Source organism: Amycolatopsis sp. NPDC039088 (assembly GCF_055598845.1).
Map to the genome: position 1 here is coordinate 15,971 of NZ_JBVKAE010000031.1, position 96,882 is coordinate 112,852.

Consider the following 96,882-nt stretch of genomic DNA (forward strand, 5'->3'; position numbering starts at 1 on the left):
GCAGTGCCAACGAGAAGGGTGGTGCTGGTGAGAAGGCCCCGGTTGGTGGGAAAGGCAGTGCCAACGAGAAGGGTGGTGTCGGCGAGAAGGCCCCGGTTGGTGGGAAAGGCAGTGCCAACGAGAAGGGTGGTGCTGGTGAGAAGGCCCCGGTTGGTGGGAAAGGCAGTGCCAACGAGAAGGGTGGTGTCGGCGAGAAGGCCCCGGTAACTGAGAAGGGCGGTGCTGTCGGGAAGGGCGGTGCCGGCGAGAAGGGGTCGGTCCTGGGACATTCGGCGCACGCCATTGCCCAGGTCCTCACGGTCATGCCGATGAACGTCCTGATCAACAAGGCGACCGGGGGGCATGAGGAATTCTGGGCAGGCATGCTCGGCGCCGCATCGCCGAACTTCAAAAACCGCGTGGGGTGGTCGGGGAAGCTGGATGCCGGAGTCGACGGCTTCGCCACGAAGCTCGGTGACGGACTGGGGTCGAAGCTCGAACTGCTCGGTTTCGGTGATCGGCGCTCGGACGGGTCGCCGGGCGATGTCGCGAAGGACATTGATTCGTCGAGCAGTCGTGGCTCTTCCTACGACGGTGGTTCCGATAACAGGGCGTCGAGCCGCGATGATTCCGCTGATGACGGCACTTCCGGGAAGGACTCTTCGGGTCGCCGTGATTCCCTCCCCGGCGAGGACTCTTCCAGCGATGGATCGGCGAGTCGCCGTGGCTCCACCTTCAGCGAGGAATCTCTCGGCAGCGAGTCGTCGAGCCGCCGTACTTCCATCAGCGATGGCCTGCCCGACAACGGCTTGGTGCACAAGGACATCAAGAGCGGGCAATCGTCGCTGGGCACCATGTTCTCCGAGAACAAGGAGCAGCACGTCGTCACCGGTTCCGACGGCCAGCCTGGCAGTTCCAGGACGACCGCCGACTTCATCAAGGGACCCTCGAACAGTGAGCACCAGACGGTGCCGCAGGGCGGCCCGATCACTCATCAGGTCGGCGAGGCGCCGTCGAATTCTCAGGCCGGCGGTGCGAAGACAAGTCACGGTGGTGCGTCGCAGGCAGATGGGCCAGGGCCGGGTTCGCGGCCGAGTGCGCAGGATCCGGCTGGATCGGGACCGGGGCAGCGGTCAGGCCCGTCGAAGCTGAATGTCACCTCGGAGGGGCCGCCGGGATCGCCCCCGCCGCCCGACGTGAAGCGAGTGAACACGATCGGGCAAGGCCCGCAGTCGGAAATCCACGCCCAGCACGAGGTGCGGCGGACCGCTACCGCCGGGCCTGGTGAGCCCCGGCACAACTCCCCTACACCGCACGATCCTTCTCGGCCGTTGCCGGAGAAGCCGGTGGTGTCGGAAAGGCCGTTGCCGGAGAAGCCGGTGGTGTCGGAAAGGCCGTTGCCGGAGAAGCCGGTGGTGTCGAATAAGCCGCTTCCGGAAAAGCCGTTGCCGGAAAAACCGGGTGCCAGGGGAGAAGAGCCCAAGTCCCGAGACGCCGGTCCGGTCCCCGAAACTGGCAACGCCAAGAACGGTTCCGCTCCGGCGCGACCGGCCACGGAGGGCGGGGACGCCGGCAGACAAGGGCAGCGGCAGCTTGGCGAATCGGAGCCGTCCACGCCGCGGCCGGGTACGAGCAGCGACGGCCCAGGCAACCTGGGTTCGCGCGCGGACGGCGCGTCGGAGTCGAAGCACCGTGGCCGGAACGACCCGCCGGACCAGGGCGGCCCCGTGCCGGTGATGGCCGATCTCGACCACTCGCGGCAGGCCTTCGCGCAGGACCAGGGTGGTTCCGGCGGTGGTTCGCGCTCGCGGATCATCGGGGAGACACACTGGACGCCTGACGACAGCGGCCGTTATGTCACCGAAAAGGGCGGGTCGTTCCGCCACGGCACGGACAGGGCGGGCAACCCGTTCGCGGTCGACCTGCCTGCGGGCGCGAAGATCAAGATCGACGCCAAGGGTGAGCCCAAGCTGATTGAGTTGCCTGATGGGAAGGGCTACGACCGCGGGCCGGACGGGACGTGGTCGCGCCTGCGAGAGCACCCGGGCGAGGAACTGGTCGTCCGGAAAGTGTATGTCCCGCAAGTGATATCGCTGGTCGGCGGAGATTCCAAGTGGCTGCCTCCTGGCAGTGAGTATGTCCTGGACAAGCACCCCGGAACCGGGAAAAAGGATGAGGTGGTGCTGTACCGGAGCAAGGACGGCTCCGAAAGCTATGTGCTTCGTCCTGACCGGAAATTCGAGCTGCTGCCGGACAGCGGGTCGAAAGTCGAGTTCGAGGCCTGGCTGGCCGGTGCGAACATGAAGTATGAGACGGCGCGGAAGATGCATGACCTCGCCGACCGATACAACCATCCGGACCCGGGTCAACGGCTGGACAAGATGACGTGGCAGCAGTTGCGGGAAATGGTGCGGTCGAGCAATCCGGACGAGCGGTTCGCGGCGGGCTATGAGGCGGTGCACAGGACCAGCCGTAAGTGGCTGCGGTGGACCCAGGTCGAAGCCGTCGACCGGCTGCAGACGGCGCACGTCAATATGAAGGCAGGTCAAGGCAAGACGCTGGTGTTCCAACTCGCCGCCATTCTGGAAGCGGTCAAGCCAGAGGTGGACGGGGTCCATCTCCTGACCAGCAACAATTACCTCGCGAAACGTGATTACCGGGGCATGCGGAAGATCCTCAAAAACCTGGACTTCGACAGGTACTGGATCAGTTCCGACAGGCTGCCGCCGGTGGCGGGAAAGGGGAGGCCGACGATCTATATCGGTTCCCAGAACGAGGCCTCCTTCCATCTGCTCAAGACGGGCGGGTATGAAGACGGCAAACAGGTCGGCAGGCTGGCCGGCCAGGCGCATGATCACTCGACACGGATCAGGCTGTTCTTGGACGAGATCGACTCCCTGGTTCTCTCGCCTCCGCAGTGGATCCTGTCCTTGACGGGGAACAAGAAGGCCTCTCCGGCAACCAAGGCGATAGTCCTGTGGGCCAAGGAAGTCCTCGACCAGAACCTGGCCACCGACGAACGACCGGACGCCCCGCTGACCAAGGAGGACTTCGGGCACCGAGACGGCGAGGAGCCCAGCCGGTCCGCACTCACCCCGGAAGGGCAAAAGAAGCTCGAGAAGCTGTTGGGCCGGCAGCTTCTCGAGCACGAGAAACATCGGATCAACAACGCCGCGGGCGCGAAGTTGGGGGACTGGAAGCTAGAGACGGAATTTTTGATCGAAAAGCTGAAGCACCGCATCGGCATCATCAACCAAGCCAATGGCGAAGTCATGATCGATCCGAAGACCGGATTGGAAAGTCGTTGGAACGATGGGGTGGCGCAGGCCATCGAGGCTGAGTACGGTCTGCCGATCCGCGCCGATTCGAGTGAGGCGAACAGCAAGACGCTTATCATCGAAAATCTTCTGGATGCCTATGCGAAGGCCACCGGCGCTTCCGGGACCGTGGAGGGCATGGGGCCGCTACTCAAAAAGATCAATCTTACCGAGAATGTGGAGAATATTCCGGACTACCACGAAGACCTTATGTTCAAGAATAGCACGGCCCATATAGCATCGGATCTGCAAGACAAATTCAGGCTTATCAATGAAGACATCCACGCCATGCGGAGCGGAGAAAATCCGAGGCCGATCCTGCTTGTTTCGCATGACAATGCGAAGGTTGCGAAGTTCTCTGAATATCTGAAGGAGAACCCGATTGGTGGAAAATTCGTCGAGCATCAGGTCGTCGATGGGCAATGGCAGCTGGCGCAGAAGAAAAAGCGCTACGAGAATCTTGAAAACGCCATCGGTGAAGTGGGCAAAGGTGAGGGGAAGGATGTGCTCCTCATCAACGATATCGGCGGGCGTGGTGCGGACTACGCGGTCGGACAGGAGGGTGGCCTGCATGTGATCTTGATGGAGCCGTCCGCATTGCATTCCGCGGTGGACAAGCAGGCGTTCTACCGCACCCGGCGCAGTGGCAACGACGGCACCGTCGCGGTCTACCTGTCGCCGGAGGATGCTGCCGTTCGTAAATCGGCCGGTCCTGGCACGCAGGTCAGCATTACCAAGTATGTCAACACCTTCGACGAATATCGGAAGAACCCCACGGCCGCGGGTCTCGATGCGATCGAAACGGCCAAGGGGAAACTGCTCGATCTCTTCGAAGGCCTTGGCCGGGACACCGACGCCCGTTTCGCCGCGAGCAGGCTGCACAGGCCCTCGCCCGCCCCCGGTGACGAACATTCCGATTCGGATAACGAGTCCCCCAACCGTACCGGCGATGCCGGTGAGGATCGTGCGAACTGGCCGAGGGTGCCCGATCCGGAGCACCTGCAGCGGATCCGTCGCGAGATCGACGAGGTCGTGAAATTCGACGACTCCGCGCGGGCGGCGGCTGATGGGGGAGCCACGAGAGAGCAGGCCCTCGCGGCCTACGGGCACTGGCGGATGGCGGACGGGCGCACCGGCCCCACCGACGACCACGCCTTCAACGCGGCGGAGTACGCCGTGCGGAAAGACCTTCTGGACACCCCGGTGCCGGTCGACAAGGACACGGCCGAAGACAACGCGCCGGACAACGCCGAGACCGCCGACCGCACCGGGCCATCCACGCCACAGAAGGATGACGCCCTGGATCGGAAGGACGTCGATTCTCGGCCGGCCCAGGGCGATGCCGAGGCTGACCGCGGTAACGAGCGGGCCCCTGAGCACCGGCTGGACGAGTCTCAGCGGGATGCGTCCGGCTCGGACGGCACGAGTTGGCCGCGTGTGGCCGACCCGGAACACTTGGAGCGGATCCAAAGCCGGCTTGACGACCTCATGGAACGCCGCCGTGAATCCGGGCTGCCGACGCCGAACGAGCCCGCCACTCCCGAGCAGGCTCGCGCGGCTTACGGGCACTGGCTGAACGCGGACAGGCCGAACGACCTCGGCCCTGGCGACGACCCGGCTTTCGACGCGGCTTATCACGCTTTGCGGAACAACCTGTTGCCGCTGAACACTCCGTCGGCGGTCGGCCAGGACGCGACCGAGCCGTCTCCGAACCCCGCGGTGCCCGACAACGTGAAGGCTGCCAATCCAGCCGAGCCGCCCACGCGACAGCCCGAGGCCGATCAGCTCGGCCGGAGGACTGTCGCTGACGTGCGGGCCGAAGCGAAGCTGGACGACGATGCGAAGCGGCTGAGCAACGCTCGCGCTGACGTACCGCTCGCAGGGGAAGCCGGCGAGAAGGAAGAAGTCGCGCCTCGGGTCGAGGCCGGCCGGTCGGATGTTGGTGAGTCGGGTGAGCGGAAGGTTGCGTTCAGGTATGACGATGGGTCGTTGAAGATGGTGGTTTTCCCGAGTAGGCCGGGGGATGAGTCCGCGGCGGAGAAGCTTTCTGGTGTGTTCGGTGAAGCGGGGCCGCGGAAATATTGGCGAGTCAATCCGAGGACTGGTGCACGGGAGTCCATGGTCGGGGAGTGGCCGGACAGGACCCCAGTGTTCGATTTCCATGCCGGTGGTGATCCGGTGCGGATGGCTGAGCGGGTGTGGGCGTGGTTGAAGATCAGTGGTTGGGGTCCTTCGGGTGCGGTGATCGCGTTCGCGTGTATGCCTGCTGGGTCGGTCTATGAGCGCGCGTTCACGGAAAAGCTGCGGTCGTTGGGGCACAAGGGTGACGTTTTCGTTCCTACGCACAGGGCGGGCACCAACGAATTAAATGAGCCTGTCGCGACCGATGGTGGCACTTTTGTTCGTTCCGGTGCTGGCCTCCGCGCTGATTCCCCGGTGTTCGACACCGGCGGTGACGGTTTCGTCCATGACCCGGTCCTCGGCAAGCTCCGCCTCCGCGGTCCACCCGCGAACCAGGGAGCGTCGGAGATGGAGGGTGTCGAGCCCAGTTTGCCCGGCACTGGGGATCGGCGGTCCGCGAGCTCGATCGTCGAGGCGATCTTCGGTGGTCGCGCATCGGCCTGGACAACCGACCTGTACGCGAAACACCAAAGGCTGCTGGAGGAGTGGTCTCACGCGAATTCCCCCGACCTTGGCCTGAGGGGTAAGTTCGCGGGGATCTGGGAGGACCCGCTCCGCGTGATCCTGCGCGCGAACTTCAACTTGGCGGCGGGGGAAGCCGAGTTGGCGGCGTTCCGCGATCTTTCCAACCTGGAATCCAGTCTGAAGAACCTCGGCTGGGATCCAGCAGGCATCCCTGTTTTGTCCGCGGCTCATCCGCAGATCGAGTTCTTGCTGCGCTCCTACATAAAATGGCAGCCGCGCAGCGACGGAGAGAATGAACTCGTCCGTGACACGGCGATCATGGTGGACCTCGTGTACCCCGACGCGGACTGGCAGCATCCGACGGCGGATGCGCTCAATAACCTGCAACGGTTGGGCGAAGAGATCGACCGGTTGCACTCCAGGTACGACCTGCCGCTTTCGGTGGCCCTGGCCAGGGCCCTTGAGTGGCGGTGGAAAGACCGGCTCGACGAGGCCGATCGCGTACTGGCGAGCCTCGCCGCGCAGGAGAAGGACAACGCGTTGAAGGCCGCCAAGGTCGTGCTCGACGCACTGGGTACGTCGAGGCTGAGCAAGCGGGTAGTCGACGCGCACGCGGCCAGCCTGTCCGAGTGGCTCAAGAAGTACCTGGGGCGCGACGGCTCGGTGGAGGCGTTCCGCGCCATGTGGAACGACCCGGTGCTCGCCGAGATGCGTGCGGTGTTCCCAAACGGCTTCTCCACCGAGGACAAGGACGGCGTCGCCGGTTACTATTCTCGTTCCGCTCGCTGGAATTCGGTGCTGCGTACGGTGAGCCAACTGCCCGCGACCAACATCAGCGAGAGCCTGCTCGCAGAGGCCGAGGAAGCCTTCGGGGAAACTAGTACGAACTTTCCACTGAAATACGAGGTCGCCCGGAAGGCGACGGTGCTCCGCGACCAGATGATCGACGCGATCGTGCGTGCTGACCAACTCGAAGGGCGGTTCGAACGGGCACCGGATCATCCAGACAGCATGCTTCCGACCGCGAGACGGCTCGCTACGGAGTTCAAGAAGGCCCTCGACATATGGGACGCGCAAGGCCCCGATTTCAAGAACGAGACCCTGGACGCCTTCGACCGGATCGAGATAGACCATGAAGCGGCGCTGCTCGCCGGGTCTGTCTTTTTGGGCCAGGTACTCGACAATACAGGCCTGGCGGAGCGGTTGGTCGACGAGGCGCATCCGGAGACGCACGATGATGACGTCGACGCGATGGCCGTGCTCAGCGACATCACCGCTGTCGTCGGCGCCAGGCTGCGCGCTGGCATGTCCGAGGAGGACGCTGAGAAACTGGCGCGTTCGTTGCGCGCGGACTTCGAAGCGTTGTGGGCGGATCGCTCGGCGGCACAGGCCCTGATGCTCGTCGAGCAGCTGGTTCTCGACGAGGAATTCGACTTCGAGGCGCCGGCCGGGCCGACGGCACGGTGGCACGCTGATGAGAAGAAGATCAAGTCCACTCGCGCTAAGTACGATGACGAACTCTTCGATGCGTGGGAATTGGCATGGAAAATGTCGCAGAAGGAGCGGCGTTCGGTGTTCGCCTTTGGAGAGGCGGCCTTCGGGAAAGACATCGGTATCGGGCTGACCGGGCTCGGTGACGACATCGTGCGCGATGTGGTCCTCCTGCATGGGAACTTGCTTACCGACTGGCGTGCCGCGCTGGCGGACGATGAAGTGGGAGTGCCCCTTCCGTCTTCGGAGAGGACCAATGCGATCTTTGAGGAGCGATGGAAGGCCCTGGACGGGCTGCGGGACGCGGCGCCGACCCGACCAGAGCCGACCTCGGCGGACATGGTCGCCTCCCAGGCGGTACTGACTTCGACGGACCGGCTGGGGGCACACCTGACCCGCGGAATTGCCGCGGTCAGGGCTCTGTCCGAGAAGGTGGAGAGGTGGCGCGCGGACGCGCGGACGATGCTCGACCTCCCCGATGCCTCCCGCGCGGACCAGGATCCCCGCGAGGAGTTCGTCAAGCAGGTCGAGTACCAGGAGGGCAACACCGATGAGGTGAATTTCTCGACTGAAGACATCGGGTTTTCCGAGGAGGCCGAAGCGCATTTTGATCGTGAGCGCGCGGACCGGCGGTTCGACCGGGCCGAGGCCGCGCTCACCGGCGAAGCACGGAGGCGCGCCGACGAGCTGCGAGACGCCATGATCGACCTCGTCGCCTACGAGACGTCGGAACTGCGCTCCGTTCCTGGTTTCGGGTTCGGTTTGACGGAGGAGGGTGACCGTGCGACGCGGCTGGCCGGTGGGCTGCGGGAACAATACCGGCTATTGCTCGAACAACGGGCTTTCGCCGCCGATAACGACAAAAGGCTGCGGGCGGTCTATGAGATCGGGCGGCCCGAATCGTTCCGCGTGGCGCGGCGCGCGATGGCCGAGATGGACGCCGAGGCCAAGGCGTGGCTGAACGAATGGCGCAAAGAGGGAATAAAGCGGCTGCAACGGCTGGGCCTGAGCATCGAAGACCTCGGTGCCGAGGCGTCCGCGCAGCTCGACCTTTTCGCGCAGCTGGTCGGCCACCGATGGCATGGCTGGGACCAGCTGCAGGCGAAATCGCGGGGCCGGGCAGTGAAGCGGGTGAAGGATATCGCGGCGAGCGCCACACGGAGTTCTCGCGTTCGTCGCCACCAGTGGGCCGTCGGGCGGGAAGTGCTCGGTGCACTGGTGAACCGTATCGACAGTTCGGTGGAACAGACGGCGAAACAGATAGCGAAGTTGCTTGCCGACCGCATCATCCCCGAAAAGGAACAGGAGCTGCTGAGCCTCAGCCACGACCCGGAGAAAAGGGTCATCGAGGCTTTGGACGAATCGTATGCCGGGACCGAGGAGCAGCGGCACACTTGGCGCATGGAGGGACATCGGGTTCTCCAGACGCCGGCGGAATTGCGGAATGAAAGCGGCGTGGAAGCGCTCGCGGTCACGGTCGGAATTCTGGCCGCCGGGACCGAGGCTCCCCAGAACTGGGGGCGTCCCACCGAAGAGGAACTGAGCTCGATCTCCCCTGGGATCGACCCCGACGGGCACACCGCCCTGGCCGCGCTCGCCGAACTCGCCGCCGGTTCGCAGGAAGGCAAATTCCTGCTCGCGGATCTCGAGCGGGCGATCGGCGAGATCGAGTCAGCGAGCCGGTCGGAACAGGTGAAGTTGGGGGAGGCGGGTAAGTCGGTCCTGGACGACTTCGAGGCAATCCCGTCGTCGTCGCGCCTCGCCGATATCGTCGGAGTCTGGGTGGCCGGCAACTATCCCGGGCGCGCGGCGATCGAATCCTTCGAGAAGGAGTTGGCGGATCTCTTCAAGACCTTTTTCTCGCCGTTCTCGCTGCCTCTGAAGGGCGCACAAGCCAGGGCTCTCGCCATGCTGGGCGATCGCACCGGGCGCACCGCGAACCTGCGCAGCGACTACCTGGACCTCGGACTGGACTCGGCGCGGAACCAGCGCGACAACGAAGGAGTCGCCGACCGGGACGCCACTCCGCACGGGCCGGTACCGAGTGTGGAGTGGCTCGATGCGGAGATGGCTGACGTGGGATCCCCGTACGGGTCGGTACCGAGTGTGGAGTGGCTCGATGAGGAGATGACCGACGTGGGCTCCCCCCAGGTCGTCGTTCCCGAGGCAATTCGGCAACTGCGGGGCCGAGCCCAACAGTCCGAGGGGATCCTCGCGGCGATGGACCCGGCCACGAGGCGCGACCGGTGGCGGGCGGCCGGAGTGGCCTTGGGCAAGCTGCGTGCCGGCGCGGAGCCGGAACACGGCGAGCAATACGGGGAGTTGCAGAAGGTTCTCGCCGCGGGATGGGCGGCCACGGCCGAGGAGGACGAGGATGGGCGCCGGATCTGGGAGGAGACCGCCGAGCTGCGGCGTGGGCTGGAGAACTGGTTCAACGAAGACGGTCATCGGCGGGTACGTTTCGACGTCTCGTGGGAACTCGCGTCCCGCCGCCGCTTTCTCGACACAGCCGAGGAAGAACGGGCATTCCTCGATACCTGGCGGAACCAGCTCAGTAATGGTCGGCGGTACTTGGATTCCGGCCTTCCGAATGTGGCGTGGGTGTCCGACGTGGCGAACGCCATGCTGGGTGGGCCGCTACTGCCGGAAGAGGGACGCGGCCCGCTCGCCCGTCAGCAGCGTTACCTCTGGCAAGGCATAGTAGGGGCCGTCGCTTACGAAGCCGCCGTCGGCGGCATCCTCGATTCTCCCCTCGAAGAATTCATGGATGCCTGCAGCGGGCCGGGTCTGCAGTGGTTGATCGACTCTTGGCACAACGAAGGCAGGCTGAGCAGCGCCCTCGGGCGGCTCGCGGCCCTGGAGGCAAGTGCAGGCCAGCCCGCTGTGGCGGTCATAAAGCGGGAAGCAGAAACCAAGCTTCGGGAGCGTGTTGATGCCTATCTCCTCGCGCCCGCGGCCGCGCTGGAGGTTCCCACTCTCGCCTGGGTACTGGGTCAGCTGGGACCCCAGCTCATCACGATGATCGCCGGTCATCTGCTCGCCGAGCGGCAAGTCCGGGTCTTGGCGGCGCGCCTGTGGTTCGGCTTCGTGGATCTTCATCAGGCCGGGATCGAGGAAGCTCACAAGCGGTTCAAGACGGCGGTCCGGCGGTTCGAAGACCAAGGCCGGGCCCTGGAGAGGATCGCGCGCCAGCAGAGAGGCGACGACGCGGTGACAGCGCTTCGCCGGGGCGCGGAGAACTTCCTGTGGGACCAGAGGCCGGTGTGGACTCCGGGCGTCGGGCCGGACCGCGAGTCGCATAAGGAGGTTCTCGACAAACTCGTCACACTCGTCGCCGGTAAGCTGGCCGGAAACCCGAATCGGGCGGGGCTGTGGCACAGGCTGTCCGACGTGCGGAAGACCGCTCAGGAACTGCTCACCTGGACGAAGTACGGACCGGTGCCGCAGCATCCCGACGTCGACCTGACGCGAAAGAGCGAGGGCCTCAGCAGGGTCGGGTACGACGCCGCGCAGCGGCACCTCACCTCGAAGCTTGCGCAGATCCGTGCTTACTGGGCGGAACGGATCGCGGAGGCCCGGAAGGAGCTGCTCGGCCTCGACACCAGTGAACAGGAAGCGGTGCTGGCCGACGCGGCGGTTCAGCTCAAGTTCACGGACAACGACCTGTTCCCGGCAAGCACCGAGGAGGTGGTTCCGGATGGGACTCGCTGGCGGGCCGGGCTCGACAACGAAGGGCTCGCCGAACTGAAGAAGGAGCTGACCGCTCTGGCTGTGCCGGGCGTGATCACTCTGCGCGGGCTACACGATGAAGCCACCATCGTCAGGGCGAAGCTGACCTTAGCGGGGCAGAAGGCTCTCCACGACGAGGAAGAAATGGCCGCGCCTCCCCGCCGTTCACCGGAAGACAACAGGCAGCTTGCCGCCAACTGGAACACGTGGCTGCGGGAGGACCGGAGCCGGTATGACCAGGACGTCCAGCTCTTTAAGGACGTTGAACAGCGGCTCAAGGACGCGCGTGATGAGGCTAAGCGGCTTCAAGACGAGAAGGCCGCGCTGGACAGGCAGGGTGTGGACCTGGAGGGCAGGCAACAGGCTCTCGATGCCATGGCCGGGTCTACCCGGGAACAGCGAGACGAGCTCGAGAAGGAGAGGACCGCGCACCAGAAGCAGGTCGCGCAGAACGCCGCGGCCGTGGAGTCGAATCGCGTGGCGCAAGAGAAGCACGAGACTGTGCTGAATCGCCTCGACTCCGATCGTCAGCAGCTGCTTAAGGAAGAGGACTGGCTGGACGATGAAAAGTGGGCAAGTACGCCACCGTCGCGGTCCGACCCGGACCGTCTTGCGCGCTTCAAGGCGCATATCGATCGCAGGCAGGCGCGCATCACCGCCGAGGAGAAGGCGCTTCGTAAGGTCCAAGAGTCGCTCGCGGACATCCGTCGTGAGATCTACGAGGGCCCCCTCGAGCGGACGGACCTCAGCGTCGACACCGTGATCCACCATTACCGCGAGCCGTGGCTGGAGCACAACTACAACCCCGACGCTCAGGCGAATTCCCGCGGCCCGGCGTATCCGGAGACGCCACGTAGCGACCTGCCTCCTTACACCGAGGAAATGCCGTGGGGCACCGAACAGATCTCCAAGGATGCCCCCGCGGGGGAACTGGCGTTGCGGAAACTGCACCGCCAACGCGAGGATCTGTTCAGCCGGGCCAAGAAGGTCCTGGACGGCCGTCCGGAGGACGCGGGGTGGCGGCGAGAGAAGGCCGCACGGGGCCTCGACTTCCCGTCGCTGGACGAGGGACAGCATCCAGGGATCCTTCACCAGTGGGAACTGCTGCGAAGCGGGATGACCGACCTGCTGGCCGTCCTGAGCCTGCGGTCCTCCGGGGAGAACGCCGCGCAGCGTGAGAACGCCGCGCGGCTCACCGCGGCGCGATTCTGGATCGACGTCTTCGACGCGGGATTCCCTGGTCACCTGGTCCCGTCGCTGAACTACTTGGCCAAGCGGATGCGGGAGAGCGTGCCGCCGTCGGAGGCGCGGTTCCACCGGCTGAAGATGCTGCCGTGGCTCGCGCCTCGTGAGGGGCTGCCTCGTGCGGAACTCGAACGTCGGCGGCTGCACCACCACGCCCTGCTCGACGCGCTGGGCTATCTGTCCTACGAGGATCGAAACCTCGCGACCTCCCAAGCGCCGTTGATCGCCGCCAAGCTGGATTTCGGCGACATCGACGGTTTGGCCACGGATGGGCGGGTGCCCCGCGACCTCGCGCACGAGTCTCTCGACGAGCTGTTCGACAACGCGATCGAAGACAGCGAGGATCCGCGAAGCGAGCGCTCTGCTCCGTTGGGCCTCGAGGCGCGCGCGAAGATGGCCCGGCAGCTCGTCGAAGGCATGGAACCCGAACGGCGGCGGCAGCTGGAGTCCGTGGTGGACGACATCATCAGGCGGGAACGTGACCGGAGCGCGCCCGGACATCCACGCGAGAGGATCGCGGCGGACGTCCGCCTGCTCCTGATCGGCGGACTGGACAAGCACGTGCTCCGGACCGGCGCGAATCCCGGCGAGACCCTTGCTCCAACGAATCCGGGCTATCTCAAGGCGGTCGATGTTCTCGACCGCTTCCTGCCACTGGAAGGGGCCGAGCGTAACCGGCTGCGGGGCGTCTGGGGTCGGCTGGCGCTGATCAACCGCCAGAACTTCCTGGACGACGTCCCGAGAGCCAGGACGAACTGCTTCGATTCCACGGTCGCCACGTTCGAGGTACTGGGTGGTGGTGAGGTCCGCGCCGCCAAACTGGAGAACCCGCAGCCGGCCAGGGACCTGGAGAACCGCTTCCACGGCCGGTTCGTGCGCCACACGATGGACGAAATCACCAGGACCATGGTCGACCAGGACCAGAAGGTCCGTGCGCACGGTCTGCTGATGACCGTGCCGAATGAGGGCAACGCCCACGTGATCACCGTCTACCGTGACCGCGGCAGCCGCCGTGTGTACTACATCGACGGCAACGCCGGTGAGATGAAGTACATCGCGCACGTGGCGATGGACGGGACGGTCACCTACCGCGACGGTGCGGAAGAGCAGGTCCAGCTGGATCCGCAGAGCGAGACCTGGTTCATGCAAACCCGGGCGGTGGGCAGCGCTGCCGAGAGGCTGAGCGGTAGGCGTCCGGCCAGCCGGGTCGGCGGGATCTGGGTCGCGGGAACACCCGGCATGGGCGGGAACACCGCACCACCACATCCGACCGAGTGGACTCCCTACCTGTTGCGTCACGCGGACTGGTCCGCGCGCCAGCGCCTGGCCGGGATGGACGAGGACGAGCTGGACGGGCTGAGGCGGGACGCGTCCCGCCTGCTGGCTCGTACCCAGCACCCGGTGAAGGTCGGACCGTATGCCGAGGAATTGACCTCCGTCCTGATGTGGGCGATGCACGAAAGCGGTGACAGGTCGGGATTGCCAGGTACCGCCGCTTTCGAGCGGGCGCTGCGCGTCGGCCGGGGCATCGGCACGACCTGGACGACGCCTGACTTCCAGGCCGCGCTGGAGCAAGCGCGGGCCAAGAGGAGGCGGAAGCACGGGGAACTCGAGCACAGCGTTTTCGACGAGCGGGTCCTGGCCGGTCTCCGGCGGCGGAACTTCGAACCGGCCGATGCGGCGCTGGTCGCGGCCAGAATGCACGACGCGCACATTTCCGTCGAAGACGTCGTGATGGGCATCGCGTTTTCCCCGTGGACGGAACGGGACCTCATCGCGGCGGGGCGTGCGGCACAGGACTACAACACCAGCACCGGCCCACTGCCGGGCGGCGTCGAGCAGTACACCGGCGAAACCATGTACCTGAACTTCTCTCCCACGCGCTTGGAAGACCGCCGTCTGGTCCGCAGCGTCATACCGATTCTCGCGCGGATCTACGCGCAGGCCCTGCGTTCGGGCGACCGCACGTTCATGGCGGACGCGGCTGTGGTGGCGCAGGCCATCAAGGAGGATCTGGGGCTGGGTCTGAGCCGTCAGGAACTCCACGATGCCGCGGCGGAGGGACAAGAGCTCGATGTTCCGGAACGGAAGCTGTTCGAACCGATAGCCGATGCGGATTACGCCGAAAAACTGGACGGCGCTCTCGAGGCGTTCCAGATGAGTACGGACGATATCAAGGCCGCGATGTCACACCTGCTTAAGCCGGGGAACGAGAAGTACGCCCCTTTCCTGCAGGCGAACATCGTGGAGGTGCTCCTGAAAGCCGACAAAGCGGTGTCGGACAACGAGGTGTCAGATGCGATGAACTATCTCATCGCCTTCGGCAATGACGATCTCGTCCATCGGACGGCGGATGGCGAGTTCGGACCCGGGACCGGCCGGCGTCCTCGATGGACGCCGGAACTGCTCGACAAGCTGAGTATGGTCGACGGTCTGGGCAATTTCCAGGGGTCTCATTTCGCGATGGACTACGTGAACAGGCTGGCTGATCTCGACATTCGAGGCCAAGCCGAGATGGTGGTGTCGGCCGCGTTGGGGAAGCGTTCCGCCAACGTGGTCCCGGGACGGATCGACAGCGACAGCACTGTCGCGAACCTCATCAGGCTCGCCGACGCTGGTGTCGCGGGGCTGACCAACGACATCGTCGCCGACCTCACCGGGATCGACCCGGCGGAGCAGAAGACGAGCCCGGAACGGCAGCGGTTCGACGCGGAACTAGAGCACCAGGCCCGTGCGGGGGTCACCTGGAATTCCTGGGCTTCGGTGTGGAATCAGCTGGAAATGCTGGTCGACTTCGATGTCGCGCGGCAGGAGGGAATCTCGAAGAACGACCTGGCTTTCGTCGCGATCGACCGGCTGAGCCTGGATCCGTCGCGGACACCGGAGCAGGTCGTGGGGCAGCTCGCCGGTGAGCTGTCGGTCAAGCGTGAGGGGCGGCGCGGCACCGAGCCGAGCCAGACCTGGGAGGAGTGGACCCCGGAACGGGTGCTTCGCGAGGGCAAGGCCGCGGCGAGCGCGCTGCGCGCGGTTCGAGGGTTCGACGAGCGGTGGGCGAATTCCCTGATCGAATCGGCCAGGAAGATCGTCGATAAGACCCAGGTGTTCGTCGGGCCCTACCGGAAACCGCGCTCGGGAAGTAACCAAAGGCCGATGACGAACGAAGAGCTGAAGCACTGGCTCCGGACGCATCCGCCGAATCTGCACTTGCGTGCGCCGATGATCCAGATCGTCGCCCAGCGGCTCATCGAACTCGGCAACACCGAGACGGGCCTCAGCCAGGCCACGGCCTTGTCGAGCGAAATCGCCGCGAAACTCGGCGTGACACGGAAGTCGAAGCCGGCGGAAGCCGACGACCCACTGCCCGCGGACACGCACTACCCCCGTGCGGCCGCCGCCGAGATCTTGGGAGCAGGAGGCGACGTCACGCGGCTGCAACAGCTGCGCCGTGGCGGCCTTTTCGGGGGTGGGCTGCGGCAGGGGCGTCGGCCGGGGGTGGTCAGGGGGACGGTGGATGCATGGTTGAACACGCGAGATTTTGAGGGTGCGCGTGTTGCGGCTGAGGGCGAGCTTCGCGAGCTGTCGGAGGAGGAGCAGGTGACGTTTCTGACGCGGGCCGACGAGCTGCTCGCGGAATTCCCGGTACTGGATTGGGTTCAGCGGGGGCGGCTGCGGGAGTTGATCGCGTGGGAGATTCATGAGGCCGAGGGTGTGGGGCAGGTCCGCGCGGAGCTGGAGCAGACCTTCGGCAGGGGTTCGCCGTTGCGGAGGGCGTGGCGGCCGGAGCGGTTGGCCGACGTCGCCGCCAGGGTCGACTGGCAGCACGCGGGCGAGCTGGAGATCAACTTCCGGCAGGCGCTGGCGCTGCCCGCCGGGTCGGTTGTGTCCCAGGAAAGCTTCCGGACGGAGGCGGACGAGCAGGCCTACTTCACGGAATTCTTCCACCACCTGCGCGGCATCGCTCGGTCGGCGGAACTCGACGACTGCTTCGAGACGAATATTCAGGGTTCCTTCTCCCTGATGGAGGGTGAAACTTACTTGGCCGGGTCCAGCGGGCTTACGTCCGTGGATTACGCGGGGGAGCTCGCGGGGGTGAAGTTCCGTGATGCCACGTTCGCGGAGACCGCGAACCATATGCGCGGCCAGCCCGAGGGTGCCGCGGGTTTGATGTTCCTCGGTGGTGGAAAGGCCAAGGGGCATTTCATCACGGTGTACAAGGACGGTCGCGGAGTCATCAATTTCATCGACGTGAAGTTCGCGCGGATGGGCGCGCAAAAGAATCACCCGATCGTCCAGTTCGCGCCGTTGCTGTGGACCGGCGCGACCGCGATGAGCGGCGAAGCACCCGAACGCCGGGCTTCCGATTCCCGGTTGACTGGCGGAGCGGGTGCGGAGTCCTCGTCCGAGGACTCGGAGGAAGAGCACGAGGTGCTTTCCTCGGCCGAGGACGAGGACGATCACGAGGTGCTTTCCTTCGAGGCGGAGGAGTACCTGAAGCAAACGAAGCTCGGGGAAGACAGGTGGCATGGCGCGGACGGCAAGGATCGATGGGGAACCGCCATCGAATGGCGGGAATACTTATACTTGGGTGGCAGCCTGCTCGAAGCGCCGAACGAAGTGTGGGACAGGATTGAGGGCGCGGAGGGCTTGCGCAATCAGGTAAGAGAGCGGTACGAGTGGGCGAAAGCTCAGTATCTGCTCGGCACGAGGGGAAAGAGCGGGCTTTATAGCCTCGGGAAGTTGCAGTGGACGGAAAGGGAAAATAGTCCGTCAGGTCAGTCGCAACTGAACTGGCTGGGCACCGCGCTCGCGGAGCTTGTCGCCGTGCTGCCGAATATCCGGATCGACCACGGAGGCGATGGCCTCGGCACGGTGGCCGGGGACGCCGGAGCGTGGGCGGCGTGGCTGAAGTTGCAACGGGAAATCAGGTGGCTGACGGAACAGGTACGCAGGCTGGGCTCCCTGCCCGCCGAGGATCTCGTCATGTCGGATATCGACACGGTGGCGGGGCGGCTGCTGGCCGCGCGGGAGATGTACGGCTGGTATTACTTCCAATTCGGTCAGTTGGGGCGTTTCAGCCCGGGGTTCAAGCCCCAGCGGTGGCTCGAGGAACCGGCGGACTCGCGGTTCCATGAGCGGACCGGCCGCCACGACGTACTGGGCCGGAAGGTGTCGCCGGTGCCACCGGCGGACGCCTTCGCGGCAGCGATCTTCCTCGTCCGACCCGCCGATCTCGACGCGCTGAAGCCATTCCACTACTCTGCGGGGCCGGATGGGGTGCTGTACCGGGTCGACCGTGCGATTCTGACCCGTGGGGACACCCGTGGGCCGGAGGTCGTCTTCGAGCACGGTTTCAAGCCGTGGAAGACCGAGATGAGTGGCAGCCTGTACGACGTGCATGTCGGTGCCGACTCCGGAAACGCGCTGGTGTCGACGAGCCGATCGCAGGGGTTCTACGGGAGTATGCGGTACCAGTACCTGATCGACGCCCCCGGCGGTATCGACTTCGTCGCCACGCACGCCAGGCGGGTGGTGCCAGAATTCCAGGAGGTGGTCTTCCTTGGCGGGATCAAGCGGGAGTTCATCAAGGGCGTCAATCGACGAGACGACGACGGCTCGGTCACCTTTCAGCCGAACCCGCACTACCAGCCATTCCCAGAGAGCTCTCCGCGCCCGCTGGGCGAGGCGCCGAAGGGGGACCGGGAGCAGGACGCTATCGGTCCGGTCACGGGCGTGGAAGGCGTCCGGTACCTCGGACCGCGCCGGCCGGACCTCCTCTCCGCGGTGGTGCGGCAGAAATCGAGTTTTCCGCTACCGGTGCACCTCGGCGACTTCGAGGTGGAGATGCACAAGGGTGTACCACACGCACGGCTGTACACGGTGGTGTCCCAAGCACAGGCACCGCTGGTCCTGGGGACGGGGCCGGACACCGGAAGGGTGACAGGCGCCGTAATCGGCGATGTACAGCAGGATCCCGGAACCGGCCGGATCACCATCCTGCGTGGCGTTGGCGATCGCCCGCTGCCGGTATTCGTGGGGCGGCCGCTCGAGGCGGCGAAGGTGTGGTCGGCGGCGGTACGGGAACTGGAGGTGTCCATACCTTGGCGATTGGCGATGCCGCCGGTGATCCGGTCGTACCTGGTGCCGGTCGCGATGGCCATCTCGATCACCGGGATGGCGCTGGCAGAGGAGGACTACCCGCACTCGGACAGGGGAGGGCCGGGCAGCGAAGAGATCGGCAATGTCCGGCCGGGGCTCGGGCCGAACCAGTTCACGGTGCCTCACCACTTGCTGGGGATGCTGGAGCACAGGGTGGTTCCGGGATCACTGCGGACCTACACGGCGGGTGTCGGCAAGGACGGTCTGGTACGCGGTGACTGGGCCGGTGACGTCGAGCACGTGGACGGACTACTGGAGCGGCTGGGCGCACCCCGCCTGGAGGACATGGTGTCGGCCCCCGCGTTGAACCCGTGGCCGACCCTGGACGAACTCGACCGAGCCAACCCGATCCGGGTCAGGCACGTCACGCGCTCGCTGCGCCAGCACTACGCGACCTGGCGGCAATTCCGCGACACCGACGGCGAGACGCCCGCTTTGCTCGACGGTGACCAGCCGGACTCGTTCGAAACCCGCCTCGACGAATTGAAGGATTTCCTTGCCGACCATCTGTCCGGGGCGGCTGTGCAGCCGGATTCGGCGCGGGTGGACGATTTCATGGAGCGCACGGTCGCTCCGCTGGCGGCGCAGGGCGCCATCGGCGTCCTGCTGGCCGAGGATTTCGCGCGGTTCGGTGCCGATCTCAATGTCTCGCGGGCAGGCATGGACAACTCGTTCGCCGAGTTCCGAGAGCAGCGTGCCGGAGAGTGGGAGCGTCACCAGCGAATCGGTGCGGAGATCACCAGGTTGTGGCGGGACGAGGACGCGCCGGCGAAGAAGGTCATCGACTTCCTGATCGAGGAGCTTCCCGAACTGGCGCGCAAGTTCGACGAGGTCACGGTCTGGAATGAGGGTTACACCTACTACGAGCACATTCAGATGGTGCTCGGGCAGTATCACAAGCTGGTGCGGGACGAGATCGCGTCGGTCGACCGCCTGCTTGCGGTCGACGACGTGGTCAAGGCGATCCTGTTCCACGACATCGAGAAGGACAACGCCAAGCAGCAGCACCAGGCGGTGGGAGCCTTCTACCAGGAGGCGATTTCACAGCTCTCCGAACAAGAGAAGCGGGAGTACCGCAGGGAGATCGCTGACATCGAGGACCGGTATGGCCACCGGCACCGGCACGACGCGGCGCCGGAGCACGGGCTCGCGGTGGACATGGTCCGGCGGTACGGCGGGATCTTCTCCGGCAATGGTCTGGACGTCGCGGTCAGCCTGATCGACGCGGACCCGTTCGGCTACTACCTGCTCGGCCGGCTCGGCAAGGATGACGTCTTCGACTTCCTCGCCGCGACCGCGCTGCGGCTGACCGGCCGTGGCGAGATTCCCGCCGGCCACCTCGACCACGAGGCCGCCCTCGCCATCCAGCGGCTGTTCGCCGACTTCCATCAGTACTACCAGGCTGACTTCTCCTCATACACCAGGCATAGCGGCTACGAGACCAAGACTGGTGAGTCTCGTACAGGTCTGGCCACCTTCGACCGCTACTTCACGACGGACGGCACCGAAGAGCCGGCTCGCACAGCCGATGGTCGTCACTTCGTCTACTCGGACGAGGTCCACTCGGACGAGAAGGGCTATCGCGCGCGGTTCGAGGAACTGGAGAAGATGTTCGCCACGCCGGAGGCGATTCGCCGGAACCACGACCGGCGGGCGCGTGAGACTTCGGAGCGGTATCGGGACTTCTTCGCCGACTTGTCGGCGGGGCTGGACGACGCCGGACTGGATTCCCGGATCGAGCGGTTGCTGGAACTGGCCGGTGACGGGGTGACGGACCGCTCGGCCGAGGTGCTCGGCGATGACCGGGTGTACGCACTGGTGGCCGCGGTGGATCTGCAGTTGCGAGACCTGCCGGAGTCCGCCGCGCTGGTGCGGAAAGGCGTGCTTGGCCTGCTCGACGACGTGGTGCTGGGAGCGTCGCTGATGCCGTCGGAAAACGGCGGGTACCGGAGGCTGACGCCCGATGAGGCGCGCGGCTTGCTGTGGGACGTCGGTGTGTCGTTGGCCAAGGGGAACGATCCCTTCGCGCCTTCGCGGTGGTCGGACTACCAGCCGGACGCGTCGTTGGCGGACAGGCTGGCAGGGTTGGCGGCGACCGCGGCCGCCGCCGAGGGCACGGACGCCGAGGCCACGCCGGTGCGGGCGGACGAGGACTTCGATTCGGAGGCGGACAAGGATCGCTTCGTGGAGCAGAACCTGTCGAACTTGCGGGAGGTCAACCGGGAGAGGTACCTCGCGGGTGCTGAGGGGTATGGCACGAACTGTGTGTCGGCCGCGATCGCCGGCCGCCTGACCTTCACCGACCCTGACGGTGCGGTGCACAAGGCGGGCCGGGCGCCACTTGAGGGCGTGCGCCTGAAGGTGCTGGAAACCGAGTACGGCACGGCGTACCGGGTGCGTAATCGTTCGGTGGTCGATCAGTACATGCGCTTCCAGGCGGCCGCGGGCAAGGGGTACGGGCATCTGCGGTACGACATGCCGGAGTTCGCCGCCCCGCACGTGATCACGGTGTTGCGGGGCGCCAACGGCGAGCTGGTCTATTTCGACATGCAAAAGGGTGAAGTCCCGACGCTACTAGGTGCGACCGGGCTGAAGTTCCAGCCGGTCACGGATGACGACAGCCGTCCTCGCGGCGACGGGTCGGAGACCGACGACTATGTCCTCGGCACGACGCCACCCGCGCTCGCCGACCCGCGGCAGTTCGAGAACGTGGGTGACGACATCGGCCATGACCCGGCCCTCGGCGAGCTTCGCCCCCGCGGCCCACCGCGACTCCTCATCACTACTGATGAGAGCGGCGATGGTGTCCGGGATCTGCCGAATCCGAAACAGGAGCGCGGCAGGACGAGGTTCCGCGAGGGTGATGCGCGGCTGCTTGGCGTGAATCCGGGCTATTCCCAGCGTCTTGGGCAGTCGGCTCCTCCTACGGTGCCGTTGAATATCGATGATTTCGGTAATTTCGTGACGGACCTGATGGACGACATGGACCGCGCCGCTCCACCGGTGCCCCGTCCGCCCTCGATGCGTTCGATCTCCCGATCGTCGATCCGCTCGAACGACGACCGGCCGTTGACGCCGGATCGGCTGATGAGGGAATTCGGTATTCCGCTTCTCTTTCAGGAGCGAATTCGCAATTTTGTGACCCGCTTCGGAATTGTGCTGGACGTCCGGCCGACCAACCCTGCCTCGGTGAAATGGTTGGAACGGGGCGCGGCTCCCAAGCCGCTCGGCATAAAGGCGAAGACGATCGGCCCGCTCGACGTGTACCTGGGCGCACTTGAGGAAAACATCGGACTGGTCGGTTATTTCCGCCCGGAAATGCCCGCGGCGGAGGTGCTCGACGGTCTTGAAGCGGTTTTACGTGCCGCGGTTGTGCGCCGGCATGATTCTCGGAAAAATGAGTTCGAAGAGCTGGCCGGGAGTATGTCCTCCTCTGAAGAACTCCGGGTGGTCGACGGCGTTGTCGAATGGTATGATGCGGATCACGGGATCTTCAGATTCGTCGCGGGTGATCTGGATATTTTCGACGCCTGGCTGCCGGATGACGGGTCGCGCCTGTCGGCAGAGGCATATAACCACGTCATCTGGTTGCTGACCCGGCGTGGGGTCGGCGTGCAGCACGGGGCCCACATGTACTGGGAGCCGAAAGGTGCGTTTCAGCAAAAGATTTTCGACGATATCGTCGAAAAGCATCAAGTGGACGCGGTCAGCTCCGAGCCGTTGATCAGATTCGCACCCGGTGAGCCGCCCGTACTGGTGTACGCGGACAGGCCGCACAGAACCCCGGGTGCTGTCGGAGTGGACGAGCTGCGGCGACGGGGCAACCCCGAACGTGATCCGGATTCGGACGACGTAGAGCGGTCCGAATCCGAGCAGGACCGGCCTGCGCCGCCGACGGCCGAAGATGTCACGCCGGAGGCCCACGACGACAAGCCCGGGAATCCCGCATCGGTGACGCTGGCCGTCGAGACCGGTGACTCGGTGCTGACGCCGGCAGACGTGCGCGCACGTCTGCCGGAGGAGTTGCGTAAAAGCCGCTCGCTCGCCGGGGGCCAGATCACCGCCACGAACCACCGGCCGCACCACACCGAGGACGGATCGGCGGTCGGGCGCGCCTCACTCGAACGCGCGCTGAGCCGAATCCATCCCGGTGCGGAATGGAAGAGGCTGTCCGACTTGCAGACACAGGTCGTGAACAACCCTGGTCCACTGGTGGGCGAGTGGAAAGAGCGGCTCCTCACGACCGTGAGCGGTGACAAGTACCTCCTGCGGGTGCGGATGTACTTCGATTTCGACCATCCGAACATGAAGCCGCTCGGGCCGGGCTCGAGCGAGGCCACGACCGGGCGTGCCAAGGTCAAGCGAAAGTTCGAGACGAAACATGGCACTTGGCACGACAACACGTTCGCGCCGACGCTGACCTCCTCGTCGCTGCCCGGCGCCGTGTTCACGGTCCAGCCCAAGGGCGGGATCGAGCCGGATCGGGAACTGATCACGAAGTTCGTCGAGGAGAACGGCAACAGCCGGGTCGGCAAGGAGGGCAAGGGCCACCACATCCAGGTGCCGACCCGATACGTGCTCTACCTGACCGACGCTGAGGGCAACTTGGTCACCTCCCCGGAAACCGACGACCAAGGCCGCGTTACCGAATTCGGCGAGGTGTCCCTCAAGACCTCGCTGGATCCGATCGAGCTCGACCCGGCTCCGATGGTGCTCGAGCACGCTCCGGATGGCAGGCTCGACCACGTGGGCGTGCGTGGCCGAGCCCTGCTGGCGGAGGCAGGCGTACACCCGTTGGAGCCGGGGATGTCCCTGCCCGGTATGCCGGTGGTCCGCGACGTGATTCTCCACCAGCTGAAACACGGTCCGGACTTCTTCGACCAGATCACCGCGCTGCTGAGCCACGAGTTCGGCGGAAAGCTGGACAAGGCGCTGGGGCGGCTGTCTCACGGCAGGCAGTTCCTCCGTCAGTTCCTCAGCCGGGACGAGCTGAGCGCTCATTTCTCCGAAATGGCGGTGACGACCTCGGATCCCACCTCGCGGCAGCGCGGGCGACGCACTCCGGAGCTCTATCGGGGAACCAACCGCGGCGGGGTCGAGGTCTTCACGCACGTGACCCAGCTGGAAATGCGCCTCGTGCCGAAGTGGTACGTGCTCGCTCCCGAGTCGTCGGCGCAGATCACCGAAGCGGCGCGATCACACGCCGAGACTGTCGACGAGTCGAACATCGAGTACCGGAAGGGCGTCAGGTTCGCCGGGGGCGCCGGCGGGGACGCCGGGGTGATCACGGCGATCGGCGGGATCGTTGTCGGGCTGGAGCACGCGGGCCAGCACACGAGCAAATTGTCCCGTTCGGTCGCGGTGAAGGACAAGCTGGAGATCACCGGGCCGACCCGCCCCTACTCGGTCGTCTACGAGCCGCAGGTGCGGATGCTGGGCGGGGATTGGCGACCTCTGCGGGGCGCCGTCACCGGCCGCCTGCGCCGGTCGGCGAATCAGCACGACGGTGTGGGCACGGATCTCGCGGCCCAGCCCATCGAGTTCAAAGAGGGCGACAAGAGGGAGTATTTCGCGCACTCGGAGGGGCAGCCGGGACCCGTCGCCGACAGGGCGGAGTACTTCTCCGAGGCGGGCACCGCCGAGTGGTTCTACGACACGGTGGCGCCGCTGCTGCGAGAGATACCGCTCCGGAGGCGGTGGTATCCGGGCAGGCGTCGGTTCCTCCGCGCGTTCGACGATCCGTCGTTCAAGGGTGGCCTGTCCCCGAACATCGCCGGCCTGGTCGGACGGGACAACGAGCTGCGCGACAGGTTGTCCGAGGAAGAGCTGCTGCGGAAGCTCTTCGCTTCCCCCGAGTACCGCTTCGCAATCAAGAAGACCGGCATCATGCACAGCTACCAGTACCACATCAAGTTCCACCGTGAGTCCGGTGAGGTGCGCGACGGCCCGCCCGTCACCGCCGATGAGATCAACCGCCTGCTGCGGCTCAAGGACACCGTGGAGTCCGTGCAACGGAGCGGCACGGGGACCACCTTCTCTCTCGGACTCCAGAGCAGGTTCTATTTCACGTGGGTCGTACCCGCCTACCTGCTCATCGGCCCCCACTGGGAGCGAAATGTCACCGAGGCACAGGAGTTCCCCCGGGTGTCCGGCATGAACGCCGATCGTCGGCTGGCCGCCTTCCTGAAGGACGGCAAGCCAGACCGGTACGACATGCGTGTTTTCGAGCAGGACCACGAGGTCACGTTCGAGGTGCGCGCCTTGCGGAAGCCGAACGCCGGTCTCCGCAAGTTGTTCCCCGGCTGGCCGGGGAAGCACGTCCCGGCGTGGCAGGAGATCACGGCGGGCATGGACCCGAGTCTGCGGAAAAAGACGGTCACGGTGGGTTCCCTGATTCCGGAGCACCTCACTGTCCGCGAGCGCCCGGCGCTCGAGAAACCCGCCGAGCAGAGGTCCGAGACGCTCGCCGTCGTGCCGGCCGCGCTGACGCCGGGCGCAGGACACGAACTCGACCTGGTGCAGATCACGAAGTTCACCGGCGCGGAGCAGGTGCGGGCCATGCTCCTGGAACTGTTCGAAACGCTGAGCAAGAACGATCCGATCGTGGCTTTCGAACTGGGGAGGATCCGGCAGGTCGTGACCGACGAGCTTTCCCGGGACCGTTTGACGAACGATCCGAACCTGTTCACGCGGGTCAAGACGATCACCGGTGCGACGCACAAACGCCGTCAGGACATCCAGGAGTTCTCCGGCGATCTGTCGTTCAAGCCGGCGAAGGTGCTGCGCTGGAGTGCCGGGTCAGCAGAGGTCCAGCAGCTCACCGTGGAGCAGAAGCACGGCAGCGGTACCAAGACGGAGCGGACGTGGGGCAACGTCTGGAGGCCACTGCAGATCGCGGCCGTGTTCAGGGCGATCGGGAAGGGCGCCTCGACGCACGGGGGCGCCGGAGAGGCACCGGCGGGCACGCACATCAACCCCTTCGGCACGACGGTCGTCACCGTCTCCCCGTTCACGTTCGGCGGCGGCAAGGCGGGGGCCGACGGCTCGAACGGCAGCGAGCAGGTGTCGGTCGCGGGGCTGCCCGAGCCGCGGTTCCACGTCCTGCTGGAGGTCGAGGTAACCGGTGTGGCGCGGCGTGAGCGCACCAAGCCCTGGACCTTCGGCTTGACCCAGCCCCAGCTGACCAGGGCCGCGGGCCGCCGCACGGTCCAGGTGGAGGCGTCGCTGACCCGCGGACAGCTGCTCGCCTTGCTGACCGAAGAGCAGCGGGCGGCCGTCCGAACGGGACCGGGAAGATGGGGTCTCGCCTCCGGAGCCGATTTCGACGAGCTGCTCCCGGCGATGGGCGAACAGGAAGCCACACTTCCCGTTCCGCCGCGCCTCATCCTGCCCACGCCCGCTTCCCTGGCGGACGGTGGCGCGGAGAGGCCGTCGCTCGGCCTCGGCTGGATCGGGGACCGCGTGGACGCGAAGGTCGTCAATCTGCTGCGCAGCCAGCTGGAGGCTTCGCTCGGTAAGGAGAAGGCGCACCGGCTGCTCCCGCTCGATTCCGTGGTGAAGGGCAACCACAACCAGCGCAAGGTCACCCAGCTTCTGTCCGCGCTGAACCGGTCGGGCAAGAGCGTCCTCAACGGCGGTGACCACGAGCCGATCCGGCTCACGGACCGGCTGAGCGGCGAAACCTACGACGTGGTCGTGAGGGGTGACCTGACCGGCGCCGTTTTCGAGGGCTTCGAACACCACGGACCGATCAAGAACGAGCGCAAGGCACAGCTGGAGCGCAAGCCCGCCAGGGTCATGCACCGGACGTTGCTGAACCTGTTCTTGGCCACCCGGTGGGGACCGCGGATCAGCCACCGGGACGCGCACGAACCGGGCGGGCCGTCTTCCACGAGCGGCCGGAACCCGAAGGTCGTGGCCTCCGGCTTCGGAGGTGGCGGGCCGGGCCAGTTCGGGAACCGGGCTCGAAAGAAGGTATATCCCCACGTCGTGGAACACGAAGAGATCGCCAAGACCTCCGGTGTGGTCGCGTCCTACGGCGGGCAGCTCGACCTGCGGATCCAGATCGTCCGGCACGGCAAGGAATACGCTGCGGTCCGGGATGCGCGCCGGATCTCGGTCAAGCAACATCCCACGGAGTCCTACCCGCCGCCCGAACAGGACCGTCTCGGCCAGGTCGACAAGCGCGCCAAGACCGTCGTGCACCGTGGCTGGAGCCGGGAGCGGCTGGACGAATGGCGTGGGGCGAGCGAAGCCGGTGGGCCCGTGCTGTCGTTGCCGGACGACGGCAGTTCGTGGACGGAGCGCCTGTTCGCCGATGTGGACGGGCTGAAGCGGTCGGCGATCGAGGTGCTGACGTCCGTCTGGGGCGAAAAGGCGATCACCCCGGCCGTGCGGCGGGCGATCGACAAGGGATTCGACCCGGTGAGACTGGAGCCGCTGCTGAAGGCGAGCTCGGACGCCGGGATACCGATCGAGATCCCCGGTATGCACCTCGAACTGCACACGCGCACCCTCCGCGGCAGGTTCGCGAGCCTGGCACGGATCGAAGTCAGCAGGACTACCAACACCAAGGACAGCGCCGAGTCCGAGGTGACGACCGGGAACCGCATCGAGCTGAACCGGCCCGGGTTCAACGCCTACGGCGGGACCCTGCACCCGGCGGGCGCGGACACCCGTGCCGAAGGCAGGCACTACTTCGGCAGCAACATCGGCAACACCGTCAACGACAACAAGGCGATCCGTGCACCGGAGGAATCGACGCTCACCCAGTCCGGCGTGCGGCGGGACGACCGGTCGAAGGCGCCGATGTCCAAGGAAACGGTGGGCGAGAAGGAAGAACTCTCCCAGGCCCGGCTCGTGGACATCGGCTGGGCGCTGGCCGCGGCGAAGACGGACGGCAGCAGGAAGCCCCGGCCCGACAAGATCGACGTGTGGCGGCTGCCGACCGTCACGGACGCGGCCAGCGTCCGGATCCGCAACGACGTCGCCGAGGAGCTCACCGGGCAACAGCTGCCCGATTCCCTCAAGGACGCCGCGAAGGACCTGCACGAGAAGAACGAGAAGTGGACCGCCGCGGTCGAGGCGCGCAAGGGCGCCGAGGAAGCGCTGCGTGCCGCCGCGGGGGAGGCGTTGAACGCCGCACCGAAGGCGGAACGGGAAGCCTGGTCGGCGGAGCTGCGTAGGGAACGCGAGGCGGCCCAGGCGTTCCACGACGCCCTGCGGCACCACGCCACCGAGACCGTCAAACAGTACGAGCGGGCCCGGGAAGACGGCGTGTACGCCGCGATCGATCGGACGACCGCCGAGATCGAGAAGCTGGAGAAGGAAGCAGCGCGGATCGAGCAGCGGATCGAGGCTGCCGGGCGCGCGGCGGACAGCCTGCACAAGCGCGGTGGCTTGACCATGCGTGAAGCACTCGACCAGATCGGCGAGCCGCGGCTTCGCGCCGAGGGCAGCGCGGTCGCCGCCCGGCGCCGCCGGGCCGATCGTCAGCTGGTCAAGCTCGGCGTCGAACGTTCCCTCGTCGAGCAGACGCCGCTGGAGGGGCACACTCCACTGCGTCGCAGGCAACTGGACGAACTGCGGCGGCTGCGCGCCGAATTCGACGCGAGTTCGCGACGGCTGGCGGAGAGCGAACGTGCCGAGTCCGAGACGAAGAGGCACCTGCTCGACGTCGTCTCGGAGCGGGTGCGGTCGGGTGCGACCACCGAGGCGCGGGAAGTCGAATGGCGCCACGCCGAAGAACTCGCGAACGAATACCGTGCCGAGCACGACCGCCTGCACACGCGTCTTGTCGAGGCAGAGCGCCGAGTGGACGAGCTTCGCGGGCGGATGGCCGCCGAGCCGTCCCTCTCGGCGGAGGCCGTCGCGAGCGTCCGGGAGTACGTCGGTACCGAGCGCTGGGAGCGGGCCCTCGGCTCCGCCGAGGCGAAGGCCGTCAACCCCGATCAGTGGCGGGACCGGGCGCGGCGGTTGCTGAACCTGACCGACCTGCGTCCGCGTGGCGGGGCACGGCCAGTCACCGGCAAGGCGGCCGTGCAGCGAGCCAGGCTGCTGACCGAAACGATGGTCGACGTACTCGCCCATCAGTTGGCGCGAGACGCGATGGCCGCGAAGTACTCCGTGGTGGAGAGCCCGGCGGCACGGCTCGGGGCCATTCTGCGTGAGCGGTACCAGGAGCGGCTCGACACCGTTGCCTTCCACGACAGCGTGTCGATGATGAAGTTCTATGACGCCCACGACGGCCAGGACCGTCTGTTCACCGAGGCGAGGTCGCGGCTCGAACGGCTGAGCGCGGACAGCTGGCACGCGTTCCGGACGGCACGGGCGGCGGCGCGGGAGCTGCTCGGCGACGAATTCCTCGGCCAGGCGCGTGACGAAGCCGAAGAGCGCTTGCTGCAGGACATGGTGAACGTCGTCGCGCACCGGATCGAGCACCCGGACGCTACAGGTGAGGCCGCTGACCTGGCCCGGCAGCTGAAGGAGGAATTCGACCGGCTGCGCCGCGAGGCCGCCGCGGCGGTCGAAAGCCGGCGTGCGCGGCAGAACGACGAGCTGGCCGCGGCGGTCGGCCACCAGGCGGAGCAACGACGACGGGTCGAGTCGAAGCAGCCGGACCTGTTGCGCGCGGAGCAGCGGGAAGCCGTCGCCAGGGAGGCTGTTCTCGCCGGAGTGCTCGACGGCTCGCTCGCACCGGGTGTCGAACTGCCCGGAAAAACGCACTGGATCCTCGCCGAGACCACGCTGGCCGGGTTCCGTGCGGAGCACGAGGCCGGATACGGCCGGTTGATCGCCGCACCGGCGGAGCCGCGTGGCCCGCCCGAGACGATCGCGGAGGAAGAGGAGGGCCAGGACAGCCGGAGCACGAAACGTCCGTCGGGTGGCCGGGTGCGGAGCGCCGACGACGTGCAGCCGGGTATGCGGCTGCGCGGCACCTACGCCGGGCTGCGTGGCGTCAACCCGGAGTATTCCGTGCGGGAGATGTCGGAGACCGCCGAGCAGCCCAACACGACCTCGAACGAGGGCAGCGTGCCTCGGGAGCCCGCCGGCGAATCGCCGCCGGCTGACCAGCCGGAAACACTGCCGTCCACGTCGCCGAGTTCGGCGGAATCCGGCTCCGGCGAGTCTCCAGCGGAGGGTGAAGGCAGCGGTGGCGATGTTCCGCCTGTCGATGCGCCGCGCCGGGCCGACGACACGGCGGAGGCCGCGCGTAGGGCCGCCGACGAGGTGGCGGCGGCAAGCGCCCGCTTGACGACGGGTGAGTCCTGGGTCGCCCGCCGAACCACGGAGCACTACAACGTTGATGTCACCTACCCGGTCAGGGTGACCGAGGGCGCGAGTGCCGTCGCCGATGCCAGGTACGCCGAGGCCCAGCAGCGGGTGACGGACGCACAACGGCACCGGGACGAGGTCCAGGCCCGTCGGGACACACTGGCCGGACAGCACAGTGACGCGGTCGGCCAGTTGGACGCGGCCGAACGCGACGCCGAAGACCAGCAGGCGACGACGCGGCTGGCCCGCGCGGCGGATGCGCAGCTCGCCGACGCGACGAGGGCGCTTGCCACGGCCAAGCATGACCTGGAGACGGAGCGCGCCACCGCCGAGTTGGCCCGGCTGTCCGCGGAGGCGCTGACCCAGGCACACGCCGACGCCAGGAACGCGCTCGAAAGGGCGAACGCGGCGCGCAAGGGCACTAGCGACGCACACAAGCGGGTGAAGAAGGTCGAGGAGTCGTTGCACGATGTCGCCGACCGGGCGGCACAGGTGCGGGACCGGCTCGACGAGGAAACGCGGCGCGTGCACACCGCGCAGGGGGTACTGGACCTGCTCGAAGGCCGACGGACAGAGGCCGAGGATGCGGTGTCGGCGCGTGACGGCGAACTGCGGCGCCCGCGAAACGACCTCGCCGAGGACATCAGGAGGGCAGGCGCCGATGTCGCGCACGCCCTGCGGCAACTGGAGTCTTCGGCGGCCGAACTGCAGCGGATCCGGGACGAGGCAGCGACGCTCGAACGGGAAGGGGAGTCGGCACTCCACGCCGCCCGTGCGGAGAAGAGCCGGTTCGACAGTGCCTTGGCCGACGCTCGCGCGGCCAAGGAAAAGGTCGCCGGGGAGCAGGCTCTTCTCTACCTGTCGCGGCTGCCCGCGAACCCCGGCAACGAGATGCTGCGGATCGAGAAGGTGGGTGCGCGGGTACACCTCGTCGACGAGTTGACGAAGGAGACGGGCCTGCCGAGGGAAGCGGTGGCCGGCAGGGTGGACGAGCTCTTCAAGCCCGACACCGGCCACGGCGGGAACTACACCGAACTCCAGAAGGTGATCGACAGGGGTGTCCTGGAGATCGGGGATGTCACGGTCGACCTCTCCGTCGAGCTGTACCGGCCGTCCCTTGACACTCGGCACACGGGGGCCGACTACGCGCGCACGGAGTTCACGGAAGGGACGAGCGAGTCGCGCACCGAATCGGCGGTGACGACGGTGCCGCTGCGCATTCCACTGCTGATCGTGTCCGGCACCGAACTGGCGGGTTCGGTAGTGCGGTCGGGTCCCACGATCGGCGCGACGCTGATCCGGTCAAAGGTCTTCACGTCGTCGAGTTCGCTCAGCGCCACGCGTGGCTCCCAGTCGCTCTACTGGGGTCTGGAGAACACCACGAACCTGCCGGTGACCATGGATCTGGTGTTCGCGAAACGTGGCGGGACCGGGGAGCGGCGCCGCGCGGAGCTGGACGTCGGGCTGCGGGTTTCGCTGCTCGACCCGGCCAGCAACCGGACGGCGTTCCTGCCGGAGGCCGCGTCCACCAAGCTCGGGGCGCCGCTGGAACGGCCCCGCGTGCCGCCGGCGCTGCGCGAACTGTTCGAGGGTGCCCCGGACGCGGGCAAGATCGCCGACGCGTTCCGGGCTCCGTTGCTGAGCCGGGATGGGGCCACCAGCGACTTGCTGGTGGACGGACAACCGGTCGGCCAGGCCACCCCGATAGGTCAGGCGAGGATCACCTTCCATCACCTGACCAGGACGGTCGAGACCCAGTCGACCGGACGCGGTACGTCGGCGAAGCTGTCCAAGGGCAGCGGGGTCGAACTCGGCTTCGGGCTCGGCTACGGAGACACGACGAACGAGGGCTGGGTCGCCGGTGGCATCGCCGAGGTAGGCGTTCGCCGTACGAACGGGACGGGAAAGTCCTACGACTACTCGTTTTCCCAGGCCGCGGGAGCGCGGACCCCGGTCTACCGGATCGACAGAAAGATGGATGTCCGTGTTCCGCGCGAGGACGGCACGCTCGGTCTGCCGACTACCGAGGAGGTGTCGACCTTCGTCGAGGTTCCGGTGTGGAAGGCGCGGGAGCTGGGCCTGCCGCTGCCGGACGGCCTGGACACCGAGCGGGAGCATCCGGCGGTGGGCGACCAGTACTTCCCCGGCAAGGAGGACATCAAGTGGGTGGATCACGAGGAGATCGTCAAGGCACTGACCGAGGAGATCGGCGGGATCAGCGGGCTCAGTGACCGGGGCCGGGCCGCGATCGGGGACATGTTCCGCGATCAGCGGACCGCGCGCGACACACTGCTCAATGCCAGGAACGGCGCCACGGTGTCGTGGGCGGAAGGCGACCACTTCCACTGGATCGACTTCTACGTCGAATCGGTGGCGCCGGGCAAGACAAAGCCGTCCGGGGACTACGTCTGGTCGGCGACGTCGGGCAAGAGCGCGGGGCAGCCACGCGAGACCGTGGCGACCCGGTCCGCGTCCGTCGGCGCGACCGTGGGATATCGCCCCGTTGCGAACGACTCGCCGATTCCGGACGCGCCGGAGGGCGGGAACCCCGAGCCCCACCAGGGCGGCCCCACGAGTTCCCTCAACGCGCCGGGGATCACGGCGAACCTGGTCACGGCCCAGTTCAGTTCCGTCGCGAAGTCGGGCCACACCGCCAACACCTCGAAGACCATGGAGTACGACTCCGAGCTCCGGGATTACCGCGCCGGGGTGAAGATCTACGCCGTCCACCGGACGACGCCCCGGCCGCGTTTCCTGCGGCGGCTCTTCTTCGGCGGGCGGATGCTGTTCGGCCCGCGCGCCGACGAGCGGATGTCCGGGCCGCCGTCGGACGCGCTGAACGAGGCGGTCTCCCGTGGTATGGCGGTCGAGGGCGTCACGATGCACCAGATCGACGACGCGTACCAGGCGGTCAAGGCGTCCGACTCGCTGGACTGGTCTTCCAAGCCGCTACCGCGCAGCGAGATGGCGCCCCGGATCTACCTCGGTGACCCGCCTCCGGTGCCCGGAGGGCGCGGTTCCGGCCCGATTCCCCACCGGCTCTTCGGCAAGTACGCGACTCCCGAGGGCGTGCGCAACGGCCCGAACGCCATCCAGGCCATGCGGATCGCCTTCGCCAAGCGGGTCGAGCGGGTCTCCGGGGCGGTGCACGACGCGACCCGGCGCAACGACACACGTGGCCGTACGCCCCTCGGTAGCGGGAACTGGCCGTCCTACGGCACGGGAAGGCTCACCGAGCAGCGGGAGACCCCCGAGGGCGGCACCGTCTCGGCGGACTACGAGGTCAAGTACTCCCCGTTATCGCTTCCGGGGACGACAACGGGCGACGCACTCCAGAACCACCTCTCCGACGCCGTCGTCATAGGCAAGGCCGCCTCGACGTTGAAGGCCGAACTGGACGATCCCACGGAACCGGATCTCGGTGGCCGCATATTCGATCTGAGGGGACGGCTGATCACCCGCACGGAGCTGCTCAACCTGCGGCCGGTGCCCGGCAGCGCCCGGATCGACGGCATGACGAAATCCGGCGCGGGCGGGGAGAACGTCGTGGAGCTCGGCAAGATCCGGTCGTTCGGAACCGGTCTCCAGGGGCGGTTGCACGCCTTCTGGCGGCGCTTGACCGCCACCGGCGCGGACGCGTCGCTGGCGGTCGACATTGGCGCGGCATACCGGTGGGAGCGGGTGAAGTCCACCGGTATCGGTGCCGAGCACCGCTTCGACCTCGGGGGGCCGTCAGTATTCATAGTCGCCGACGTGCGCTACACCCACGAGACGAAGATGAGTGTTCGCAACGGGCTCTTCAGCCGGTTTCTCCGATCGGACTACGACCCGATCAAGGTCACTGTCGACCAGCCGAACGGGTTGGTCGTGCATATGCCGGTCCAGCACGCGATCGACCTGTTCACCGAAGTCGACCTGCCGGTGCCCCCGGAATGGAACGCGTTGCTGCCGGTTCCCGCGAGTGCGCGCGTTCCCGCCCAGACCCTGTTGCTCACGAAGGAGAACGCCTACGCGTCCTACGGTGAGACCGCGGTCTCCGACTCGAAGCTGCTGGAGTTCCACAACCTCGAGCGCAGGATGACCGAACTGCGGCTGGACGACGAATGGAAGGAGGCCGTCCGCACCGAGTTGACCTCGAAGCTGGACACCCTGGCCGGACACGAATGGCTGCGGGCGGCCCTGCCCGGCGCGCAGAGTCGTGGTGCGCTGACGCAGGTGCCGAAACCGGGGATATTGGCCGATGAAGTCGTCGAGATCCACGTGCGGGCGGATCCGGTCGAAGGGCCCGTCGAGCAGTCGCCGCTCCGCTCTCTGCCGCCGGACCGGTTTGTCACCACAAAACAGGTCACGCGGACCGACACGAAGTCGACAGGCTGGTCGGCGAGGTTTCAGGCCCAGGCATTCGCGGGCGCCCGCAACTCCGAGACCACACCGACAGTGCCGGGGCCGCGGGACGAGAACGGGGAGACCCCGCCCGCACAGCCGGGCGCCGGGCACGGCCAGATCGCGCCGGGGTTCTCCGGGCCCGGCCTGGCGACCGGGCGGCACAAGTCGGAAGGCACCAGCGACACCCAGCGGACCATCCACGCCAACTACAGCGCCGGCGAGCAGAAGAGGCTGGTCCGGTACCAGATCACCATCACCCGCCACCGGATCAAGACGCCCGTTGGCGAGGTCGTACCGCTCGACACGACGGAGCGGGCCTCCCAATGGCTCAGGGGCGACAACCGCGATGCGACACCGGTCGAGGCTTTCGGCCAGGTCACGTTGACCGCCGCCGACGAAACCGAGGCGCATCGTCTCGAAAAGCAGGAAACTCCGGTGTCCATCGAGGTGCTGGAGGCCATGCCGGAGAACAAGCCGTCCTTCCGGTGGGACGAAGGATTCGCGCCGGGCGAACTCGGCGCCGACGTGGCCTTCGCACTGCACGCCGCTGTGTTCGCGCAGCTGTCGGACAATCCGCTGGGCGTGGGAACGCACACACTGGCCGAGGCGGAAGAGGCAGCCCAAGCGGTCTCGGAGTTCACCAGGCCGGGCAGTCAGGCGAGGCTCAACGCGCACAACGCGGCCTCGGGACCAGGCCTGTCCAACGGCAGCCACGCCATGCTCACCGGCAACGGCGTCGAGATGAACATCCAGGGCGGCGGACACCTCGGGCACACGGGCCTGGCCGACCTGACCTTCGTCGCGGCCTTCGAGACCGTCGACGGGAACAACCGACCCGACCTCCGCCCGGTGGGCGGGTCGCCCAAGCGGGGGAAACCCGAACTGCGCCAGGAACGGGACGTCGAGGGAGACGAACCCGACAGGTCGAAGGGCAAGTCCAGGTCGGAGTCCAGCGGACCCTCGGCCGGGACCACCGGTGGCAACACCTACGACACCGGCGGGCCCAGTCCCACGGGCGTGTACGTGAGTCCTCCCGTCGGCGCGGACGTCAGCCTCAGTGTCGGCGAAAGCGACTCGACGAGCAGCCAGCACGGCACCGGTAAGAAGTACATGGGCCGCTCCTACGAGTTTCTCGTACCCAAGATGACCTTCTTCGTGAAGGTGCGCCGGTACGGAACGAACGTCACCGAGGGCCTGACCACCTGGGTGAAGGACAAGGTGCGCGGGCGCGAGCACCTCACGGAGAGCGTGGTCAAGGTCAGTGCCGACAACGCCATGTACGTCCGGGTCTGGGAGCAGACCGCCCTGGACAAGCGCCTGATGACGATCAAAAAGGTGTGGGACTGGGAGGGCAAGCTCCCCGGCGACGACAAGTCCTACGCCGTGCGGGATTACGAGCACGGTGCGAGCTTCGGCCCGAAGGACCCCGTCCTAACCGGCAGGCGCGCACCGGATCCACCCGATCACCTGCCACCCGGCCGCACTGTGCGGATCGAGGCGGGCACGGATCTCGCTTGGGTACTCGAGTTCGTCGGCGGGCTGCCCTCCGACATGCGGCCCTGGGCGTACACCACGAGCCCGGACCTGGACTACACCGCCGCTGGCGTCGAGAACGCGGTCCGCGGACTCCCCGAGCCCACACCGGATCCCGGGGGCGGCGTGCGGTACGCCCTCGACGGGGCGATCGCCGATGTCGACGGTGAGAGCACGGGCCTGTTGAGCCGTGAGGTGGCGGAGGCACTGCCGCCCGAACTGATCGAGGACTGGAGGGAGGTGCGAAAGGAGTTGGACGTCCGCACGGTGCCGGCGGACGTCCTCGGCCCGATCACCCGCCAGGCGGACCGGATCGTGGCGGAGAACCCGCACACCCCGGCCGTCCCGAACCCGTTGCCTCCAGAAGAGCGGCACCTGCGCGGAATACACAACGTCCTCACCACGATCGTCGCCGCGAAACTGCTCAAGGACCTGGGGCCGGACGGCTCCGGACGACAGCGTTTCCTGTGGGCGGACGCGACCCGGCGGGGGACCGAGCTGGCGACCAGGCTTGGCAAGAGCATCAACGACGACGCCCTCAGGCCCGCCGCCGACCGGCTGCCTCCTATCGAGGCGGAACCGGCCGAGTCGACGCCGCGGCGCAGCCTTTCGGACCCGTCGGACACATCCGGGGAACCGGCCTTCGGCGAGGACGCGAACAGCATCGCGCTTCAGGAACTGACCAGGACGGCCGATCCTGCCGGGACCACCCGGGGCGTTCAGTTGGATGCTTCATCGGGGACGCTGGTTGATTCGGTTCCGTTGGAGAATGTGGTTGGTGAGCGGCGGGTTGAGTTGGCGGATGTGCGCCATACGAAGTTTGAGTCGGCGGATGGGTCTGTGGAGATCGTGGCGTTTTTGACGCCTGGTGAGCTGAAGATTGTCGAGTCGTGGTTTAAGCGTGGGTTGGGGTCGGGGTCGAGTGCGCGGGACACGTCCTTCGTGGTGCTGCATCACGATAACGATGGGTTCTCAGTTACGAAGGTGGCTGATGATACGACGTTGCGGATTAGTGCGGCTGATCTGTTGCGCTTGAGGGACAGTGTGGTTTTCCCGGATAGTGAGGGGTCGCGGCGGCAGCGGTCCGAGGTGCGGGTTGTGTCGTGTCGTGTGGATGATCCGGATTCGCGTGATTCGTTGGGTGAGCTTCGGGATCTGTTGGAAACCTCGCGTTCGGTGAGTGGTTCGAAGGGTTTGGTCAAGCTCTTTGATGATGGTTCGGTTTGGTATGAGAAGCCGGAGGATGCGGGGCTTCTGGGTGATGGTGTGCGTGTGCGTGGAGCTGGGGAACTGGAGGATCCGTCTGTTCGGTCGGTGACGCTCCAGGGTGACGGTGAGGATGCAGTGCCGCCAGGCAAGCGGCAGCGTGTTTCCCGTGCGGAGGCCGATGCGGGGAGTAGTCCCAACGTCACGCTCAAACAGTGGAGCATCGAAGAACTCGCGGCCGATCAGGGTTTCCAAAACCTCGCGAGAGCTACTCTCAAACGATTTAGATACACCGAGGGCGGTAGTGAAGAATTAAAGGCGATATCGAATGATGGTCTTTTCAAGAATGCGCTCGAAGAACTCGCGGTCGCGCAAAATCGGGAGAAGCCGAATTACCGTACTGCTCGTTTCGCGATGGCTCAGCTTGTTGGCCGGCGTGACGTAAACTGGGAGGAGGTGCTGCGGGAAAAGTATGCGGACATCGTGAGCGGGTTGGAGAATTGGCCTGGTCCGAATGGGCCCAAGGATGGTGAGAATCTTGAGGCCAAGCTGTACGATCTGACGAAGGAGAATAGAGAATTTCAAAAAGATTTCCCCATTCTCGGTAGGGCACGGAGGCGGGCGATTGCTCGGGTCTGGGCGCTGAGTGATTCGAACGTAAAGTTTTTTAGCGCGACGCAGCTGGCGTCCTGGAGTGCGGAGTTCGTTTCCAGGAAAACCATTAACAATTGGAGGACGGTTGCCCATCTTTTAGATGATCCTTGGGATGCTGAAAGACTGGCAACTGATCCGGACTTCAGTCAACACGTGAAGAGTGCGCGTCTGAGGAGTATTTACACGCCTGGGAAGGATATCGACACGGATGCGGTGAAAGACGATGATCACTTCAGTGAATACCTCGAAAAGTTCAAGGGACAGGACTGGAAAGGCTCAATAGATACGGTTATTGACCGTGCAATAGATAGGATTACGGCAGACAATAAGGTGACGTCGGCTACTATTCAGAAGGCCAGGGCGGATTGGCTTCGGAGTAAATACCCGCAGGTTGTGGAGCAGATCGAGTCGTGGGCGGGCTCGCACAGGACCAACGGCGACGGGTTCTCGCTCAGGGAGAGTTTGGAAAATCTGTGGGGGCCGCAGAATTCTGTCCTAAGGAGGGATTTCCCGCTCCCGGTCGAGGGTAAGAAGAGAAATCACGAATTGTCGGCGTTGGTTCGTATCTGGGTGCAAGCCGGACTGGGCAAGCATAGTCACGCAAAGTTGGAGAAGTGGTCCGGCGGCCTGGTCTCCAGGCATACGATCCACAATTGGCGTGCGGAGTTTGATGGTTTTCAGATGTTGGAGTCGTCGGTGGTTCCGTCGATGCCGGCGCTGGTTCGGTTGGGGTGGGCTTCGGCGTGGGAGGTGGTGGACGGTGCGAAGGAGTCGAGCGAGCTAGAGTCGGCGATTCACGATGCTAAGGCGATTCACGATGCTGAGGCGAAGGCCAGGGAGATTCTCGCGGATCAGTCTGCCCTGATTCCGGTTGACCCGGTTCTGGCCGAGCGGGATAATTCGCGGGATGTAGTGCAGGATGTAGTGCAGAATGTGGGCCGGGGTGCCGTTCTGCGCACGATGGTAATGGCGGAGTTGCTCACGAGGCGGCGTGACGGGATCGCCGAAGAGCAGGTAGTCGCGATGGCTTCCGAGTTGGCGGGAATTCTGGTCACTGCGGTTCGTTGGCAGGAATTGAGTCGTGTTTCCGGTGCTCAGGGAACCGATTCGGAGGGTGGCGTGCGGAGCGCTTTGGGATCTCCTGATGGTGGTCCCAGTTTCACGCGCGAATTTTCGGTTGATCGGGTTTTGCGTGATCAGTTGTTGTCCTGGTTGTCGGAGCATGTGGGGGAGCAGTGGGATACTGCCGTGCGTGTGTTGGGCAATGCGGGGGCGCGGGCGGACGACCTGGAGCTTCACCGTCAGGCGGAGGAAATTCTCACCGCGCATTATCGGACGCAGTCGCTGGACGGCGAGCTTTCTCGGGGGCAGAGGTGGTTCGCGGACCGGGATCTCGCATTCTGGATGATCGTGCAGGCGGAGTTGATCAGGAGGCGGGACGCGGGTTTTTCCGAGGAGCAGGCGAGGGCGGCTGCCGCGGCGATCGCTGAAGGCTTGTTGGAGACGGTTCGTAGTACTCCGCTGCCCGAAGGTGTTAATGCTCTGGATGATCCGAATTTTAGTTTTCCGGAAGAGGACGACGGCCAAATCATCGATTTTGATGATTTGGATCTGAGCTCTGCTGATAAAGCTGACGGGGGAAGTGCGAGGGCGGCCGGGTCTGACAACCAAGGGGTCTCTGACGCGGGCGGCAACATATATGACGCGACGCCGCCACCGGAGGAGGTTCCAAGGCCGTCGAGCGCCGCGGTTGCGGACGAGCTGCGGACGCCGTCGAGTGGGGACGGCGTGCCGATGTGGCAGGACAGCCCCGGCGTACCGGATTCCCCCGCCGGGGTGGCGTGGCCGGACGGCTCCGAGGTACCGGATTCCCCCGTCGTCGGGATGGAAGGGTGGGATCGTTTTGCTGTGACGCCGCCGCCGACGGACGGCGCCCGGTTGGGTGGTTCTTCGGGAACGGTGGGTGATCCGGTACCGCTGGAGTATGTGGTCCGCGGAGATCAGCCGATTGCTCCGGCAACGGTAAGGCCGACGGATGTGGTTGCTCGAACGACCGCCCGAGGTGCGGTCAGTTACGCGACGTTCAGGTCCGCGCCCGGTCAGGGGTTCCCGGTCACGTCGTCGCCGAGCGACGGCAGCTCCGCCTCGCTCGCTTCGAATCCCGGGCCAGGCAGTGGACTCGGGCTTGGTCTCGGCTTCGGTCCCGGACTGGGTATCAGCCCCGGGCCGACCGGCTGGGGCAGCCACTCCTCGCGACCGAGTACCAGTGGCTCGTCGTCGATTCCGTCCCCGACCGGCGCGCCGCCTTTGTCGTATCTCGCGGCGGACTCGATCCTCGATCGCACACACACGTTCCACGTCGACGACTCCGGGACGCTACTGAGCGATCCGGCCCAGCTGAAGGAACTGGCGGATGCGCTGGACTCGTCGGTCCAGTCGCAGCGGGCCGCCGGGTTGCCCGTGCCGCGGGTCGAGGTCGCCGGTCGGCATTCGGATGTCATCGCCGCTCAGCTCCTGCACAAGCTGGTTGGCGACGATCCTTCGAAGGCGCTGCCGGAGATTGAGGTCGTATCGGCACCCGTGGTTGGGGTTACCGTCGAACCCGTGGTTGGGGTTACCGTCGACGTGTCCGTTCCGGTCCAGCCTCCGGGTTCGGTGCATGCCGAGAGTGAAGCCAACGCGGGCGGGATCAGCTTCGACTCGGGTTCGGATTTGGACAGGGGCTACTGGGATTTTCTGCACGCGGCCATGCCGCCGGACAACGATCAGCCAAAGTCGTTTTATGTCTACGCCTTCTTCCAGGAGGGCAAGTTCCTGGTCAACGGCACGCTGATCGACGCGGCTACGCTGGCCAGGCATGTCCGGAATTCGCCATTGTTCCAGCGGATTGACCGGACAGTGCCGGTGCGGCTGGTGGGCGCGGATCTTACGGACCCGGACGCGTCGTTGGAGGCGGGGAAGGCGTTCGCGGCGGAGCTTCGGGGCACAGGGGAGTACCGGTCGGTGACCGCGGCGACGACTCCGCTGGAGCTTGATGACGATGGTTATGCCGTACCGGCGGATTCGGGGACGTTCGAGCTGGTGTCGGAGATCCGGCCGGATGACGTGTCCTGGTTGAGCTTCCGGGACGTGGAGGGCCGGGAGGCCGGCATGGGCTTCGCCTCCGAGCGGCTCCTTGCCACCCAAGCGAAGGGAAGGCTTGGCCTGCTCTCCGACTACAGCACGCGTGCCCTCTTCGAGCATTACAGCGACGCTGCTGGCGTTGAGTACTCCGACCAGTCCGTCCAAAAGTGGGCTTCGGCGACGGACGGGGGCCGGAGGCGCCCCGTCTGGCTCCTGACCGAGGGGGAGTCCGGTCAGCTTCACGTCCCGTTGTCCGATGGCAGCACGTGGTCGCTCTCCCCGGAGCGGACGACTGATCTGGCATTCAGGTCGATGGCGTTCCAGCGGTTGACGGATGGCCCCGTCCGCCCGCCGTTGCTCGTGTTCTCCTACGACGCGACCTTCCCGATGAACCAGACGAGTGGAGCCAACGCGAGGATGCTGGAAAGGCTGCGTGCCCTGGCCGGGCCGTGGCTGACCTGGGACTACACCGGCCCGTACGAGTTCATGAAGGACGGCATCATGGCCGTTCCCCAAGGCTCGGTGATCGAGGAAGGCCCACCGCCGTCGCTCGCGGACGTCGCGCACGTGTCGTCAGGTTCGGTGTTCGCGTTCCCGGTGGCTGGTGGGTTCCGGGATCCTGCGGCGGAGACATCGGTAGCGACCGATTTCGCCGCCGCGGTGGACAACGGCACCGCGGGTCTGAAGCTACCGGAGGAGGTAAAGCAGCAGCCGCTGGTTGTTTCGGTGGATTCTCCGGACGGGACCTACGCTCGGATCGGGATCGGGTCCGGCGCTGTGCTCGAAGTGGACGGGAGGCAGCTCGGGCGGATGATGCTTGCCGATCGGAAGTTCCGGCCGGAGCTGAAGGCGGGCCGGCCGGTGGTGCTGGTGGCCCGTGACGGTGGTACCAGGGTGAACTTCGGTGGTCTTGGGTTCGATTTCGCTGGAGCGTTGCGGGCCGAGGATTTCTTCCAGGACGTCTACGCGCCGGACGGCATGGCCAACCTCGAATCGGACCAGATCGAACTCGGCAGCGAGGTGACCCTCAGGCGCGTCTCGGAGCTACGAGCCGGCGACGTGGACGTGAGCGTGTTGTACAACAAAGACGGCGATGCCGTCGCGTTGTTCGTCCGCTATATAGGTGACGCCCACCACCTCCTGGAGGCGGCGAAGTGGGCCAGGGAGGCGTCGCCGGACAAGCTCAAGACCTACTTGCTGAGCGACGGCAAGAAAGAGCGAACCGTGCCCTCTCCGTGGGGCGACCACCTGCCCGGATTCGTCTTCACCGGTAAGGGCTCGGGTGGTGGTTACCCGGCTAAGCGGACGGACGGAACGTCGCTGCCGCTCAGCCCGGACGAGCTGGGCGTGATCCTGCGCGCCCATCCGGATCTGCGGTCCATCATGGGCAGTGGCGGAAAGGACGCGAAGCGCCTCGTCCACCTGGGCTTCGGCGGGGGGACCACGGAACAGGGTGAGTTCGCGCAGTCGATGCTGCGGGGTGGCTACTCGCGGTCGATGTACTTTTCGGATGGCAGTGTCGAGCCGACTTCGGGCGGCGGGATCACCGTGTCTGGCAAGGGATTCACGTCCCTGCCGCCGCTGTCCCCAGAGTCAGGCGACATCATCACCTTCGCCATGGCCAACGCCGCCCTCGGCCGTTACGGGCAGTTCTTTCCCCTCACGCCGACCGACATGCAGGATATGTTCCTGGCGGCGCATTTCGATTCCGCCGTGCGGCAGCAGTACTACCTCCGCAAGTACACCACGCGGGACGCCACTGGGGCGATGGTCGAGCGAATCGGGCCGGTCCTGTCGCCGTGGGCCGGACACGCCGTCCCGCCGTGGTTCTTCGACGGGCACGGGTCCGAACACGGGTTCTCGCTCGGACTGAAAACCGACCGGCCACTGCATTTCGGCGACTTCGTTGAGCCGACCGGACTGGACAGTGGCCCGATCATCCTCGGTACGGCGTTGTTCCTAGAGTCCTCCCCGCACAAGGGCGCCGGCGTGGTGGGGCAGTGTCGGGTGGGTAAGCCGAGCCCGAATGCCGCGGCGCCGGCCGTGGGGTTCTCGACCACGTGGCACCAGGTCACCGGCGGGGCAGAGTTGTTCGCGGCCACCGACGAAGTCAATGTGGGGTTCGCCGACGCGGTGCGCTGGGTCGTCGGCGATGGGGAGTTCGTCCAGGCCCAGCCGAAGGGCACGGAGCCGCAGGCGCTGGTGCCGCTGTCGGACCTCGCGGCGAGTCGGATCGCACCGTTGACGATCCCGTTCAACCGTGGTGAGAAGACACTGTCGGACAGCGACCTGGAGGACGTTCGGGTTGTCGCGCGGCAGGTCGCGCGCGCCTTCGCGTGGCGCCTTCGGAACAACCTCGACGTGGGCAAGGTGACGATCGTCGGTGTCGGCCGTCTCCTTGGCGGCACGGAGCAGGCGCTGAGCACGGGCAAGGAGCGAGCGGCCAATGTGGACGAGCTGTTCCGGAAGGAGATCGGCGAAGAGATCGAGCGTTTGAACGGGCTCGGCTTCAAGCTCAAGCCCGAGGACATCCTCGTCCACGTCGTCTCCCAGCAGTCGTCTACCAGCACCGAGCCGACGGCGACGATCGACGTGTGGCTTCCGGCGCAGGACCTCGGCGAGGAGGCGGTGGCCAAGGTAGGGGAGGCGGTGGCCAAGGTAGGGGAGGAACGGACGTCCGAAGCGGTCGCCGAACTGGACAAGGCGTTCGCCGCGCTCGCACCCGGACGCGCTGCGGCCGCCCCCGCCGTGGCGCCGGAGGGTGCCGGGCAGGTGACGACGCGCGGGGGGCGGCAGCAGGTTTCCCGTGCGCCGGGAACCGATCCGGAGGGTGACGCCGGACCATCCGGTGCCTCGGGACCGGAGCGGCCGGAATCCCCGGCCGGTCCCGAGGAGGTCTACCAACGGGCGCTCGAACGGCTGGCAGACGCGGGACTCGCGCCGGACCGTGCCGGGTCGCTTCTGGGCCCGCTGGGTTCGACGCCGTTGCCGTGGCGTATTTCGACCGTGGAGACCGTGGCAACGGCGTTGGACCAGATTGGTTCGTCCCCCTCCACCTGGACCGCCGAGAACGAGGCCGTTCTGGGGGCGGCGAGGGAAGAGATCGATCGTAAGTTCCGGAACGAGATCGCGCCGGAGACCAAGGAAGTGCTGGCGGCCCTGAATTGGAGGCAGGGCGAGGCGGTGCTGACGGTCGCGGCGTACGCGTTGGCCGTTCGCCGGGATGACTCGGTGGCGCGGCCGGTACTGACGGTGCTGGAGAAGCTCCGGTTGAGCGACGCGGTGCCCGGTCTGGTGGAACTTCTCGGTGGTCCGCCGCCCACGGCGGGGGCGTTGGTCGACGGCATCGTGGCCGGTGTGGTGCCGGGCTTTTCACCGGAGGAGCTGCTGTCGGTTGTCAGTGTCGACAGGTCGCTGAGGAATCGCCCCGTTCAACGTGAGGCGGCCCTTTACGCGGTTGGCCAATTGTTGCGTGGTCCGGAGCGTTCGCTTGCCCTGGTTTTGGAGACGGTGAAGGCGATCGCGCGCGGGTTGCGGATGCAGCTGAGGAATGCGGGTGGGTTCGATCCGCCGGTCGCTGAAGGTGGGCCGGGTCTCGGGCGGTTGAAGAGTGCGAAGAACGTTTACGCCGCAGCGCTGGCGGTCCCGGAGAGTGAACGGCCAGACATTGACGCCTTGCGGGCCGCACATCAGATCGTGACCAGGACCAACTATTTCGAATCCTTCCTTCCTACCGTGACGGAGGTGAAGGACGACGACCCGGTGGGGCCGGCGCATCCGTACAACTCGATGTTGTTACTGGTTGCCATGCAGCGCGGTGAGACTCCGCAGGAGCGGGAGGCTCGGCAGGAGCGGTTCGCAGCGGAGTTGGGCCGGATCATGGGCACCGAACGCCCGGCCTATGTGGTGCGAACCATGGCAGGTCAAGCTCGGAACAGCAGGTCGAGTGAAGACATCTCCGACGCGGATTTGCGGGCAGCGCCGTCCGGGGGCGTGGACGGGGTGGCGGCCAAACGGATGCCGGTTCGGCTTCCGCACCGGGATGCTGACAGTAATCCCCTGAGCAGGGATGTCGCGACCCAGGACATGGTGCCTTCCGCGGCGGATCTCGAGCTGGTCAAGCTTCTCCAGGGCGGCGCTCACGATGACGCTCGTGCCTCCCTCAAGGCTGAGGTGGAGAAGGCTGGTCCGGATTCCCGGGCACAAGAGGATCTGGACATCTTCGAAACGCTCAGTGGCCGAACCGATTGGCATGCGGTGGAACCCGAGCACGCGGGCCTGCTGGTGGCGGCCGAGCGAGCCTGGCGGCAGGATCGCGCGAGTCACCGGGCCAGGTTGGTTTCGCGGCTACGGGAGGAGTTTCCGGGTGCCGGATACAGCCGACTGTCCGATGAGGACCTCGACGAGGTCGTTGACAGAATGGTCGCCTATGTCGACGAGATCACGGTCCCGGTCATCAACCGCTGGCTTGCCATCCCCTGGTGGCTTCAGGACCGGGATCTGGTGTTGGACAAGGGCACGCCGGTGGACCGTTTCCTCGCGACGGGAAAGCTGGACAACGTCTGGATGTCTGGCGAGCTCGTGAACTCTCCAGAGTCCAGGCTCACGACCGAAGAGCGGCTGGGGCATCCGCAGGTCGGCCGAACGGTGGGAGAACCCCAGACCAGTGACTGGTGGATCTCGGGCAGCGAGTTCAAGCCAAAACGGCGTGGTCTCTTGCCGCTCTACGCCGCGCAGGTCGACCCACGTTACGAACTCGGCGGTTCCAATCCCGGCGGCTACGGAGCCGTGGCTGTCTTCTTGAAGCACAAGGTGGGGGGCCGGGCGACCTTCACCCCGGCCGATAGCCACAATTTCGTGGACGAGGAGATCGGCGCCTCGGGCGTCACCGGCCCCGGCGGGGTGGAGTCGGTGTTGGCGCGTACCGGTTCAGAACGGCTGCGGTGGTTCGCTGCCTTCGCGACGAACCTGGACCATGATCCGGATCTGGCCGAGGATCTGGTTGACGGTCCTCTTCCGGAACTCCCCTATATCGAGCGGCAGATTCTGGGGCCGGTGACCTTCGCCGATGTGGACAAGGTCGTGATCAACTACGCGCGCCCCTCGAATGATGACGCCGATGGCCAGCTGCCGACGAAGGAGCGGGCCCGCGAGATTCAGAGGGCGCTGAGGAAGCGCGCGCGTGGGGCTGGCTACAGGTTCAAGGTTCACCTGCATCCGGCGGGTACTCCGGCGTGGGCGGCGTTGACCATGCCCGGGTATCCGGCGGTGTTGCGGTTGGGGCGTGCGCTGGAGAAGTTGGAGGGGCACTGGGGGTTCTGGGGGTTTGGGTTGCCGGTGCTGGGTGTGCTTCGTTCGGAGGTTGCTCAGCGTTTCGGCGTCAATCCGGAGGCAGTCACCGTCGAGCAGGTGCAGACGTTCGTGCGCGAGTTGGGTGCGCCGGACGTGTTGACGGTGCTGGATCGGGTGGTGGCGGACGCGGGTCATGATCTCGACCTGGCCAAGGCTCGCCTGCGTTCGTTGGAGCCGTTTGCGCCGGTGTGGGATTTCCAGACCCTGGAGAGCGTGGCCACGGAACTGCGTCTGCGTCGTAATTTCTGGATTCCGGATGAGTGGTCTGTGGGTTTCCCTGGAATTCGCCCCGAGTCCGCGGAGTTCCTGGCGAGGTTGAGCCAATCGCAGTACGACGATGTCGCGTACGTTGTCGCGTTTGCGCACAAGATGCGACACGACGTGGTGTTGCGCGAGATGGGTGCCCCGGATTTGGGCTGGCTGGATGGCGTGGACGAACGCCGTGTAGTGAACTTCCTATTGGGTTCTCCGGCCCCGGCTGGAACGCGAGTGCCGGTGGGAACGCTGGTGGATGCGATCGTGGCCGACTTGCGAGGTCAGTCGGATTCGGACTCCGTCCAGGACGGTGATTCCGGTGCGGGGGAGGATGGGGCCGGGTATCAGTTTGATGAGGAGTTGGCTCCGCCGAGGTGGAGGTGGAGTCTTTCGTCGGTGGAGGAGGCGGCGGGGGAGTTGCGCGACTTCGGTTCGCGCGTTCTTAGTGAGGTTGCTGGGGCCGTAAATGCTGTGGCGTCGGCGCGGACCGCGGTTGATGACGCGTTCCGGAACGAGGCTAATGAGATCGAGCCGGGGACTAAGGAAGTGCTGGGGGGTCTGGCCGAGGGGCAGATCGAGGCCGTGTTGACGGTTGCCGCTTACGGTGCAGTGGCTCGTGGCGGTGATGAGGTGGCGAGGAACGTGGCGAGGCGTCTGACGCTGGATGACGAGTATTCTGCCGCGACGAGGTTGCTCGGTGGTTTGCCGGTGACGGCGGCGGAGATGCTCGACAGCATCGTGGCCGATGTGGTGCGGTCGCTTCCGCCGGAAGACGTGCTGGGGCTTGTTGCTGATGATGTCGGTTCGTTGTCGGTGCGCCCTGCCCATTACAAGGCTGCTGTGCTCGATGCGGTCGGTCTGCTGCGGGACGATCTGGACCGGCCTGTCACCGTGTTGTTGTGGACGGTCAAGGCGATCGCACATAGGCTGGGGATGCCGTTGCGGGATCCGGATTTGTTCAAATCTCCTGGTGTCGAACGCCCATCGGGCTCCGAGGAATTATTGACGAGCCCGGAGGCCGTGTTCGCCGCATCGGAGGCGGCGCCGAAGCCGGACCATAATGCTTTGCAGACCGCGCAGCGGATTGTGTTCAAGACCAATCTCTTCGACCCGGATGTCGATCCGGCGCGGGTGGATGTGGATGCGCCGGTGGGGCGGGAGCATCCGTACAACTCTGTGTCGCGACTGGTGGCTGCGCAGTGGGCGAACACCGGTTGGAACGAGAAACGGCTCACTGAGTTCGCGGCGGAACTGGGGCGGGTCCTCGGTACTGAGCGACCGTTGTATGTGGCGCAGACCATGACCGAGAAGCTCCGTGGCGGGGCCCCGCGCGTGCCCAGGACCGTCGGGGAGATCAACACTGAAGCCGGCCTGGCGGCCGAAACCGTGCCGGCCCCGGAGGTACTCCGCAGCAGGGACGCCGCAGACGAAGCGCACCAGCGCGCGCTCGGCGAGCTGGACACCGCCCGCGCGAAGCTGGAAGAGGCGACCCGGCGGCGGGATGAGTCCACCCGGTCACGAGACGAGGCGAGCGACCAGCTCACCGAGGCCGCCGGCACCGTGCTGACCCAGCCGGATCGGCTCGGTGTCCCCCTGGAAGCCCTCGAGCTCGAAGTCAGGGCCACGCGATTCGCGGAGGCCGAACAACGCCTTGACGACGCGGAAGCGAAGGTCGCCGAGGACGAACGAACTCTTGCTGAAGCCCTCGCGGAGTACGACGCGGTCACGAAGGTCCGGACGTACGCGGACACGCACATCCAGGTCTGGGAGAAGACGGCGCTCGCCAAGGGGCTGTTGAGCCTCGGTGACGTAATGAAGCTCAACAACAAGCTTCCGCAGGAGGGCGAGACGACGCTGAGCAGTCGCGTCGCCCCCCACAAGAACGGCAGCACGCAGTACGTGGCGGGCGAGGAACCACCGGCCATGCCGGAACCGCCGCCGGGCGCGCCGCGAGGACGGACCCACTACGTCGGGCGTGGCGTCCCGCTGGCGGACGTGCTGAAGTTCGTGAACTCGCTTCTCGACGACATGCGGCCGTCCACGTATCTGGTGCATCCGGACAACGCCTTCGGGGCCGCGGCGATCCGGCAGGGACTCGTCGACCTGCCGACGATCCCGGAACTGCCCGAGCCGGCGGCAGAAACGTCCTTTGTGGATCGCGGTGTCGCTTCGCTGGAATCCGTGGTCGGGCGGGTGGATGTGGCCGATCTGGAAATCACTCCGCTGGTGCATGGCGACAATTCCTCGGCGGGGGTGTTCTTCGGAAGCGGCAAGGACGTCGAGACCATCAAGGCCGCGTTCAGGTCGGGCGCTGGGCGTCGGGACGCGTTCACGGTGGTGGGTAAGCACGACGCTGATGGGGTCGCGATTCCGCGGAAGTCTGGTGGCCTGCCGTTGCGGGTGGACGTGTCGGGGCTGGTGCAGGTGCTGGCGTCGGCAAGTCTGCCGAAGGGGCCGGACGGAAAGGACTGGCGGCAGGCGAAGAACGTGGTGCTCCTGGGCTGCGATGTGTCTGCTCGGCTGGGCGCGTTGGAGTCGTTGTTGCGGGGGCAGGGTTTCCAGGGCCGCGTGATGGGGCCGGACTCCAAGGTTGTGGTGTACGAGTCCGGTGCGGTGGTGTACGAGAACGGTGGGCGGTTGCTCCGGCTGGAGGGATCGGAAGTGGCGCCCGAGGACGGGCAGGCTGGGATCGAGCCGAGTGGCCGTTCGGTCCGGCTGGACCCCGATTCCGATACCGATTCCGCTGCCGATGTGGACATGGTCGACGCGAAGTCCGATGCGGACGTCGGTGAACAGCTGCCCGGCATGAGTCGCGCGGACCGACTCCGGGTGTTCAAGCCGCTCGCGACCGTGCTGGACAAAGCGCTCGACGCCCTACCGAACAACGGCCTACGGAAAGCGATCCGGGACGTCAGGCTGGCCGTTGGCAGGGAGATCCTCGAGAGAGTGCCGCCGGGCCGGGAGGACCTGCTCGCCGCCGCGAAGTTCGTCACTACCTGGCAGGGAACTGTCGAGGCGGCCATCGCGAAGATCCCGCGGTTGTCCGGGCGAGCGGCGCTAAGCGCCCTTGTCGAGGCAATGACTCTGCTCGACCGGGTGGAACTCGACCGGGCGGAACCCGGCCAGCCGAAGCAGGCGGCCGCGCTGGCGGCCGTGCTGAAGAATCAGCTGATCAACGTACTCACGGCGGATCTCGGCGGCAACGCCTACCGGATCGAGGACGGCGACGGCCTCCGCGTGAATGTGAGTGCGGCTACGCGCAACATGCGACGGGACCTTTCGGACTTCCACGCGCGTTTCGTGTCAGCTGAGATCACCCAGGAAACGTTGGAGGCGTTCTTCGAGCACCACCCGTGGTGGGGCCGCCGGCCGGACCCGCTGGCCGAAAGGATCTCCGGCGAGGAGTTCGATCCCGATGCCTGGCTCGAGGAGGCCAGACAGCTGCTCCGGCTGCCGAACGACGACATGTTCCTCCCCTTCGTGCCGGAGGACCCGATCCGGGCCAACCTCGCCGTGGCGGAGCACGACGGCTCCGCCGGCCCGGTGCTCGACGACATCGCGAACTTGGTCACGGCACAGGTTGTCAAGGAGGAATGGAAACTCGCGGAGCGGGGCTCGGCGATCAAGCTGGCGCAGACCCTGCGTGCCGACTTCGAGGAACCGCGCGACGCGGGTGAGCTGCCGCTCTTCGAGCTCAAGTACACCGAGGCATTCGAGGTGGCACGTCAGCAGACGCGGGTGCTGCGGGACATGGCCGCCCTGGTCGCGGTGCGGGCCTCGGAGGAACGGCACGGGCAGCGCGCGGAAGGGTCCGCGCAGACCATGGCCGACGAGTTCCGCAAGGTGTTCGCGCGCCTGTACGCCGATCTCGACCGGCCGGGCGAGATCGCGGCCTTCGAGAAGCGATATGCCGAGGACTTCGCTCGCGCGCACGACCAGCTCGACCTCTGGCGCGACGAGGCGACCCGCCTGCTCGGCATCCCGGAAGAGGGGCTGACGAAGAACGCCCTGCTGATCCGCAGGCGGATGGTGAGCGTGCTGTCGGCGCGGCTGCTCGCCTGGGACGGTGCACGTGTGCAGGCCGAGGCTCGCGCTCAGGTGCTCGCGAACGACCTCGGACAGGCGTTGCTGGGCGTGCACGACAAGGCCGGTGACGCGCTGGACCGGTTGGAGGACGAGGCGAAGAAACTCGCGGAGCGCTCGAGCGGGTTGAGGATCCAGCTCGCCGGGGTGCTCGAAAAGTCCGATCTCATCGGTGACATGGTGGACTGGTTCAAAACCGCCGTGGGTGCCGTGCGCGAGCCGATGTTGCTCGAATGGGCAGGCCGTGCGGCCGCGGTCGTGACCATCCTCGGGTACGCGCAGCGGAACGAGGTGCTCGGATCCCGGTCCGTGAAACTCAGGCAACGCGAGGTGGGGGACGCCCTGAGTGCGATGTCCGAAGCGGACGGGGCCACCCTGCGCCGGTGGCAGGACATCGGAAATCGGTACCTCTCCTTCTTGTCCGCGGACAAGAAGGAGAGTCTGTCCTCCCCTAGCGCCCAGAGCAGGTTGAACCTGATGGCGACGGTCGTGGGACACCGGTTCGCCGAACACGCGCAGCACAAGATCGTCGTTGGCACGGCGGCCCGGATGCGGGAGGAGTTCGAGGCTCTGCGCCGACGGTTCGACCAGCCGGAGTACGTCGCCTGGGCACGGTGGAACCGGGTCTCGACGGATCCGGACCCCGAGATCGAAGCCGAAGACGCCGTTGCCGCCCCTGCCTCGGCCGATGGTGACACCGCCTCTGAAGATGGTGACCAGGCCATTTCGGAGGCCGACGGTTCGGAGGATTCGGACGGTTCGGAAGGTTCGGACGACTCGGATGACTCGGATGACTCGGACGACTTGGACGAACTTGTCGCGATGTCCTCCGGCGACGACGTGATCAGTAGGCGACAGCTGCGGACCGCCGAGCTGATGCTGGGGCCGTTGCGGGAACCCGGTGATCTGGCGCCGGCGGCGGCGCGGGCAGCCGCCGACGAGCGTGCCCGCGAATACCAGCAGCTGGTCGAGATGTTGGCTCATGCGCTGCCGGACGTGAAACCTGGTGTTTTCCACGCCCGCGGCCGCGAGGACGCGTGGTACGAAACCGCGGAGGCGCGCCGGGAGTTCCAGCGATTGGCCAACTCCGACGGCGTCGCGCGCGTGCACGCCGACGTGCCGTTCGACTCCGCGCTCGACCGGCTGTGGGCTTCCTCGGCGAATGGTCTCGAGGGCAAGGTCGCCGACTTCCGTGCCTATCTGAGCACTCACGAAGCGTTGTTCGGGGCTCACTTGCCGGAGAACCCCACGGAGGCCGAAAGGGACAGTGCCCAACGGGAAGCGATCGGCAAGATGGGGGTGCTGCCGGACTCCCGTTCAGGGCTCGGTCTGGCTTCGGTGGAGCTGCGCCCGTTGTGGCGGCGGATGAGGGAGTTGCTCACCAACGCGTATCTGGCCAAGTCCGCCGCCCAGCGGATGCGTCAGCAGCTTGGGCAGCTCGCTCCCGGCGAGCAGCTGACGCTGGAGAGGGCGAGGGAGAGGGCGAAGGCTTCGTACACGGCCAACATGCTCAGCATCCGCACCGAGGAGCTGGGCACCACGATGCTCGACCGCTTCCGGGAGTTGCGGCATTACGACGAGCTGGACCAGCGGCGCACGCATTTCAAAAAGACGTACTCCGACAAGATCACCGAGAGCTACACCAAACTCGTCGCCACTGCGACCCTCGAGGCCTCGGCGAACCCCGATGCCTCGGCTGACATTGAGGCCACCTCGGACATTGAGGCCACCTCGGACATTGAGGCCACCTCGGACTCCGACGCCACCTCGGACTCCGACACCACCTCGGACATCGAGGCATCCGCGAACCTCGTGGCCTCTTCGCGCCTCGTGGCCTCCGCGCGCACTCTGGCCAATGTCATGCTCGGCGAGTCCGCGCCGGATCCCCGCCTGCCCGGCGGCCGGTCACTTTCCGGCAAGCAGCGGGAGAAGCTGCGCGAAGATCTCGTGACTGTCCTGGCCGCCGGACTGATCAGTGTCATGGAGCCCAACGCCATCCGGACGCCTGATCTGCTCGACCCCCACCGAATGTGGAGCGTGTGGAGTGACACCGAGAACATCCGTACCCACGCGGACCTCCTGGTCAACTGGACCCCGCACGGCCAGCTTCCGGCGCCCGACGGGATCGGCTTCCGGGCGTCCGAGGACCAGGCTTATCGCCGGTACGCCGACGCGGCCGACCCCTACCGGCTGGCCGTCGCGCTGCGGTGGTTCCACGAGCACTGGAGGGACAGGTTCCACCGGGCAGCCGCCCACCTGACTCCTCCACTGCCCACCTCCGTGGGCGAGAACATGCGCGGGCGCGAGGCGCGCGCTACCCACGAGGCGACGCTGGCGGCCGAGAACCGCGATGCTCTGGAGCCGGTTCTCGCGGAGCAGAACCGGGAAGCCGCGACCAAAGTGTTGACGGTTCACACTGACGAGCCCAGTAGGGAAATGTTGGATCTCATTCAGCTGACCGGTGCCGCTTGGCGGCTCTTGAGTGCGCGGCGGACGCTCACCCTCGAAGCGAAGGACGAACTGGTGCTGGCCATGAGGGCTCTGTGGGGGAACGTGATGGCGCGAGAGGCGAACGGGGAAGAGGAACTGAACGCGCACCTCGCCGACGGGTACCGGGAACTGGAGGCGCTGCTGGAACTGCACGATCCCGGACTGCTTGATCTCGTCCGGGATTCGCTAGCCTGGCGCCGGACGGAGCCCGGTCCGGACGCCAGGGCGCGGTTGGTGGACCTGGCACAGTTGATGGGTGCCGCGTTGCGGGGACAGGCTCACGACCCGGAGTTCGAGCAGTCCATTCGGGATCTCTGGAGTCGGGCGGCCTCGGTAGAGCGGCAGTCGGATAAGCAGATCGGCCAGCTGTACGCGACGATGGAGCAGATCGTCTCGACGAGGAGCGCCGCTTTCCTGGCCGGGGTCCGGGATCGGCTGCCATGGGGGCCGCTCGAGAAGGAGGCCCGCGACCTGCTGGATTTGCCGGAGCCGAGCGAGGTGCCGCAGGAGCTGCAACCGGCGGGCTCGGCCGGCTGGTTGACGAGTCACCTCGCCCGCCAGCTCTACGACAACGCGCTCACGCTCATCGCCCACGATCTCCGGTTCGGAGTCGGCGGCCTCAATGAGACCGTGACGGAGCTGCGACAGGGCCTCGGCATGACCGAAGTGGGCGCGCACGCGAGCGTCGCGGGGCTCGAGGATCTCCTGGGCTGGTACACGCTCGACAACCCGGAGCGGGTGGGCGACGTCGATCCGGCCGTCGACCGAGGCAGCCCCCCTCCGTCATACTCGGCCTTCGCGGGCCAACCCATGTACCAGGCCCGAGAGGATTCGCGTGCACACGAGACCACGAGTGACGTCGAATGGCAGGGCGAGCAGGGCCGCACCAAGGTGGCGAAGCACGCCGACGAGCTGAAGAAGCTGTCCAGTGCGACGGCGGAGGAGTTCCGGTTGCGGGTGCTGCGCTGGCTCGATCCGCCAATGGGCCTCAACCGCGAGCAGCTGGCGGCACGCCTTCCCGGTAGCCAGGTGTTGCTGAGTGCGTTGGCGCACCAGGCTTATCTCGACCGGCTGCTGGCGGATCCGTTCGCGAACGTGGCCCGGCTCGCGCAGAAGGCCAGGGAGACGGGGCTGGAATTCGAACTGGCCGACGTGGCCGCCGGCCACGTCGGTGAGCGGCCCGACCGGGCACAGGCCGCCTTGCGGCGGCTGTACGACACGGCGTCGTACCTCGCGGTCCCCTTCACTGACTTGCCGAGCATCGATGCCGTGATCGAGTCGGGGCGCGACGCGGCCAGCGACCTGTCCGGATTACCGCCCAACGTCAGGAACGCGCTGCTCGATCGTGCCGGACAGCTTCTCGACCAGCGTCTCGGTAGCTCCGTGGGGTCGCTCGGTGAGGCCGCTGCGAACGCGCAAGCGGTGGTGGCGTACGAACTGTTTCGCGCAGGACGGATGGGGCCGATCCTGAGCGGCGGCGTCCTCAGCGGCTATGAGCGCCTGGCTGTACGGGCGGCCGATGCGATCGGGCTCCTGGTCCGGCAGCCGAGTGCCGAGGACGATGCGACGGACCCCGGCGAGCCGAGCGGATCGTGAGCCGCGGCGTCGGCGGGATGGGGCACGAGCGTAGGGACTTCCTATTCGATCGGGCAATGTCGGCCACGGGACACCGCCGGGCAACGGATACTCGTACACGTGAGGAAGGATCATGACTGACCTCGCCGGGCGAGCGCGGGCCTGGCTGGATCGCACCTACGGCGGCTACGCGAAGGTCCGTGAACCGATGCTGGCGGCCACGATCTGCGTGCCGCGGGATGGCCGGGAGCCGTTCCCCGTCGCCAACGCCGAACCGCTGGACGAGAACGTCAACCTGGACTTCGCGCCCGGTGACAGCGAACCGTGGCGGTGGTGGGACAACGCATGCAACTGCGTCGTCGCCATGGACGCCGCGCTCGACGGCCGGCCGGCTTCGGCGGGTCCGTGGCAGTCCGCCGACGAGGAACCGGGATGGTGGGACCGGATGCTGTCCCAGCACTTTCCCTCCGCCGAGGTGGCGGTGTGCGACTCCTGGTGGCAGGTGCTCGAGGGCGGCGCGGGCACTCGCGGCGTGGTGTGGTTGCGGCGGCGGCTCGACGGCAGGGCACTGACCGGGCACCTGCTGTACGCCCGGTACGACGAGGAGTCCGGGCAGGCGGTCGCCGCCGACTTCCCGGCCGCGGTGGCGAAGGCACGTGGCTGGCTCGACGCTGTGTACGGAGGACAGGTCGAGCTCGTCGCGCCGACCCTGGACGACGAGACCTGGCGTGGCTGGTTGTTTCCCTGTACCACGACGAGGTTTCGGGAGACTGGCGACTGGCGGCACCAGATGCTCGATGCCGCGCTGCTGGTGCCGAAGGCGCCTGGTGGGGCCCCATTCCGGCTGCCGAACCGAGATCCCTGGACCTGGTTGGAGCAGTGGGATCGCGGTGTCACCGGTCTGCCCGCGCCACCCGAGACCGAACCGGGCCCGCCGGAATGGTTCGGCTCGCTGACCGAGCAGATCGATGAACTGAGCGAAGATCGACCATACGCGCACTGGGCCGCGGCGCTGCCCGTCGACTCGTTCGCGCTGCTCTGGTTGCGCCGCAACGACATTCAGGGCCGGGAGACGGTCGGTCACCTGCTGTGGGCCGCCAACAGGGGCGAAGTGGTCGAGGTGTTCGACCCCACCGTGAAAGGCCAGGCCCCACTCGCCGACGTCGACGCGTTCGAAGTACGCGTGTTCCCTGCGCACACCCCACGAGGCGGCACGAGAAAGGCATCATGATGGCCACCACGAGCACGACAACCGAGGACACGGAGACTGAAGGCCCGCTGGAGAACTGGTTCCTGCTGATGGATCCACAGTGGAGCCCGAAGTCCGAGAACGAGGCCCCTCCGCTCGAGGCGGTCGTGGGTCTGTGGCCCGTCGAGGACGAGGGCAGGATCGGCAAGTTCCGGGCGAACCCGGACTACGTGCCGACCGACGAGAATTCGCCGTCCGATCCGTTCGACGCGGTGCTGCGGCTGGTTTTGCTGGGTCGCGCGGGAATCGAGCAGATCCAGCTACTGGCGCGCGAGACGCTTTTCGATATCGCGATGAACGGGGACGGCAGGCCGTTGATCACGAAGTCTCCCGACGACATCCTGTGCGTCGTCGTGGCGACCGGTGAGCCGCACCGCAAGCAGCTCACCGCGCCGGACTGGCGGCGGATCGACCTCGATGAGCTGGTCGAACTGCTCGTCGACGAGGTGGATGTACTCTTCAACGCCGCCGGTCCCGCGGCCGTGCGGCTGACCGGCGACTTCATGCGCGAAACGCTGATGCTGGACGACGACGAGGTCGCCGCGCTCTACGCGAACAGTGGCCAGGATCCGACCGAACTGCGGGTGGTCCCGTGGGAACCGGCGTTGGCGGAGCGTACGGACACCTGAACGCGGTCGTGAGTGGTAATGGCGGTTCTATTCAGAGGTAAGGCAAATATGGCGTGGATCGGCTCGTTGCCGTGAAGGTCCCCTTGCTTACGCTGAAGGTCAATGCCAGGGACTTAAGGGCAGCGGCTTGGCTTGTTTCTGGTGCGCTTGCCCAGCTCGGGAAGCTTTCCCGGTCGTAACGGCCCGATGCGAGCGACAGTCGGCCGCCGACGAGGTGTGGGAAGTCCGTGAAGGCCTCCTTACCTACCTTGAAGGTAGGTAAGGAGGCCTTCACGGACCTAAGGATACGGTCAAACAGTAGCTAAACAGACATTTCTACCTGACTTGCGTCCCTTGTGGACGATCGGGAACGGCGGGTGCCACCCCTTAAGTCCCTCGCATTGACGCTGAAGGTAGCGAAGGGGCCTTCGCTACTTGGCTGCAGTCCTCAGAGACGGGACTCGCGTGCCAGGCTCCCGCACTCGGGTGTTACGCCTCCAAGCACGCGAGATCCGGCTCCAAGCACGCGAGTACGGCGCCACGTCACCCAAGCCACCATCCCGCCCGAACACGCCAAGTTCGCCTTAGCCCTCTATATCCATCATCACCACTCGCGACCCGGTATGGCATGCGGACGGGCGCTCTCTCGACGATCGTTTTCGGAACGATGGTCAGGGTGCTGCGGCAGGGCCTGGGGTCTGGCCGAATGCAGACGTGACGGCGTGGACGGCGAGGCGGAGCGTTTCCGTTTCGGTCTCGATCCGCACCGCCTCGGCCGGCAGAGCGCGTTCCGTCATGAGGCCGGTCATCACGGTCGCGAGGAATCGCGCCCGCTGCTCGATCTCGCCCGCGGGAATCGCGCCTTCCTTGATGAGCGTGTCCAGCCATCGCTCGATGCGATGGCGGCTCATGCGCTCGAGCGCATGGTAGGTGGCCGCCTCATCGTCGGACGGGGTCGATGCCACGTACGCCTCGTACAGGGCGCGCCATTGCTCTCGAGCACGATCGCCGACACCCACTTGCGCGAGGATCAGTCGCAAGCACGCGATAAGGCGCTCGGCCGGCGTCAGTGTGTGATCGTTGATCGGATCGTCGGGAATGTCGACGTCGTAGATCCCGGCGATGACGGTGTCGATGAGGGCACGCTGTGTGGGAAAGAAGTGCCGTAGCGAACCCGTGCTCACCTGAGCGCGTGCGGCGACCGCACGAACACTCAACCGCGCGGTCGGATTCTCACCGAGCATCGTCGCCGCGGCGATCAGAATCTTGTCGCGCGTTCCTGGCTCCGCCGGTCGACTACTCATGTCCGCCCTCCTCGTGACAACTGGCTGTCACAGTGTGATAGCTTACCTCATCGTTGGCTGTCACACTGTACTAGTCGGGGCTCGGAGCCGGTGACCAGCAGCGGCGCTTCCCTGCCGCTGTCGATCGAGTTGGATCGACCACCTCGCCGGCCAGGCTCACGAAAGGAAACAACCATGTCGAACACCACCTCGAACTGGCTCCTCCAGCTCGACGAATCGGTACCGACGCCCCGCGTTCCCCCTGCCGTCGAATACCACCGCGTGTACGCGGGCGAAAAGCGCAGAATCCTCCGCGGCATCCTCGCGATCTTCCTGCTTTTCGCCGGCTTCGTAGGCTTCGCGCGATTGTTCCTGCTCGGCGCGGCCGCCATCGACACACAGATTCTCGGGCGCACCGGCTTCACCCCACTCGTGCAAGCCGCCGGCGCACTGTCCCTCGGCGTGCTGATTCCCTACTGCATGTTGTTGCAACGCGTGCTCTACGGAGTCCCTTTCGGCTCCCTGCACTCCGTGACCGGACGCTTCCGGTACGGCGTCTTCGGTCGATCGCTACTCGCCTTCGGCCCTGGGCTGCTGGTCGTCATCTCCATCGGCTTCTTCCTGACGCCCAGTGACCGGGTTCCGTGGACGACAGCCGACCTCGTGGCGTTCTTCGTGATCGGGATGTTGTTGACACCCTTGGCGGCGGCCGGTGAAGAGTACGGGTTCCGTGGCTTCATGTTCCGTATCGTCGGCGGATGGACCCGCGGTGCACGCTTCGGCGCCGCGATCGGCATCATCTTCCCGACCATCCTGTTCTCACTCATCCACGGCTCGCTCGATCCCTACATCCTTACCTCGTACCTCGTGCTGTTCGGATCACTGGCGATCATCACGTGGCGCACCGGTGGACTCGAGATCGCCGTCGTCCTCCACGTCGTCTACAACGTCACGGCCCTCGTGCTCGGTACGACGCTGCACGTCGATCTCGGCGGTGAACTCAGCAACCGTGGGGCGATAGCAGGCTCCATCGCCAACCTCATTCCGAGCGCCATGCTGGTCCTCATCACCGCCGTCGTCTGGTGGATGACCCGGAAAACCGGCCCCGCGCGCACCCCCGCGAAATGAGAAGGCGACAAGCGCGAAGCGGACCACGAGCGGCGAAGTCGGTTGCCAGCCCGGGTGCCATGACCATCCCGCCGGATGAAGATCAGGTGAAGCAGCGGCGCTCCAGGCGATCCGGTGAACTCGGAACGGGTGACCAGCCGTATCGGGGGTGTGAAGGCGTGGAGCGTTGTAGCGCCGCTCCCGGTTTCGGGAACTCGGGCCACAGGTTGGCGTCCAGCGGCGTCGCCGCGGTGGGCCCGGAGGGTGCCGAGCGCCGTGGCGAGCGGAGATAAGCGATGTCGACAGCAGAGTCCGGTTCGCGGCCCGAGCAGCGCGGTGAGCCCACCGTGGTGAAAGTGGTGGTGTGGGCGTCGGATCCGCTGACTGCCGGTGGGGCGTCCAACATGCTCGCCGATGACGGGCGGGTCGAGGTACTGCCCGAGGGCGAGGTCCATCGGGCCGAGGTGATCGTGGTTGTCGAAGAGCGCGTCGACAGCCGGGTTTTCGCGTCGCTGCGTAAGGTGCGGGCGTCGTCGGAGTCGCCACCGCGATGTGTGATCATCACCGATCAGTTCGACTCCGTGGTGCCGATTTCGGCGATCGAGTGCGGCATGGCCGCGATGTTGCCGCGACGCAGCGTCAACGGTGAGGACATGGTACGGGCGGTCCTCGCGGTGAGTGAGGGCGCGGCGTGCCTGCCACCCCTGGTCCAAGGACGGTTGCTGTCCCACCTCGACCGGATAAGGCGGGACATTCTTGAGCCCCATGGGTTCACTCTGTCCGGGCTGTCCGCCAAGGAACGCGACGTGCTCCGTCTCCTGGCCGACGGGCACAGCACCGCGGAGATCGGCCGGCAACTCGCCTACTCGCCCAGCACCGTGAAAAGCGTTCTCTACAGCCTGATGAAACGACATGGCCTCGCCACCCGGGCTCATGCTGTCGCCTTCGCGTTGCGAACCGGCGCGATCTGACCTCAGGGGGCGAAGACGACACCGGTCACCATCGAAGCGACCGACGCCATCCACCGGCCCTGTTCGCGCGCCCATTAACTCGTTGTGAGGACCACGACGAGCGCCACGATCGCCACAATCGCGACGACCGTCGCCGTGCCCGCGACCAACCATGCCGTGCGTTCGGAATTCCACTCCGTGGACGCCGTCGGAAGCGGCGTTGGGGAAGTGGAGGGGGCGTACAGCGGTGCATTGGGCTGAGCGGCTACCAGCGACGGGCGGGGAGCGGAGTCCGGCGGCGGCGCGACCGGTCGTTGCTCCTGGGCGTACCGGTGGTTCGGGAGTGCGGCCGACGCTGTCTGTGCCCGCGGCCGCGCCGCAGGGCGAGGCGCGAGTGTGGTGACGGCAGCAGCGGCGCCGAGTGCGACGGTGTGCTTGGGGTGGAGCGATGCCCTGATGGGCTTGTCGAAATGCTGTGCGAGGGTCTGGTGGATGAACGGGATGCGGCTGGACCCGCCCGCGAGCAGGACAGCTGAGACGTCGTTGGCGGTCAGGCCTGCGCTGCCGATGGCGCGGTGGAGAGCCGCGGTGGTGAGCCCGACGGTGGGCTCGATGATCGCGTTGAGGTCGAGGCGGGAAACCTGGATCTGTTGCTCGCCGGAGGGGAGCGGGATGGTGAGAGTGACGTCGGGCTCGATCGAGAGTTGTTCCTTGGCGCCGGTGACGAGGTGCCGGATGCCGGTGAGGGCTGCGGCGTCGGCGGGCGCTTCGAGATCGAGGGCGCTGATGGCGCCGTCGAGTTTGTCATCGATGTGCGCCAACAGGCTGTAATCGAAGTCGATGCCGCCCGCGTGCTCGATGCCCTCCGGTGTGCCGACGATCTCCATGCCTTGCGGGGTGACGCGGAGGATCGTGGAGTCGAAGGTGCCGCCGCCGAGGTCGTAGACGGCGATGATCTCGCCGTTGCCGAGCCGGCGCTCGTTGGTGTAGTGCGTCGCGGCGGCCTCGGGCTCGGTGATGAGGGTGTAGTCGTCGAGGCCGGCGAGGCGGGGGACCTCGGCGAAGCGTTCGCGGCGGTACGGGCCCCAGATGGCGGGACAGGTGAGGGCGATGGTGTCCGGCGGAGCGCCCTGGGTGGTGGTGACGTGGGTGAGCACGTCGCGGAGTTGCGCGGCCATCAGGGCTGCGGCGGTATGAGAGGTATCGCCGAGCTTGAGATTGGTGGGGTCACCGAGGCGCCGTTTGAAGCCACGGACCGCGCCGGCGTGTGCCACGGCGGCCGACCCGGTGACCAGAGTGCCGCCCGGCCCCGGCGCGGCGATGGACGGCACGACGATGTCCGGGGACAGCGGTACCATCCGCAGCCCGGCCGCGGTCGCGACCGCGGCCGCGGTGAACGACGTTCCGAGGTCGATACCGACGCCATACGACACCACGCACGTTCCTTTCCGGCGACCAGTCGACACGGCTGCACGCCGACGCGGCGAGCGTAGCGCGGACTCGCGATGTCGTCGCACTTATGCTGGGGGCACTGCCCTTTCGGTGGCGACATCGGTCCATACGGGACACCGTCAGCCCGAGATCTCACTGAAGAACCCGACAGCGCAGCCTTGCACGTTCGGGCCACGCCCACTCCGTACCGCACGACACCTCTTGTGGTTCGTCGCCCTTGCTCTCTTCGATCTCGTTCCATGTCGAACGTCTTCACGAACAGTCCATGACCGTTCGGATGATTCCGGCTGGCTGAAAGTACCTCGCATGACGCGACGTGTGAGTCATCCGGGGAGTCCGTGAAACAATCCGGCCAGCGCGGATTGCGCTTGCCGAAGGTATGCTGGCATGAAGTATCGACTTGGGTGGGTTGGTGGTTTTTTATGGTCGTGAATGGGATCACCGCTGGAAGATTGATTCGGTACGACGAGTTGCGCGGCTACGGATTTATCACTCCGGATCAGGGCCTCGAAGACGTCTTCGTTCACGTCAATGATCTTGAAATGGACAAAGCGCTGCTCGCCCCCGGCGTGCGAGTGGAGTTCCAGGTGGACGAAGGAGACCGTGGACTCAAAGCGTCCTGCGTGCGCCTCGCGGACCCCATCCGGGTCGACGAAGCGAAGTCCGGCGTTTCCGCACAAGTGGCCGCGCCGCCGGGCGAGGCGTGCTATATGGTGAAGCGAGACGAGCTCGGCCATGAGGTGACCGAAGTGTTGCTCGCCGCCGTACCAGATCTCGCCGCCAAAGATATTGTGGTGATCAGGGAAAAGATCCTGGATGTCGCGCTCATGCACAACTGGATCGAATCGTGATCCGCTGGACTGAAATTCGCCGAACCTCCGAACAAGACACTGTCGGCCCCGGCGCATCAGCAGCGGTGACGCACCAGGTTGCCGACCGCGGCCATCTCGAGAGTAATCGGATTCAGTCCGGAGCGACACGAAGGTGCCTTTGGGGACGAAGGTGCCTTGACCCCGCGTCCATGAAGGAATTGGGATACTCAACGTCCTAATTCCTTCATCGTCAGCCTGCGTCATGACGAATAGTTGCCCGACCTGCAAGATGCCGACTTTGCCGACGGCACCGGAAACGCTTGAAAGCCACCTTCGTGTCCGCCGGGCCGGTCCTCGGACGCGGCGGGAAGGAAACGGTCAGCTGTGCGAACTTTTCGAGGTCGGCGAAAAGATGTCAAGGCTTCGAATCAATGTGCAAAAAGGTACTCTGAGATGTGTCTTGGGGCATAAATTCGGCCTCATGAAGATCGAGTTGCCGATAATTGTGGGGCATGGACGGGTTTTTGCCCATAATCGTAGTATGGATCGCATTCTAGTCTTGGCTGATGGTTCGAGCGCGGAAAATCGACTGGCGATACTGATCAAATCGGTCTACCGGATCGATCGTGTCAGATCGCTGAACGACGCGAAGTCGGCTGTTCGCGGCAGTGAGCATGCCGCCGTGATTTTGAGTATGGAGGTTTCCAGTCTTACCAGCACTATCGCGGTGATAGAGGAACTGCTCTCGGCTCGGTCGGTGCCGATCCTGGTGCTCACCGTTCACCAGAACGAGGCAGATGTCGTGGCAATTTTTCAAGCAGGCGCCGATGAGTGTCTGCCTCCGACCGTCAGCGGAGTGGAGTTTCTGGCCAGGGTCAAAGCGATGGTCCGCCGCCACCGGAACGGTCTTCCGGTGGCGGCAAGGGTTGCCGCCGGGCCCGATATCGTTGTCGGATCTTTGCGGATCAGTCCTGTGGCGAGAACTGTGACCTTGGACGACTGTCCGCTTGAACTTTCCGGACGCGAATTCGACCTCTTGCTCATGCTTGCTCGCCGGCCCGGTCACGTCTTCGGTCGGCTTGATCTCCAAAAGGCGTTATGGGGCGGCCACGCGTACGGGAAATTCAGTGTGAACACCTATACCTCCCGGCTCCGTGAAAAGCTGGGAGAGATGGCGGGGAAGCCACGCTTTTTGCATACCGTCTATGGGGTCGGCCTGAAGTTGCACGCGCCGGACGTCGGTCAGGTGGGCCCTCGTGCGTGATGCCTGTGGTACGCCCACGTTCTACTTCGCGACGTGCACGCTTTCCCTTGCGGCCCTGGGACGGCACGTGATCACTCAGGGCCGCGAGACTATCCCCTCCTCAACCTCGCAGTCGTGTCAGGCGGCTAGCGATGTCGGCGGGTAGACCCTTTGTGTCGCCGTGCGTCGTCAGGACGATTCGTAGCGACCCGGCGTGCGTGACGACGCCGAGGATCCGTTCGTTCCGGACCTGTGTCGTCATCGTCGGCCCCCAGATCGCGGCCGCGGACGGCGTGTTCGGCTCGTAGGTCCCCAGGTTGGTGATCTCCAGGTCGGCGGTGGTGGCGGCGAGCATCGCCGCCTCTGCCTCCACGGCGTCGGCGGGATTGAGCGAGGCCAGCATGAGTGCCGCGTCGCGGGCACCGTCGCGTGCCGTGCGCAGTTGCGCCGTCGCGTCCTGGGCGAGGGACCAAAGCGTGCTGTGCGCGGGTGCCCGCATGACGACAGTCGTCGCCGTGAAGCGGTTCACGACGTCATCACCGAGACCGAGTACCGAGCGGAGGTCGATGGGCACATTGATGCGGATGCTGTCGGCGCCGGTGAGCGCGGTGAGTGCTTGTGCGGCGGCGGCACAGAGTGCGCCTTGGACGGTTGAAGCGTGGGCACGAGCGGTTGAGCGAAGGTGTTCGGTCGTCGCAGGGTCGAGTTCGGCGACCTCGATGCTCGGTGCCGTGGTGTCGAACGGGCGGATCGTGGCGACAGGCGGGTCCGTCGCAGTGCCTGGGGCGTGCTCGACCGGCTGCTCTGCCTGGGGTAGGCGCTCGAGCAGACTCTCCTGGTCGATAGGCGCCGGCCGAGCCGGGAGCGTCTGCCCGTCGAGGATCGCGAGGAGGTCTTGTGCTGCGCGGAGTGCGCCGCGTCCGTCGGCGATCTGGTGGGAGAACGTCAAAAGGACGACGGTTCCACGGTCACCAGGACCGTCGCTCAAGAACGTCGCGCGCGCCAGAGGACTCCCGTTGGCGTCGATGGGACGCGTCTGCTCCTCCGCCGCCGCTTCCCGCCAGTCGCCCGTGCGGGCCGCTCGGACCGGAATGAGCCCGGTCGACCGGCGGAATGCCGGGCGATCGCCGGTGCGGTCGATGCCGACGGCGAGCAGCGGATGCGTTTGCTGCAGCTGCGCGAGCGCGCGCTCCAGCTGCTGTGCCGAGACAGGCGACCTGAGTTCGATGATGAGCGAGAACTGCACTGGGTTGCGACTGATGTAGAGGTCGATGATGCGCTCGAACGCCCCCAGCGGGCGCAGGATCGGGTGTGCTTCAGAGTGGCGCATGCGGTCCTTCCTGTCGTTGTGCTCAGATCGATGATCAGCGGTCCTGGTCAGAGTCGACAGTGCTGGTCTTCCTTGGGGACTTTCAGGTCGATGAGGTAGGTGGCGAAGGCCGCGTTGACGCAGGGGTTGATCCCCTCTTGCGCGACGGTGTGCCGTGCACCTTCGACGGTGAGCACGGTGCCGCCGATCTCGTCGGCCAGGACCTTGCCTGCCGCGTAAGGGGTGGACGGGTCGCCGGTGATGGAGATGATCAAGGTGTCGGGCAGCCCTTTGACGTCCTGCGCGTAGGGAATGCCGAGGCTGGGCTCACCAGGCCAGGATTCGCACGCGTCCCGGCTGCCTCCTTCGACCTTCTCGCCGGTCGCCAGGTACGGGCTGGTCCGGACGATGTCGGCGCGCAGCCGGGCTTCTTCCTCGGGCGTGCGGCGCACCTCGTCGTTGCAGTTGACAGCGAGGTTCGCCTCGGAGAAGTTGGTCCACACGCCTGAGGCGTCCCGGCCGCCGAACAGGTCGCCGACCTCCATGATCTTCGTCCCGTCGCCCTGCTTGAGCTGGGCGAGGCCCTTGATGAGCACCGGCCAGACCTCGGGGTAATACAGGCCGGCGGTGACGCCTCCGGTGGCCTGGTTGAAGTTCAGCGTGCGCCCGTTGCCGGCGGGGACCGGCTTGTCGATCAGCGGCTGGACCAGCTTCTGGAAGGCTTCCGTGGCCTGGGCCGGGTCGGTCCCCAGTGGACAGTCCTTGTCGGTGGCGCAAGCGGCTGCCAGCTTTTCGAAGTTCTGCTGGAAGCCGGCCTGCTGGGTGAGCCGCCGCGGCGGGTTCTCCAGGGTGGGGTCCACCACGCCGTCCAGTACCAGTGCGCGCACATTCTTGGGGAACATCTCGGCGTAGACCGCGCCGAGCCGCGTGCCGTAGCTCTGCCCCGCGTAGGTCAGCTTCTCGTCGCCCAGAGCCGAGCGCAGGATGTCCATGTCCCGGGCGGTGTTACGGGTGCCGACCGCGGCCAGGATCTCCTTCCCGCCCGAGCCCTTCGCGCATCGCTCCGCCAGGCGCCGGGTGTCGTCCTCGCTCCACTTGCCCGACGAGGCCAGCAGTGTGGTCTGGTCCTCGCCGCGATCGCGTTCCTGGTCGGTGAAACAGTTGATCGCGGGCGTCGACGACCCGACCCCGCGCGGATCGAACCCCACCACGTCGAACCGTTGCGGCAGCGGGCTCTTCGCGAACGCGGTACTGAACGTCGTCGCCTGGGTCATGCCCGAACCGCCCGGGCCGCCGGGGTTGAGCACCAGCGAGCCGATGCGTTGACCGGGGTCCCCCTGGGCGGGAAGCCGGAGCACGGCGACCTGAATGGTCTTTCCCTTCGGATCCTGGTAGTCCAGCGGCACATTCAGCCGAGCACACTCGAAAGGCGCGGCGTAGAGCTTCTTCTCCCCCGGTGTGGAGCCGAAGCCCTCACACGAGCCGAACTTCAGCTTCTGCCCGTAGTACGCCGTCAATCCGGCAGGAGACGGCTGCGACTCAGAACCCGCCGAGGTCGGGGTGCTCGTGCAGGCGGCCGTCAACGCGAGTACCGCCGTCGCCCCGACAGCGGCACCGACGCGACCGGTGGTGCGCCGCCGAGTTACCGGTGAGCTGGACCGGTCCACTGGCGGGCCGGAGTCGTACAAGGCCATGGAAGTCTCCGGGATCGATCGTGGGCTAGGTGCGCCTTCGAGGAGACACTCGGCCGTAGCGGCACACTCAACCCCTATCGGTGTGATCTTGTCGACAGCTCGCGGCGCTCCCCGGCGTCCACTTGACTGTGCCCCGAGGGCACAGGTTCGGATGAGAAGAAGGCCAGCTTCTACGGGGCGTCCTACGGCACGGCGTTGGGCGCGGCGTACGTCTCGTTGTTCCCGGACAGCACCGACCGGATCGTGCTGAACAGCAACATCGGCGACACCCACCTCGACCGGGACGGACTGCGCCGGTACGGGCTCGGCATGGAGCAGACGTTCCCCGACTTCGCGAAGTGGGTGGCGGCGCGGCACGACTCCTACGGGCTGGGCCGCACGCCGGAGCAGGTGCGCGAGACCTACTTTCGCATCGCTGAACGGCTCGACCGGACACCGTCGCCCGACGGGATCACCGGTCCCATCTTCCGGCAGCTCACCCTCGGCCTCCTCTTCAACGAGATCCAGTACGGCGCCCGCGCCCAGCTCTGGCAGTCGTTGCTGAACCCCGGCAAGACGCCGGCAGCCGCGACCGCGGGGACGGCAGCGGCACCCAACCCTGGAGACAACGCCCTCACCGTGTTCCTGGCGGTGACCTGCAACGACATCGAGTGGCCCGAGGACGTGGACACCTACCGGCGGAGCGTCGCGCAGGACCGCGAGCGGTACCCGCTGTTCGGCGCGGCCAGCGCCAACATCACCCCGTGCGCCTTCTGGAAGCACGAGCCGTCCGAGCCGCCCGTCGCGATCAACGACAAGGGGCCGCGCAACGTGCTGAGAAGCGCTCCCGGCTGGTCACCGTCGACGGGAGTGGCATGGTGTCTACGTGACCGGTGGTAACGCCTGCGCGCTGAACCTCACCACTTCCTACCTGGTCGACGGCTCCATGCCGGCCGGTGACCAGACCTGCCGGCGGGGCTGACGTCGACCGTGCCCGATCCGGAGTTCGGGCGAGGGGCGCGGAACAGACGTTCCGCGCCCTCGAGGAAACCACCCCGTGCAGGTCGAGGTCCTGCAGCGCTTCGCGACCACAGCCCGGATTACTGAGCTGGATCGTCGTGCGGGCCGGACAGCAGTTGGCTGGTGCGCCGGAGAACGTCCAGCTGCGCGCTGTTGTAGAGCTCCGTCATGGCCTTGCCGACGGCCTGCTTGACGTAGCTCGCACTGTGCCGGGTGCCGGCGTTCGTGATCTTCACTTCAGGATGCTTCGCGTACATCTTGCGTACGTACGGGACCAGGTCCCGGGCCACAGTGGCGCGGGTCTGCTCATCGGCGTCCGCGGAAAGCGTGTCGAACCGTCCGGCTACCGGGTCGGTGATGGGCTCACGCAGCATGTCCGCCCAGGCTCCCAGGGTCTCTGCTCCGAGGACCCGGGTCAGCACGACGATGAATGAGCGGTCGGCGTCCGACATCCTCGCCACGACGTCGGAGTCCACGAAGCCGGGTGGCAGTTCGGCCGGCGTCGGTTGCTGCAGGATGACGCCGAGTTCGACGCGAGCGCGTTGGAGACGTTCGATGGTGGCCGCGAGTTCGGCGTCGAGGGTGCGCAGGGCCTCCGCGGGCTGGTGGTCGGTGTCATCCATGGTCGCGATCTGGGACAGCGAGAACCCGAGGTCCGTCAGGCGCTTGATGCGCAGGATCCGGACAAGGTGAGCCACCCCGTACTGCTTGTAGCCGTTGGCACGCCGCTGTGGTTCCGCCACCAGCCCGATGTCGTGGTAGTGGCGTACCGCTCGCAGTGTGGTGCCGGCGAGTTGAGCGATCTCGCGGGTACTCCAGGTCACTTCACTCCTCCGTCAACGGTGGGTGGCGCGGATATCGGCCGTCAGAGCCTGCCTGGGGCGTGGAACACGAGTTCAGGGTCGTACCTTTGTTTGGCGGCCAGCAGTCGCTCGGCATTCGGCCCGAAGACGGCGGCGGTGCGCTCTGTGTCCTCCGGCCCGAGCAGATTGGGATAACCGCCCGGAAGGCGGTCGGTTCCCCGTACCCAGACCCGGTGTCGCTCTTCACCGGCGTCCCCTGGCTCCCAGACCGCGATGGTCTCGACCATCAGGTGCGGCGTCCGGTTGCGGAAAGCGGTGGCGTCGGCAGGCACGCGAGCGGCCGCCCCATGAAGGCTGTGCAGCGAGATCGCGGACAGCGGCGAGGTCTTGGCGCTCGCGGTCTCGAGCAAGGTCTCCTGAACGGTACGGTCGAGTCCGGTGACTGTCCGCGTCGCGATCTCCACGTGGCGACCGGCCGGGAACATCGCGTCGATCTGTGCGAGCTGATCGACCATCGTGGTCGGCCCGACCTGCGCCGCCAGCGGCTCGCCGAGCGCGGTGAGCCGCTGCAGCACCTGGGTTCCCGCCTCGGGATCGCCGCACCAGGTCGGTGCGGCGAAGAGCGCCGGCTCACCGGTCGGGGTGGTGATGAAGCCGGCTTGCACGGTCAGCTCGTCCGGCCCGCGCAGCAGCGACTCCTCCAATTCCGGAAGGGCGTCGAACCGATACATGATCATCCCGGCCAGGATCGCCGGGACCGCGTGCAGCTGGATCCGCATCGTGGTGACCACGCCGAAATTGCCTCCACCACCGCGCAGCGCCCAGAGCAACTCGGGCTCGTGCTCGTCGTCGGCGGTGATCAGCGTGCCGTCGGCGAGCACTACGTCGGCCGACAGCAGGTTGTCGGCGGCGAGACCGAACCGGCCGCTCAGCGGCCCGTAACCACCGCCGAGCGTCAAGCCGGCCATACCGACCGAACCGGCCGTCCCGGTCACCGCGACCAGTCCGGCCCGCTGCGCGGCCGCGGCCACGTCGGCCGCGGTGGCGCCGCCCGCCACGGTGGCGACCGCGGTGGCCGGGTCGACGCTCACCTGTCGCATCGGATTCAGGTCGAGAGTCAGTCCGCCGTCGGCCAGCGCGCGACCGGCCCAGTCGTGCCCGCCGCCGCGGACCGACAACGGGAGACCCTTCTCCCGGGCGGTCCGAACCCCGGCCTGGACATCAGCCGTGTCCACACATCGAAGGACGGCAAGCGGACGGCTGGTCACCGCACCGTTCCAGATCGACAGGGCTGCTTCGTATTCCGTTCCGGATGTCAGCATGTCACTCACGTCGTCAGAGTACCGATATACTCATCAGAGTGAAACTCTGACGAAGGGACCCCGGGCTATGCTGCGATTGCCATGACCGAGCTTTCGAGAGGCCGCCGCGCCGAGTACGCCGCAGCCACCCGCACCGCCATCACCGACGCGGCGCGTCTGCTCTTCGCCCGTAACGGATTCTTCGCGACGAAGATCGACGACATCGCGGCGGAGGCCCGCGTCGCACCGGCCACGGTGTATGCGGTGGCCGGCGGCAAACAGGGCCTGATCCGGACGCTGGTCGACTTGTGGAGCCAAGCGCCGATCGTGGCGCAGACCCTCTCTCGGATCGAGACCCTCACCGACCCGGACGAGATACTGCGGCATACCGCCGCCGTGGTCAGGTCCATGCGTGAGACATACGGCGACATCATGCGGCTGGTGCTGTCGACCGCGCCACACAACCCCGAGGTCGCCGAGAACCTGCGCGTGGCCACGACGCGCTACCGCGATGCCATCGAAACCGTCGCCACCCGGCTCCGCGACGTCGGCGGTCTGCGCGAGGGAACGACGGTCGCGCAGGCGAGCGACATCCTCTGGTTCTACTTCGGATACTCCGGTTACTTCACCTTGCACGATGACAATGGCTGGACCTACGAGCAAGCGGAAAGCTGGCTGGTCGCTCAAGCCGCCGCGGCTCTTCGCTGACACTCGGTCGCTGCCGCCACCTCCGGCCGTACCTCGCAAGTAGTCGACTACTTGCGAGGTACGGCTTCACCTTTCCGCAAAGGCGGCTCTGTGCCCGGCCGTCAGAATCGGGAATTGAGGACGTGGTCGACGGCTGCGTGCAGCGTCTCGGTTTCGGTGGCCAGGATCGATTCTTCGGAGGGTAAGGCTCTCGCGATGGAGAGTCCGTTGAGGACGGTCACGAGGAATCTGGCACGCCGGCTGTTGTCGCCCTCGGCGAGCGCGCCTTCGTTGCTCAGGACGGTGAGCCAGTGCTCGACGCGGTGTTGCGCTCCCCGCTCGACAGTGAGATACGCTGCGCGGTTCTCGTCGGTCGGTTCAGGCTCGATATATGTCTTGAAGATCTCGCCCCAACCTGCCCGTGCCTGTTCGCCCACGCCGGCAAGAGCGAGCACTTTCCGCAGGCAATCGATCAGCCGGTCCCGCGCCGGTGCTGATCGGTCGTGGATCCTGTCGCTCGAGGTGACCATGTCGTAGATGCCGGTGAGTACGGCGTCCTGCAATGCGCGCTGCGTCGGGAAGTGATGCCTGAGCGAGCCGGTGCTCACCCTGGCCCGCGCCGCGACTGCCCGCACGCTGAGCCGTGCACCCGGATTCTCTCCGAACATCGCCACGGCCGCCTGAAGGATCCTGTCCCGGCTGCCGACACTCGGCTCCTGTTCCACCGACACCGCCTCTAATACACTGTGATACTGTCGCCGCTTGCCGCATTAGTACAGTGTACTAGAAACTGTGGTCGAAACGGCCGGCATGCGGTTGCCCGACTAACGAAATGGACGTGGACCCGTGCCTCTCTCCCACAAGTCGTTCCAGATAATCCGCGCTGACCTTCGGGGGCGCTCGCCAACGCGATCGTCGGCGACGGCTGGGTGTTCGGCACGGTCATCTTCCTCGTCAAGGTGTTCCCGACCGCGTTGTTGCTCATCACCCTCCCGTCACTCGCGGTCCCCTTGGATACGTACGCGGTCTGAGCCGACTTGGCTGGCACTGGCTCCCGGCACTCGCACTCTTCGTCATCGGTGCGATGTACGAGGCCATCGAGATCTACTTCCTTGTGCCGCTGGTGCTCGCATCGTGATCGCCGAACACCAGCGGCTGATAAATCGCACGATGCCGGGCGGTGCACCATGCTCAGTGCGACGACCGTCCTGTCCTGACCCTCACTGAATCGATCTCCGCCGGCGATGTCGGCGGAGGAGAGGAGACGCTCTTATGAACGAGTGGAGCCGACGTCGCGCGGCAAAGCGGGTGAAGCCCGGTACCGGGCGGGAACTGAAGCCATTCCGCTGGTGGCAGCCCTTCGCGCGATCGCTGTACTCACTCGCACTCGGGCACGACGGGCAGCGGGCGGTGTACGTCGTTGACGTACCTCATCGCCGTCGGTTCTGGTCGAACGACGGCAAGGGCGTCGCCGACCTCTACCTCGACGGCCGTCATCAGGCCGAATCCAGGCTCCCCGCCATCTTTCCCATCCCAGGCGGCACTATCGAGGTCGCGGAATCCCCGTTCGGGCTGAAGCGCTGCCACTACGTCGCAGCGGAGGGCGGGGAGTACCCGCTGATTCCGGATCGCTCCTCGGCCGAAGGACGCCGTGCTCAGCTCGCCCTCGAGCACCCCGCGCTGAGCCGCGCACTCAGTGTCACGTCGGTCACCCTGCTCGTGATCTCGGTACTCCTGCTCATCCCGCAGCTCATCGAGGTCGCCTTCAAACTGCCGCCTGTCGCGGCGCGCTTCGGGACCTTCGTCTCGCCCATCTCCCTTCCCGCGTGGCTCAACACCTTGATCACCATCGGTGCCACGCTGGCCAGCATCGAACGCGCACTCCGCCTACGCCACAACCGATTCCTCGATACCGTCGGCTAGTACCCCCGCCAGGACCTCATCCCGCGAGTGAGCCCACACCGCGACGGTTCGGCCTTGTCCAATGAGCCATCGGCGGAGAGGCCGCCGGTGTCAGGCGCAGCTGTGCCGTGAGCGGGCGTCCGCCACGCGGTCAGAGGCCGACGCCGGCGGAGACCACCGCCGGCGCCGCGAATCCCCATGGTGGCAGCAGGGTCTTCCCGTCGGGATGGGTGCTGATGGTCAGCCAAGTCGAAACGGTGGCGGCGATCGCGACGTGCGGAATCGGCCACGCGAGGGCCGCTCCGAGTATCAACAGCACGATCGCACACCACGGCCGGGTGACCGCCGTACCCGGGGGAGGACGGCGGACTGCGGGTCGACGTGCTTCTACCCTGGCCCGAATACCCTGTTCAGGACCGGGGGTGCGCAGAGGAGATGTGTTGCGGTGCGTGGAAGGCGCGATCCGCGACCGTGCCGCCAATGCCTGCGCCGTCTTCAGCCGATGCGACTATCCACTGAGGACACTCCGTTCCTCGTCGGACAACACCCGAACCAACGACTCAGGATAGGTAGATCAACAGCACTCTCAGTGAGTGACTGCAGGGTCTCACGGCGCGTGACATGTCGACCTTGTCTTGCCTGCGAGATCGGCAAGTGGTCTCTTGGCTGTGGTCGAAGGCATATCGTCCGCTTCTGATTGCTGGGCATTGCGCAGGCTGCGGCGTCGCCCCGACCGCTCAGAGTCCTTCTGACTTTGTCATGACGATGCCTCGCTGAGGCTGACCGACCAGGTTTCTCGACCTATTCGGGCAGACCTGAGCAGGCTGCGTGTTAATCCGCCGATGTCGCTGGCAAGGTGGATCCTGCTCGCCTTGTTTGGGCGAACGTCGTCGCGGACTCAGTTCACTGTAAGGAGCCCGAAGCCGGATGATCAGTTGGGATCGCTGCGGTGACAGCATCATCGGGATATTCAGTCCTCGACAGATACACTGGTTACGCAAACACCTTACCGATTACCGATATCGCGTCGAAAGAGGGTTGTCGGGGTGTTATGACGACCCTGTTATTGCAGCTGTGTTTGCGAACAACACAGAAGACAAGCTTGATCTTCGACTCGGTCGGACGCGGCAGTCGATCATGGTGTTGCTCGATGCTTTGCCCGCGCGCGGTGGCGTCATCGAAGTTTGTGGCGACATCAGCCGAATGACATGGGTCTGGACTCTGCAAGAACTTCGTATCGCCGTCGCGGCACGGCTTGCTGGCTCGCCGAACACTTCGGCCTCACGTGTCGGTGCCGATGCGCCGGCCAAGCTGCAGACCTGGCTCTCGAACATTGTTGAATCCCTCGTAAATGCGGGCGAGCTGCCGCTGGCGCTCAACGGCCCGAACAACGGTTCTCAGTCGCGGCAATAACAGCGGAGGAGTGTTCATGTCACAGCACCAAGCACACCACCAACGAGACGACGACGGACCCCGGCCGGAGCCGGGGCCGACGAGTGCGGCTGACGCGACTTCTCGCAAGGACAAGGAACACGAATTCGACGCGCTCATTGGCGAGATCGATTCGATTATCGATGAAACCGGAGTTATTGAATATGTTCAAAAAGGTGGGCAGTAACTTTACCGACACTGCTCGTCATGCTTCGCTGGCCGGTGGTGCGGAAGCGCGTCAGCGATGGCGCTCTTACTTCTGTCGTTCTGGCCGAGAAGAGTGAGTACGTTCCGTGCATCGTGTGCGAGTTTCTCACCCGCTGGCGTGGGCGAGAGGTGCGAGCAGCGTCAACGTTCGCTTCGAGAAGTGTTATGGCGGTGGCGTTTTCGAGTTGTCGGACTTGATCTGCGAGCGTGGCCTTTCTGATCCCGAGGTGCTTGGCCGCGTGCTCCAGGTCTCGATGTCCGGGGGTCTCCAGGAATCGTTGGATGCGTTGTTCGACTTCGCGGCCGGCGAGAACGGTTCAGGTAGTGGGGGAGAAGACGGCGGGGCCGCCGCTCGGCCATCCGGGCGATGCTCCTCGGCCTGCTCGGGGCCGGAGCGTGAAGTCACGCGTCCTCCGGGGCGTCGGCGTAGAAATCCCCCTCGGCGTCGAGGTCATTGAGGTCGTCGGCTCGATCACCACCTCGCTGGACGGCGTGGGCTTCTCGGCCTCGCGTCCGTCCCACGGCAGGACGTTCTGGGTTCTGAAGCCGGCCAGGACGACGAGGGGGAGCAAGGTCACCCCACCCCGCCATCGAGCAGCCAGTTGTACCGCAGCCGCAGCGCCCGTTCCGTGCTGGCCAGCGCGGCGGCGGCACCGACAGCGATGTTGAGCCACCCCGGCAAGTCCACCGGCGAGGTGAAGGTCCCGATATGTGCCGCGATCGGCGCCGACTGGGTCAGCTTCTCCAGCAGCTGCATGACCAGGACGGCCAAGGAGATGAGCAGCACGATCGTGGAGAGGACGCTGATCCCGCGGCTGAGCCCGGGGTGGGCGTGGTCTAGGTGGGCGCGGCGCCCTTCGGCCGAAACGCGGTCCGGCTGGAGCCGCCGCTCGGCGCCGTCAGCGGTGACGTAGTGACACCGCTTAAGTCCGAAGGCGCTCTTCTTCACCTCGATCTTGCCGCCCGGGACGGGGAAGGCGGCGGGGAGCCGGGACCGGGCCTGATGCCCGCCGTCGACGTACAGATCGGCGTTGGCGTATCCGGCGGAGTCGGTCCGGTTGTGCCGGACGTCGACGGCGTAGACCGTGTGCCCGCCCTCGCCGTCGGCCAGCCGGAGGTAGAACAGGGCGCGGCCGAACAGCTGCCACCACCGGAACCGCGGCAGCGCGTGCCCGTCGCCGGACTTGACCCGCCGGGCAGCCCGGCGACCGCGCATGTCGTCGAACACGACCAGGCGCGCGCTCACCGGGCCGGCTCCGCCGCGCAGGCGAGGTCCTGCGCGGGGCGTTGCCCGGTGGTCAGGAACTCCGTCGCCGCGCCGTTGGCGCACTGGTTGCCGCTCCACGGGTAGAGCCCGTGCCCGCCCTGATCTGCGGTCACCATCGTGGCCCGCTGCCCGAACGCCCGGCGCAGGTCCTGGGCTCCGGCCAACGGCGTGGCCGGGTCGCGCTCGTTCTGCAGCAGCAGCACGTTCGACGGGCCCCGGCCCCCGATGCGCACCGGCGGCTCGGTGCGCTCGTCCGGCCAGAACGCGCACGGTCCGATGTTGGCCGTGACCGCGCCCAGCATCGGGTACTTCACCCGGTCGACGGAGACCGCGCGCTGGTAGTCCCGGATCGAATCCGGCCAGCGCGAATCACCGCAGATCACGTACAGCCGGGCGGACATGAAGTTGTCGACGTCGGTCACCGGCGGCATGGTCACCGGCTGGTTCGCCTCGATCGCCTGCCAGCTCTTGGCCAGCGCGGGGAAGGCGGCGTCGATGTAGAGGTATTGGAAGGTGAGCCCGCGGAAGATCATTCCGTTCACGCCTTGGACCGGCTCGGCGTCCACCCTCTTGGCCAGGTCGAAGTACTTGGCGGTCACCTGTTCCGGGGTGATGCCCAGTCCGTATTCGGGGTGTGCGGCGGCGTAGGCGGCGAAGTCCGGAAACCGGTCCTCCATGCCGCGGGCAAGCCCGCGCATGGTCGTGACGTCGTAACCGCCGGTGCCCATGTTGCTGTCGAGCACGATCCGGTCGCCGCGGTCGGGGAACATCGTCGCGTACACGGCACCGAGGTAGGTGCCGTAGGAGGCGCCGAGGAAGGAGACCTTCGGTTCGCCCAGCGCCTGCCGGATGCGATCCATGTCGCGCGCGGTGTTCGCGGTCGTGGTGTGCGGCAACATTTTCCCCGTCGGCGAGGTGGCGCACTGCCGGGCGATGGTGCGGGCGTAGCCGGCTTCGCGGGTGACGTCGGCCGGGGTGTGCGCGTACGGGGCGAAAGCACCTCGTGCCTGTTGCTCCGGGGTCGTCTGGCAGGTCACCGGCGTGCTGCGGCCGACACCGCGTGGGTCGAACCCGATGAGGTCGTAGGAGTCCAGCACGTCCTTGGGAAGCCCGGAACCGGCGAGCGTGGCGGGGTAGCTGAGTCCGTCACCGCCGGGGCCACCGGGATTGGTCAGCAGCACTCCGCGACGCTTGGCCGGGTTTTCGCTGGCCAGCCGGGAGATCGCGATGGTGATCCGCTCGCCACCGGGGTGGCGGTAATCCAGCGGGACGTCGAGGGTCGAGCACTCGAGCCGTGGTGCGGCCACGCCCTCCGGGCACGCGCCCCACGGCAAAGTTCGCGCCGGTGCCGAGCCGGCGGGAACGGCGGTGGCCAGCAGGGCGGTCGCGGCGAGGGCGATCGGCAAGATTCTGCGCATTTCCTGTCCTCCAGTGTCGAAGCTCGCGGGTGTGTGCTCCGACTGGGAAGAAGTCTGTCCACTCGGCACCGCGAGCACATCGGTCCCGCGGCTGGACCGCATTGGCCCGGGGTCGAGTGCGGTGGTGCGACTCCGGTCGAGGGGTGGACGGGCCCTGGGGCTCCTGCGCCGGACCCGGGATTTGGCGACAATGACCGGGTGAGCACGGATTCAGCACCACGGTCATGGAGGTGGTGGGGCCAAGCGTGGCGGCTGGTGGTGGCCGCGCTGCTGGGCCTCCCCTTCTGGTTCTCCACCGCCGCGCTGGTGCCATCCGGATGCGCGGTGAACACATGCTCCTGGCTGGTCACCGGCGATCCGCTGACGGCCCTCGCCTGCCTGGCGCTGCTGCTGTGGCGGCGGCGGTTCCCGTTCGCCGTGGCCATGGCGATCACGGTCGCCTCGAGCGTGTCGACGCTGGCCGCCGGCGCGGCGCTGCTGGCCTTGTGCTCGATCTCGACCCGCCGCCGCCCGGTCGAGATCGGCGTGGTGATGCTGGCCTTCATGACTGCTTCGCTGGTGCTGTCGGGCATCTACCCGCTCGACGCCCCACCGGTTTCGGTGTGGCTCCAGCTCGTTGTCCCCGTGCTGAGCGCGGGTACCGCGGCGGCCATCGGCGCGGCCGTCGGTGCCCGGCGCGTCGAAGCGCGGTCCCTGCTGGAGCGCGCCGAAAGCGCGGAACAGGAACAGCGGGCACGAGCCGCGCAGGCCCGCGCACAGGAGCGGAACCGGATCGCCCGCGAGATGCACGACGTGCTCGCGCACCGTATTTCCCTGATCGCCATGCAGGCCGGGGTGCTGGACCACCGCGGCGACCTCGCCGCCGAGGACACCCGCGTGCTGATCCGCGGGATCGTCGACGGATCCCAGCAGGCACTGGAGGAACTGCGGGACGTGCTCGGTGTGCTCCGGGGCGATCCGGACCGCCCGGAACCACCGCAGCCCTCGCTCGACCGAGTGCCCGACCTGATCGCCGGCTCCCGCGGTTCCGGGCTGGACGTCACGCTCATCGACACCGTGGTGGGCGAACCGTCCGATCTCATAGGGCGGACCTGCTATCGCATCGTCCAAGAAGGACTGACCAACGCCGCCAAGCACGCCCCCGGGGCACAGGTGCGGGTAATCCTGGAGGGAACCGCCGGGGACGAACTGCGCGTCGGCGTCCGGAACGCACCCGCCACCACGACCGGCGCCCGGCCACCGGTCTCCGGATTCGGGCTGCTCGGCCTCAGCGAACGCGTCGCCCTCGCCGGCGGCACCCTGGACCACCGCCCGGTGCCCGGCGGCGGCTACCAGCTCACCGCGCGACTACCCTGGCCGAATCGGAATCACGGCAGGGGAGCCTGAGTGGACAGTGAGCGCGAGCCGACGCGGGTGGTCATCGTCGACGACGACCAGTTGGTGCGGATGGCCCTGCGACTGGTCCTCGACGGTGAGCCGGACCTGACCGTGGTCGCGGAAGCGTCCGACGGGGACGCCGCACTCACCGTGGTGGAACAGCAGCGGCCGGACGTGGTGCTGATGGACGTACGCATGCCCGGCCGCGACGGGCTCAGCGCCACCCGCGAACTGCTCGCCCGCCCGTCACCGCCCAAGGTGCTCATGCTGACCACGTTCGACTCCGACGACCTGGTGCTCGGCGCCCTGGAAACCGGGGCGCTCGGCTTCGTATTCAAGGACACCCCGCCGGCGCGCATCATCGACGCGGTGCGCGTGGTCGGCGAGGGCAATCCCGTGCTGTCCCCGGCGGCCACGGCACGGGTGATCGCCGCCGCCACCGGGCCACGGTCGTCCAGCACTCGCCGTGAGTCCGCGCGCGCGAAACTGTCCACTTTGACCAGACGCGAGCTCGACACCGCGCGGGCCATCGCCGACGGGCTGGGCAACCCGGAGATCGCCGAACGACTGCATATCAGCGTCGCGACGGTGAAAGCACACACCGGCAACCTTTTCGCCAAGCTGGCGGTCGAGAACCGGGTGCAGATCGCTCTTGTGGTCCGCGACGCGGACGACTGAAGTAGGCAAGCAGGCCCCCGTGGTCTGGTTGTCGCTTACTCCAGTGTCAGTGTCTTGATCCAGTCGGTGAGGACGTCGGCGTAGCGGACAGCCCACCCCAGGCGGCAAGAACACCCCGACGACACCCGGCCCGGCAATCGCGTCGGTATCACCATGCACGACGAGGATGTGATCACCTCGTCGGAGGCACCTTTACCGTCCGTGAGACGGATGAACTTCGCTCCGGGTGTTCTTCGAAAATCAACCTCCTGCGGGGCGTGCACAGCGCTTACGAGAGACAGGGGACGTCCGCTCGTCGGGATGTCGCGCACCGGGAACCGGCTGTGCGGCCACACCTCTGGTCAGGCGACCGGGATGCCCTCCGGCTCCCTGAGCTGGCGTCGGGAGGAGATGCCGAGCTTGCGGAAGATGTTGCGCAGGTGCGCGTCGACGGTGCGGGGCTGAGGAACAGCCGTGCCGCTACTTCTTTCGAGGTCGCTCCGGTCGCGACGAGCCGTGCGATGAGTGTTTCTTGAGCGGTGAGCGCCTCGGATGTGTCAGCGGTCTTTTTCCGTGCCACCTCACCGGTCGCCCGCAACTCGTTGGCGGCGCGCAATGCGAATGCCTCCATGCCCATGTCCGCCAACGATTCGTGCGCGGTGCGTAGCTGTTCGCGGGCGTCCTTGCGGCGGCTCTCGCGGCGCAGGCGGTGCCGTGCAGGCGTTCGACCTTGCCGCAGGTCTGCGGGTGATATGGGCTGGAATGGATCACCCGGCTGCCGTGGGCGGCGGCCACGGTTCGGGAGAAAACGCTGGTCAGGGTCTTGTCGCGGGAGCGGTGCGGGTGGGCCCAGGCGGTACCGTTGTCGGCCAGGATCAACCCCGGTGCACCCCAGTCGGTGATGGCGTCGCTGATCGCGGCCAGGGCGGCGGCAGGGGTCTCCGCGGGCGCGACATGGCTGGCCATCCAGACCCGCGAGCAATCGTCGAGCACGTCGATGGCCACCACCACGCTGCCATCGGCCAGGGTGTGCTCGGTGCCGTCGATCTGATAGCAATCCCGCGGCCGGGCATAAGCGAACCGGCGCCACGACGCGCGTGGACGCTTCTTCGGGTTCTTCTCCAGCAGGCCGTTGCGGTCCAGGATCCGGTTGATCGTGGCCCGCGCCGGCACCGGGGTCCCGCCCGGCCAGCCGGGGCTGTTCGCGAGTGTTTCCAGCTCCGCCCGAATGTTGTCCGCACCGTTGTCCGGAGCCAGCTCCTCCCGCAACCGCAGGATCGTCGCCACGACCTCCTCCGGCGTGGCATTCGGGCTCGTCTTCGGCCGCCGCGACCGGGGCCGCCACTCGCCCTCGGCCCGAATCCGGGCGCGGTGCCGGTAGAACGTGCGCGGATTCACGCCATTCACCCGGCACCACTCGGCCACATTCTCGATCTCCGGATCCACGATCAGGGTCGCGTCCATGAGCCTCATCTTCGCCTGCTTCCTCGCCACGACACAAAGTCATAGCGCGATCAAGCGACACATCAGATGAGACCCACAGCACGACAACTCTCATGAGACTGAAGAACGGTTCCAACCGTCACTACCACTCACGACCAGGACTCGCTGTAGCTCCGCCTGTGTTCTGCGCGCCGAAGCGCAGGCCGTCGAGGAGGAGCGCGGTGATGCGCACGGCTTCGTCCTGCCAGCCCTGCGTGGTGTGCATTCCGCAGATGCCTCCCAGCGCGCGCAGCAGTGTGTGTCCGCCGACGTCGCCGCGGAGGGTGCCAGATGCTGTGCCCGCTTTGAGCAGCCGATCGAGGGCCTGCGCCATCTGCGTTCGGGCGTCATCGAAGACCGGTGAGTCCGTCGCCATGATGCTCTCCAGAGTGACGGCCATTCCCTTGCCCACGGCCGCGTGCTCCACAAGTAGCAGCAGGAAGCGCCGGAGGGCCTCGTCCGGGGCGTGCCGGTCGAGGAGTTCCGCGGGCGCGGCGCATAGCTGGTCGACCTCCTGACGGTAGACCTCCTCGACGAGGGCTTCGCGTGTCTCGAAGTGCCGGTAGAGCGTGCCGACCGCGACCCCGGCTCGCCGAGCGATCTCTTCGACGTGCGCGTCGGCCTCGCCGGTGAGGAACGCTTGCCGTGCCGCGGCCAGGAGCGCCTCGCGGTTGCGCCGCGCATCGACGCGCAGCGGACGTGACGACGGCAACAGTACCTCCATAAGGTGAGTCAGGTTCAGGTTAAGTATAGTTTCCGGAGTCGGGTTCACTTTACTGGAGGGACACTCTCATGACGATTCCGGACGAGGGGCTCAGCGGCCTCCGCGTGCTGGTCACCGGTGGCAGCCGCGGCCTGGGCGAGGCGACTGCCCGGCGCTTCGCCGCGGCTGGCGCGACGGTGCTGACAGCCTCGCGCAGCGCGCCCCCGGAGGATCTGCCGGTCACTTTCATCCCCGCGGACCTTGCGACGGACGAAGGAGCAGCGGAGCTCGGCCGCCGAGTCATCGACAGCGTGGGCGGCGTGGATGTCCTGGTCAACAACGCGGGCGCCGCGAGCGCCCCGATGCCGACGCTGAAACGGTCCGACGAGTCGTGGCTGGCGGACCTGGAGATGAACCTGCTCAGTGCCGTCCGGCTCGACCGGGCCCTGGTGCCGGGGATGGTCGAGCGAGGGGCTGGCGTGGTCGTGCACGTCTCATCGATCGCGAGCCGCCTGCCGCAGCGCACCGAAGCGTCCTACGCAGCGGCGAAGGCGGCGCTCAACACCTACAGCCGCGAGCTGGCGACCGAGGTGGGCGAGCACGGGGTGCGGGTGGTGTGCGTCCTGCCGGGCTTCGTGGCCACCGAGGGCGCCGTCGAGCACCTCCAGCGCATCGCCGACCAGCAAGGCGTTGGCGTGGACGAAATACAGCAGCAGATCGTGGATCACCTGAACGTGCCGATGGGCCGGCCCGGCGACCCCGAGGACGTGGCGGAGATGATCGCGTTCCTCGCGTCCGGCCGCGCGAAGTGGCTCACGGGAGCCGAGTTCCGGGTCGACGGCGGCATCATCCCGGCGGTATGACCCCGGGACAAACACCGGGAGAGGGCAGAAAACAAGCATGGACATCAATCTCAGCGCCGTGATCATCGACGTTGCCGAACTGGGACCCGAGAGTGCGTTCTGGCACCGGCTCCTGGGCGGCTCGATCGCGAAGACCGAAACCCACCACTTCCTCCGAACCGACGGATTCCCGGTGTTCGTGATCCAGTCGGCTCCGGGGCATATCCCCCCGAACTGGCCGTCGGGCATCCCGCAACAGATGCACCTCGACCTGACGACGGACGACCTCGCGGCCGCGGACCGGCTGGTGCTTGAGGCAGGCGCGCGGCGGCTACGGCCCACTGACGACGTCAACCCCGCATCGCAGAAGGGCGGACGGGTCTACGCCAGCCCGGCCGGACACCCCTTCTGCCTCCGGGCGACCTGAGGTACATCGCGTGCCACGCCCGCAGATCTCTGCGATCGCTCGTGTCGGGGCCGCCGGCACGTCGAGCGTTCCGGTTCACGGTGAAGACCGGCGCAAGTAGTCGACTACTTGCGAGGTTGCCCCGGTCCGGAACGTTGATCAACCCTCTGAACCCCCAGGATGAAAAGGCTCAGTGCGTCGTCCCCGGTGGGGTGAATTCGAGAAGGGCGTTCATCCGCTGCAGGACGTCCACCTGGGCGGGGTTGTACAGATCGGCCACCCCGTGAAGGACGACCGGTTTCGTGAGGGCTTCCCAAGTCGTCGCGTCCAGCAAAGCGGGATTTGCCGCGTACTGGTCACGGGCGAGCGGTGCGAGCCCCTCGGCGATACGTTGCCGCGTCGCGTCGTCGGCGTCCTCCGGCAGCACGTCGAACTCCGTCTGCACGGCCGAGCGGGACTCCGGTTGCATTTCGTGCAGTGAGGTCATCGTCGCCGGGTCGAGCACGGTCGAAAAGATCATCATCAACGATCGTTCCTCCTCCGGCATGCCTTCGACGTTCCCGTCGTAGCCAGGAGGCAGGTCCAGCAGGCTGCGGCGGCCCAGGATCATCGCCAGCTCGTCGCGCATCCGCTGCTGCCGTTCGATACTCGCCCGCAGTTCCTCGTCCAGCGCGCGCAGCGTCTGCTCCGCGTGCTCGTCCGAGACCGCCATCGCCGGGATCTCCGCCAGCGGCACGCCCAGGTCGGCCAGCCGCCGGATCCGCAACAACCGGATCAAATGCTCGACGCCGTACCGTTTGTACCCGTTGTGCGCCCGTTCCGGCTCGTCGAGCAAGCCGATCCGGTGGTAGTAGCGGACGGTTTTCAGCGTCGTGCCGGCCAGCTCCGCCAGCTCACGTGTACTCCAGGCCACCTTCCGCATTGGACACCGTGCCCCAGGGGCACAGTCAAGCGGCGCCCCGCACGGGTGATCCATGCGGACGGCCGTCACTTGACCATGCCCCGACGACACGGTTTGGAATACGACCGTCGGTGACCACACCAAGATCGGGGAGAGATGAGACGGAAACGTGAGATGGGCCGAGGTGCCGCCCTGGCGGTGATCCTCGGTCTCGCCGGGTCGGTGTTCGCGGCGCCCGCCTGGGCGGGCGAACCCTCGAAAGGGCTGACATGGGCACCGTGCCCCGAGGACGTGCCGGTGCCGGCGGGCATCGTGCTGCGGTGCGCCACCGTGCCGGTGCCCTTGGACTACCGGACGCCGGGAGGCGAGCGGATCGAGATCATGATCTCCCGGCTGGCCAGCACGAAACCCGCGTCGCGGCGGGGCGTGCTCATGCTGAACCCGGGCGGTCCTGGTGGGGCAGGCCTGTCCGTTCCCGTGGACCTGGCCTCGCGCGGCCTGCCCGCGAGTGTCCTGGACGGCTACGACCTGATCGGGATGGACACTCGCGGGGTCGGGCATTCGACTCCGGTGAGCTGCGGGTTCACGGCAGAGCAGGAGTACCTGGGGAACATCCCGCCGTACGCGGTGGACGACGCGGCGGTCGCCGAGCAGGCGAAGGTCGCGAAAGCGGTGGCCGCGCAGTGTGCCGCGAACGACAAGGACGGCAGGCTGCAGCATATCTCGACGGCGAACATGGCGAGGGACCTGGACCGGATCCGGGCCGCGCTCGGTGAGGACAAGGCCAGCTTCCTGGGCTATTCGTACGGCTCGGCGCTCGGTGCGGCGTACGCGTCGATGTTCCCGGAGACGTCCGACCGGGTCGTGCTTGACAGCAATGCCGGCGACACCCATCTCAATCGCGAAGGGCTGCGCAGGTTCGGGCTCGGTGCCGAGGAGACCTTCCCGGACTTCGCGAAGTGGGTGGCGGCACGGCATGAGTCGTATGGTCTCGGCCGTACAGCCGCAGAGGTGCGCGGGACGTACTTCGCGCTCGCGGAGAAGCTCGACAAGACGCCGGTGAACGGCCTCGACGGGCGGTCGTTCCGGCTGGCCACGTTCGCGGCGTTGTACGCGCAGACGAGGTACGGGCAGGCGGCGCAGGAGTGGCAGTCGGTCCGTGACGGCGACAAGGTAGCGGCGCAACGCCTCGCCACGGAAGCGAAGCGCCTGTCACCCGCGGCGGCACCGTCGCCGACGGACAACCCGTGGTCGGTGTTCCTCGCGGTGACGTGCAACGACGTCGCCTGGCCCTCGGACGTGCGTACCTATCAGCGTGGCGTGGCCGAAGACCGCGAGCGGTACCCCCTCTACGGCGCCGCCGGCGCGAACATCACGCCGTGCGCGTTCTGGTCTTACGCACCGGCCGAACCTCCGGTGGCGGTCAACGACAAGGGGCCGGAGAACGTGCTGGTCGTACAGAACCGGCGGGATCCTTCAACACCGCTGCGGGGCGGTCAGCTGATCGACGGCAAGTTCGGTGACCGGTCGCGGCTGGTGACCGTCGAAGGCAGCGGTCACGGCGCGTACGTCCTCGGCGGCAACGCCTGCGCGCTGAACACCACCACGGACTTCCTGATGTCCGGGAAGCTGCCGAAGCGCGACGTGTTCTGCCTGTGATCGACAGAGGTGGGGCCTAGGTCGCGATCCTGGGCCCCACCTCTGCTCAAGCGCACGAGACACCGCCTCGGCCGTCATCGATAGTGCGCAGGCTCGAGCAGGGCCAAGAGGATCCGCCGCAGCTCGGTGCGATCGCGAGGCGCGATCCTCGCCAGCCTGCGGTCGAACTCCGTCGCGAGCGCCGCGAGCGCACGGTCGCGCGCCGCCTCGCCCTCGGCGGTGAGTACCAGCCGATGCCGCCGCAGGTCCGCGTCGTCGATCTCGCGTCGTATGAACCCTTTCGCGACGAGGCTGCGCACGTAGACCGTCACGCTCGCCTTGGGAATCATCAGCGTCGCCGCCAGCTCGGCCGGGTACGGCGACGCGGCCACCTCGGCGAGCACGAAGAACTCCTTCGTCTCGAGTCCGAGTTCGGCCAGTTCGGCGCTGCAGGCGTCCATCACGACGGTCAGCAGGCGGTGGTTCAGCGTCCACAGCTGGGCGGCGTCAGCCGACACGTGAGCCCCTTCATCCGGATGGTACAGTTCTAAACTAGTTTAATAACGTACTAACAAGCACTTCGGACTGATCGACTATCGAACAAACCATACGCGGAAGGTGCCATCAGGTGCTTCAACACGTCACGATCCCGCGCGGGCCGATCGAGCTCGCGGCCGACCTTCACCTGCCCGGCGACCTCGGCGACGCTGCGCCGCTGCGTGCCGTGGTGCTCTCCACGCCTGGCAGCAGCGTGAAGGAGCAGATCGGCGCGAACTACGCGTCCCGTCTCGCCGCTCGGGGCATCGCGGCGCTGGTGTTCGACCCCGCCCATCAGGGGCAGAGCGGCGGTGAGCCTCGCGACCTCGAGGATCCGTACCGTCGCGGTGAGGACATTTCCTACGCGATCGACGCGCTCAGCACGATCCCCGGCATCGCCCCGGAGCGTATCGGCGTCCTCGGCATCTGTGCCGGCGGCGGCTACGCGGTGCACACCGCTCGCACGGACCACCGCGTCAAGGCGATCGGCACGGTCGTCCCGGTCAACATCGGCGCGTCGTTCCGCGGCTTTCAGCCGGAGGGCCCGGCGGCCGCGCTCGACGCCTTGGCCGGTGCGCGTATCGAGGAGACCCGCGCCGGTGAGCTGAGCCGCGTGAACTGGCTGCCCGACACCTTGGAGGACGCCGCCGCGGCCGGGCTGACCGATGTCGACACAACCCAGGCGATCACCTTCTACCGCACAGAGCGGGGCAGGAACGAGCACTCGACGAACCGCCGACTTTCCCGTGGCGACTCGCTGCTCCTGGGCTACGACGCGTACCACCTGGTCGATCAGCTCATGACCCAGCCGCTGCAGGTCATCCTCGCGGGACGCATCGGCAACACCGGCTCCTACGAGTCCGGCACGCAGCTCTGGAAACTGGCACCCGACCCGGTCGATCTCATGGTGATCGAGGGCGCCGGCCATTACGAGCTGTACGACGAGCCCGAGTACGTCGACGCCGCCGTCGATCGGCTCGCCGACTTCTATTCGGACAACCTGTGAGGCGATGACCGGTTTCCGTACTGCTTGGGCGGGTCGGCTCAGGCTTGGGGGGCGAGGTCGGCGTCGTGGACGAGCAGGGCGATTTGGACGCGGTTGTCGAGGTCCAGTTTGGTGAGGATGGCCGAGACGTGGGTCTTGACGGTGGCCAGGCCAAGGTGGTGGCGGGTGGCGATGTCGGCGTTGGAGCGTCCGGCACCGACGTCGATGGCCACTGTGCGTTCTCGCGGGGCGAGTGAGTCCAGGCGTTTGCGCGCGGCTTCGGCGCGGGCGTCGCGTCCGGGGCCGGCGCTCGCGACGCGGTCGATGAGGCGGCGGGTGACCTCGGGCGAGAGCACGGGCCGTCCCTCGGCGGCCTGGCGGATGGCGACGACGAGTTCCTCCGGCGGGGTGTCCTTGAGCAGGAACCCTGCCGCGCCCGCGCGCAGGGCGCGCAGGACGTGGGCGTCGGAGTCGAAGGTGGTGAGCACGACCACCTTGGGCGCGTCGTCGCGGGCGAGGAGGGTCTCGGTGGCGGTGATGCCGTCGGTGCCGGGCATGCGGATGTCCATCAGGACGACGTCGGGGGAGTGGCGGGCGGCCAGTTCGATCGCTTCCGCGCCGTCGGTCGCCTCGGCGACCACCCTCAGATCGGTGGCGCCACCCAGCATCATGGTCAGCCCGAAGCGTACGACCGGGTCGTCGTCGGCGATGAGCACGTCGATAGTGGTCACGTCGGCCACGGTAGCCGGACTCCCAGCCGCCAGCCGCCGGTGCGGGTGGGGCCGTGCTGAAGGTCGCCGCCGACGAGCGTGACCCGTTCGGCCAGGCCGCGCAGGCCCGCTCCGGAGCCGGGCGGCGCTGCGGCGGGATGCCCGGGTGGTGCCTCGTTGACGACCTCCGCGCTCAGGTGCGCGCCGGGGTCGGCGGTGATCGTGACGGCGATCGGGGCGGCCGGGGCGTGCTTGCGCGCGTTGGTCAGGCCCTCTTGCACGAATCGGTACAGGGTGCGGCCCAAACCTGCCGGGACCGCGTGGGCGCCGATGCACACGCCGGGCTCGTCGCGCAGCCGCACGTCGGTGCCGGTGAGGGCGGTTTCCTCGACGAGTTCGGCGATGTCCGTGACGCCGGGAAGCGGCACGTCACCGTCCGGGGCGCGCAGCACCGAGATGACCTCGCGCAGGTCCTTGAGCGCGCGGTGAGCGCTCTCCCGGATCAGTTCCGCGGCTCGCCGGGCGTCCTCGGCCGTGGCGGTGCGGTGGTAAGCCAGGGCGCCCGCGTTGATGGCGAGCAGGGACAGCCGATGGCCGAGCACGTCGTGCATCTCCCTGGCCAGCGCCTCACGGGCCTCGAGCCTGGCGTGCTCGGTGCGCAGCTGAGCTTCGACCTCGGCGGCCACGGCCCGCTCGCGCAGCGACGCGATGAGCTGGCGACGGCCGCGCCTCAGCAGACCCCACGCGACGACCACGACGTGCACCAGCAGGATCCACGAGACGAACACCCACGTCGACAGCAGGGGTTCGGGCCGCAACACCTGGTAGACCGCGTGGGTGAGCACGCTGCCCACGGCGAGCAGTACGACGGTCCGCGTCGAGCGGTGGATGGCCACGGTGAACAGCAGGACCAGCGCCGCGGGTGAGACGGTCTCGGAGAAGGTGGTCAGTACCACCAGAACGGTGGCCAGCACCGTCGGGTAACGGCGTCGCCACCAGAGCGCGAGACAGCCGAGTGCCCCGGCGGCGATGTCGGCGATCATGATCCAGCCGGGTGTCGTCGGCGCGATCTCCAGCCGGAGGACCACCAGCGTCAGCACTGCCAACACCGCGAGCACGAACAGCCCGCCGTCGGCGACCCGCTGCCGGCTGTCCGCTGTGTCGTTCACGGTGCCGAGCCTAGACAAGCCACCGCCCCGCCACCTCCCACCAAAGACGGAGGTGCGGCTCCGACTTCGGTTGGGCGGTCCGAGCCCGGCGACGGATCCGCCGGCGCGACCGGCGGTCCTAGCGTCGATGCGGCGAATGCATCTCAACCAAGGAGTTCCTGTGTTCCGTACGCGCTCAAGACTGCTCGTCGTGGGAGCCGCGTCGCTGGCCCTCGCGGGCGCCTGCACCACACCACCCTCACCCGGCGCGCCACCACCGGACCTGACCGAATTCCACAACCAGCAGGTGAAGTTCGAACCGTGCGCTCCTTTCGCGACGACGCCTGTCGACGAGAAGCTGTTCGCGAACAAGCTCCTGGACTGCGCGCGGGTGCAGGTTCCCTTGGACTACGACAACCCAGGCGGGGCTCGCGGTGAGGTCGCCATGCTGCGGATCCCGGCCAGTGGCGAGAAGATCGGGTCGCTGCTGGTCAACCCGGGCGGTCCCGGCGGCTCGGGGATGAACTTCGTCGCCTCCATGGCCTCGAAGCCACTGTGGACGGAGGGGTCGCTCGGGCAGCGGTTCGACATCATCGGGTTCGACCCCCGCGGCGTCGGCGCCTCGTCGCCCCAGTTGGACTGCTTCACCGATGCCGACGACGACGGTCGTGCCGCGGGCTTCGACAACGCGCTGGACCATCACGGCAGCGCCAGCGAGGAGCACGCCCAGAAGATCATGCAGCGGTGCGCGGAGAGCGCGGGTGGAGAGGACGTACTCACCAGCATCGGCACCCGGGAGACCGCGCGGGACATGGACGTGCTGCGGGCCGCCCTCGGTGACGAGAAGCTGACCTTCCTCGGCTACAGCTACGGGACCGAGCTGGGCGGGGTCTACGCGGAGGAGTTCCCGGAGAAGGTGCGTGCGCTGGTCCTCGACGGTGCGGTCGCCCCTGGGCAGACCCCGGTCGAGATGACCATCGGGCAGGCCGCAGCAGGCCAGGAAGGTTTCGACCGGCTGGCCGAGGAATGCGCGAAGACCCCGGATTGCCCGCTGGGGACCGATCCGGCTCGCGCGATCGAAAAGTTCCAGGCGTTGACGCGGCCACTGGTCGACCGGCCCGCGCCGACCACCGGCGGCCGCGGCCTTGGCTACAACGACGCCATTACCGCTGCGCTGACCGGGATGCGCGCCGAGGCTCTGCTTCCCAAACTCATCGACGGGCTCACCGAATTGGCCGAGGGCCGGGGCGACATCCTGCTCGCGCTGCGTGACCAGATGACGGGCCGCGGACCGGACGGCCGCTACAACGGTTTGATCGACAGCTTCCTCGCGATCCGGTGCATGGACTGGCCCCGCCGCACCCCGGCCGAGCAGACCGAGATGCTCCGCCGGATCCGCGAAGCGGCGCCGTTCATGGACGACGGCAGGCCGGTGGAACAGAACCACAACACGTGCGAGGCATGGCCGAAGCCGCCGTCCAGGACCGGCCCCTGGCTCACCGGCGACGTCGCCGGTCTGCCGCCGACGCTGACCGTGTCGACCACCGGGGACGTGGCCACTCCGTACCAGGCCGGGGTCGACCTGGCCGAAGCACTCGGCGGCAGCCTGCTGACCGTGGACGGCGCGCAGCACGGCGTCTCACTGCTCGGTGAAAACGCCTGCGTCAACGACGCCGTCCTTGCCTACCTGGTCGATCTGAAGACACCGCCCGAAGGCACCCGCTGCGTCCTGTGACCCACTCGCCGGTCTTCCGCGCCGCGGTGCGGGGAACCGTCGGCTCACCAGGAAACGCAGGCGCGGCCGACAGGGTGCGTAGTATGCGGCCTCGGCGGGACCGAGTGTCCTGATTGGACGCTTCCAGTTCCGTCGAGGCCCGCTAAGTTGCCGCGGTCGCCCGACATCTCGAAGTAACGCGATCTCGGGGCCGATGGCGACGCGCCGTTCGCGCGGTCACTGTTTGTCAAACGCGAGCGGGGCACCCTCGAACTCCTCACGCTGTACCTCGCACCTGGTTTCGGCAGAGCCGTCGACAGGACCGGACGTGGCTACACCAGCCTGGCGGACTTCCGCACCCACAACGACCTGCTCGATCCGAGGACGTGGTACTGACCTCCGCTGATCTCACTGGTATACCCGGCGGGCCCTCGGTCGTCGTCACCGGGCACACCCCGCCCACCTGGCCGTGGTGGCTGCTCGACCCCTTCGCCGCGGCGGCAGTCGCGATCACCGTCGTGACCGTTCTGATCCGGCGGCGTGTGAAGGTACATACGACCGCATCCTCGGACCTGGCGCCGTCTGACCAGTCGGATCCTGGTCAGACGGCATCGTCGCCTGGGTACGTGATCGCGGCGGGTGACGTTACGGCTTCGGGAGGGCCACCCGCCTGCGCGTGGTCCGCGACCTGGAAACACCTCGAGATGCCGATCATGTCCACTGTCCAGCGCTTCTGCGGCTGTCGACGGCGGCCTGTGTCGTCGCCAGTATGGTGACCGCCGCGTCGGTGATGCGCCGAATACTGGGCACGCTGTGCCGAACCGGCGAAATCGCATGATGCCCTCCCCGGCTGAGACGACATCCTCAGCAAAGGACGATGACTGGTGGAAAGTGGGTCTCGGTCAGGTTGCACGGGACGCTGTGGTGGAACCGGCGGTCGTAGCTGACATCGGGCGCGGGCACATCGTCGCCCTGGCCGATCGACAATAAGTCCTTTCAGGACCGATCAATTCCCTGATATCGCCGCGCGGGATGAACTGCAGGCTTTTTTGAAGGGATGACTTGCTCGCTGACACCACCGGACGGCGGCCGAATTCCGGTCGCGCCCCCGACGCGGCCGAGTGAAAGGGCCGGTGCAGGAGATCCCCAAGCAACCGGTGGGCTACGTCGAGTAACCCGTCAGTGGGCACGGGAGGTACCACACCGGCGTCGAACCTGGACCGCATCGGGTCCCGCCTACTGGTGAGCACCTTGGCCTCGCATGCCGCCTTCTGCTCGCTGATCGCGATAGGGTCGGGGCCTGGTTGTCGGTCGGCTGTCGAGCGGGGAGGGCTGCATGGTCGTGCCGCAGGAGGTTCCATTGGGACCACGTGAGTTCGTGAATCGGGAGACGGACCTGGCCGTGATGGACCGGTTCTGGAATTCGCGTTCGTCCGGAGTGGTCAGGCTGGGTGTGTGCCATGGCTTGCCGGGGGTGGGCAAGACCGCGTTCATCCGGCAGAGTGTCCAGCGGACGCGTGACGCGCGGATGTTCCCCGGTGGTGATCTCCATGTCGAGTTCACGGCGATCGGCGGGGCCACTCCTTCGGTCACGGATTCGCTCGGTTCGTGCCTGCTCGCGTTGGGGGTCGCGAAGGATGTTCTGCCTTCGACGCTCACCGGGCGAGCTAACCTGTTGCGGAGCATCACGGCGACGAAGGCGGTCCTGATCGTCCTCGAGGACGTTACCGACGCATCGCAGGTGTTTCCCTTCCTGCCCAATGGGGCGAAGAGTGCGGTCGTGGTGACGAGCAGTGCTCAGATGACTGAGTTGCTGGTCGAGGGTGCCGAGGCGATCCGGCTCGAACCACTCGATGAGGCCAGCGGAGCACATATGCTGGCCACCTTGGCCGGGGCGCGGGTGGAGGGTCGAGCCGGAAGCTGTCGACCGTCTGGTCCGGTTGTGCTCGGGCCTGCCGGTGGCGTTGAAGGTGGCCGCGTCGCGGTTGCTGGCCCGCCCGGGTCTTCGCGTGGCGGACCTGGTCGGGCAGATCGAGTCCCGCCGCGCGGGTTTCGCGGTCGGCGGCAAGGACAAGGTCTCGGCCGTGTTCACGGTGGCGTACGAGGCGCTCGAGCCGCTACCGGCCCGGGCCTATCGTCTGCTCGGCCTGTTCGCCGGCCGTGATCTGGATCAAGAGACGCTGTCGCTGCTCACTGATGTCCGCAGGGAAACGCTGAGCTCCGCGGCGGACGAGCTGATCGAAGCCGGCTTGCTGAACGAGGACGCTGCCGGCAGGTTGTCGTTGCACGCGATGGTGCGGCGGCATGCTCGGCAGCTGGCGTACAAGGTGGTCGGGGCGGAGGAGTGCGAAGCCGCCGTGCGGCGAGTGGTCGCCTACCTGCTTCGCACGGCCGCGTTCGCTGATCTTGCCCTGCTGGGGGCCGGCCGCTACCGGGTCGACCCGGATACCGTGACCGCGAAGTGGAAATCTCCTTTCGCCGGTGCGGAACCAAAGGTCGAGGCCTTGGCCTGGTTCGAACGTGAACGGGTAAACCTGCTGGCGGTGCAACGGGCCGCGGCGGAGCTCGGCATGCACGACGAATCCTGGAGGCTGGCCGAAGCGCTTTCCGCGCTGTATGTGACTCGGCGCTACCTGGTGGACTGGACTCAGCCGAGCGAGATCGGCGCGACGTCGGCACGGATCATCGGTCACGTCCGCGCCGAGACCCGGTTGCGGAGCTTTGTGAGTCGCGCGTGGACCGACCTGGGCAAACTCGACAGGGCCCGTGAGGAACTGGTCGACCGGGCGTTGCCGCTCGCCGAAGGAGCCGATGACCCGCGGCTGCTGGCGTCGGTCTGGGAGATGCTCGGAAGATTCCGTGACCATGCCGACCAGGAGAACGCTGTCGCCGCCTACCAGCGGTCGATCGCGATGTTCGCCCGAGAAGACGACACGAGAGGCGTTGCCTTCACGTCGTTCTTTCTCGGGTGCTCACACCGTCTCAGGGGTCGTCTCGGGCAGGCGGACGACATCCTGCGCGAGGCACTGGAGCAGCTCCGCGAGGTCGGGGACGCCAGGATGCTCGGCCGGTGCCTCACCGAACTCGGGAGTGTCCAGCGTGGGCTGGGCCGAGCTGACGAAGCACGGGTGCTTTTCGACGAGGCGATCAGGATTCTTCACCGCGACGGCCATCCGTATTACGAAGCGGCGGCGCGGGAGAGTCTTCTTCCCACCATCGCGGACGATCCCGGCCTGTCGCGCGTATGCCTGCAAGCGCTGGTCGATCTCCACGAATTCCTGGGCAGCGGGCGTGCCCAGGAATTCAAGGACCGGCTCGGTCGCCTTGGGGATCCTGAACCGTCAGAGTGATTCGCGCCGACACCGGGCCGGCTTGAACGAGAACACGACGATCACGGAGGCCGCCGGCCAGCCAGCAGCAGTAGACGGCGGGCGCCTCGAAAGGCAGGAGCCGGCGGCCGGCGGCCAGGCCGATCCTGACGAACCTGGTGCCACGGACCGCGGCGAGAGCTCCGCGGCTGGTGGCGGTGATCGCGACTCTGGCGCCCGGATGCGCCGTCAGGGCCGAGGTCGTCCACTGCCGGGCCGTCGTCTCGTCGAGCACACTGGTGCGCACGATCACCGCGGCCCGCTCGAGGATCTTCAAGTCGGGCTCGGTCTCGTCGGCGACCACATGGGTCTCCCGGCCATCGCGATCCACGAAGAGGGCCGCGGGAAATCGGGTGAGACATAGCGTGTCGTCCACGAGGGGGACCGTCTCCACGACGTAGGAGGTGACCGGGCGAAGACCGGGTTCAGGCAGGGAGAAGTGGCGCGGTGACAGTGCGTCCGGGGGTGGCAGGAGATCGAGTTTCCGGTAGATCAGGTTCCGGAGGTTGGTTTCTGCCTCCGACGTGTGGGCGAACACATGTCGCGTGATGTGGTCGAACCTGCCCGGGCGATACTCGCGACGGCAGCGATCGAGTTGTTCGCGCAGCGGCGCGTCCGGATCGAGTTCCGGGGCGTCGCGTAGCAACTGATCGGGCGGTGTGCCGGTGACGGTTTCGGCGGAAAGCCCAGAGTGGAGGATCGGCTTGTCCATCGCCGCGGCGAACAACCCCAGCGATCCGTGATCGGTGATCACCTGGTCCGCGGCCACCAGCGCGGCCTGCCACCCCGATTCCGCCGGGAGCAGGACCAGACCAGCCTCCACAGCGGACGAGAACCACCACGACACTTGCGCGCGTCCGTAGAACGACCAGATGTTCGGATGCAGTGCGACGCAGACCTGGTAGAGGTCTGCCGGGAGTTCCGCCAGCAACCGCGCGGGCAGGGATCGCCACCGGCCCAGCAAGGAATCCGGCCGCCAGGTCGAGGTCAGCACGATCATGGTGCGTCCGCCGGTGCCAAACGCCTCGCGATAGCGCTCCCTCAAGCCGCGGCTGGCCAGGAGCCGGGCCAGCGTCGTATCACCGACGACCTCGGTTCGTCCTTGGCTGGCAGGGCTGGCCTCCGCCAGCTGACGTTGTTGCTCGGGGTGTGAAAGCACCACCGTCGCCTTGCCCGCACGCAGCACCCCCTCCGGGGGCAGCCCGGCCAACCTCGTGCCGCCGTTGTTGCTGTCGGGCACGAACTTGTTGAATCCCAGACCGTGCGGGAGAACCACGACATGCTTCGACACGTCTTCGAAGTCGATGTTCTCGCTCGCGGACAGCACGAGGTCGTAAGCGATCTCGGGCTCGCGCACCGCGTGCCAGCCGACCAGTCGGACTCCGGCCTGCCTGAGCACCTCCTCGACGCCGTCGCTGAAAGCCGAAGTGTCGTTGACGGCGAACAACAACCTGACACGAAAGTCGTTCCGGAACAGCATCCACGTGTCGAGCAGCCGATAGGCGGAGGTCAGCGTCCGGGCGACCACGAGAACGGCACGTTCACACTGGAACGTGCCTCAGGGCTCCCGGCTCCCGGCTTATCATCAGATTGAAGCGTTTTAACTACCCAGCGTGTTCGCTTGCTGAGTGGTTCTCCGTTCTGGTTGCTGTCGCCCTGTGGAGCATAGTCATCTGGCGTTGTACGCTGGACCTGCGCGGACGTGATCTCCGTCCTGCCGCCGCCGACGACTGTCCGGTGGTCGCCGTCGACCGCTCCTTCGGGTTCGGCCGTCCGGCGATCATCGCCTCGTTGTCCAAGGCCAAGACGACCGAGTCCTCGGCGTGCTGATGGACCCAGCGGGGAAAGCGTCGCCACCAGCGGGCTGGCGAAGTCGACCGTGTGCACCGAAGGCGGCGACAGCGGCGGCGCCTACATCGCGGGCAACACCGCGCAGGGCATGACCTCCGGCGGCCCGAACGACGGACACGACTGCGGCTACAACGAGGGCTCCAACGTGACCGGTTCGTACTCGTACTACCAGCCCGTCGTGGACGCGGCGAACACCTACGGGGTCACGCTGACCCGTTCCTGAGGTACACCGTGCCGCGTCGTGACTGCCAGGTCGCCTCGTGAGTGGTAATGACGGTTCTATAATAACCGTCATTACCGCTCACGAGCGTCGGGTCACTTCTTGAGGAAGTCGACCAATTCCGCTGTGACGAACTCGGGGTTCTCCTCGGCCAGCCAATGTCCCGCCCGCGGTACCTCGACCGCGCGGGCGAGGTTGGCGACGCGGGGAGCGAGCGTGGCCCTCTGGGGTTCGAGCAGTCCTTCGGCGGTCATAAGCAGAGTCGGCGTCGTGATGGGTTTCGCGCCGGTGTTCGTGGCCGCGTCCTGGCCGAGCGTGCGGTAGAGCTCGAATCCGCCGTGCAGTACCTCGGGCCTGCTGTAGGTGCGAGCGTACTCGCCGATCTCGGCGTCGCCGAACGGCGGCGGCGCACCGGGGCCGCCGAAGGCCGTCCCGGAGTAGGCGACCTGGGGATAGAACAGGGAAAGGTACTCGCGGACGTCGTCGCCGACGATGGCCTCCGGAACCGTTTTCTGCGAGTGGAAGGCGATGTGCCAGCTCAGGTTCCGGTAGGCCGTCGCGTCGAGCGCGGGTCCCGGCAGCGGCAGGTCGAGGTAGGCGAGGCGGGTGAGATCGCCGGGGAACTGCGCGGCGTACTGGAAGGCGACCGCGGCACCGAGGTCGTGGCCGACGATCCTGGTGTCGCGCAGGCCGAGCCGTCCGGCGACGAGGCCGTGCACGTAGCGGGCGAGGGTCGCCTTGTCGTAGCTGGGTGGCGCGCCGGTGCTGTCGCCGAGGCCGGGAAGGTCGAGGGCGTACACCGTGAAGTGGTCGGCCAGCGCGGGCATGACGCGGTGCCAGCCGTACCAGGTCTGCGGCCAGCCGTGCAGCAGGACGAGCGGCGCGCCCCGGCCGCCGGTGACGTAGTGCATTTTCACCCCGTCGACGTCCGCGAATTCATGACGGAACCGCTGGGCGAAACTCGCGTCGCCGCGAGTGACGTCCTCGTAGGCGGGCGCGGGATCGCCCGCCGTCCCGCACGCCGCCGTCATCAGGACCAGGGCGGCGGCGAACGCGGCCGCGGTTCGCCGGAAGCTTCGGTGAAGCATGGGATGGTTCTCCTTTCGGTGGTCAGCGTCCGGTGGAGCCGTCGATCAGCTCGCGCAGGATGTCGGCGTGTCCCGCGTGCCGCGCGGTCTCCTCGATCAGGTGAGTCAGCGTCCATCGCCGCGACGCCGAACGTAGGCCGGCTTCGGCGAGGCCGTCCCAGGACGCGATCTCGTCGTTCGTTTCGGCGATGGTTTCCCGGTAGGCGGCGAGAATCGTCGCGGTCGTCGCGTCCGGGGCCGGGTGGAAGGTCGCCTTCCAGTCGGTGACCTTCTCGCCGAGCAGCCAATGCCGTTCCACCGCGGTCAGATGGCCGACCAGGCCGAGCAGGTTCGTGCCCGACGGCACCCCGGGGACCCGTGCCACGGTTTCCGGCACCCCATCGGCCTTCGCCGCGACGGCGGCGCGCAGGTAGTCGAGGAAGCCGACGAGTACGTCCTTCTCACCGGGTCCTGTCGACGGCGGCCCGGCGTCGCGTTTACGCCGGGCGCTCATCGCGGGGGCTCCGGAATCCGCCGGAGCACCAGGACGTGGTCGACGACGGTCGCGGTCCGGCCCGCCGGACCGGTCGCCTGACGCTCCAAGACATCGGCCCGTTCGATCCGCCATTCCGCGGGATCGAGGGCCAGGTCCGCGGCCACTTCCCGCGGAGCCGGGAACCGGAGGTCCGGGTCCTGGTTCCACGACCACGGCGCGGTGGAGCCGTGATCGACGACGACCAGCCGTCCGCCCGGGTTGAGCGCCTGGGCGGCGGTCCGCAGCACGCGGGCGCGGTCGAGTTCGAACGGGGTGTGGAGGTACTGCGCGGACACCAGATCGAAGGTGCCGCCTGGGAAGTCTTCGGCGAGATCGACGCGGAGCGCCGTGATCGGCTCACCGCGCTCGTGGAGCGAGCGCACCGCCGATCCGGAGATGTCGACCGCGGTCACCCGCCATCCCCGCCTCACCAGCCACAACGCGTCTCCCCCGCCGCCGCAACCGAGGTCGAGCGCGGCCCCCGGCGTCAGGGAGCCCGCGATCTCGGCCAGTCTCGGGTTCACC

The 96,882-nt window shown here is 66.9% G+C and carries 44 protein-coding genes; 22 read left to right on the top strand and 22 right to left on the bottom strand.

The features are described 5' to 3' along the window. Nucleotides 1-269 (bottom strand): hypothetical protein (locus ACZ7KI_RS32290; RefSeq protein WP_470276814.1); only part of this gene is annotated, 269 nt, incomplete at its 3' end. A 39-nt stretch (nucleotides 270-308) separates the two neighbouring features. Here ACZ7KI_RS32290 and ACZ7KI_RS32295 point away from each other — a divergent pair. The 3 genes from ACZ7KI_RS32295 to ACZ7KI_RS32305 all read left to right on the top strand — a co-directional run bounded on the left by ACZ7KI_RS32295 (nucleotide 309) and on the right by ACZ7KI_RS32305 (nucleotide 56,372). Continuing rightward, entirely contained in the window at nucleotides 309-54,515 is a 54,207-nt protein-coding gene (locus ACZ7KI_RS32295; protein WP_470276815.1) for a scabin-related ADP-ribosyltransferase, read from the top strand. A gap of 112 nt (nucleotides 54,516-54,627) precedes the next feature. Then, nucleotides 54,628-55,725 (top strand): YrhB domain-containing protein, encoded by a 1,098-nt coding sequence (locus ACZ7KI_RS32300; RefSeq protein ID WP_470276816.1) that lies wholly within the window; start codon nucleotides 54,628-54,630, stop codon nucleotides 55,723-55,725. Next, nucleotides 55,722-56,372 (top strand): type VII secretion system-associated protein, encoded by a 651-nt coding sequence (locus ACZ7KI_RS32305; protein ID WP_470276817.1) that lies wholly within the window; start codon nucleotides 55,722-55,724, stop codon nucleotides 56,370-56,372. The genes ACZ7KI_RS32300 and ACZ7KI_RS32305 overlap by 4 nt, the downstream gene beginning before the upstream one ends. A gap of 650 nt (nucleotides 56,373-57,022) precedes the next feature. Here ACZ7KI_RS32305 and ACZ7KI_RS32310 read toward each other — a convergent pair. Then, a complete protein-coding gene (locus ACZ7KI_RS32310; RefSeq protein ID WP_470276818.1) occupies nucleotides 57,023-57,655 on the bottom strand; it encodes a TetR/AcrR family transcriptional regulator in 633 nt (210 codons plus the stop codon). 90 nt (nucleotides 57,656-57,745) lie between these two features. Between ACZ7KI_RS32310 and ACZ7KI_RS32315 the strand changes: the two genes are divergently transcribed. Both ACZ7KI_RS32315 and ACZ7KI_RS32320 read left to right on the top strand, forming a co-directional pair. Continuing rightward, complete coding sequence (locus ACZ7KI_RS32315) at nucleotides 57,746-58,762, top strand: lysostaphin resistance A-like protein (protein WP_470276819.1); 1,017 nt, start codon at nucleotides 57,746-57,748, stop codon at nucleotides 58,760-58,762. A 275-nt stretch (nucleotides 58,763-59,037) separates the two neighbouring features. Further along, complete coding sequence (locus tag ACZ7KI_RS32320) at nucleotides 59,038-59,712, top strand: response regulator transcription factor (RefSeq protein ID WP_470276820.1); 675 nt, start codon at nucleotides 59,038-59,040, stop codon at nucleotides 59,710-59,712. Nucleotides 59,713-59,786: 74 nt separating this feature from the next. Here the strand turns inward: ACZ7KI_RS32320 and ACZ7KI_RS32325 are convergent, their stop codons facing one another. Then, nucleotides 59,787-61,127: an Hsp70 family protein gene (locus tag ACZ7KI_RS32325; protein WP_470276821.1), complete on the bottom strand. Its 1,341-nt coding sequence runs from the start codon at nucleotides 61,125-61,127 to the stop codon at nucleotides 59,787-59,789. A 354-nt stretch (nucleotides 61,128-61,481) separates the two neighbouring features. Here ACZ7KI_RS32325 and ACZ7KI_RS32330 point away from each other — a divergent pair, with 354 nt between their 5' ends. Both ACZ7KI_RS32330 and ACZ7KI_RS32335 read left to right on the top strand, forming a co-directional pair. Further along, the gene (locus tag ACZ7KI_RS32330; RefSeq protein WP_470276822.1) at nucleotides 61,482-61,994 is read left to right on the top strand and encodes a cold shock domain-containing protein; all 513 of its coding nucleotides are present in this window, start codon (nucleotides 61,482-61,484) and stop codon (nucleotides 61,992-61,994) included. Nucleotides 61,995-62,436: 442 nt separating this feature from the next. After that, the gene (locus tag ACZ7KI_RS32335) at nucleotides 62,437-63,219 is read left to right on the top strand and encodes a response regulator transcription factor (protein ID WP_470276823.1); all 783 of its coding nucleotides are present in this window, start codon (nucleotides 62,437-62,439) and stop codon (nucleotides 63,217-63,219) included. A gap of 100 nt (nucleotides 63,220-63,319) precedes the next feature. On the opposite strand, the gene ACZ7KI_RS32340 is transcribed toward ACZ7KI_RS32335, so the two are convergent. Further along, nucleotides 63,320-64,528 (bottom strand): phthiocerol/phthiodiolone dimycocerosyl transferase family protein, encoded by a 1,209-nt coding sequence (locus tag ACZ7KI_RS32340; protein WP_470276824.1) that lies wholly within the window; start codon nucleotides 64,526-64,528, stop codon nucleotides 63,320-63,322. Nucleotides 64,529-64,575: 47 nt separating this feature from the next. After that, on the bottom strand, nucleotides 64,576-66,201 hold the full coding sequence (locus ACZ7KI_RS32345) for an alpha/beta hydrolase (protein WP_470276825.1): 1,626 nt from the start codon (nucleotides 66,199-66,201) through the stop codon (nucleotides 64,576-64,578). A gap of 195 nt (nucleotides 66,202-66,396) precedes the next feature. Here ACZ7KI_RS32345 and ACZ7KI_RS32350 point away from each other — a divergent pair, with 195 nt between their 5' ends. Continuing rightward, nucleotides 66,397-67,080 (top strand): hypothetical protein, encoded by a 684-nt coding sequence (locus ACZ7KI_RS32350; protein ID WP_470276826.1) that lies wholly within the window; start codon nucleotides 66,397-66,399, stop codon nucleotides 67,078-67,080. Then, the gene (locus ACZ7KI_RS32355) at nucleotides 67,067-67,162 is read left to right on the top strand and encodes an alpha/beta hydrolase (protein WP_470276827.1); all 96 of its coding nucleotides are present in this window, start codon (nucleotides 67,067-67,069) and stop codon (nucleotides 67,160-67,162) included. The genes ACZ7KI_RS32350 and ACZ7KI_RS32355 overlap by 14 nt, the downstream gene beginning before the upstream one ends. 118 nt (nucleotides 67,163-67,280) lie before the next feature. Here ACZ7KI_RS32355 and ACZ7KI_RS32360 read toward each other — a convergent pair whose 3' ends face one another. Both ACZ7KI_RS32360 and ACZ7KI_RS32365 read right to left on the bottom strand, forming a co-directional pair. Further along, complete coding sequence (locus ACZ7KI_RS32360) at nucleotides 67,281-68,024, bottom strand: helix-turn-helix domain-containing protein (protein ID WP_470276828.1); 744 nt, start codon at nucleotides 68,022-68,024, stop codon at nucleotides 67,281-67,283. Nucleotides 68,025-68,065: 41 nt separating this feature from the next. Beyond that, a complete protein-coding gene (locus ACZ7KI_RS32365) occupies nucleotides 68,066-69,325 on the bottom strand; it encodes an FAD-binding oxidoreductase (RefSeq protein ID WP_470276857.1) in 1,260 nt (419 codons plus the stop codon). An 81-nt stretch (nucleotides 69,326-69,406) separates the two neighbouring features. Between ACZ7KI_RS32365 and ACZ7KI_RS32370 the strand changes: the two genes are divergently transcribed. Then, nucleotides 69,407-70,012, top strand: coding sequence for a TetR/AcrR family transcriptional regulator (locus ACZ7KI_RS32370; RefSeq protein WP_470276829.1), 606 nt, complete (start codon nucleotides 69,407-69,409; stop codon nucleotides 70,010-70,012). Nucleotides 70,013-70,113: 101 nt separating this feature from the next. Here the strand turns inward: ACZ7KI_RS32370 and ACZ7KI_RS32375 are convergent, their stop codons facing one another. Then, nucleotides 70,114-70,716, bottom strand: coding sequence for a TetR/AcrR family transcriptional regulator (locus ACZ7KI_RS32375; protein WP_470276830.1), 603 nt, complete (start codon nucleotides 70,714-70,716; stop codon nucleotides 70,114-70,116). 547 nt (nucleotides 70,717-71,263) lie between these two features. On the opposite strand from ACZ7KI_RS32375, the gene ACZ7KI_RS32380 reads away from it, so the two are divergent. Then, a complete protein-coding gene (locus ACZ7KI_RS32380; protein WP_470276831.1) occupies nucleotides 71,264-71,914 on the top strand; it encodes a hypothetical protein in 651 nt (216 codons plus the stop codon). A 130-nt stretch (nucleotides 71,915-72,044) separates the two neighbouring features. Here ACZ7KI_RS32380 and ACZ7KI_RS32385 read toward each other — a convergent pair whose 3' ends face one another. Beyond that, the gene (locus tag ACZ7KI_RS32385; RefSeq protein WP_470276832.1) at nucleotides 72,045-72,212 is read right to left on the bottom strand and encodes a hypothetical protein; all 168 of its coding nucleotides are present in this window, start codon (nucleotides 72,210-72,212) and stop codon (nucleotides 72,045-72,047) included. 608 nt (nucleotides 72,213-72,820) lie between these two features. Between ACZ7KI_RS32385 and ACZ7KI_RS32390 the strand changes: the two genes are divergently transcribed. After that, entirely contained in the window at nucleotides 72,821-73,306 is a 486-nt protein-coding gene (locus tag ACZ7KI_RS32390; RefSeq protein ID WP_470276833.1) for a DUF2017 family protein, read from the top strand. Between the two features lie 16 nt (nucleotides 73,307-73,322). Beyond that, complete coding sequence (locus ACZ7KI_RS32395; RefSeq protein ID WP_470276834.1) at nucleotides 73,323-73,511, top strand: ubiquitin-like protein Pup; 189 nt, start codon at nucleotides 73,323-73,325, stop codon at nucleotides 73,509-73,511. A gap of 594 nt (nucleotides 73,512-74,105) precedes the next feature. Here ACZ7KI_RS32395 and ACZ7KI_RS32400 read toward each other — a convergent pair. Both ACZ7KI_RS32400 and ACZ7KI_RS32405 read right to left on the bottom strand, forming a co-directional pair. Continuing rightward, a complete protein-coding gene (locus ACZ7KI_RS32400) occupies nucleotides 74,106-74,777 on the bottom strand; it encodes a hypothetical protein (protein WP_470276835.1) in 672 nt (223 codons plus the stop codon). Beyond that, nucleotides 74,774-76,216: an alpha/beta hydrolase gene (locus tag ACZ7KI_RS32405; protein ID WP_470276836.1), complete on the bottom strand. Its 1,443-nt coding sequence runs from the start codon at nucleotides 76,214-76,216 to the stop codon at nucleotides 74,774-74,776. Before ACZ7KI_RS32405 ends, ACZ7KI_RS32400 begins: the two co-directional genes overlap by 4 nt. Before the next feature lie 198 nt (nucleotides 76,217-76,414). On the opposite strand from ACZ7KI_RS32405, the gene ACZ7KI_RS32410 reads away from it, so the two are divergent. After that, entirely contained in the window at nucleotides 76,415-77,602 is a 1,188-nt protein-coding gene (locus ACZ7KI_RS32410) for a sensor histidine kinase (RefSeq protein WP_470276837.1), read from the top strand. Continuing rightward, entirely contained in the window at nucleotides 77,603-78,271 is a 669-nt protein-coding gene (locus ACZ7KI_RS32415) for a response regulator transcription factor (RefSeq protein WP_470276838.1), read from the top strand. It begins immediately after the preceding gene. Between the two features lie 341 nt (nucleotides 78,272-78,612). On the opposite strand, the gene ACZ7KI_RS32420 is transcribed toward ACZ7KI_RS32415, so the two are convergent. The 3 genes from ACZ7KI_RS32420 to ACZ7KI_RS32430 form a co-directional block, all read right to left on the bottom strand. Further along, nucleotides 78,613-78,804 carry a LuxR C-terminal-related transcriptional regulator gene (locus ACZ7KI_RS32420; protein WP_470276858.1) on the bottom strand — a complete coding sequence of 64 codons (192 nt, stop codon included), beginning with the start codon at nucleotides 78,802-78,804 and terminating at the stop codon, nucleotides 78,613-78,615. Then, complete coding sequence (locus tag ACZ7KI_RS32425; protein WP_470276839.1) at nucleotides 78,731-79,714, bottom strand: transposase family protein; 984 nt, start codon at nucleotides 79,712-79,714, stop codon at nucleotides 78,731-78,733. Before ACZ7KI_RS32425 ends, ACZ7KI_RS32420 begins: the two co-directional genes overlap by 74 nt. Nucleotides 79,715-79,835: 121 nt before the next feature. Continuing rightward, complete coding sequence (locus tag ACZ7KI_RS32430; RefSeq protein WP_470276840.1) at nucleotides 79,836-80,444, bottom strand: TetR/AcrR family transcriptional regulator; 609 nt, start codon at nucleotides 80,442-80,444, stop codon at nucleotides 79,836-79,838. A gap of 80 nt (nucleotides 80,445-80,524) precedes the next feature. Between ACZ7KI_RS32430 and ACZ7KI_RS32435 the strand changes: the two genes are divergently transcribed. Together ACZ7KI_RS32435 and ACZ7KI_RS32440 are read left to right on the top strand one after the other, a co-directional pair. Further along, nucleotides 80,525-81,298, top strand: a complete 774-nt coding sequence (locus ACZ7KI_RS32435; protein ID WP_470276841.1) for an oxidoreductase — start codon at nucleotides 80,525-80,527, stop codon at nucleotides 81,296-81,298. 37 nt (nucleotides 81,299-81,335) lie between these two features. After that, nucleotides 81,336-81,704: a VOC family protein gene (locus ACZ7KI_RS32440; RefSeq protein WP_470276842.1), complete on the top strand. Its 369-nt coding sequence runs from the start codon at nucleotides 81,336-81,338 to the stop codon at nucleotides 81,702-81,704. Nucleotides 81,705-81,873: 169 nt separating this feature from the next. Here the strand turns inward: ACZ7KI_RS32440 and ACZ7KI_RS32445 are convergent, their stop codons facing one another. Beyond that, the gene (locus ACZ7KI_RS32445) at nucleotides 81,874-82,596 is read right to left on the bottom strand and encodes a helix-turn-helix domain-containing protein (protein WP_470276843.1); all 723 of its coding nucleotides are present in this window, start codon (nucleotides 82,594-82,596) and stop codon (nucleotides 81,874-81,876) included. 144 nt (nucleotides 82,597-82,740) lie between these two features. Between ACZ7KI_RS32445 and ACZ7KI_RS32450 the strand changes: the two genes are divergently transcribed. Then, entirely contained in the window at nucleotides 82,741-84,243 is a 1,503-nt protein-coding gene (locus tag ACZ7KI_RS32450; protein ID WP_470276844.1) for an alpha/beta hydrolase, read from the top strand. Nucleotides 84,244-84,317: 74 nt separating this feature from the next. Here ACZ7KI_RS32450 and ACZ7KI_RS32455 read toward each other — a convergent pair whose 3' ends face one another. Beyond that, nucleotides 84,318-84,740 (bottom strand): MarR family winged helix-turn-helix transcriptional regulator, encoded by a 423-nt coding sequence (locus ACZ7KI_RS32455; RefSeq protein ID WP_470276845.1) that lies wholly within the window; start codon nucleotides 84,738-84,740, stop codon nucleotides 84,318-84,320. 110 nt (nucleotides 84,741-84,850) lie between these two features. On the opposite strand from ACZ7KI_RS32455, the gene ACZ7KI_RS32460 reads away from it, so the two are divergent. Then, entirely contained in the window at nucleotides 84,851-85,765 is a 915-nt protein-coding gene (locus ACZ7KI_RS32460; RefSeq protein WP_470276846.1) for an alpha/beta hydrolase, read from the top strand. 38 nt (nucleotides 85,766-85,803) lie between these two features. Here the strand turns inward: ACZ7KI_RS32460 and ACZ7KI_RS32465 are convergent, their stop codons facing one another. Together ACZ7KI_RS32465 and ACZ7KI_RS32470 are read right to left on the bottom strand one after the other, a co-directional pair. After that, nucleotides 85,804-86,484 (bottom strand): response regulator transcription factor, encoded by a 681-nt coding sequence (locus tag ACZ7KI_RS32465; RefSeq protein WP_470276847.1) that lies wholly within the window; start codon nucleotides 86,482-86,484, stop codon nucleotides 85,804-85,806. Continuing rightward, nucleotides 86,472-87,623: a sensor histidine kinase gene (locus ACZ7KI_RS32470; protein WP_470276848.1), complete on the bottom strand. Its 1,152-nt coding sequence runs from the start codon at nucleotides 87,621-87,623 to the stop codon at nucleotides 86,472-86,474. Before ACZ7KI_RS32470 ends, ACZ7KI_RS32465 begins: the two co-directional genes overlap by 13 nt. Before the next feature lie 160 nt (nucleotides 87,624-87,783). On the opposite strand from ACZ7KI_RS32470, the gene ACZ7KI_RS32475 reads away from it, so the two are divergent. Beyond that, nucleotides 87,784-89,337: an alpha/beta hydrolase gene (locus tag ACZ7KI_RS32475; RefSeq protein ID WP_470276849.1), complete on the top strand. Its 1,554-nt coding sequence runs from the start codon at nucleotides 87,784-87,786 to the stop codon at nucleotides 89,335-89,337. A 1,937-nt stretch (nucleotides 89,338-91,274) separates the two neighbouring features. Then, the gene (locus ACZ7KI_RS32480; protein WP_470276850.1) at nucleotides 91,275-92,666 is read left to right on the top strand and encodes a tetratricopeptide repeat protein; all 1,392 of its coding nucleotides are present in this window, start codon (nucleotides 91,275-91,277) and stop codon (nucleotides 92,664-92,666) included. Here the strand turns inward: ACZ7KI_RS32480 and ACZ7KI_RS32485 are convergent. Further along, a complete protein-coding gene (locus ACZ7KI_RS32485) occupies nucleotides 92,620-94,212 on the bottom strand; it encodes a hypothetical protein (protein WP_470276851.1) in 1,593 nt (530 codons plus the stop codon). The two genes, ACZ7KI_RS32480 and ACZ7KI_RS32485, sit on opposite strands and share 47 nt — an antisense overlap. A gap of 351 nt (nucleotides 94,213-94,563) precedes the next feature. Between ACZ7KI_RS32485 and ACZ7KI_RS32490 the strand changes: the two genes are divergently transcribed. Then, a complete protein-coding gene (locus tag ACZ7KI_RS32490; RefSeq protein ID WP_470276852.1) occupies nucleotides 94,564-94,758 on the top strand; it encodes a hypothetical protein in 195 nt (64 codons plus the stop codon). Nucleotides 94,759-94,850: 92 nt separating this feature from the next. On the opposite strand, the gene ACZ7KI_RS32495 is transcribed toward ACZ7KI_RS32490, so the two are convergent. The 3 genes from ACZ7KI_RS32495 to ACZ7KI_RS32505 are packed head-to-tail and all read right to left on the bottom strand — an operon-like array spanning nucleotide 94,851 to nucleotide 96,881. Next, nucleotides 94,851-95,843 carry an alpha/beta fold hydrolase gene (locus ACZ7KI_RS32495; RefSeq protein WP_470276853.1) on the bottom strand — a complete coding sequence of 331 codons (993 nt, stop codon included), beginning with the start codon at nucleotides 95,841-95,843 and terminating at the stop codon, nucleotides 94,851-94,853. 22 nt (nucleotides 95,844-95,865) lie between these two features. Next, nucleotides 95,866-96,336 (bottom strand): DinB family protein, encoded by a 471-nt coding sequence (locus ACZ7KI_RS32500; RefSeq protein ID WP_470276854.1) that lies wholly within the window; start codon nucleotides 96,334-96,336, stop codon nucleotides 95,866-95,868. Further along, nucleotides 96,333-96,881: a class I SAM-dependent methyltransferase gene (locus ACZ7KI_RS32505; protein ID WP_470276855.1), complete on the bottom strand. Its 549-nt coding sequence runs from the start codon at nucleotides 96,879-96,881 to the stop codon at nucleotides 96,333-96,335. Before ACZ7KI_RS32505 ends, ACZ7KI_RS32500 begins: the two co-directional genes overlap by 4 nt. Between the last annotated feature and the right edge of the window lies 1 nt (nucleotide 96,882).

What these genes read in the sequence shown, in the direction of transcription:
- ACZ7KI_RS32380 (WP_470276831.1), top strand. Translation starts at nt 71,264, where the DNA reads ATGAACGAGTGGAGCCGACGTCGCGCGGCAAAGCGGGTGAAGCCCGGT.
- ACZ7KI_RS32305 (WP_470276817.1), top strand. Translation starts at nt 55,722, where the DNA reads ATGATGGCCACCACGAGCACGACAACCGAGGACACGGAGACTGAAGGC.
- ACZ7KI_RS32370 (WP_470276829.1), top strand. Translation starts at nt 69,407, where the DNA reads ATGACCGAGCTTTCGAGAGGCCGCCGCGCCGAGTACGCCGCAGCCACC.
- ACZ7KI_RS32340 (WP_470276824.1), bottom strand. Translation starts at nt 64,528, where the DNA reads ATGCGCCACTCTGAAGCACACCCGATCCTGCGCCCGCTGGGGGCGTTC.
- ACZ7KI_RS32335 (WP_470276823.1), top strand. Translation starts at nt 62,437, where the DNA reads ATGAAGATCGAGTTGCCGATAATTGTGGGGCATGGACGGGTTTTTGCC.
- ACZ7KI_RS32320 (WP_470276820.1), top strand. Translation starts at nt 59,038, where the DNA reads ATGTCGACAGCAGAGTCCGGTTCGCGGCCCGAGCAGCGCGGTGAGCCC.
- ACZ7KI_RS32450 (WP_470276844.1), top strand. Translation starts at nt 82,741, where the DNA reads ATGAGACGGAAACGTGAGATGGGCCGAGGTGCCGCCCTGGCGGTGATC.
- ACZ7KI_RS32425 (WP_470276839.1), bottom strand. Translation starts at nt 79,714, where the DNA reads ATGGACGCGACCCTGATCGTGGATCCGGAGATCGAGAATGTGGCCGAG.
- ACZ7KI_RS32345 (WP_470276825.1), bottom strand. Translation starts at nt 66,201, where the DNA reads ATGGCCTTGTACGACTCCGGCCCGCCAGTGGACCGGTCCAGCTCACCG.
- ACZ7KI_RS32500 (WP_470276854.1), bottom strand. Translation starts at nt 96,336, where the DNA reads ATGAGCGCCCGGCGTAAACGCGACGCCGGGCCGCCGTCGACAGGACCC.
- ACZ7KI_RS32310 (WP_470276818.1), bottom strand. Translation starts at nt 57,655, where the DNA reads ATGAGTAGTCGACCGGCGGAGCCAGGAACGCGCGACAAGATTCTGATC.
- ACZ7KI_RS32395 (WP_470276834.1), top strand. Translation starts at nt 73,323, where the DNA reads ATGTCACAGCACCAAGCACACCACCAACGAGACGACGACGGACCCCGG.
- ACZ7KI_RS32300 (WP_470276816.1), top strand. Translation starts at nt 54,628, where the DNA reads ATGACTGACCTCGCCGGGCGAGCGCGGGCCTGGCTGGATCGCACCTAC.
- ACZ7KI_RS32365 (WP_470276857.1), bottom strand. Translation starts at nt 69,325, where the DNA reads ATGCTGACATCCGGAACGGAATACGAAGCAGCCCTGTCGATCTGGAAC.
- ACZ7KI_RS32495 (WP_470276853.1), bottom strand. Translation starts at nt 95,843, where the DNA reads ATGCTTCACCGAAGCTTCCGGCGAACCGCGGCCGCGTTCGCCGCCGCC.
- ACZ7KI_RS32405 (WP_470276836.1), bottom strand. Translation starts at nt 76,216, where the DNA reads ATGCGCAGAATCTTGCCGATCGCCCTCGCCGCGACCGCCCTGCTGGCC.
- ACZ7KI_RS32390 (WP_470276833.1), top strand. Translation starts at nt 72,821, where the DNA reads ATGATCAGTTGGGATCGCTGCGGTGACAGCATCATCGGGATATTCAGT.
- ACZ7KI_RS32440 (WP_470276842.1), top strand. Translation starts at nt 81,336, where the DNA reads ATGGACATCAATCTCAGCGCCGTGATCATCGACGTTGCCGAACTGGGA.
- ACZ7KI_RS32295 (WP_470276815.1), top strand. Translation starts at nt 309, where the DNA reads ATGAACGTCCTGATCAACAAGGCGACCGGGGGGCATGAGGAATTCTGG.
- ACZ7KI_RS32435 (WP_470276841.1), top strand. Translation starts at nt 80,525, where the DNA reads ATGACGATTCCGGACGAGGGGCTCAGCGGCCTCCGCGTGCTGGTCACC.